Annotated in this window: 110 protein-coding genes, 1 tRNA gene and 1 other RNA gene (1 of these 112 running past the window's edge); 45 read left to right on the top strand and 67 right to left on the bottom strand. The window is 63.0% G+C overall.

Translation table 11 applies throughout. The annotated features are described in order from the left end of the window. A protein-coding gene (locus tag KJQ96_RS19980; protein WP_213288264.1) for a CaiB/BaiF CoA-transferase family protein crosses the window boundary here: on the top strand, positions 1-916 show its 3' portion. Its footprint begins 278 nt before the window's first position; only the last 916 of its 1,194 coding nucleotides appear in the window; the start codon falls outside the window, past its left edge; the stop codon is at positions 914-916. Positions 917-1,052: 136 nt separating this feature from the next. Next, a complete protein-coding gene (gene ilvD, locus KJQ96_RS19975) occupies positions 1,053-2,897 on the top strand; it encodes a dihydroxy-acid dehydratase (RefSeq protein ID WP_213288263.1) in 1,845 nt (614 codons plus the stop codon). 3 nt (positions 2,898-2,900) lie between these two features. On the opposite strand, the gene modC is transcribed toward ilvD, so the two are convergent. The 6 genes from modC to KJQ96_RS19945 all read right to left on the bottom strand — a co-directional run bounded on the left by modC (position 2,901) and on the right by KJQ96_RS19945 (position 7,110). Then, positions 2,901-3,560, bottom strand: coding sequence for a molybdenum ABC transporter ATP-binding protein (gene modC, locus KJQ96_RS19970; protein ID WP_213288262.1), 660 nt, complete (start codon positions 3,558-3,560; stop codon positions 2,901-2,903). 3 nt (positions 3,561-3,563) lie between these two features. Continuing rightward, on the bottom strand, positions 3,564-4,259 hold the full coding sequence (gene modB, locus KJQ96_RS19965; protein ID WP_213288261.1) for a molybdate ABC transporter permease subunit: 696 nt from the start codon (positions 4,257-4,259) through the stop codon (positions 3,564-3,566). Further along, positions 4,259-5,044: a molybdate ABC transporter substrate-binding protein gene (gene modA, locus KJQ96_RS19960; protein WP_213288260.1), complete on the bottom strand. Its 786-nt coding sequence runs from the start codon at positions 5,042-5,044 to the stop codon at positions 4,259-4,261. Before modA ends, modB begins: the two co-directional genes overlap by 1 nt. Before the next feature lie 198 nt (positions 5,045-5,242). Continuing rightward, positions 5,243-5,767 (bottom strand): Spy/CpxP family protein refolding chaperone, encoded by a 525-nt coding sequence (locus KJQ96_RS19955; protein ID WP_213288259.1) that lies wholly within the window; start codon positions 5,765-5,767, stop codon positions 5,243-5,245. Next, positions 5,764-6,744: a penicillin-insensitive murein endopeptidase gene (gene mepA / locus KJQ96_RS19950; RefSeq protein WP_213288258.1), complete on the bottom strand. Its 981-nt coding sequence runs from the start codon at positions 6,742-6,744 to the stop codon at positions 5,764-5,766. The genes KJQ96_RS19955 and mepA overlap by 4 nt, the downstream gene beginning before the upstream one ends. Before the next feature lie 150 nt (positions 6,745-6,894). Further along, positions 6,895-7,110: a hypothetical protein gene (locus KJQ96_RS19945; RefSeq protein WP_213288257.1), complete on the bottom strand. Its 216-nt coding sequence runs from the start codon at positions 7,108-7,110 to the stop codon at positions 6,895-6,897. 224 nt (positions 7,111-7,334) lie between these two features. On the opposite strand from KJQ96_RS19945, the gene KJQ96_RS19940 reads away from it, so the two are divergent. Next, on the top strand, positions 7,335-9,146 hold the full coding sequence (locus KJQ96_RS19940) for a bifunctional diguanylate cyclase/phosphodiesterase (protein WP_249734248.1): 1,812 nt from the start codon (positions 7,335-7,337) through the stop codon (positions 9,144-9,146). Positions 9,147-9,277: 131 nt separating this feature from the next. On the opposite strand, the gene KJQ96_RS19935 is transcribed toward KJQ96_RS19940, so the two are convergent. From KJQ96_RS19935 to lepA, 6 genes are all read right to left on the bottom strand, one after another. Next, positions 9,278-9,745 (bottom strand): DUF1801 domain-containing protein, encoded by a 468-nt coding sequence (locus tag KJQ96_RS19935; RefSeq protein ID WP_213288256.1) that lies wholly within the window; start codon positions 9,743-9,745, stop codon positions 9,278-9,280. 259 nt (positions 9,746-10,004) lie between these two features. Further along, the gene (locus tag KJQ96_RS19930) at positions 10,005-11,177 is read right to left on the bottom strand and encodes an acyl-CoA dehydrogenase family protein (protein ID WP_213288255.1); all 1,173 of its coding nucleotides are present in this window, start codon (positions 11,175-11,177) and stop codon (positions 10,005-10,007) included. Positions 11,178-11,216: 39 nt separating this feature from the next. Continuing rightward, entirely contained in the window at positions 11,217-12,452 is a 1,236-nt protein-coding gene (locus tag KJQ96_RS19925) for an MFS transporter (RefSeq protein WP_213288254.1), read from the bottom strand. A gap of 90 nt (positions 12,453-12,542) precedes the next feature. After that, entirely contained in the window at positions 12,543-12,776 is a 234-nt protein-coding gene (locus tag KJQ96_RS19920) for a type II toxin-antitoxin system PemK/MazF family toxin (protein ID WP_249734246.1), read from the bottom strand. Between the two features lie 94 nt (positions 12,777-12,870). Then, positions 12,871-13,104 (bottom strand): antitoxin MazE family protein, encoded by a 234-nt coding sequence (locus KJQ96_RS19915; RefSeq protein ID WP_213288253.1) that lies wholly within the window; start codon positions 13,102-13,104, stop codon positions 12,871-12,873. Positions 13,105-13,341: 237 nt separating this feature from the next. Beyond that, on the bottom strand, positions 13,342-15,153 hold the full coding sequence (gene lepA, locus KJQ96_RS19910) for a translation elongation factor 4 (protein ID WP_213288252.1): 1,812 nt from the start codon (positions 15,151-15,153) through the stop codon (positions 13,342-13,344). Between the two features lie 113 nt (positions 15,154-15,266). Here lepA and KJQ96_RS19905 point away from each other — a divergent pair, with 113 nt between their 5' ends. Beyond that, positions 15,267-16,862 (top strand): glycosyltransferase family 39 protein, encoded by a 1,596-nt coding sequence (locus KJQ96_RS19905; protein ID WP_213288251.1) that lies wholly within the window; start codon positions 15,267-15,269, stop codon positions 16,860-16,862. 22 nt (positions 16,863-16,884) lie between these two features. Then, positions 16,885-17,682 (top strand): SDR family NAD(P)-dependent oxidoreductase, encoded by a 798-nt coding sequence (locus tag KJQ96_RS19900; protein ID WP_213288250.1) that lies wholly within the window; start codon positions 16,885-16,887, stop codon positions 17,680-17,682. A 7-nt stretch (positions 17,683-17,689) separates the two neighbouring features. Here the strand turns inward: KJQ96_RS19900 and KJQ96_RS19895 are convergent, their stop codons facing one another. The 5 genes from KJQ96_RS19895 to KJQ96_RS19875 form a co-directional block, all read right to left on the bottom strand. Next, positions 17,690-18,016: an HPr family phosphocarrier protein gene (locus KJQ96_RS19895; protein WP_065746723.1), complete on the bottom strand. Its 327-nt coding sequence runs from the start codon at positions 18,014-18,016 to the stop codon at positions 17,690-17,692. Continuing rightward, a complete protein-coding gene (locus KJQ96_RS19890; protein ID WP_213288381.1) occupies positions 18,013-18,414 on the bottom strand; it encodes a PTS sugar transporter subunit IIA in 402 nt (133 codons plus the stop codon). Before KJQ96_RS19890 ends, KJQ96_RS19895 begins: the two co-directional genes overlap by 4 nt. A gap of 132 nt (positions 18,415-18,546) precedes the next feature. Further along, positions 18,547-19,068 (bottom strand): HPr kinase/phosphorylase, encoded by a 522-nt coding sequence (locus tag KJQ96_RS19885; RefSeq protein ID WP_213288249.1) that lies wholly within the window; start codon positions 19,066-19,068, stop codon positions 18,547-18,549. Beyond that, positions 19,065-20,882 (bottom strand): sensor histidine kinase, encoded by a 1,818-nt coding sequence (locus KJQ96_RS19880; RefSeq protein WP_213288248.1) that lies wholly within the window; start codon positions 20,880-20,882, stop codon positions 19,065-19,067. Before KJQ96_RS19880 ends, KJQ96_RS19885 begins: the two co-directional genes overlap by 4 nt. A 100-nt stretch (positions 20,883-20,982) precedes the next feature. Then, positions 20,983-21,684, bottom strand: coding sequence for a response regulator transcription factor (locus KJQ96_RS19875; RefSeq protein WP_027541437.1), 702 nt, complete (start codon positions 21,682-21,684; stop codon positions 20,983-20,985). A 218-nt stretch (positions 21,685-21,902) separates the two neighbouring features. Between KJQ96_RS19875 and KJQ96_RS19870 the strand changes: the two genes are divergently transcribed. Then, positions 21,903-22,637, top strand: coding sequence for a HugZ family protein (locus KJQ96_RS19870; protein WP_213288247.1), 735 nt, complete (start codon positions 21,903-21,905; stop codon positions 22,635-22,637). A gap of 48 nt (positions 22,638-22,685) precedes the next feature. Here KJQ96_RS19870 and KJQ96_RS19865 read toward each other — a convergent pair whose 3' ends face one another. Then, positions 22,686-22,976: a hypothetical protein gene (locus tag KJQ96_RS19865; RefSeq protein ID WP_213288246.1), complete on the bottom strand. Its 291-nt coding sequence runs from the start codon at positions 22,974-22,976 to the stop codon at positions 22,686-22,688. A 115-nt stretch (positions 22,977-23,091) separates the two neighbouring features. Here KJQ96_RS19865 and KJQ96_RS19860 point away from each other — a divergent pair, with 115 nt between their 5' ends. Then, positions 23,092-24,708, top strand: coding sequence for a phosphoenolpyruvate carboxykinase (locus KJQ96_RS19860; protein ID WP_213288245.1), 1,617 nt, complete (start codon positions 23,092-23,094; stop codon positions 24,706-24,708). A gap of 35 nt (positions 24,709-24,743) precedes the next feature. Here KJQ96_RS19860 and rocF read toward each other — a convergent pair whose 3' ends face one another. From rocF to KJQ96_RS19845, 3 genes are all read right to left on the bottom strand, one after another. Continuing rightward, the gene (gene rocF / locus KJQ96_RS19855; RefSeq protein ID WP_213288244.1) at positions 24,744-25,745 is read right to left on the bottom strand and encodes an arginase; all 1,002 of its coding nucleotides are present in this window, start codon (positions 25,743-25,745) and stop codon (positions 24,744-24,746) included. Between the two features lie 117 nt (positions 25,746-25,862). Beyond that, positions 25,863-26,681: an acyl-CoA thioesterase II gene (locus tag KJQ96_RS19850; RefSeq protein ID WP_213288243.1), complete on the bottom strand. Its 819-nt coding sequence runs from the start codon at positions 26,679-26,681 to the stop codon at positions 25,863-25,865. 176 nt (positions 26,682-26,857) lie between these two features. Then, complete coding sequence (locus KJQ96_RS19845; protein ID WP_375293187.1) at positions 26,858-29,386, bottom strand: glycogen/starch/alpha-glucan phosphorylase; 2,529 nt, start codon at positions 29,384-29,386, stop codon at positions 26,858-26,860. A 255-nt stretch (positions 29,387-29,641) separates the two neighbouring features. On the opposite strand from KJQ96_RS19845, the gene KJQ96_RS19840 reads away from it, so the two are divergent. Beyond that, complete coding sequence (locus KJQ96_RS19840; protein WP_213288241.1) at positions 29,642-29,872, top strand: hypothetical protein; 231 nt, start codon at positions 29,642-29,644, stop codon at positions 29,870-29,872. 38 nt (positions 29,873-29,910) lie between these two features. Here the strand turns inward: KJQ96_RS19840 and KJQ96_RS19835 are convergent, their stop codons facing one another. After that, positions 29,911-30,072: a hypothetical protein gene (locus tag KJQ96_RS19835; RefSeq protein WP_213288240.1), complete on the bottom strand. Its 162-nt coding sequence runs from the start codon at positions 30,070-30,072 to the stop codon at positions 29,911-29,913. A 106-nt stretch (positions 30,073-30,178) separates the two neighbouring features. Between KJQ96_RS19835 and KJQ96_RS19830 the strand changes: the two genes are divergently transcribed. Continuing rightward, positions 30,179-30,610, top strand: coding sequence for a hypothetical protein (locus KJQ96_RS19830; protein WP_213288239.1), 432 nt, complete (start codon positions 30,179-30,181; stop codon positions 30,608-30,610). Positions 30,611-30,714: 104 nt separating this feature from the next. On the opposite strand, the gene KJQ96_RS19825 is transcribed toward KJQ96_RS19830, so the two are convergent. Both KJQ96_RS19825 and pyrE read right to left on the bottom strand, forming a co-directional pair. Beyond that, entirely contained in the window at positions 30,715-31,527 is an 813-nt protein-coding gene (locus KJQ96_RS19825; protein ID WP_213288238.1) for a DUF2865 domain-containing protein, read from the bottom strand. Between the two features lie 110 nt (positions 31,528-31,637). Continuing rightward, entirely contained in the window at positions 31,638-32,201 is a 564-nt protein-coding gene (gene pyrE / locus KJQ96_RS19820; protein WP_065743861.1) for an orotate phosphoribosyltransferase, read from the bottom strand. A gap of 263 nt (positions 32,202-32,464) precedes the next feature. On the opposite strand from pyrE, the gene KJQ96_RS19815 reads away from it, so the two are divergent. Further along, complete coding sequence (locus tag KJQ96_RS19815) at positions 32,465-33,091, top strand: glutathione S-transferase family protein (RefSeq protein ID WP_213288237.1); 627 nt, start codon at positions 32,465-32,467, stop codon at positions 33,089-33,091. Positions 33,092-33,208: 117 nt separating this feature from the next. On the opposite strand, the gene KJQ96_RS19810 is transcribed toward KJQ96_RS19815, so the two are convergent. The 3 genes from KJQ96_RS19810 to KJQ96_RS19800 form a co-directional block, all read right to left on the bottom strand. Then, positions 33,209-33,844, bottom strand: a complete 636-nt coding sequence (locus tag KJQ96_RS19810) for a LysE family translocator (RefSeq protein WP_213288236.1) — start codon at positions 33,842-33,844, stop codon at positions 33,209-33,211. A 274-nt stretch (positions 33,845-34,118) separates the two neighbouring features. Next, positions 34,119-37,169, bottom strand: coding sequence for a DNA polymerase I (polA, locus tag KJQ96_RS19805; RefSeq protein ID WP_213288235.1), 3,051 nt, complete (start codon positions 37,167-37,169; stop codon positions 34,119-34,121). A gap of 206 nt (positions 37,170-37,375) precedes the next feature. Further along, entirely contained in the window at positions 37,376-38,428 is a 1,053-nt protein-coding gene (locus KJQ96_RS19800) for an acyltransferase family protein (protein WP_213288234.1), read from the bottom strand. A 180-nt stretch (positions 38,429-38,608) separates the two neighbouring features. Between KJQ96_RS19800 and KJQ96_RS19795 the strand changes: the two genes are divergently transcribed. The 4 genes from KJQ96_RS19795 (at position 38,609) to KJQ96_RS19780 (ending at position 44,954) form a co-directional block, all read left to right on the top strand. Continuing rightward, positions 38,609-39,925, top strand: coding sequence for a UDP-glucose/GDP-mannose dehydrogenase family protein (locus tag KJQ96_RS19795; RefSeq protein WP_213288233.1), 1,317 nt, complete (start codon positions 38,609-38,611; stop codon positions 39,923-39,925). Between the two features lie 139 nt (positions 39,926-40,064). Continuing rightward, positions 40,065-42,548, top strand: coding sequence for an ATP-dependent helicase HrpB (gene hrpB / locus KJQ96_RS19790; protein WP_213288232.1), 2,484 nt, complete (start codon positions 40,065-40,067; stop codon positions 42,546-42,548). A gap of 286 nt (positions 42,549-42,834) precedes the next feature. After that, positions 42,835-43,338 (top strand): TIGR02281 family clan AA aspartic protease, encoded by a 504-nt coding sequence (locus KJQ96_RS19785; RefSeq protein WP_213288380.1) that lies wholly within the window; start codon positions 42,835-42,837, stop codon positions 43,336-43,338. 116 nt (positions 43,339-43,454) lie between these two features. Further along, positions 43,455-44,954 (top strand): phosphomannomutase/phosphoglucomutase, encoded by a 1,500-nt coding sequence (locus tag KJQ96_RS19780; RefSeq protein ID WP_213288231.1) that lies wholly within the window; start codon positions 43,455-43,457, stop codon positions 44,952-44,954. 155 nt (positions 44,955-45,109) lie between these two features. Here the strand turns inward: KJQ96_RS19780 and KJQ96_RS19775 are convergent, their stop codons facing one another. From KJQ96_RS19775 to KJQ96_RS19760, 4 genes are all read right to left on the bottom strand, one after another. Then, the gene (locus KJQ96_RS19775; RefSeq protein WP_028351627.1) at positions 45,110-45,610 is read right to left on the bottom strand and encodes an Lrp/AsnC family transcriptional regulator; all 501 of its coding nucleotides are present in this window, start codon (positions 45,608-45,610) and stop codon (positions 45,110-45,112) included. A gap of 66 nt (positions 45,611-45,676) precedes the next feature. Then, positions 45,677-46,639 (bottom strand): sugar kinase, encoded by a 963-nt coding sequence (locus KJQ96_RS19770; protein WP_213288230.1) that lies wholly within the window; start codon positions 46,637-46,639, stop codon positions 45,677-45,679. A gap of 63 nt (positions 46,640-46,702) precedes the next feature. Then, positions 46,703-47,653 (bottom strand): NAD(+) diphosphatase, encoded by a 951-nt coding sequence (nudC, locus tag KJQ96_RS19765; RefSeq protein WP_213288229.1) that lies wholly within the window; start codon positions 47,651-47,653, stop codon positions 46,703-46,705. Positions 47,654-47,657: 4 nt separating this feature from the next. Continuing rightward, complete coding sequence (locus KJQ96_RS19760; protein ID WP_213288228.1) at positions 47,658-48,083, bottom strand: HIT domain-containing protein; 426 nt, start codon at positions 48,081-48,083, stop codon at positions 47,658-47,660. 245 nt (positions 48,084-48,328) lie between these two features. Here KJQ96_RS19760 and ffs point away from each other — a divergent pair. From ffs to KJQ96_RS19735, 5 genes are all read left to right on the top strand, one after another. Beyond that, positions 48,329-48,425, top strand: an RNA gene (gene ffs, locus KJQ96_RS19755) — signal recognition particle sRNA small type. A gap of 108 nt (positions 48,426-48,533) precedes the next feature. After that, positions 48,534-50,378, top strand: coding sequence for a DNA polymerase III subunit gamma/tau (locus tag KJQ96_RS19750; RefSeq protein WP_213288227.1), 1,845 nt, complete (start codon positions 48,534-48,536; stop codon positions 50,376-50,378). Positions 50,379-50,402: 24 nt separating this feature from the next. Then, positions 50,403-50,723: a YbaB/EbfC family nucleoid-associated protein gene (locus KJQ96_RS19745; RefSeq protein ID WP_057841937.1), complete on the top strand. Its 321-nt coding sequence runs from the start codon at positions 50,403-50,405 to the stop codon at positions 50,721-50,723. A 1-nt stretch (position 50,724) separates the two neighbouring features. Beyond that, the gene (gene recR / locus KJQ96_RS19740; RefSeq protein ID WP_028351632.1) at positions 50,725-51,330 is read left to right on the top strand and encodes a recombination mediator RecR; all 606 of its coding nucleotides are present in this window, start codon (positions 50,725-50,727) and stop codon (positions 51,328-51,330) included. Between the two features lie 24 nt (positions 51,331-51,354). Beyond that, complete coding sequence (locus KJQ96_RS19735; RefSeq protein ID WP_213288226.1) at positions 51,355-51,774, top strand: hypothetical protein; 420 nt, start codon at positions 51,355-51,357, stop codon at positions 51,772-51,774. A gap of 163 nt (positions 51,775-51,937) precedes the next feature. On the opposite strand, the gene KJQ96_RS19730 is transcribed toward KJQ96_RS19735, so the two are convergent. From KJQ96_RS19730 to KJQ96_RS19720, 3 genes are all read right to left on the bottom strand, one after another. Continuing rightward, positions 51,938-53,299 (bottom strand): MFS transporter, encoded by a 1,362-nt coding sequence (locus KJQ96_RS19730; protein WP_213288225.1) that lies wholly within the window; start codon positions 53,297-53,299, stop codon positions 51,938-51,940. A 193-nt stretch (positions 53,300-53,492) separates the two neighbouring features. After that, positions 53,493-53,783: a GIY-YIG nuclease family protein gene (locus KJQ96_RS19725; RefSeq protein WP_213288224.1), complete on the bottom strand. Its 291-nt coding sequence runs from the start codon at positions 53,781-53,783 to the stop codon at positions 53,493-53,495. Between the two features lie 74 nt (positions 53,784-53,857). Then, complete coding sequence (locus KJQ96_RS19720) at positions 53,858-55,066, bottom strand: DNA recombination protein RmuC (protein WP_213288223.1); 1,209 nt, start codon at positions 55,064-55,066, stop codon at positions 53,858-53,860. Between the two features lie 182 nt (positions 55,067-55,248). Between KJQ96_RS19720 and def the strand changes: the two genes are divergently transcribed. The 3 genes from def to truA all read left to right on the top strand — a co-directional run bounded on the left by def (position 55,249) and on the right by truA (position 57,595). After that, positions 55,249-55,776 (top strand): peptide deformylase, encoded by a 528-nt coding sequence (def, locus tag KJQ96_RS19715; protein ID WP_213288222.1) that lies wholly within the window; start codon positions 55,249-55,251, stop codon positions 55,774-55,776. A 22-nt stretch (positions 55,777-55,798) separates the two neighbouring features. Next, on the top strand, positions 55,799-56,734 hold the full coding sequence (fmt, locus tag KJQ96_RS19710; protein ID WP_213288221.1) for a methionyl-tRNA formyltransferase: 936 nt from the start codon (positions 55,799-55,801) through the stop codon (positions 56,732-56,734). A 123-nt stretch (positions 56,735-56,857) separates the two neighbouring features. Beyond that, on the top strand, positions 56,858-57,595 hold the full coding sequence (gene truA, locus KJQ96_RS19705; RefSeq protein ID WP_213288220.1) for a tRNA pseudouridine(38-40) synthase TruA: 738 nt from the start codon (positions 56,858-56,860) through the stop codon (positions 57,593-57,595). 120 nt (positions 57,596-57,715) lie between these two features. Here truA and dapE read toward each other — a convergent pair whose 3' ends face one another. From dapE to rpmH, 10 genes are all read right to left on the bottom strand, one after another. Continuing rightward, positions 57,716-58,882 (bottom strand): succinyl-diaminopimelate desuccinylase, encoded by a 1,167-nt coding sequence (gene dapE, locus KJQ96_RS19700; protein ID WP_213288219.1) that lies wholly within the window; start codon positions 58,880-58,882, stop codon positions 57,716-57,718. A 109-nt stretch (positions 58,883-58,991) separates the two neighbouring features. Continuing rightward, positions 58,992-59,837, bottom strand: coding sequence for a 2,3,4,5-tetrahydropyridine-2,6-dicarboxylate N-succinyltransferase (dapD, locus tag KJQ96_RS19695; protein ID WP_213288218.1), 846 nt, complete (start codon positions 59,835-59,837; stop codon positions 58,992-58,994). Between the two features lie 181 nt (positions 59,838-60,018). Then, the gene (locus KJQ96_RS19690) at positions 60,019-60,720 is read right to left on the bottom strand and encodes a pyrimidine 5'-nucleotidase (RefSeq protein ID WP_213288217.1); all 702 of its coding nucleotides are present in this window, start codon (positions 60,718-60,720) and stop codon (positions 60,019-60,021) included. Between the two features lie 169 nt (positions 60,721-60,889). Then, a complete protein-coding gene (locus KJQ96_RS19685; RefSeq protein WP_213288216.1) occupies positions 60,890-61,876 on the bottom strand; it encodes a DUF1036 domain-containing protein in 987 nt (328 codons plus the stop codon). A 95-nt stretch (positions 61,877-61,971) separates the two neighbouring features. Then, positions 61,972-62,868: an acetylglutamate kinase gene (gene argB / locus KJQ96_RS19680; protein ID WP_213288215.1), complete on the bottom strand. Its 897-nt coding sequence runs from the start codon at positions 62,866-62,868 to the stop codon at positions 61,972-61,974. 192 nt (positions 62,869-63,060) lie between these two features. Continuing rightward, entirely contained in the window at positions 63,061-63,432 is a 372-nt protein-coding gene (locus KJQ96_RS19675; protein WP_213288214.1) for a DUF423 domain-containing protein, read from the bottom strand. Then, positions 63,432-64,082 carry a ribosome biogenesis GTP-binding protein YihA/YsxC gene (gene yihA / locus KJQ96_RS19670; protein ID WP_213288213.1) on the bottom strand — a complete coding sequence of 217 codons (651 nt, stop codon included), beginning with the start codon at positions 64,080-64,082 and terminating at the stop codon, positions 63,432-63,434. Before yihA ends, KJQ96_RS19675 begins: the two co-directional genes overlap by 1 nt. A gap of 151 nt (positions 64,083-64,233) precedes the next feature. Further along, positions 64,234-66,105, bottom strand: coding sequence for a membrane protein insertase YidC (gene yidC, locus KJQ96_RS19665; protein WP_213288212.1), 1,872 nt, complete (start codon positions 66,103-66,105; stop codon positions 64,234-64,236). Positions 66,106-66,125: 20 nt separating this feature from the next. Beyond that, positions 66,126-66,575 (bottom strand): ribonuclease P protein component, encoded by a 450-nt coding sequence (gene rnpA / locus KJQ96_RS19660; RefSeq protein WP_213288211.1) that lies wholly within the window; start codon positions 66,573-66,575, stop codon positions 66,126-66,128. A 27-nt stretch (positions 66,576-66,602) separates the two neighbouring features. Then, a complete protein-coding gene (gene rpmH / locus KJQ96_RS19655) occupies positions 66,603-66,737 on the bottom strand; it encodes a 50S ribosomal protein L34 (protein WP_008542748.1) in 135 nt (44 codons plus the stop codon). A gap of 361 nt (positions 66,738-67,098) precedes the next feature. Between rpmH and KJQ96_RS19650 the strand changes: the two genes are divergently transcribed. From KJQ96_RS19650 to queD, 3 genes are all read left to right on the top strand, one after another. After that, positions 67,099-68,634 (top strand): HAMP domain-containing sensor histidine kinase, encoded by a 1,536-nt coding sequence (locus tag KJQ96_RS19650; protein WP_213288210.1) that lies wholly within the window; start codon positions 67,099-67,101, stop codon positions 68,632-68,634. Between the two features lie 245 nt (positions 68,635-68,879). Continuing rightward, positions 68,880-68,956: transfer RNA gene (locus KJQ96_RS19645), tRNA-Arg, on the top strand. Positions 68,957-69,037: 81 nt separating this feature from the next. Then, positions 69,038-69,394 carry a 6-carboxytetrahydropterin synthase QueD gene (gene queD / locus KJQ96_RS19640; RefSeq protein WP_213288209.1) on the top strand — a complete coding sequence of 119 codons (357 nt, stop codon included), beginning with the start codon at positions 69,038-69,040 and terminating at the stop codon, positions 69,392-69,394. Positions 69,395-69,500: 106 nt separating this feature from the next. On the opposite strand, the gene KJQ96_RS19635 is transcribed toward queD, so the two are convergent. Then, a complete protein-coding gene (locus tag KJQ96_RS19635) occupies positions 69,501-69,836 on the bottom strand; it encodes a hypothetical protein (protein ID WP_213288208.1) in 336 nt (111 codons plus the stop codon). Continuing rightward, complete coding sequence (locus tag KJQ96_RS19630; RefSeq protein WP_213288207.1) at positions 69,833-74,680, bottom strand: NAD-glutamate dehydrogenase; 4,848 nt, start codon at positions 74,678-74,680, stop codon at positions 69,833-69,835. The genes KJQ96_RS19635 and KJQ96_RS19630 overlap by 4 nt, the downstream gene beginning before the upstream one ends. Before the next feature lie 756 nt (positions 74,681-75,436). On the opposite strand from KJQ96_RS19630, the gene KJQ96_RS19625 reads away from it, so the two are divergent. After that, positions 75,437-75,967, top strand: coding sequence for a dihydrofolate reductase family protein (locus KJQ96_RS19625; protein WP_213288206.1), 531 nt, complete (start codon positions 75,437-75,439; stop codon positions 75,965-75,967). A gap of 165 nt (positions 75,968-76,132) precedes the next feature. Here the strand turns inward: KJQ96_RS19625 and KJQ96_RS19620 are convergent, their stop codons facing one another. From KJQ96_RS19620 to KJQ96_RS42050, 8 genes are all read right to left on the bottom strand, one after another. Next, complete coding sequence (locus KJQ96_RS19620; protein ID WP_213288205.1) at positions 76,133-76,906, bottom strand: type III pantothenate kinase; 774 nt, start codon at positions 76,904-76,906, stop codon at positions 76,133-76,135. 67 nt (positions 76,907-76,973) lie between these two features. Further along, a complete protein-coding gene (locus tag KJQ96_RS19615; protein WP_213288204.1) occupies positions 76,974-78,701 on the bottom strand; it encodes an ATP-dependent Clp protease adaptor ClpS in 1,728 nt (575 codons plus the stop codon). 191 nt (positions 78,702-78,892) lie between these two features. Next, a complete protein-coding gene (locus KJQ96_RS19610) occupies positions 78,893-79,771 on the bottom strand; it encodes an alpha/beta fold hydrolase (protein WP_213288203.1) in 879 nt (292 codons plus the stop codon). A gap of 60 nt (positions 79,772-79,831) precedes the next feature. Then, a complete protein-coding gene (locus KJQ96_RS19605; RefSeq protein WP_213288202.1) occupies positions 79,832-80,440 on the bottom strand; it encodes a gamma carbonic anhydrase family protein in 609 nt (202 codons plus the stop codon). 250 nt (positions 80,441-80,690) lie between these two features. Further along, positions 80,691-80,975: a GYD domain-containing protein gene (locus tag KJQ96_RS19600; RefSeq protein WP_213288201.1), complete on the bottom strand. Its 285-nt coding sequence runs from the start codon at positions 80,973-80,975 to the stop codon at positions 80,691-80,693. Between the two features lie 140 nt (positions 80,976-81,115). Next, entirely contained in the window at positions 81,116-81,634 is a 519-nt protein-coding gene (locus tag KJQ96_RS19595) for an isoprenylcysteine carboxylmethyltransferase family protein (protein WP_249734244.1), read from the bottom strand. 55 nt (positions 81,635-81,689) lie between these two features. Further along, positions 81,690-81,905, bottom strand: coding sequence for a hypothetical protein (locus tag KJQ96_RS42055; protein ID WP_375293186.1), 216 nt, complete (start codon positions 81,903-81,905; stop codon positions 81,690-81,692). A 27-nt stretch (positions 81,906-81,932) separates the two neighbouring features. Then, positions 81,933-82,121, bottom strand: coding sequence for a hypothetical protein (locus tag KJQ96_RS42050; protein WP_375293185.1), 189 nt, complete (start codon positions 82,119-82,121; stop codon positions 81,933-81,935). A 124-nt stretch (positions 82,122-82,245) separates the two neighbouring features. Here KJQ96_RS42050 and KJQ96_RS19585 point away from each other — a divergent pair, with 124 nt between their 5' ends. After that, a complete protein-coding gene (locus KJQ96_RS19585) occupies positions 82,246-82,857 on the top strand; it encodes a GyrI-like domain-containing protein (protein ID WP_213288200.1) in 612 nt (203 codons plus the stop codon). Between the two features lie 56 nt (positions 82,858-82,913). Here the strand turns inward: KJQ96_RS19585 and KJQ96_RS19580 are convergent, their stop codons facing one another. The 4 genes from KJQ96_RS19580 to KJQ96_RS19565 all read right to left on the bottom strand — a co-directional run bounded on the left by KJQ96_RS19580 (position 82,914) and on the right by KJQ96_RS19565 (position 86,520). Beyond that, positions 82,914-83,879, bottom strand: coding sequence for a tripartite tricarboxylate transporter substrate binding protein (locus tag KJQ96_RS19580; RefSeq protein WP_213288199.1), 966 nt, complete (start codon positions 83,877-83,879; stop codon positions 82,914-82,916). Between the two features lie 118 nt (positions 83,880-83,997). Next, on the bottom strand, positions 83,998-84,777 hold the full coding sequence (locus KJQ96_RS19575) for an alpha/beta fold hydrolase (RefSeq protein ID WP_213288198.1): 780 nt from the start codon (positions 84,775-84,777) through the stop codon (positions 83,998-84,000). 30 nt (positions 84,778-84,807) lie between these two features. Beyond that, positions 84,808-85,422 carry an NADPH-dependent FMN reductase gene (locus KJQ96_RS19570; protein WP_213288197.1) on the bottom strand — a complete coding sequence of 205 codons (615 nt, stop codon included), beginning with the start codon at positions 85,420-85,422 and terminating at the stop codon, positions 84,808-84,810. Between the two features lie 54 nt (positions 85,423-85,476). Further along, a complete protein-coding gene (locus KJQ96_RS19565) occupies positions 85,477-86,520 on the bottom strand; it encodes an LLM class flavin-dependent oxidoreductase (RefSeq protein ID WP_213288196.1) in 1,044 nt (347 codons plus the stop codon). A 115-nt stretch (positions 86,521-86,635) separates the two neighbouring features. Here KJQ96_RS19565 and KJQ96_RS19560 point away from each other — a divergent pair, with 115 nt between their 5' ends. Then, a complete protein-coding gene (locus KJQ96_RS19560) occupies positions 86,636-87,574 on the top strand; it encodes a LysR family transcriptional regulator (RefSeq protein ID WP_213288195.1) in 939 nt (312 codons plus the stop codon). A gap of 12 nt (positions 87,575-87,586) precedes the next feature. On the opposite strand, the gene KJQ96_RS19555 is transcribed toward KJQ96_RS19560, so the two are convergent. The 4 genes from KJQ96_RS19555 to KJQ96_RS19540 all read right to left on the bottom strand — a co-directional run bounded on the left by KJQ96_RS19555 (position 87,587) and on the right by KJQ96_RS19540 (position 92,039). After that, entirely contained in the window at positions 87,587-88,513 is a 927-nt protein-coding gene (locus KJQ96_RS19555; RefSeq protein WP_213288194.1) for a hypothetical protein, read from the bottom strand. A gap of 13 nt (positions 88,514-88,526) precedes the next feature. Next, on the bottom strand, positions 88,527-89,855 hold the full coding sequence (locus KJQ96_RS19550; RefSeq protein ID WP_213288193.1) for an HlyD family type I secretion periplasmic adaptor subunit: 1,329 nt from the start codon (positions 89,853-89,855) through the stop codon (positions 88,527-88,529). Then, a complete protein-coding gene (locus tag KJQ96_RS19545; protein ID WP_249734242.1) occupies positions 89,852-91,585 on the bottom strand; it encodes a type I secretion system permease/ATPase in 1,734 nt (577 codons plus the stop codon). Before KJQ96_RS19545 ends, KJQ96_RS19550 begins: the two co-directional genes overlap by 4 nt. Positions 91,586-91,748: 163 nt before the next feature. Further along, on the bottom strand, positions 91,749-92,039 hold the full coding sequence (locus KJQ96_RS19540) for a hypothetical protein (protein WP_213288192.1): 291 nt from the start codon (positions 92,037-92,039) through the stop codon (positions 91,749-91,751). A gap of 209 nt (positions 92,040-92,248) precedes the next feature. Between KJQ96_RS19540 and KJQ96_RS19535 the strand changes: the two genes are divergently transcribed. The 7 genes from KJQ96_RS19535 (at position 92,249) to KJQ96_RS19505 (ending at position 100,962) form a co-directional block, all read left to right on the top strand. Beyond that, complete coding sequence (locus KJQ96_RS19535) at positions 92,249-93,493, top strand: FAD-binding oxidoreductase (protein ID WP_213288191.1); 1,245 nt, start codon at positions 92,249-92,251, stop codon at positions 93,491-93,493. A 625-nt stretch (positions 93,494-94,118) separates the two neighbouring features. Then, positions 94,119-95,207: a sensor histidine kinase gene (locus tag KJQ96_RS19530; protein WP_213288190.1), complete on the top strand. Its 1,089-nt coding sequence runs from the start codon at positions 94,119-94,121 to the stop codon at positions 95,205-95,207. Between the two features lie 466 nt (positions 95,208-95,673). Then, on the top strand, positions 95,674-96,591 hold the full coding sequence (locus KJQ96_RS19525) for an ABC transporter permease (RefSeq protein ID WP_028347963.1): 918 nt from the start codon (positions 95,674-95,676) through the stop codon (positions 96,589-96,591). Beyond that, a complete protein-coding gene (locus KJQ96_RS19520) occupies positions 96,588-97,469 on the top strand; it encodes an ABC transporter permease (RefSeq protein WP_213288189.1) in 882 nt (293 codons plus the stop codon). Before KJQ96_RS19525 ends, KJQ96_RS19520 begins: the two co-directional genes overlap by 4 nt. Beyond that, the gene (locus tag KJQ96_RS19515) at positions 97,466-98,443 is read left to right on the top strand and encodes an ABC transporter ATP-binding protein (protein ID WP_213288188.1); all 978 of its coding nucleotides are present in this window, start codon (positions 97,466-97,468) and stop codon (positions 98,441-98,443) included. The genes KJQ96_RS19520 and KJQ96_RS19515 overlap by 4 nt, the downstream gene beginning before the upstream one ends. Then, a complete protein-coding gene (locus KJQ96_RS19510; RefSeq protein ID WP_213288187.1) occupies positions 98,440-99,390 on the top strand; it encodes an ABC transporter ATP-binding protein in 951 nt (316 codons plus the stop codon). The genes KJQ96_RS19515 and KJQ96_RS19510 overlap by 4 nt, the downstream gene beginning before the upstream one ends. A 42-nt stretch (positions 99,391-99,432) precedes the next feature. Then, complete coding sequence (locus KJQ96_RS19505; protein WP_213288186.1) at positions 99,433-100,962, top strand: ABC transporter substrate-binding protein; 1,530 nt, start codon at positions 99,433-99,435, stop codon at positions 100,960-100,962. Between the two features lie 124 nt (positions 100,963-101,086). Here the strand turns inward: KJQ96_RS19505 and KJQ96_RS19500 are convergent, their stop codons facing one another. Then, on the bottom strand, positions 101,087-101,812 hold the full coding sequence (locus KJQ96_RS19500; RefSeq protein WP_213288185.1) for a glutathione S-transferase family protein: 726 nt from the start codon (positions 101,810-101,812) through the stop codon (positions 101,087-101,089). A 109-nt stretch (positions 101,813-101,921) separates the two neighbouring features. On the opposite strand from KJQ96_RS19500, the gene KJQ96_RS19495 reads away from it, so the two are divergent. Then, positions 101,922-102,275 carry a helix-turn-helix domain-containing protein gene (locus KJQ96_RS19495; RefSeq protein WP_213288184.1) on the top strand — a complete coding sequence of 118 codons (354 nt, stop codon included), beginning with the start codon at positions 101,922-101,924 and terminating at the stop codon, positions 102,273-102,275. Between the two features lie 148 nt (positions 102,276-102,423). Here KJQ96_RS19495 and KJQ96_RS19490 read toward each other — a convergent pair whose 3' ends face one another. Then, complete coding sequence (locus KJQ96_RS19490; RefSeq protein ID WP_213288183.1) at positions 102,424-103,929, bottom strand: amidase; 1,506 nt, start codon at positions 103,927-103,929, stop codon at positions 102,424-102,426. A gap of 473 nt (positions 103,930-104,402) precedes the next feature. Between KJQ96_RS19490 and KJQ96_RS19485 the strand changes: the two genes are divergently transcribed. Next, a complete protein-coding gene (locus KJQ96_RS19485) occupies positions 104,403-105,209 on the top strand; it encodes a transglutaminase family protein (RefSeq protein ID WP_213288182.1) in 807 nt (268 codons plus the stop codon). A gap of 62 nt (positions 105,210-105,271) precedes the next feature. Beyond that, positions 105,272-105,520: a hypothetical protein gene (locus KJQ96_RS19480; protein WP_213288181.1), complete on the top strand. Its 249-nt coding sequence runs from the start codon at positions 105,272-105,274 to the stop codon at positions 105,518-105,520. Positions 105,521-105,588: 68 nt separating this feature from the next. Here the strand turns inward: KJQ96_RS19480 and KJQ96_RS19475 are convergent, their stop codons facing one another. Next, positions 105,589-105,816: a hypothetical protein gene (locus tag KJQ96_RS19475; protein WP_213288180.1), complete on the bottom strand. Its 228-nt coding sequence runs from the start codon at positions 105,814-105,816 to the stop codon at positions 105,589-105,591. 629 nt (positions 105,817-106,445) lie between these two features. Between KJQ96_RS19475 and KJQ96_RS19470 the strand changes: the two genes are divergently transcribed. From KJQ96_RS19470 to KJQ96_RS41390, 7 genes are all read left to right on the top strand, one after another. Beyond that, a complete protein-coding gene (locus KJQ96_RS19470) occupies positions 106,446-107,381 on the top strand; it encodes a class I mannose-6-phosphate isomerase (RefSeq protein WP_213288179.1) in 936 nt (311 codons plus the stop codon). Further along, a complete protein-coding gene (locus KJQ96_RS19465) occupies positions 107,378-109,663 on the top strand; it encodes a glycosyltransferase family 4 protein (RefSeq protein ID WP_213288178.1) in 2,286 nt (761 codons plus the stop codon). The genes KJQ96_RS19470 and KJQ96_RS19465 overlap by 4 nt, the downstream gene beginning before the upstream one ends. Positions 109,664-109,701: 38 nt before the next feature. After that, positions 109,702-110,997 (top strand): glycoside hydrolase family 130 protein, encoded by a 1,296-nt coding sequence (locus KJQ96_RS19460; RefSeq protein ID WP_213288177.1) that lies wholly within the window; start codon positions 109,702-109,704, stop codon positions 110,995-110,997. A 43-nt stretch (positions 110,998-111,040) separates the two neighbouring features. Continuing rightward, entirely contained in the window at positions 111,041-111,283 is a 243-nt protein-coding gene (locus KJQ96_RS19455; RefSeq protein ID WP_213288176.1) for a hypothetical protein, read from the top strand. 373 nt (positions 111,284-111,656) lie between these two features. Beyond that, a complete protein-coding gene (locus KJQ96_RS19450; protein WP_249734240.1) occupies positions 111,657-111,854 on the top strand; it encodes a hypothetical protein in 198 nt (65 codons plus the stop codon). 33 nt (positions 111,855-111,887) lie between these two features. After that, positions 111,888-112,124, top strand: a complete 237-nt coding sequence (locus KJQ96_RS19445) for a hypothetical protein (RefSeq protein WP_213288175.1) — start codon at positions 111,888-111,890, stop codon at positions 112,122-112,124. A 63-nt stretch (positions 112,125-112,187) separates the two neighbouring features. Continuing rightward, positions 112,188-112,322 carry a hypothetical protein gene (locus tag KJQ96_RS41390; protein WP_256441625.1) on the top strand — a complete coding sequence of 45 codons (135 nt, stop codon included), beginning with the start codon at positions 112,188-112,190 and terminating at the stop codon, positions 112,320-112,322. Between the two features lie 101 nt (positions 112,323-112,423). Here the strand turns inward: KJQ96_RS41390 and KJQ96_RS19440 are convergent, their stop codons facing one another. Both KJQ96_RS19440 and KJQ96_RS19435 read right to left on the bottom strand, forming a co-directional pair. Continuing rightward, positions 112,424-113,392 carry a VOC family protein gene (locus KJQ96_RS19440; RefSeq protein ID WP_213288174.1) on the bottom strand — a complete coding sequence of 323 codons (969 nt, stop codon included), beginning with the start codon at positions 113,390-113,392 and terminating at the stop codon, positions 112,424-112,426. A 23-nt stretch (positions 113,393-113,415) separates the two neighbouring features. Beyond that, entirely contained in the window at positions 113,416-113,757 is a 342-nt protein-coding gene (locus KJQ96_RS19435; RefSeq protein ID WP_213288173.1) for a hypothetical protein, read from the bottom strand. Positions 113,758-113,897 lie beyond the last annotated feature (140 nt).

Genomic DNA, 113,897 nt, shown 5'->3' with positions numbered 1-113,897 from the left:
CGTGGTGATGGAGAATTTTCGCCCGGGCGTGATGGACAAGCTCGGCATCGGCTATGCCGCGCTGTCTGAGATCAACCCGCGGCTGATTTATTGCGCCATTTCCGGCTTCGGCCAGACCGGACCGGAGCGGCTGGGCGCCGGCTATGACGGCAAGATCCAGGCGCTATCCGGCATCATGTCGATCACCGGCCATCCTGAGACCGGGCCGACGCGGGCCGGCTTTGCGGTTTGCGACGTGCTGTCGGGCGCGACCGCAGCCTTTGGCGTGTCGAGCGCGCTGTTCCAGCGCACCCATACCGGCAAGGGACAGATGGTCGACGTCTCCATGCTGGAGGCGACGCTGGCGTTTCTGTCCGGGCAGGTGGCGGACTATTCGGTCGCCGGCCACCGCCAGCAGCTTTCCGGCAATCAGGCCGTGAGCCGAAGGCCGACCGCCAACCTGTTCAAGGCCGGCGACGGCTATCTGCTGCTTGCTGTCAACAGCGAGAAGCAATACCGCGCCTTGATGACCGCGCTCGGCCGCGCCGATGCGCTTGAGGATTCCCGCTTTGCTGACTGGTTTGCCCGTCAGGAAAACGAGCCGGCGCTGCGGGCCATCATCGAGGAGGCGCTGTCCAAGAAGGACCCGCGCGAGTGGGAAAAGCTCCTGGAAGCCGCAGGCGCGCCCTGTGCCAGCATCTGGAAGATCGAGGAGGTGATCGACCACCCGCAGATCGCCGCGCGCGGCGCCATTCAGGAGATCGATACGCCCTATGGCCGCCTGCGCTTTGCCGGCAGCGGCTTTCAGCTCGCCCATGGCGGCGGACGGCTCGACCGCATGGCGCCCGCGCTCGGTGCCCACACCGACGAGGTGCTGGCCTCGCTCGGCTATGACACGAAGGCGATCGCGGAACTGCGCGCGCGCGAGGTCGTCTAGCGGTAGCCGGGGCAGGGGCGTCTGGTTCCTGTCCCGTTTTGAGCATGCCTGCGCATGGCGACCCTGCGCCAAGGCGCTTTAATCGAGCCCGTTCACCGTCTAAAAGACGCCTTTCCCGATCCAAGAAGGATAGATCATGCCCGCCTATCGTTCCCGAACCACGACCCACGGCCGCAACATGGCGGGTGCCCGCGGCCTCTGGCGCGCCACCGGCATGAAGAACGAGGACTTTGGCAAGCCGATCATTGCGGTGGTCAACTCCTTCACCCAGTTCGTGCCCGGCCACGTGCACCTGAAGGACCTCGGCCAGCTCGTCGCCCGCGAAATCGAGAAGGCGGGCGGCGTCGCCAAGGAGTTCAACACCATCGCGGTCGATGACGGCATCGCGATGGGCCATGACGGCATGCTCTACAGCCTGCCGTCGCGCGAAATCATCGCCGATAGCGTCGAATACATGGTCAACGCGCATTGCGCCGACGCGATGGTCTGCATCTCCAACTGTGACAAGATCACGCCCGGCATGCTGATGGCGGCGCTGCGCATCAACATCCCGACCGTGTTCGTCTCCGGCGGCCCGATGGAATCAGGCAAGATCAACCTCAAGGGCAAGATCCGCGCGGTCGACCTGATCGACGCCATGGTCGCAGCCGCCGACAGCAATGTCAGCGATGCGGACGTGGAGGTGATCGAGCGCTCGGCGTGTCCGACCTGCGGATCGTGTTCGGGCATGTTTACCGCCAATTCCATGAACTGCCTGACAGAGGCGCTTGGCTTGGCGCTGCCGGGTAACGGCTCGGTGCTGGCGACGCATGCCGACCGCAAGGGATTGTTCGTCGAGGCTGGGCACCTGATCGTCGACCTGGCGCGGCGATATTACGAGCAGGAGGACGAAACCGCGTTGCCGCGGACGATTGCCAACTTCAAGGCGTTCGAGAACGCGATGACGCTCGACATCGCCATGGGCGGCTCGACTAACACCGTGCTGCATCTGCTGGCGGCGGCTTACGAAGGCAAGGTGCCGTTCACGATGCAGGACATCGACCGGCTGTCGCGGCGCGTTCCGGTGCTGTGCAAGGTCGCCCCGTCGGTGGCGGACGTGCATCTGGAGGACGTGCACCGCGCCGGCGGCATCATGGCCATCCTCGGCGAACTCGACCGCGCCGGGCTGCTCAACCGCGGCCTGCCGATGGTTCACAGCAAGACGCTGGAAGACGCGCTGAGCCGCTGGGATATCAAGCAGACCAGGAGCGAAAGCGTCCGCAAGTTCTTTATGGCGGCGCCGGGCAACGTGCCGACGCAGGTCGCCTTCAGCCAGGAGCGCCGGTTCGAGGAACTCGATACCGACCGCGCCACCGGCTGCATCCGCGACGCCGCGCACGCCTTCTCCAAGGACGGTGGCCTCGCTGTGCTCTCGGGCAATCTCGCGCTCGACGGCTGTATCGTGAAGACGGCGGGTGTCGACGAGAGCATTTTGAAGTTCGAAGGACCGGCGCGGATTTTTGAAAGCCAGGATGCCGCGGTCGAAGGCATTTTGGGCGGCAAGATCAAGGCCGGCGACGTCGTCGTGGTCCGCTATGAGGGACCTCGCGGCGGTCCCGGCATGCAGGAGATGCTGTATCCGACGAGTTATCTGAAATCGAAGGGCCTCGGGAAGGTCTGCGCGCTGATCACCGATGGCCGGTTCTCCGGCGGCTCCTCGGGCCTGTCGATCGGACACATTTCGCCGGAAGCGGCTGAAGGCGGCCTGATCGGTCTCGTGGAAGACGGCGACCTGATCAAGATCGACATCCCCGCGCGCTCGATCAGCCTCGTGGTGGATGACGCGACGCTGGCGAAGCGCCGCGAAGCCATGCTGGCCCGCGGGGCGCACGCCTGGAAGCCCGCCAAGAAGCGCAGCCGCAACGTGTCGATGGCGCTGAAGGCCTATGCCGCGCTGACGACGAGTGCAGCCCGCGGCGCGGTGCGGATCGTTCCGGAGTGAGCGCTACGTCAGCACCTTGACGCCGCCGAGCGCGGTGACGCGGCCGCGCTTGAGCATCACGATCTGGGTCGCGAGCTGGCGCAGCTCGGCGGCGTCGTGGCTGACATAGACCATGGGGATGCCTTCGTCGCGCAGCCGCACCAGGTAGGGCAGGATTTCCTCCTTGCGGCCTTCGTCGAGCGATCCCAGCGGCTCGTCCAGCAGCAACAGCCGCGGCTTCGATAACAGCGCGCGGCCGAGCGCGACGCGCTGGCGCTCGCCGCCGGAGAGTTTTCCGGGACGGCGATCGAGCAGATTGCCGATATCGAGCAGGTCGGTGATGCGCGTGAATTGCGCGGGATCCGCCGCGAGACGGTTCATGCGCCGGCCGTAGTCGAGGTTTTGCCGCACGTCGAGATGTGGGAGCAGCCGGGCGTCCTGAAACACGTAGCCGATTCGTCGCCGATGCGGCGGCACGTGGACGCCTGCGGATGTATCATCGAGCGTCTCATCGTCGAGTGCGATGACGCCGCGATCGGGCCGCATGAGCCCGGCGATCATGTTGATCAGCGAGGTCTTGCCGGCGCCGGATGCGCCGAACAGACCGGTGACGCGGCCCTGGCTCTCGAAGGAAGCCTCAAGCGAGAATTCGCCGAGCTGCTTGGTGACGTCAACGCGCAGCATGGGTCAATTCCCGTGCAGGCGTTGCGTGGCGCGCCGCGCGAACCATTCGGACGCCATCAGGGCGCCCATCGAGATCACGATCGAGATCAGCACCAGTCGCCCCGCCGCCGCGTCGCCGTCCGGCGTCTGGATCAGCGAGTAGATCGCCGATGAAATGGTCTGGGTTTCGCCGGGAATGTTGGAGACGAAGGTGATGGTGGCGCCGAACTCGCCGATGGCCTTGGCAAAACCGAGCACCATGCCGGCCAGCACGCCCGGCAGTGCCAGCGGCAGTGTTACCGTCGCAAACACCTGCCACGGCGCTGCGCCGAGCGTGCCTGCCGCCTGTTCGAGGCGACGGTCGACCGCCTCGATCGAGAGCCGGATCGGCCGAACCAGCAGCGGAAACGACATGATGCCGCAGGCAAGCGCGGCGCCGGTCCAGCGAAACGCGAACACGATGCCGAGATGATCGGCGAGCCACGCCCCGACCAGGCCACGGCGGCCGAAGCTCAGCAGCAACAAATAGCCGGTGACGACCGGCGGCAGCACCAGCGGCAAATGGACCAGAGCGTCGAGGACCGATTTGCCCCAGAACTCACGCCGCGCCAGCAGCCACGCCAACGCGATGCCGAACGGCGTCGCCACCAGCGTTGCGATGATGGCCACCCGCAGCGACAGCAGGATGGCGATCCATTCGGCCGGCGATATGTCGAACATCAGGTTGACGGGCTGACGAGGAATTTGAAGCCGTATTTTTCAAAAATGGCCTTCGCCGCGGTCGAGCGCAGGAAGACGAGATAGTCTGAGGCTTCCGGCTTCGCGGTCGTCGTTGCCGCGACGGGATAGATGATCGTGGAATGGGAATCGGCCGGAAAGGTGCCGATGATTTTGACGCCGGGCTCGACCTTGGCGTCGGTGGAATAGACGATGCCGAGTGCAGCCTCGCCGCGCGCCACCAGCGTCAGCGCGGCGCGAACATCGACGGCCATCGCAAATTTCGGCTCGGCAGCCTGCCATGCGCCGAGTTTCTCCAGCGCTGCCTTGGCGTATTTGCCGGCGGGCACGGATTTCACATCGCCGGTGGCCATTCGGCCGTCGCCGGCGAGTTTTGCAAGATCGAAGCCGGGGCCGATGTTCACATGGTCGATTTTCGAATCCTTCGGTGCGATCAGCACGATGCTGTTGCCCAGCAAATTGACCCTGCTCGGTTCGTTGATGGTCTTCTTTCCGATCGCGTAGTCCATCCAGTCGGTATCGGCGGAGATGAATATATCGGCCGGTGCGCCCTGTTCGATCTGGCGGGCGAGCGCAGAACTGGCGGCGTAGCTGACGGTGATCTTGATGCCCGTCTTCGCGGCGTAGGCGGCGTCGATCTCGTCGAGCGCGTTCTTCATCGAGGCCGCGGCGAAGACGGTCAGCGATTTTTCCAACGCGGCTGCGGGCGAGGGGATGCCTGCCAGTGACACGGCGAAGGCCAGGACAAGGCCGGCAAGACGATTCATCGGGCGCTCCATGCATGATTGCGAGCTGCGGTTGCCGCGCGCAAGACAGGCGTTGGTTGGTAAGGCGACCATCGGAAGCGCCGTTCCGGTATTCCCCGAACGACTTGCGGTCGATCGGCATATCGCCAGCCCTGACAATAGTCAGGATGGGAAAGGAGGTAAAGGCGGCTGCACCGGCTTGCAAGGTGCAGCCGGCCGTCAATGGTGATGGTGTCGTTTGTGCCCGCCACCGCCGTAACCCCGCAACTCCGCATACCTGGTCATCTGCGACGGGGTCAAAATGCTGCCGGTCGACAAGTGATATTTCAGATGGGTCTCGCGCAGCATCCCTTGCGTGGCGGCAACGGCCGCGGTGGACGCCTTCAGGCTTTCTGGCGTGACGGTGCGGGTGGCAAACTGCTTGTCCAGTTCGGCTTCCTGCTCGATCAGCTTGGCGCCCAACGGCATCGCTTCAGCCTTCATGGAATCGAACAGGCGCTGCATGCTGGCGCGTTGTTCGGCGGAGAGTTCGAGCTTGTCGGCAAGCTCGAGAACGTGCAACGGCCCCGGATAGCCGTTCAGTTCGGCCGCGAGCGCCAGGCCCATTCCGCGGCCGGCGCCAAGATCGGAAATCTGCTGCTCAGATAGCGCCTTGATCGAGCGCGTCTGCATTCCTGCATAAGGGGTCTGTGCGTGCACGCTCGTGACGAATGCGATCGATGCAATCAGGGGCCAAATCTTCATCGTCGTTCTCCGGTGGGTCTGCTTGACACTTCGTGTTTGGCATCCGGCGCGTTCAGCACCGTCTTGCAGGCGGGCGGCAGCGCCGCCATCGTCATCGGCGGCTTCGGCTTCGGTGGCACTTTCGGCGGTTTCGGATGCAGCACCGCGTCGCTGAACCAGTAGGCGAGATCGCCCGCGCTGCAGCCTTCGCCGTCGTTCGGCTCGGGCTGGCTCTCGCATTCGCTGGCTCCGGGCGGGCATTTCATGCGGATATGAAAGTGATAGTCATGGCCGTACATCGGCCGTACCTTTTGGAGCCAGCCGCGGTCGCCCTTGGCTTCGCGGCACAGCGCTTTCTTGATCGCGGCATTGACGAAGATGCGTTGCACGCTGGGCTCCAGCGCCGCGGCGCGGATCACGGCAAGATGCGTCGGCGTCCAGGTGTGTGGATCGATATCGAGCCGGTCACTGCGCACCATCATCACCGCCGACATTTCCTCGCGCTCATTGCGCGACAATTGCCGGTTCGGCATCGGCGTCAGCCAGATGTCGGCATCTAACCCCACCTGATGGCTGGCATGCCCGGTCAGCATCGGCCCGCCGCGTGGCTGCGACATGTCGCCGACCAATATGCCGGGCCAGCCGGCATCCCGGCGCGCTCTTGCGGCCAGCCGCTTGACCAGCGCGACCAGGTCAGGATGGCCCCAATAGCGATTGCGCGACAGCCGCATCACCTGCCAGTTATCGCCGTTGATCGGCAGCCCTTCCGCGCCCGCGATGCAGCCATGGGCATAGAACCCGTGCACGCGCGTCGGCATTGCCGTCGGCAGCACCTTGCGGCCGAACAGTTCCTTGGCGGCGATGTTGGGATCGTTGGGATTGGCCAGCGGCGGCAGCGGTTTTGGATGGACCGTGCCCTTATCCTGCGCCCATGCGCTTGCGGCATAGGCGGCGGCTAGCAAGGCTATCAGGGGGATCAGAAACAGGCGAGGGTTCATCGGACCAGAGGTTCAGTGATCACTCATTTCGCGCAAACGTAGCATGAAATCGGCAACAGGGGAGAGGGCGCGGCTAGCACAATTACGTGGCCACCACGCCGGCGCAACAATCCGCGCAACATCCGCATCGGGGGCAATTCACGCTTGCCCTCACTGCAACTCGATGTTGGCCGACTTGATCACCGCGGCCCACCGGTCGATTTCCTCGCGCATGTACGCGGATGACTTAATCACGACGTGGTACCGGTAGCGCAAGCCGCGGCATCTTCGCTGTGCTGAACAGTCGTTGCACGTGGTCGCATTAACCGCGCGATAACCCTCTCGGTCGTTGCCGACATTTATGCGCACGTTCGGCGTTTCGCGCATTCCTTGTGCATCCGCCGCGCGAGCAGCTTTGCTTGGTGGCCGCACGTCGATTTTGCCGCCGTGGATCGGCGGTCCGCACCGAGCTTGTACACGCAAAGCGTGTGCGTGCCATTTTGTCAGGCGGCGCATGAGCGCGCGAGGTAGTAGTTTCTGCGAGAAGAGATACCTTTTTTTCAGAGACTTATCTGAAAACTTTGCACGCAGAGTGCGAGTAGAGCGTGGTAATGCGGAAGAAGAAGCCAAAACCTGCCAGGAAGCCGAAACAGTCGATTGTCCGTTTTCCTGGCCGGCCCGCAAAGCCCGCTGCGATCCGGGATGGCGGCTTCATCGGACTGCGCGTCGACATCACCGAGTTGAAGCAGCGCGAGGCTTCGTTCCGGCTGCTGTTCGACAGCAATCCGGTTCCGATGATCGTCTGCGCGCTGGGTGACGAACGAATTCTTGCCGTCAACGACGCTGCGATCCAGCATTACGGTTACAGCCGCAGTGAATTCGAAAAGCTCACGATCCGCAACCTGCAGGCCTTCGACATCGAGCCGCCATGGACCGGCGAACACGCCGGCGACGAGCGCGCGGCCCACGCCTGGAAGCATGTCAGGGCCGACGGCGCGCTGATCGATCTGGCGATCTATTCGCGTCAGCTTGTTTACGGCGATCGGCCTGCGGTCCTGCTTGCGCTGATGGACACCACCGAACGCAAGCGCGCCGAAGCGCGGCTGACGTTCATGGCCCAGCATGACGGCCTGACCGGGCTGCCGAACCGTAATTTGCTCCGTCAGCAGATGGACGACATCCTGCTGCGCAGCCGCCGCAACGCCGAGAAAGTGGCGGTGCTCGTGCTCGGCCTCGACCATTTCAAGGCGGTCAATGATACGCTCGGCCACGGCACCGGCGACAAGCTGCTGCGTGGCGTCGCCAAGCGATTGCGGTCGATGCTGCGCGAGGAAGATGCGCTGGCCCGGCTCGACTCCGACGAATTCGCCGTCATCCAGAGCGGGGTGACGCGACCCGAGGATGCCGTGTTCATGGCGAGGCGTTTGTTGGACGCGATCGCCGATCCCTATCTTCTGGACGGGCATTCGGTCGTGATCGGCGCCAGCATTGGCATTGCGATGTCGCCCGGCGATGGCGATGAGTCCGAGAAACTGCTGAAGAACGCCGACCTCGCATTGTCGCGCGCCAAGAACGATTCCCGCGGCACGTTCTCGTTCTTCGAGGCCGGAATGGATGCGCGCGCCCAGACTCGCCGCAAGATCGAAACCGAGCTGCGCGAGGCCGTGCACACCGATGCGCTGCGGCCCTATTACCAGCCGCTGGTCGATCTCGCGAGCGGACGCATCACCGGCTTCGAAGCGCTGGTGCGCTGGCCCCATCCCGAGCGCGGCATGATCTCCCCGGCGGAGTTCATCCCCGTTGCGGAGGAGACCGGGCTGATCAACGCCGTCGGCGGGTTGATGCTGCGCCGCGCCTGCACGGATGCTGCGCAATGGCCCGACGACGTCCGCGTCGCGGTCAATCTGTCGCCGCTGCAGTTCCGCGTCGGCAACCTCCTGTTGCTGGTCGTGGAAACATTGGAGCAGTCCGGCCTGCCGGCGAAGCGTCTCGAACTCGAGATCACGGAGACGCTGCTGCTGGAAAAGAGCAGTGAGGTGCTCGCGACCCTGCATGCGCTGCGCGCGCTCGGCGTTCGCATCTCGATGGACGATTTCGGCACCGGCTATTCCAGCCTGAGCTACCTGCGCAGCTTTCCGTTCGACAAGATCAAGATCGATCAGTCCTTCGTGCGCGACCTCGCCGCCAATCCCGACGCGCAGGCGATCGTGCGTTCGATCATCAGCCTCGGCAAGGGCCTCGGCGTCACGATCACGGCGGAGGGCGTCGAGAGCGAAGCCGAGGTAAATTGCCTGCGCAACGAGGGATGCCACGAGGGGCAAGGATTCCTGTTCAGCCGCGCGCGGCCCAATGCGGAGATCGTCAGCCTGTTGAAGACGCAAGGCAACTGGAGCGCGCCGGCAGGTGCGGCGCTGGTGGCGTGAGGATCGTCATTCCGGGGCGATGCGAAGCATCGAACTATGGTGCGCACTTGCGCACCTGAGAATCTCGAGATTCCCCGATGCGCAACGGCGCATCTGAGGTCTGGTGCTGACGCACCATCCCGGAATGACCGTCATCTCCCCTTCCGCTTCCTCGCATGATACGTCAGCGCCAGCGCCACGCAGTGGCGCAGCGCGGCCTCGGGGAGTTTGTCACCGGCGTCGAGCAGAATGCTGCGGTTGCCGCCGTAGCGCAGTTCCGGATAGAGCTCGCGAAAGGTCTCGACCAGATCGGTCTGGCAGTGGAAATAGACCGCGTAGCGGCCGGCTTCCGCCTTCATCTGGTCGATCCGGATCGTGCTGCCGCTCTTGCTCTTGGTCGTGAGATAGCTCGGCTGCCCCCATTTCAGCGTCTCTTCCAGGGGGCCGACGCCCTCGGTGGTCCTTGCAGTGTCAAAAATCAGCCGGCGCAGCGCCAGCAGCCTGGCTTTGACCGGGCTGGGATAGGCTTCGAAGACCGCCTCCACCGCAGCGTCCCGGGTGGCAACGTGTGGCCGTTTGGCGATGCGCTTTGCAGTTTGCTCCCGTGCCGCCTTCTTCATTGCAATGTCAGCGCATCCTGCCAGCTCCATTGGAGAACCTAAAGCAGGATGCGGGCCGGCGGAAGCGGAAACGAAATGCCTATCTCCGTCGGGCTCGCCGTCGCCGTTCCCCGGACGCTGCGCAGCGCGGTAGCGGTGCGCTGCTGAGCCGGGGTCCATCGACGCACGATGGGTCCCGGCTCTGCGTCGCGTCACTACGTGCCGCGCCGCGTCCGGGACACGAGATTCGAGGCGGGCTGCGAGCGGTTAGCACGCTATATCAACGCGTCGTCGGCGGTGCGTCGAGATTGCCCGCGAGGATCGCCCGGCCGGCATCCTCGTAATGGGCGTCACGGCCCTGGATCTGCTGCGCGATGGCGTGCATGTCGCGAAAGCGGCGCTCGAACTTGTTGGCATTGAACACGGCCGTTGCGCCGGTCATGTGATAGGCGGTGTCGACCACGGCGGCCGATTGATGGATGGTCCATGTCGAGGCGATTCGCAGCGCCACGCGATGGGCTTCGGTGATGACAGCGCCTTGCGACAGGTCACGCCATACATCCGCTGCAGTGGCATAGAGATAGGCGCGGGTGGCGCGCAGTTGCGCCTCGGTGCGGCCGATCAGCCCCTGCACGGCGTTGTTGTCGCGCATCGCCTTTGACGCTTGCGGTGTCTTGCCCCGGGCAAGGTCGATCGCCGCATCGAGTGTGGCGCGGGCGACGCCGAGCGAGGTCGCCGCAAAACCCATGCCGAAAACCATATTGGTAGAGAGCTTGTACAGCGGCCCGTTCTCGCGCAGCGCCGCCGGATCGTCGCGCAGCGCTGCGAACTTTTCCGGGATGAACAGATTGTAGACTGAATAGGAATCGGTGCCGGTGCCGCGTAGGCCGATCACGTCCCAGACGTCGTGCATCGTGGCGCTGGTTGCCGGAAACAGGATGGTGCGAATCTCCGGCGAACCGTCCGGCTTGCGCCGCGGGGTGCCGTCGGCTTCGACGACCCGGACATGGGCGCCGAGCCAGCTTGCCTGCCGCGAGCCGGAAGCAAAATCCCAGCGCGCGCTGGCCTTGTAGCCGCCGGAAACCGCCTGCACCTCGTGGTTGATCGCGCCCCAGGCCAGAATCCCGGGTGCAACGTTGAAGATCTCGTTGGCAGCATCGGGATCGAGATAGGCCGCGGTCATGGCGCAGACGCTGCATTGGCCAAGGCACCATGCGGTTGAGGCATCCGCCTTGGCGACCTCCTCCTGCATCTGCATGAACGTTTCCAGCGGTAGCTCGGCGCCGCCAAAACTCTTCGGCAACAGCGCGCGGTAGAGCCCGTTCTCGATCAGCGCCTGTGTCACCGCTGGAGTCAGGCGGCGGGTCCGCTCGATCTCGTCGGCCTCGCGCATGATCAATGGCGCCAGCGCCCGCGCGCGTTCCACAAGGTCAATGCCGGGCTGCCTGTTCATGCGTTCCTCGCGTTTTCTTCTTCGCTGCGGCGTTCGGTTTCACGCCGCCGCCCGGCCCAGATCGAGCGATGGCTGCGGCGGTCGCTTGGCGGACGGGAAACTCAAGGCTATGGCGACGGCGGCCATGCCGATCGTGAAAGAGCCGACATAGAGCCAGCTATAGCCGTGGAAGGCGTCGAATACCCAGCCGCCGGCGAGCGGCCCCAGCGCCATGCCGAGGCTGGCAAAGGCGGAGACGGCGCCGAACATGCTGCCCATGATGCGCACGCCGAAATATTCGCGCACCAGCACGGCGTATAGCGGCATTACGCCGCCATAGGCGAGGCCGAAGACAACCGACAGGGCGTAGAATTCGCCGAGCTGGCCGACCGCGAGATAGGTTGCGATCGCCAAGGCCTGGACGAACAGGCCGCCGACCAGAACGTGCTTGGCGCCGAAGCGATCAGCCAGCAAGCCGAGCAGCAAACGGCCGCCGAGGCCGGAGAAGCCGGCGAGGCTGTAGACCGTGACCGCGGTCAGCGGCGCGATGCCGCAGATCATGGCGTAGCTCACCAGATGGAAGATCGGCCCCGAATGCGCCGCGCAGCAGGCGAAATGCGCGGATGCCAGGATGATGAATTGCGGCGTTCGCAGCGCCTGCGCGACCGTCCACTGCCCGTCAGGCGCGCCCGTCCCATGGGCGGCAGCAGGCGTTGACGGCTCCGGCGGCCGTCGCACCAGCAATGAGGCCGGGATCAACAGCGCCAAGGCGACGATGCCGATTATCAGCATCGCCATGCGCCAGTCGTAGGCCGTGATCAAATAGCTTGCGAATGGCGCGACCGTCATCGGCGAAACGCCCATGCCGGCCGACACCAACGCCACCGCGAGGCTGCGGCGATGTTCGACCCAGGCGCTCGCCACCGCGACCATCGGCGCATAGAAACTGCCGGCCGCAATCCCGATCAAGACGCCGAACGCCAACTGGAATTGCCACAGGCTGGTGGCCTGGCTCGCGCCGATCAGCCCGGCACCGAGCAGCAGCGTGCCAGACAGGACGACGATGCGGGTGCCGAACCGGTCGGATAGCGTGCCCCAGAAAAATGCAGACAGCCCCATGGCGAGAAAGTTGATCGTTGCCGCCGCCGAGACTCCGCTGCGCGACCATCCCATCGCCTCCGAAATCGGCTGCAGGAACACGGCCAACGATAGCATCGAGCCGAACGCAACGCAGGTCATCAGCGCGCCTACGGCGACGACGACCCAGCCGTAGGATAAACTGGAGGCCTTGCCCATGCGTTTCCCCGCGCGTGTGCTGTTGCTTATATGCGCGGGGTGATGGTGGCCTATCCGGCGAGAGAGGGCAAGGTCTACGAGGCCTTGCGGTCACCGCGCGAGACCGAGGACGACGAGCAGCGCACGATCGAGCTGTTCAGATGTCTTGGAATCGATTTGGCCGATGATGATCCGGATACGATCTTGTAGCAGCGCGATCATCTTGTCTGTCATAATCTGCGAACGAAGACGAAGCCCATTCGAAGGTTTGGCTTCAATAATGGGCCTGAGCAGCAACCCGTCCTGGACGTCGGACGAGAGTGGACAGACGAACGCGGTCGACAAGGCCTTGGTGAATTCGTCGGCTTGTACGATTACGCCGAGCCGTGACCCCGTCCCAGTTCGCTCGGAACGACCACCAGCACGACACTGCCGCGCTTCACTTCCAGCCGCTCCAGTCGTATGCGGCCTCATTCCAGGAATCGATGGCGTCATTTTCCGGGTGTCGCGCCATCAGTCTTGCCTGCCGGCGCAAATCGGCCCGCACCTTGGGATCCCGCAAATCCGGAACCCAATGCTGCACTGGACGCAAGCCTTGTGCGCGCAACCGCGCGCGGCGCGCGGCCATGCGCTGCTGCGGGGTATGGGGCTTTGCCTTCTTCGGGGTGGCCATATTTCATACGTAAAATGTTACGCACGAAAATTCAACGCTTTGGATTGTGGACTTGCTCCACAACGGCATGCGGCCATCGCGCCGCCGTACAGTGCGCACGCTCCGCGCGGCGCGAGCGCTGCGAGCCGGGCCCATTCTACTTTGCATGGGGTTGTTTTCGCGATTTTGTGTCCAGGCCCCGTCGGGAGAGGCGCCGCGCCCGGCACGCGAGATCGTTAGTGCTTCGCGAGCGGCGCCTCAGCTATCCACCTTCAGCGCGGCAATAAACGCTTCCTGCGGGATGTCGACCTTGCCGAACTGCCGCATCTTCTTCTTGCCTTCCTTCTGCTTCTCCAGAAGCTTGCGTTTGCGTGTGATGTCGCCGCCGTAGCATTTGGCGGTCACGTCCTTGCGCAGCGCGCGGACGGTTTCGCGGGCGATCACCTTGCCGCCGATCGCAGCCTGGATCGGGATCTGGAACATGTGCGGCGGGATCAGTTCCTTCATCTTTTCGACCATGGCGCGGCCGCGGCCCTCCGCGCGCGTCCGGTGCACCAGCATCGACAACGCATCGACCGGCTCGCCGTTGACAAGGATCTGCATCTTGACGAGGTCGGCCACCTTGTAGTCGGTCAGATGATAGTCGAACGAGGCGTAGCCTTTCGAGACGGATTTCAGCCGGTCGTAGAAATCGAATACGACTTCGTTGAGCGGCAAATCATATTTCACCATCGCGCGGGAGCCGACGTAAGTGAGCTCCTTCTGCGCGCCGCGTCGGTCCTGACACAGTTTTAGCACGCTGCCGAGATATTCGTCCGGCGTGAGGATCGTGGCCTCGATCCACGGCTCCTCGATGTCGGCGATCTTGACGACATCGGGCATGTCGACCGGGTTGTGGATCTCGATCTCCTGCCCGTCGGTGAGGTGCATCTTGTAGATCACGCTCGGCGCTGTCGCGATCAGGTTGAGATCGAACTCGCGCGACAGCCGCTCCTGGATGATTTCGAGATGCAGCAGCCCGAGGAAACCGCAGCGGAAACCGAAGCCGAGCGCGGCCGAAGTCTCCATTTCGTAGGAGAAGCTCGCATCGTTGAGCCGCAATTTGCCCATCGCCGCGCGTAGCGTTTCGAAATCGTTGGCATCGACCGGGAACAGCCCGCAGAACACCACCGGGATCGCCGGCTTGAAGCCGGGCAGCATCTCGGTGATCGGCTTCTTGTCGTCGGTGATGGTATCGCCCACGCGCGTGTCGGCGACTTCCTTGATCGCCGCGGTAATGAAGCCGATTTCGCCGGGGCCGAGCTCGTCGACCTGCTCCATCTTCGGCGTGAAGAACCCGACGCGCTCGACATCATAGGCCGCGTTGGTACCCATCATGCGGATGCGCTGGCCCTTCTTCATCGTGCCGTCGACGACGCGGATCAGCACGACGACGCCGAGATAGACGTCGTACCAGCTATCCACCAATAGCGCCTTCAGCGGCGCGCCGCGGTCGCCCTTCGGCGGCGGCAGCCGGGTCACGATGGCTTCCAGCACGTCGGGAACGCCCAAGCCGGTCTTGGCCGAGATCATCACGGCGTCCGAGGCATCGATGCCAATCACGTCCTCGATCTGCTGCTTGACCTTGTCAGGCTCGGCCGCCGGCAGATCAACCTTGTTGAGAACCGGCACGATCTCGTGATTGTTGTCGAGCGCCTGATAGACGTTGGCGAGCGTCTGCGCCTCGACGCCCTGGCTGGCATCGACCACCAGGAGCGACCCTTCGCAGGCCGCCAGCGATCGCGAGACTTCGTAGGCGAAGTCGACATGGCCGGGCGTGTCCATCAGGTTGAAGATGTAATTCTTGCCGTCCTTGGCGCGGTAGTTCAGCCGCACCGTCTGCGCCTTGATGGTGATGCCGCGCTCGCGCTCGATATCCATGGAATCGAGCACCTGTTCCTTGCCCGCCATTTCGCGGTCCGACAGCCCGCCTGTCATCTGGATCAGGCGGTCGGCCAGCGTCGATTTGCCATGGTCGATGTGAGCGACGATGGAGAAGTTGCGGATGTTGGAAATGGGCGCAGTTGTCATGGGCGCGGGATAGCATTCGCGTCCCCGTGCGGCAACCATCTTGCTGTATTTTAAGGGGCTTTCTTCACGCCAAGCTGATTCCACTTGAGCCGAAAACACGCTAGGCAATGGCCATGTCGATTGCATCCATTTCGCCCACGGCCGCGCGAAGGCGCATCCCCACGATCCAGCGGCTGGCGGCGTGGCTGGCCTCACGCGCCAGTGATCCCAAAGCCGGCCTGTGGCTGGTGACCGGCTTTGCCGTGGTCCACGCCGTGCTGTGGACGCTGATCCTGGTCAATCTGAAGACCGGGCAGGACGTCCATATGGACGTCGCCGAAGCGTTCGCCTGGGGGCAGAAGTTCCTGCTCGGCTATGGCAAGCACCCGCCGTTGTCGGGATGGGTCGCCGGCGCCTGGTTCATGCTGTTTCCGGTCACCGACTGGGCGACCTATGCCTTGGCAATGACGACGCTCGGCTGCTCCCTCGTGATCTGCTGGCTATTGGCGTTGCGCGTGGTCGATCGCCGCCGCGCGTTCTTCGTCGTGGTGATGCTCGCGCTCTATCCGATCTTCAACTTCAAGGGCTTCAAGTACAATCCGGATCTGTTGCAACTCGTCACGCTGCCGCTCGTCGCGCTGGCCTACCTCGACGCGTTCGAGAAGCGCAGCGTCAAATCGGGCGTGTGGCTCGGGCTCGCCGGTGCGCTGGCGCTGATGACCAAATACTGGGCGCTGACCGTGATCGGCGCCGTCGGCCTTGCTGCGTTGATCCATCCGCAGCGCTTGCAGTTCCTGCGTTCGCCGGCGCCATGGGTCGCGATTGCCACGCTCGTGGTCGCAATGCTCCCGCACTTCATGTGGCTGAAGCAGGTGGACTTCGTCCCGCTCACCTATGCCGGCGATACTTACTCTCTCACCGACCGCGCGATGATCGACGATCTCGCGTTGGGCTATGTCGGGCACAATCTCGCGCTGCTGGCCGCACCGGTGATACTCGGCGCGATCGCGCTGATGTGGCGGCCGTTCCGCTTGATGCCATTTCCGGCCTTCTCGCGCGGCGCCAATATCGGCGTCAACATTTCGCAGGCGATCAATGTCTGGATCGTCCAGGCGGTCGTGGCGATCGGTCCGCCGCTGGGTGCGCTGACATTCCACGTCTACATCAAGACCGACTGGGGCATCCCGCTGTTCTTCCTGATGCCGCTCGCGCTGGTCGCGATCCCTGCGGTGCGGATCCGGAAAATCGCGCTGTTGAACCTGACGGCGACCTGGCTCGTCATCTCGCTCGTCGTGTTGACGATATCGCCAAGGATCGTCGCCTACGAACTGGATGAAAAGCGCACCGCAGGCGCGACCTATCGGGCGCGTTCCGAACTCGCCCGCGAACTGACGGAGGCCTGGCACACGCGGTTTTATTCGCGCTGGCCGGTGGTCGCCGCCTATACCGTTACCGGCCAGCCTGTCACCTTCTACAGCCCCGACCATCCGGCGCCGCTGACGCCGGACGAGCCGTGGTCGTCCGGCCTGACCTCGCTCGAGGAGGCGAAGCGATCGGGCTTCATCGGCATCTGCGAGGTCGACCACTGGAAGCTGGAAAAATGCGAGGCGTGGATGCAGGCCCATGCCGCCAATGCCGAACGCATGGTGATGACCACGCGGCGATTCTTCCTTGGCAAGGCTGGCCCCGCGACGGCCTGGAACGTCTTCATCGTGCCGCCGGCCAGATAGAAATCACTCGAAGGGCCAACGCATGGATCTCGACCTGACGGATAAAACGGCGCTCGTGACCGGCTCGACTCGCGGCATCGGGCTCGCGACCGCCATCGGGCTTGCGCAAATGGGCGCGGAGGTGATCATCAACGGCCGCGAGAAGGCGGCGGTCGGCGAGGCCGTGGCGAAAGTTGAACAGGCTGCGCCGTCGGCCAAGGTGCACGCGGCGGCATTCGATCTCGGCCATGCGGCGGGCTGCGCGGCGCTGGTTGCGCAATTTCCCGACGTCGACATTCTCGTCAACAATCTCGGCATCTACGAGCCAAAGGGCTTCTTCGAGATCGAGGATTCCGATTGGTTGAGGATGTTCGAAGTCAACGTCATGAGCGGGGTGCGGCTGACGCGGCACTATTTGAAGCGGATGCTTGATAGCAAGGATTGGGGCCGTGTCGTGTTTGTCTCCAGCGAATCCGGCGTCTTTGTTCCGAAGGAGATGGTGCATTACGGCTTCTCGAAATCGGCGCAGCTCGTCATCGCACGCGGCGCAGCCGAGACGACCAAGGGCACTAACGTAACCGTCAATTCGGTGATGCCGGGCCCCACCTGGGTCGAGATGGCGCCGGTCCGCCTGGCCGCGCGCGCGAAAGCTGCGGGCACGACCGTCGACGACCTCGTCTCGCGCACCTTCAGCGAACGTCGCCCGGCGTCGCTCTTGCAGCGTTACGCCGCGCCGGAAGAGATCGCCAATCTGATCTGCTACGTCTGCTCAAAAGCCTCCAGCGCCACCAACGGCGCCGCGCTGCGCGCCGACGGCGGGATTGTGACGAACCCGTTTTGATGGTGTCTCACACGCCTTCTTCGTTGAACTTGTCGGCAACCAGCGCGGCGATCGCATCGACCGCTTGCTGCGCCTCGGGGCCGATCGCGGAGACCGTAACCGAGGTTCCAGGGCCCGCTGCCAGCATCATCAAGCCCATGATCGAGGTGCCGCCCACGGTCTCGCTGCCGCGCGTCACCCAGACCTCGGCGTTGAAGCGCTCGACCATCTGGACGAATTTGGCCGAGGCCCGCGCGTGCAGGCCGCGCTTGTTGATGATCTGAAGTTCCCGCGAGATGGCGCCCGCGGGCACGCTCGGCCCGAGTTCCTTGTCGGGCGCGGCCTCGTCGCTCATTTGCCGGCTAGCACGCGGCTGGCGATGGTGACGTATTTGCGGCCGGCTTCCTGCGCCAGCGCGATGGCATCGGGAAGCGAGCGCTCTTCGCGCACCTTGGCAAGCTTGACCAGCATGGGAAGATTGATGCCTGCGAGCACTTCCACCTTGGGGCGGCTCATGCAGGAAATTGCGAGGTTGGAAGGTGTGCCGCCGAACATGTCGGTAAGGATGGCGACACCATCGCCGCTGTCGACGCGATTCACCGCTTCGATGATATCGCTTCGACACAGATCGGAGTCGTCTTCGGCTCCAATCGTGATGGCTTCAATTTGTTTTTGCGGACCCATGACATGTTCGAGCGCCGCCTTGAACTCGTCGGCAAGGCGCCCATGGGTCACAAGCACTAGACCAATCATCGGAAACTCCTCGCGGGTGCTTTTTGGTGCACCGCACGAACGCGCCACTTTGACCATCCAGAGGCCCCGCGCAAGAGGGCATCTTGGCTATTGTTCCGGAATTTGCCGGTAAAGACTGAGGCCTGCGCCAGCTTATTCGGTGGCGATATTGGGGCTTATATGGTTACCAATCCCCTTCGAACAATCATCCAAAGGTTGGACGGAACCTGAACCGGCGGTTGTCGTCAGGGTCGCCACAATCAGCGGGAGGGGGTCATAGCCGGTTCCGACGGGAACTCTCGGTAGTATGACACCGTTCAGGCGGGTGGAGAGCGCTTCTGGCGGCGGCAGCCGCTCGGCATCGCTGGCCGCGAGGTCGGCGACGAGGCCCACCACCGCCTCCCCAACAAAGTCACAATGGCGAATGCCGAGGCCTCGGATCTCGATCAGCCCGGCCAATTCTCGCGCCGGGCGGACCAACAATTGTCCGGCGACTGTGTCGAGATGGACACGGTCATCCCCGACCAAAATGACCCGCGGAAGCTGTCCGGCGCGTCCGGCGAGAATCAGATCGAAGGCCAGCCGCGACTTGCCGGCGCCGGATGGCCCACGGATCAGCACCGCGCGCTCGCCCACCAGCACGGCGGAGGCGTGCACGCTCGCGCCCGCCGTCATGGCGTGGGCAGCCTGACCACGAACCGCGCGCCCGCCACCGTCGGCCTGCCGTCGGGGCCGGCCGGGCCATGGCGGTTTTCCGCCCAGATCCGCCCATTATGCGCTTCGATGATCTGCTTGGAGATCGATAGGCCGAGACCTGAGTTCTGACCAAAGCCCTGATGGGGACGGTCGGTGTAGAAGCGCTCGAAGATGCGTTCCAGCGCATCCTCGCCGATGCCCGGCCCATCGTCATCGACGACGATTTCGATCTCCGAGCGCGCGCGGCGGCAGGTGACGCGCACCTTCCCGCCGGGGGTGGAGAAGGATTGCGCATTGGACAGCAAGTTGGAGATCACCTGTCCGAGGCGGGAATCATGACCCGGCACCGAGAAAGTATCGGTGGCGCCGCGGCCCTCGAAGCGCGCCTCGACCGCGACGTCGTGGCCGAGCCGGGTTTCGTTGGCGACCGAGGTCAGCGTCGTCAGCAGCCGGCGCAGATCGACCGGGGCCATGTCCTGGCGCTGCAATTCGGCATCGAGGCGGCTCGCATCTGAAATATCCGAGATCAACCGGTCGAGCCGCTTGACGTCGTGCTCGATCACCTCGAGCAGGCGCGCGCGGCTGGTGTCGTTGCGTGCCAAAGGCAGCGTTTCCACCGCCGAGCGCAGCGAGGTCAGCGGGTTCTTCAATTCATGGGCGACGTCGGCGGCGAACATCTCGATCGCCTCGATGCGGCTGTAGAGCGCGTTCGTCATATCGCGCAGCGCGCCGGACAGATGGCCGATCTCGTCGCGGCGGCGGGTGAAATCGGGAATCTCGACGCGGGTCTGGATGCGCCGCCGGACACGCTCGGCGCCGTCGGCCAGCCGCCGCACCGGACCCGCGATCGTGCTCGCGAGCAAGAGCGACAGCACGATCATGACCGCGGAGGCCACGCCGCCGACCTTCAGGATCGCCAGCCGCTCGGCGGTCACCATCTGGTCGATGTCGTCGCCTTGCGTCGAGAGCATCAGCGCACCGTGTACGGCACGGAACCGCTGTACGGGGACCGCGACCGAGACGATCACCTCGCCGCGGTCGTTGACGCGCACCATGCTGCTTTTGACGCCGTCGAGCGCCTGCACGATTTCCTGGTAGCCCTTGCCGTTCTCAGGGCCCAGCTCGCGATAGAGCGGCAGGTCGCCGCGATTGAGCCAGGTGCGGGTCGCGATCAGCGCGCGTTCGACGAAGCCCGGCTTCTCCGTCGAAGGTGGCGGTAGTTCAAATCGCAATACGTCGCCGCGGCCATAGAGACTGCGGCTGTCGAGGATCATGCCGCCGTCGCCGCCATAGATGCGGGCGCGGGTCTTGGTGGGCGAGATCAGCCGCCGCAGCACCGGCGCGACCCGCTCCGGATTGATCGGAAAATCCAGCCCGGAGGATTCGTCCGGCGCACCGTAGCTTTCGCCGGGCTTGAGGTCGAGCAGCCGGTCCGGATCGATCGTGATGGTGTTGGTTTCGACGGTGGCGGAGGCGGCAATCGCGCCGGCGATGATTTCGGCCTGCACTAGAAGGCTCTGCGCCCGCGCATCGATCAGGCCGGCACGGAATTGCGAGAGATAGAGAATGCTCGCCACCAGCGCGACGAGGCCCGCCAGATTGAGCGAGACGATCCGGCGCGTAAGGCTGGAGAAGGAGAGCGCGAAGAAGAACTGCCCGGCCCGGCGCAACCAGCCGAGCGGTCGCCGCCAGCCCTTCTCGCCCGCATTATCCTCGGCAACGCGATCCCGATCGAGGAGCTCCAAAGCATCCTCGTTGTTCAGGTTGGGATCGGGCTGCGTTCGATCTAGCAATGGCTGAACTGCCGGTTGTGATGCGCCGATTTCTAGCTCTACGCTTTTACGCCGAACGGGGCGGATGTGTCAGTTAACACTTCCGCCCGGAAAACGCAGATCAGGCTTCCTTGAAGCGATAGCCGACGCCATACAGCGTCTCGATCATCTCGAAATCATCATCGACCACCTTGAACTTCTTGCGCAGTCGCTTGATGTGGCTGTCGATGGTGCGGTCGTCGACATAGACCTGGTCGTCATAGGCCGCGTCCATCAGCGCGTTGCGGCTCTTCACCACACCGGGCCGCGTGGCCAGCGCCTGCAGGATCAAGAACTCCGTCACCGTCAGCGTCACCGGCTCGTTCTTCCAGGTGCAAGTGTGACGCTCCGGGTCCATTCGCAACAGCCCGCGGTCCAGCGCGCGTGCATCCGGCTCCTTCGGAACGGCGGTCGGATCCTTGGGTTGGCCGCGGCGAAGCACGGCCTTGACGCGCTCGACCAAGAGGCGCTGCGAGAACGGCTTGCGGATAAAATCGTCGGCGCCCATCTTGAGGCCGAACAATTCGTCGATCTCTTCATCTTTGGAAGTTAAGAAGATCACCGGCAGATCGGACTTCTGCCGCAACCGGCGTAATGTCTCCATGCCGTCCATGCGCGGCATCTTGATATCGAGGATCGCAAGATCCGGCGGCGAGGTGCGGAAGCCGTCCAGCGCCGAGGCACCATCCGTATAGGTCATGATGCGATAGCCTTCGGCTTCGAGCGCGATCGATACGGAAGTAAGAATGTTGCGGTCATCATCGACCAGGGCGATTGTGGGCATGAGCCTCTGCTTTCGAATAAGAGAGTGGCTTAAACGGCGAGCACTTGAGCCAGACGCCGCATAAATGGGCTTCGTACACAGTCAACGAGCAATGCAAGCTGGGCTGAAGTGTGACCGAGTTCCGCAAAACGCTCCCAAGGAGACGCGCGGCCCCCCATATAGCACCCTGACCCGATGAGAAAAGGCCCTTTTTGCAATAAGATGGCCGGAAAGGAACCATGCAGCCGACCGCAGATTTTGATGCTTCCAAACTGGCCCGATCGCTGCTGCGGCGCTCTCGGCAGGGCGCGTTGGCCACGCTTATGCCCGAAAGTGGCGATCCCTATTGCTCGCTGGTTAACGTCGCCAGCCATGCCGATGCGTCGCCGATTCTGCTGCTTTCGCGGCTGGCGCTGCATACAAAAAACATCCTCGCTGACAGCAGGGTATCGCTGATGTTGGACGAACGTGCCGCCGGCGATCCGCTGAAGGGCGCACGAATCATGCTGGCGGGACAGGCCGAGGAGGCTCAAGGAGAAACTGCGAAAATCCTGCGCCGGCGCTATCTTAACGCTCATCCATCGGCTGAAGCGTTTGTAGATTTCAAGGACTTCTCGTTCTTCCGGGTCGTTCCGTCAGGCCTGCATCTGGTCGCCGGTTTCGGCCGCATCATCGATCTCATGCCCGAGCAGTTCATGACCGAGATCGGCGATGCCACCGATTTGCTGGAAGCCGAGCAGGGCGCCGTCGAGCATATGAACGAGGATCACCGCGAGGCGATGAACCTCTACGCGACCAAACTGCTGGGCGCCGAGTCCGCGGACTGGCGCTGCACCGGTTGCGACCCCGACGGTATGGACATGCAGGCCGCCTCCGCGACACTGCGGCTGGATTTCCCGGAACGGGTCACCAGCGCTATGGCGTTGCGCAAGATGCTCGTGCGGTTGGCAGGCGAGGCGCGGGCCAAGGGCTAACAACGTTAGCGCTTGCCGTCACCGAGCAACTACGCTGCACTGTCGAAATCATCGCCGATGACAGTGAAGAAGATTCAGGCGCTGTTGCCGTAAAACGAAGCGATGGTGCAACTCGCGGTCACGGGCGAAAAGCTTCGTCATGAAAACACGCTCCGCGCGCTGAAAACGTTCTGATTGTGCAACGCAGCAATTGCCGGCCGAGGTAGCGAACGGCAGATGGTCGCGCAACCAAGAGGGCAAACCAGCGCAAAGCAGTGCAGCAAGCGATTGATGCAAATCAACCTTCCGCGCTGGAATAAACCAAATCGCGTGGATCGGCTTGGCAAGCACGGCGTTCATCAATATAGGTCGCCGGACCGAGGCCGGCAGGCTATAATTCAAGGTCACCGCGACAGAGCGCGTCAAGCGACATGCGCGCGATTCGAGTAACGCGGGTTCGAGGAGGACTTTCTTCGTGCAAGAGACGGGTCTACGCAACGGTGCTTTCGGCGCCGACAAATTCGGCTTAAAAAATCTCAAGACGGTGCACTGGAATCTCGGCGCGCCGCAGCTTTATCAACATTCACTCACGGCCGGCGAGGCCGTGTTGTCGGCCGAGGGCGCGCTCTGCGCGGACACCGGTGAATTCACCGGCCGCAGTCCCAAGGACAAGTTCACGGTGCGTGATGCGACCACCGACAAGAACATGTGGTGGGCCGGTAACCAGTCGATCACCTCGGAGCAGTTTGCCGCGCTCTATGCCGACTTCCTCAAACATGCCGAAGGCATGACGCTGTACGCGCAGGATCTTTACGGCGGCGCCGACCCGAGCTTCCAGATCAAGACGCGCGTCTTCACCGAACTTGCCTGGCACTCGCTGTTCATCCGAACGCTCTTGATCCGCCCCGAGGCTCAAGCGCTGAAGGATTTCGTGCCTGAACTCACCATCATCGACCTGCCGAGCTTCCGCGCCGACCCTAAACGTCACGGTGTGCGTTCGGAGAATGTCGTCGCGATCGATTTCGCCCGCAAGATCGTCCTGATCGGCGGGTCTTATTATGCCGGCGAGATGAAGAAGTCGGTCTTCACCACGCTGAACTATTATCTGCCCGCCAAGGGCGTGCTGCCGATGCACTGCTCGGCCAATGTCGGACCCAAGGGCGACACCGCGATCTTCTTCGGCCTTTCCGGTACCGGAAAGACCACGCTGTCGGCCGATCCCAATCGCACGCTGATCGGCGACGACGAGCATGGCTGGGGCAGCGACGGCGTCTTCAACTTCGAAGGCGGCTGCTACGCCAAGTGCATCAAGCTGTCGAAGGAAGCCGAGCCGCAGATCTTCGCCGCCAGCAGCCGCTTCGGCGCGGTGCTCGAGAACGTGGTGCTCGACGAAAATACCCGCGTGCCCGACTTCGACGACGGTTCGAAGACCGAAAACACCCGTTCGGCCTACCCTCTCGATTTCATCCCGAACGCTTCGCGCACCGGCCGCGCCGGCCAGCCGAAAAACGTCGTGATGCTGGCCGCCGACGCGTTCGGCGTGTTGCCCCCGATTGCAAAACTCTCGCCGGCTCAGGCGATGTATCATTTCCTGTCTGGCTATACCGCCAAGGTCGCCGGCACCGAGCGCGGTCTCGGCAATGAGCCGCAGCCGGAATTCTCCACCTGCTTCGGTTCGCCGTTCCTGCCGCTCGATCCGTCCGTCTACGGCAACATGCTGCGCGAGCTGATCGCGAAGCACAACGTCGATTGCTGGCTGGTCAACACCGGCTGGACCGGCGGCAAATACGGCACCGGCAGCCGGATGCCGATCAAGGTGACGCGCGCGCTGCTGACCGCAGCGCTGGACGGTTCGTTGCGCAATGTCGAATTCCGAACCGACAAGTATTTCGGTTTTGCGGTGCCGACCGCGCTACCGGGCGTGCCCAGCGAGATCCTCAATCCGGTCAACACCTGGAAGGACAAGGCCGAGTTCGACAAGACCGCGCGCGCACTGGTCGGCATGTTCCAGAAGAACTTTGCCAAGTTCGAAGCCCAGGTCGACGCCGAAGTTCGCGCTGCCGCGCCGGATTTGAAGCTCGCGGCGGAGTAAGGCTCAAACGCAGGCAACTGCTCCAAAGGGCGGCTTCATGGGCCGCCCTTTTTGCTTTTCCGACGAATTTGGCTGTTGTCCGGAAAGACCGCGTTGCTGGGCGTGTGGCGATCGGTGATCTGCAGGCCGAACAGGCTGCTGATCAATTCGACCGCGACGCGCGCGGTGCGGCCGCGTTCGTCCAGGAACGGGTTGAGCTCGACGACGTCGACTGATCGCACCAGACCGGAATCGTGCAGCAACTCCATGATGAGATGCGCTTCGCGATAGGTCGCGCCACCCGGTACCGTGGTGCCGACGCCGGGGGCGACCGCGGGATCGAGAAAATCGACATCGAAGCTTAAATGCAGCACCCCGTTGCTCGCCCTGACGCGCTCGATCACGCGCCGGATCAGGACGGCGACGCCGAACTCGTCGATGGCGCGCATGTCGGCGATCGCGACGCGGCGGTCGAACACCAGCTTTTTCTCCAGCGGGTCGATCGAGCGGATGCCGAACAGATCGATCCGCTCGGGACCGATCGAGGCGCGGGGCTCGTCGCCCAGCAGGCCCTCGAGGCCGTCTTCGCCGCAGAGAAAGGCCGCCGACATGCCGTGCATGTTGCCGGTCTCGGTCGTCTGCGGCGTGTTGTAATCGGCATGTGCATCGAGCCACAGCACGAATAACGGCCGGCCTTGTTCCTGCCAGTGCCGCGCGACGCCGTTCACCGACCCCATCGAGAGCGAGTGATCGCCGCCCATGAAGATCGGAACGGCGCCGGATTGCGCGAGCAAATACGACCGCTCGCTGAGCGCGCGGATCCAGGTTTTGATCACGTCGTAATATTTGGCGTTCGCCGGCGGCGGGCCCTCGGCGGGAGCAATGGCCGGCGTCAGCATATCGCCATGGTCTTCGACGACAAAACCGAGTTGATCGAGGATGCGGCCGATGCCTGCGGTGCGCAGCGCCGCCGGTCCCATCAGCGTGCCAGCCTGCGAGGCGCCGATCTCGAGGGGGACACCGAGCAGAGCGATGCGAGGAGCGTTGGCGTCGGACATGAGCCGGGGCCTCCGAAGAATCGTAGGGTGGGCAAAGCGTAGCGTGCCCACCGAACAGGATCACAGTCGGATAGATGGTGGGCACGGCGCAAGCGCGCCTTTGTCCACCCTACGCTGTTATGCTTTGAAATAGGCGATTTGCGTCGTGGTTGCGAGGAGGCGACCCGACGGCGACCATACTTCGCCGTGCTGGTCGCCATAACTCCTGTGGAAAGTTCTGGCGTCCGCCACCGCCAATACCCGCGTGATATCCTCGGCCGCCACCTCTTCCGACGCGGTATGGAAGTACGTCGTCAGCGACACCGTGCCGAACGGCACCAGTTCCCGCCGCGCCAGAAATATCCGTCCGAAGAAGGCATCCGACATCGACATCAGCGACAGCATGTCGATCTTCCGCGGCATGCGGTCGCCGATCCATTGTTTGGAGAATGCATCGAGCGGCGGCGAAGCCGGCGTGCCGTAGAAATTCGGCTCACCCTCGACGAAGCGGAAATCATACTGGTGTGTCCACGTCATCGGCGTGTTCGGAAACGAAGGTGCCTGCTCGAACGGCTTAGCGCCCGGAAATTTTGCCTGCTGGTGCGACCAGGACGGACGGCGCTCGGCGAACACGGCGGTTGCCAGCGTCGCAACATCGCCGCCGCCTTGCGTCATCTCCACGCACCAATGCTGGCTCGAACGGTTGGCCTTGACCAGGCGCACGTCGAGAGCGAAGCCACCTTCGGCGACCGGCGCGCAGAAATTCACCGTGACCGACAACGGATCGCCCGCACGTTGCGGATGCTCCATCACCGCGCGCAGGATGGTGGCGGCTGTGCAGCCGCCGAACGGGCCGACAAAGGCCCAGTAATCCGGGCTGGTCTTGCCTTGCCAGCAACTGTCACCGGCGGTGACCTGCGTGGCGTCGTCGAAGAGGTGTGGGCCTTTGGTGAGCATTCCATATTTCCCGTCATTGCGCGGAGCAAAGCGACGAAGCAATCCATCTTTTCCTTGCGTAGCGACATGGATTGCTTCGCTTCGCTCGCAATGACGTCGTGAACGTCAAATGCAGTATCACCGCAACTCCGCCGAATTCAATGACGTCTGAGGTAATGGATACAAGCCCACCGGGCTTATCGCGTCGCCCCGCGCAGGACGCCCGCCTCCGGCACCGGCGCAGCCGTTCGCACCGGCACGTGCCAGATCTCCTCGGCATATTCGCGGATGGTGCGGTCGGAGGAGAACCACGGCATCCGCGCCACGTTGAGGATCGAGGCGCGGGTCCAGGCCGGCACCACTTGCCACCGCGCGTCGATGCCGCGCTGCGCTGTGTAGTAGGAATCGAAATCGGCCGAGACCATGTAGTGGTCGAGATAGCGCAGCGCGTGGCCGATCGAGGCGAAACGGGCGCGATCGTCGGGCGAGAACGCGCCGCTCTCGATAGCGGTAATGGCGCGCGCCAGCCGCGGCGAGCGGCTGATCACATCGGTCGCGTCCAGCCCCTGCTTGCGCCGGATCATCACGTCGCCAGCCTCCATGCCGAAGATCGCGATATTCTCCGCGCCGACATGGTCGCGGATTTCGATATTGGCGCCGTCGAGCGTGCCGATCGTCAGCGCGCCGTTTAGCGCCAGCTTCATGTTACCGGTACCGGAGGCTTCCATGCCGGCGGTCGAAATCTGTTCGGATAGATCGGCGGCCGGAATGATCACTTCGGCGAGGCTGACATTGTAGTCGGCGAGAAAGACGACCTTCAGCCTTCCTGCGACGTCAGGGTCGTTGTTAACGACTTCGGCGACATCGTTGATCAGCTTGATGATCAGCTTGGCGTAGCGATAGCTTGCCGCCGCCTTGCCGGCGAAGATTTTTACGCGCGGCACCCAGTCGCGCTGCGGCTCGTCCTTGATCGCCTGGTACAGCGCAATGGTCTCGACGACATTGAGCAATTGCCGCTTGTATTCGTGAATGCGCTTGATCTGGATGTCGAACAATGCCGACGGATCGATCTTGACGCCGAGGCGCTCGTTGATGAGTCGCGCCAGCGCCAGCTTGTTGTGATGCTTGACCTCGCGAAAGCTCTGCTGGAACGCGTTGTCGCTGGCGTGGGCCTCGAGGCGCTCGAACAGCGAGAAGTCGTCGAGCACGGCCTCGCCGCAGACCTCGCGCATAAGCCCGGTGAGCTTCGGATTGGCCAGCATCAGCCAGCGGCGGAAGGTGATGCCGTTGGTCTTGTTGGTGATGCGGCCGGGATAGAGATGATTGAGATCGTGGAACACGGTCTCTTTCATCAGGTCGGAGTGCATCGCCGACACACCGTTGATGCGGTGCGAGCCGACGAAGGCGAGCTGCCCCATCCGCACGCGACGTCCGGACTTCTCGTCGATCAGCGACACCGACGCGCGATATTCGATATCGCCGGGGCAGCGCTGCTCGGCCAGCGCCAGATGCGCGGCGTTGATGCGGTAGATGATTTCGAGATGCCGCGGCAGCAGCCGCTCGAACAGTTCGACCGGCCAGGTTTCCAGCGCTTCCGGCAGCAGCGTGTGATTGGTGTAGGACAGCGTCGCCACCGTGATCTTCCACGCCTCGTCCCAGCGGAAATTGTGCAGATCGACCAGGATGCGCATCAGTTCGGTGACGGCAAGGCTCGGATGGGTGTCGTTGAGCTGCACCGCGACCTTCATCGCCAAGTTGCGCAACTGCCCGTCCGAGGCAAGGTGCCGCTTGACCAGGTCCTGCAGCGAGGCCGAGACGAAGAAATATTCCTGCCGTAGCCGCAACTCACGCCCCGCGGGGCTCTCGTCGTTCGGGTAGAGGAATTTGCAGATCGATTCCGCGCGCGCTTCCTCGGCGACGGCGCCGAGGTAGTCGCCGGTGTTGAAGACGTCGAGCCGCAGCGGATCGGGCGAGCGCGCCGACCATAGCCGCAGCGCGTTTACGTGGTGGCCGCGCCAGCCCACGATCGGCGTGTCATAGGCGACGGCCTGCACGGTTTCCGCCGGCCGCCACGTCGCGCGGTCGCGCCCGCGGTCGTCGACGTGATCGACAAAGCCGCCGAAATGAACGTGATAGACCACCTCCGCCCGCAGGAATTCCCAGGGGTTGCCGAAACTCAGCCATTCGTCCGGATATTCCTGCTGCCAACCCTGCGAAATGATCTGGCGGAACAGGCCGAAATCGTAGCGGATGCCGTAGCCGATAGCGGGAACGGCCAGCGTCGCCATGCTCTCCATAAAGCACGCCGCAAGCCGTCCGAGGCCGCCATTGCCGAGCGCGGCATCCGGCTCGCATTTGCGCAAATCATCCAGGCCGACGCCGAGATCGCCGAGCGCCGCCTCGAACACTGGCAAGAGGCCCATATTGTTCAGCGCGTCGGTGAACAGCCGGCCGATCAGGAATTCGAGCGAGAGGTAATAGACACGTTTGCTGCCCGCATCGTAGCTCTCCTTTTCGGCCGTCAGCCAGCGGTGCACGACGCGGTCGCGCAACGCCAGCGCCGCGGCCTTGTACCAGTCGCGACGCGTCGCCATGCCGGCGTCCTTGCCGATCGCAAGGCGCAGCTTGGCGAGGATGGCGCCCTTGATTTCGGCCAGTGCGAGTTCGTCGACCGGCTGGCCAAGTGCCGGATAGTTCCCTGCGATTTGTTCCTGCAACACGTCAATCCCTGCATTGAGACTCACAACATAGGCGTCTTGTCCGGCAACCGAAACGCCGGAGAACGCCGGAGTATGTTGTGCACTGCGCTGGTATGAATTTATGCAAGGACCGGGCCGATTTCGCGGCACCGGCGGCCGGCTTTTGGTGTTATCTTTTGGTGTTATAATTCAATACCAAAGTACAGGGATCGCTGGGCTTGGTGGGTAGATGCCGATTGGGGGTCCAAAGAAATCGCGTGCCAGCAAACGGGGAGGCCTGTCATGAGATTGACGATCGAGATCGCTGCCACCGCGTTATTGATGGTCTGCATCAGCGCCACTAGCGCCGCCTTTGCCGCGGGCAAGACCGGCAGAAGTGCCGACGGCGTAAGCTGCTCGTTCAGCGTCGCAAAGGGCACTTCGCCTGCTGCGCGTTGTGCCGCGATCAAGCGGCAATGCGGCGGAAAATTCTACGCCAATTATTGCGGCGACAAGCTGTTGTCGGCGATGTGAAGGATTGAGTTCGGGACGGTTCATCCCATTGCGCGATCTCAAGGTTCGATTTCCTCGGCAAGCGCGGGATGCCGGAGATAGAGCTTCTGCGGCAACTCGATCGCGTCGGCCGCTTCCAGCAACAGCATCCGAATCTGGCTGGTTCTCGCCCGTCCATGATCCTCGATCCTTGCGGCAACGGGATAGCGAAAATTCGGCACGAAGCTAGAACAAATTAAGAACACCTTAGCAAGTCTTTGATATATCATTGTGATTCGGCGGGTCGCCGACACAACATATAGGCCCATCCGAGTTTGCGAGGACTACATGTCCACCATCGCTTTCGATCAGTTCGCTCTCACCCGCATCGCCGATTTCGCGCGTTCGCTGTCGCGCCTGCATCAGGCCTCGCGCCGCCAGCTCGTCGACGACGACGCGATCGACCGCGAGTTCAACGCGGTCTGCATGTCGGTGTGGGGCTACACCACGGACGATTTCAGCGACGAACTGTTTTCGATCGAGGATCACGCCTTTCTCGATTCGCTGGATGAGGCGCAGGCGCGGATTTTTGCCGCCGAGCAACGCTACGATCTCGTCGACGACCAGGGCATGCTGACGGACTGGTGGGGCTATTGCTGGATGATTCTCGCCGAGAAGCGCGGCCTGCTGACGCCGGAAAATCGTGCCGCGGCGCGGGCGGCGATCGAGGAAAAATATCTGTCGGCGCCGAACGTGATCGGTGTCATCGTCGGGCGGTAGTGCGGACGTCAGCTATGTGAATGCTGCGAGGCCGGGCCCACGCTACTTTGCATGGGGTTGTTTTCGCAATTTTGTGTTTGGCCCTGCGGCGTACTGCGGGTGCCCTATCGCGCTTCCGCGCGCTTCGCCGCTTTCGGCGCGGCCGTCTTCGGGATCGAGGCGGTCGGCAGTTCGTCGTCGCGCCGTGCTTCGGGCAGCGGCGCGGTGCCGGCGACCATCTCGGCGCTGACCGGCGCGACCTTCATTTCGCCGAGCCGGGCGCGGACATCCGCCGTGAGGCCGGGATAGGAGGCGACTGGCGTGAACTCCGCCGTGTGGTCGGCGCCCAGGCGCACGCCGGTATAGGCCACCAGACCGTCGGTGGTGGCGACGACGTCGCCGGAGCGCAGCGAGGTGTCGAGCGTGAGATCGACCGGCGCAAGCCCGGACGGGCTTCTGCCGTTGCAGGTGCAGTCGGCGCTCAGCGCCTTGCGATAGGCGTAGGCGTTCTCGCTGTCGGCATAACGCTCGCCGTTACTGGCGGTCGCATGATCGATGTTGCTGCCGTAAAACACCTTGGTGACGCTGGCCGGACAGAACGCCTGGCAGGTCTGCACCGGCGAGGCGGTGCCGCGCATGGTCAGCGGAAAGTATTTGCCGTCGCAGCTTCGCACGCAAAACGCTGGCCCGGAGCCCGCCACGCGTGGGGCCGGGGCGGGCGCTGATGGCTGCTGATTGAGGCCGAAAGGATCGGCGAAGAAATTGGCCTGCGGTGACGCTTGCCGCGTCTGCTGCTTCTGCGCGCCGCCGAACAGGAAATCGAACAGGCCTTCGGCGGAAACGCTGCCGGGCGCGAGCAGGAGAGCGCCCGAAAGGATCGCTGCGGCAACAAACGTCGCGCGGCGCCGCACGCGGAAAAAAGCCAACTCTGTACGCAACGCCAACTCCACCCAACGCAACAAACGCGCTGAAGCGCGACGGCTTCAGTTCGGGTAACCTTAACGGCGGATGGTAAATGAGTGATGAGCGGGGGCGGGGGAAGACCTATTCACCCCTTCAAAAATTCACCCGCCTTGTACAACGAACGAAACTCAAGGCCTGCCTCGGCAAAGGCTTCGGTTGCGCCTTCCTCGCGGTCGACCATCGTAAGCACCAGCACGATCTCGCCGCCGGCTTCGCGCACGGCCTCGACCGCCTTCAAGGCCGAGCCGCCTGTGGTGGTGACGTCCTCCACGATCACGATGCGCTTGCCCTGCAGAGTCTCGCCCTTGGCCAGCCCCTCAACCGCGAGGCGGGCGCCATGTTCCTTCGGCTTCTTGCGCACAAAGAAGGCGGCGATCGGGTGGCCCTTGATCCAGGAGAGCTGCGCGATCGCGCCCGCCAGTGGGACCGCGCCCATCTCCAGCCCGCCGACGAAATCGAGATTGTCGTCCTTCAGCGCCTCGTAGGTCAGTTCCGCCAACAGCGCCGCCCCTTCGGGGTCGAGCATGGTCGGCTTGAGGTTGAAGTAGAAGTCGCTCTTGCGGCCCGAGGCCAACGTGATCTCGCCGCGGCCGAACGAGCGCTTGCGTATGATCTCGGCGAGGCGGGCGCGGGAGGCTGATTTGGACAAGGCGGTTTCCCCGAAGGTTTCAGGCGGGGCGCAATCTATCGGCGCTGCAGAGCAGATTCCAGCGCTGATCCGACGCCGTCAACAGGGCACCATGTCGGCATCCGCGAAAGCGGCTGGCCCCGTATTCCGCAGCGGCGGTTGTAACGCCCCGAAGTTCCGGGGTACTGGATACCCCGCTTGTCGCCTTCGCTGAAGCTCCGGCGGACCCATTATCGCAAACCCCGGCGGAGCCTTGGCGGAGACGGGTCGCGGGGATCACAAAAATGACGATCGAACTGCACACCTGGAACACGCCGAACGGCCGCAAGATCTCGGTTGCGCTGGAGGAAATGGGGCTGCCTTACAAGGTGATCCCGGTGAACATCACCAAGGGCGAGCAGATGGCGCCCGCCTTTCTCAAGCTCAGCCCGAACAACAAGATCCCGGCGATCGTCGATCCCGACGGCCCCGGCGGCAAGCCGGTCGGCATCTTCGAGTCCGGCGCGATCCTGCTTTATCTCGGCGAGAAGACCGGCAAGTTCCTGCCCAAGCCGCTGGCCGAGCGTATCCCGGTCTATGAATGGCTGATGTGGCAGATGGGCGGCTTTGGGCCAATGCCGGGCCAGGTGCATCATTTCATCGCGCTGGAGAACGAGGCCGACCGCGCCTACGGCCTCAAGCGCTTCATGGCCGAGACGCGCCGGCTCTACGGCGTGCTCGACCGTCGGCTGGAGGGCCGGGAGTTCGTCGCCGATGCCTTGTCGGTCGCCGACTTCGCCATCCTCGGCTGGGCCTGGCGCCACCCGCGCCACAAGGTGGAGCTGAAGGATTTTCCGAACGTCGAGCGCTGGTACAACGCGATGATGGCCCGCCCGGCGACCAAGCGCGGCATGGAAGCGAAGTTGGATTGAGCGGTTGTTGTCATCACCCGCGAAAGCGGGTGATCCAGTACTCCGGGAAATTCGTAATCAAACCGAGAGGCCGCGGCGTACTGGATGCCCCGCCTTCGCGGGGCATGACGACCGGCGTCACGCCCTTTTCGCCTCGAACGCCATCTTCACTGCAAGTCCCGCCAGCACCGTTCCCATCAGCCAGCGCTGGATCAACAGCCAGCTCGGCCGCGTGCCGAGAAACATTGCGATCGACCCAGCGGCGAGCGCGATCATCGCGTTGACGCTGACGCTGATCACGATCTGGATCGCGCCCAGCGCCAGCGACTGCGCCAGCACACTTCCCACAGCCGGATCGATGAACTGCGGCAGCAGCGCCAGATACAGCATCGCGATCTTCGGATTGAGCAGATTGGTGACGAAGCCCATCGCAAACAATTTGCGCGGGCCGTCGACTTGCAGCTTTTTCACCTGAAACGGCGAGCGCCCATTCGGTTTCAGCGCCTGCCACGCCAGCCACAGCAAATAGGCCGCGCCGGCAAACCGCAGCGCGTCGTAAGCATAGGGCACTGCGAACACCAGCGCGGTGATCCCGAACGCCGCGCACAGCATATAGAATACGAACCCGAGCGCGACACCGCCGAGCGAGACGATGCCGGCCCCGGGCCCTTGCGTGATCGAGCGCGAGATCAGGTAGATCATGTTCGGCCCCGGCGTCAGCACCATGCCGAGCGAGACTAGGGCGAAGCCGAGCAGAGTTGTGATGTGAGGCATGGGAGACTCGCGGGAGGGTGTACATGTTTCTAACGTGCGGGAACCCGCGATGTCATTTCGTATATTGCTCCGAGGACATTTGCTGAGGCCGCATCGGCGGTGCGCTCCCTCGCACCGCTCTTGTGGGGAGAGGCTGAGGGGCTCTCTCCGCGAGCTCTGCATGCGGTGATTCCGGTACCCCCTCACCCGGATCGGACGATGCTTCGCATCGCCGAGGCGATCCGACCTCTCCCCGCAAGCGGGGAGAGGTTAAGGAGCGCCGCGTGAGCAGCTCTCAATGCGCCTCGTCCCAATTGTTCGCCGCCCGCGCATCCACCTGCAGCGGCACCGAGAGCACGACCGCCGGGAACGGCGCGTCCTGCATCACGCGCTGCACGACCGGCAGCGTCGCCGCCACTTCGTCGTCGGGCACCTCGAAGATCAACTCGTCATGCACCTGCAACAGCATCTGCGCCGACAGCTTCTTCTCCGCCAGCGCATCTTCCATCCGGATCATGGCGCGGCGGATGATGTCGGCGGCGGTGCCTTGCAGGCGCGCGTTGATTGCGGCGCGCTCGTTGAAGGAGCGGATCGAGGCGTTGGAGGCTTTGATGTCGGGGTAGTGCATCTTCCGGCCAAATAGCGTCGTGACGTAGCCGTTGGTGCGGCAGAAATCCCGCGTCTCGTCCATGTAGGCGCGGATGCCCGGGAATCGCTCGAAGTACTTTTTGATGTAGGCGGAGGCTTCCTCGCGGGCGATGCCGAGCTGGTTGGCAAGGCCGAATGCCGAGATGCCGTAGATGATGCCGAAATTGATCGCCTTCGCGCGCCGCCGCACTTCGCCCGGCATGTCCTTGATCGGCACGCCGAACATTTCGGACGCCGTCATGGCGTGAATGTCGAGCCCGTCGCGGAACGCCTGCTTCAAAACGGGGATGTCCGCAATCTCGGCCAACAGCCGCAATTCGATCTGCGAATAATCCGCCGACACCAGCTTGTGGCCCGGCGTTGCGATAAAGGCGCGGCGGATCTTGCGGCCGTCCTCGGTACGAACCGGAATGTTCTGCAGGTTCGGCTCGTTCGACGACAGCCGCCCCGTGGTGGTCGCAGCCAGCGCATAGGTCGTGTGCACGCGGTGGGTCTGCGGATGCACGTAATTTGGCAGCGCGTCGGTATAGGTCGATTTCAGTTTCGAGACCTGCCGCCACTCCAGAATTTTCTTCGGGAATTCATGACCCTGTTCGGCGAGTTCGTCGAGGATCTGCGCCGAGGTCGACCACGCGCCGGTCTTGGTCTTGGTGCCGCCGGGGATTCCCATCTTGCCGAAGATGATGTCGCCGATCTGCTTGGGGCTGCCGACATTGATCGGCTCGCCGGCGATCTCCTGCAACTCGGCCTCGACGCGCGCCGCGGTCTGGGCGAAATCGCCCGACAGCCGCGACAGCACCTGGCGGTCAATCGAGATGCCGCGCCGCTCCATCCGCGCCAGCACGGTGACCAGCGGCCGCTCCAGGGTCTCATAGACCGTCATCATGTGCTCAGCGGCGAGGCGCGGTTTGAGCACGCGATGCAGCCGCAGGATCACGTCGGCGCTTTCGGCTGAATACGCGGTCGCCTTGTCAATTGCCACCTGGTCGAACGTGAGCTTGCTCTTGCCGTTGCCGATTAGCTCGCTTTCGCCGATCACAGCATGGCCGAACCAACGTTCGGCGAGCGAGCCCAGCGCATGTGAATTGCGTCCGGCGTCGAGCGCGTACGACATCAATTGCGCGTCGTCGACGTTGCACAGGGTGACGCCGTGCTGCGCCAGCATCACGGCGCTGAACTTGATGTCGAAGCCGATCTTGAGAATGCCCGGCGATTCCAACAGCGGCTGCAGCGCCGCCAGCGCCTCGGCGGCCGTGATCTGGTCCGGCGCGAGGCCAGCATCGAACAGGCCAGCGCCGCCGCCCGATTGCTTGTGCGTGAGTGGAAGATAGCAGGCGTCGTTTGGCGCCAGCGCCAGCGCGATGCCGCAGATGTCGGCCTGCATTGGATCGTCCGAGCTCGCCTTGGCGACGATCGCAAACGTGCCGGCGTCATAGGCCCGCGCAACCCAGGCATTGAGCTCATCGAACGTGCGGATGGTCTGGTACTTGGTCCGATCGACCGGCAGTTTTCGCGCGGCCTCTGCGCGGACCGCGGCCAGCGATATCGGCGTACCCTTGTGGCTCGCCGCCTTGTCCTGCTTGTCGCCGCCGGTCTTGCCCGGCGCGGGGCCAGCTTTGCCGGCGGGAGGACTATCCAACGTCGCGCCTTCATAGCCCTCCGGCTTCTTGCCCGAGGGCGGCACCGCGAAGACACTGGCGCCGCTCTTGTTGCCGGCATCCGGCTCGATATCGGCGGGATCTACTTGCGAATATTCGGCGACACGGCGGGTAAGTGTGGAGAATTCCATCGCTTTCAGGAATGCGATCAGCTTGCGCGCATCCGGCTCGTGCACGGCAAGGTCGTCGAGCGGCACTTCGAGATCGACCTTGTCGTCGAGCAACACCAGTTGCCGCGAGATCCGCGCCTTCTCGGCGTTCTCGATCAGCGCCTCGCGCCGTTTCGGCTGCTTGATCTCGCCGGCGCGCTGCAGCAGCGTTTCCAGGTCGCCATATTCGACGATCAGTTGTGCTGCGGTCTTGACGCCGATGCCGGGTACACCCGGCACGTTGTCGGTGGAATCGCCGGCCAACGCCTGCACCTCGACGACCTTTTCCGGCGGAACGCCGAATTTCTCGATCACCTCGGCGACCCCGAGGCGCCGGTCCTTCATGGTGTCGTACATGGTGACGCAGTCGGTCACGAGCTGCATCAGATCCTTGTCCGAGGACACGATGGTGGCGGTGGCGCCGCGCTCGCAGGCAATGCGGACATAGGTCGCGATCAGGTCGTCGGCCTCGAAGCCGACCTGTTCCAGGCAGGGCAGATCGAACGCGCGCACCGCCTCGCGGATCAACGCGAATTGCGGGATCAGATCGTCCGGCGCCGCTGTCCGGTGCGCCTTGTAATCGGGATAGAGCTTGTTGCGGAACGTGATCTCCGATTTATCGAACACGACCGCCAGATGCGTCGGCTTATTATCCTCGGGCATTTCGCGGAGCAGCTTCCACAGCATATTGCAGAAGCCGAGCACGGCATTGACCTGCAGCCCGTCGGATTTGCGGTTCAAGGGCGGCAGCGCGTGATAGGCGCGGAAAATGTAGCCGGAACCGTCGACCAGGAAGACATGGTCGCCCTTGGCAGGGGCTTTGGCGGGCGCCTTGGCAGGCGTTTTGGCGGGAGCAGGTTTCGCGGCGGCTTTGGGGGCTGATTTCGGCATGGCCGAAATTTAGGGATTTTTGCGCGGAATGACAGCCTTGAGGGGCGGTAATTTGGGATTGCCGCACAGCCAATTTTCGTCGTCCCTGCACACGCAGGGACCCATAATCCCGGAGAGTAGTTTTGTACTGGGCCGGGGCGATAGCCGATGTAACCGCGGGGAGCGGTGGTTGTGGGTCCCTGCGTGCGCAGGGACGACGATAGAGATTACTCCGCCGGCTGCAGTGCCGGTGCGGCTTTTTTCGGCACGATCCAGAACGCAGCCGGGCGCTCGAACAGGAAGTTCGCCCGCAGCGCCAGTGCCAGGCGCCAGATCACCACCGCTCCCGCGACGCCTGCAACCGTCACGATCAGCGAGACCATCCCGATATCAGCGATCAGGCCGGTCTTCAAAAGCAGCGTTCGGGTCACTGCCATCGGCAGGAAGAAGGCGAGGTAGATGACGATGGAATGCTCGCCGCAATAGCGCAGGGAGTTCAGCCACTGCATGCGCGCCAGCAGCGTGCCCATGACGATAATGGCGCCGGCGCCCGCAAAGCCGAGTGCCAGCGACACGAGCGGCCATTCGTCAAAGCCGGATACGACCAGCGCGCCGTTGACGAGCGTCCACAACGCGACGCCCACGAGTGCGAGGGCCGGGCGCGCCCGCGCGCGGTCCGACAACGCGAACACGTAATTGGCAAATAGGTAGCCGGAATAGAAATAGACGAAACGCCCGCAGAATTCGTCGATCACGGTCCAGCCGGTCGTGATATGCGCCATCTCGAGCGCCGCGGCCGCGAGCCAGATCGCAAGCGGCGGGACGCCACGCAACAGTTTTGTGACAACGAAGAACACCGGCAACAAATAAATGAACCACAGCGTGCCGAACGGCTCGATGAAGGATCCCAGATACATGAATCCGACATGCCGCCAACCCGATTCAGCGGCGAAGCCAGGAGCCTTGAAGCCGAACTGGATCGTCACCCACAGCACATAAAAATAAGCGAAGTGCAGGACCTTGCGATCGAGATAGGTGCGCCAGTCACGGTCGATGACAATGGCAAGAAACAGGCCCGAAATCAGGAAGAAGTCCGGCATCCGGAACGGTTTTGCGAACATCACGAACGCATGCATGAAGCCGGTCTGGCCGGCCGCCGCTTCGACCCCCAGAACCGAATGCATCATCACCACCATGACGATGCAGATGCCCTTGGCGTAGTCCACCCAGTCGATGCGGGTGGAGCGTTCCGTGACGGCGGATGTACCGTTTGAAGTCATCGGTGTCCCTTTTCGGCGCGAGGCGGCCGCATCTTCGGCCCGATCCGTTGCTTTCTTCTTTATCCATACAAAGCACATGCCAGGATCGGGCGCTTTTTCCGGTTTCCCCTTTGATGAAAAATGCTCTAAGACGCCCGCAAAATCGGGATTGGCGTTAACCATCAAATACGGATTGTTTTCATGCGAATCGCCATGATTGGCACGGGCTATGTGGGGCTGGTATCCGGCGCCTGCTTTGCCGATTTCGGCCACCAGGTTACCTGCGTGGACAAGGACGCCGGCAAGATCGAAGCCCTGCGCCGAGGTGAGATCCCGATTTTCGAGCCCGGGCTCGACGCGCTGGTGGCCTCCAACGTCAAGGCCAAGCGGCTGGATTTCACCACCGACCTGAGCGCGCCGGTGGCGGAAGCCGACGCCGTGTTCATTGCGGTCGGAACGCCCTCGCGGCGCGGCGATGGCCATGCCGATCTCACTTACGTCTACAGCGCCGCGCGCGAGATCGCAGCCGTGCTGTCGGGCTTCACGGTGGTGGTGACCAAATCGACCGTGCCGGTCGGCACTGGCGATGAGGTCGAACGGTTGATCCGCGAGGCCAATCCATCGGCCGACGTTGTGGTCGCCTCCAATCCGGAATTTTTGCGCGAGGGCGCCGCGATCCGCGACTTCAAATTCCCTGACCGTATCGTGGTCGGGACCGACGACGAACGCGGGCGCAAGGTGCTCGGCGATGTCTACCGGCCGCTGTCGCTCAACCAGGCGCCGTTGATGTTCACGGCGCGTCGCACCGCCGAACTGATCAAATACGCGGCCAACGCGTTCCTCGCCACCAAGATCACCTTTATCAACGAGATTGCCGATCTCTCGGAAAAAGTCGGCGCCGATGTGCAGCAAGTCGCGCGCGGCATCGGGCTCGACAACCGCATCGGCTCAAAATTCCTGCATGCCGGCCCGGGCTTCGGCGGCTCCTGCTTTCCGAAGGATACCCGCGCGCTGGTCAAGATCGCGCAGGATCATGACGTGCAACTGCGCATCGTCGAGGCCGTGCTCGGCGTCAACGACATCAGAAAGCGGGCGATGGCGCGCAAGGTTTCCAATGCAACCGGCGGCCTGCGCGGCAAGACGGTGGCGGTGCTCGGCCTCACCTTCAAGCCCGACACCGACGACATGCGCGAGGCGCCGTCGATTCCGCTCGTCACCGGCCTGCTCGACATGGGCGCGAAAGTCCGCGCGCACGATCCGGTGGGCATGGAGCAGGCGAAGAAGGAACTGCCCGAGATCGAATATTGCACTGACCCTTACGAATGCGCGCGCGGCGCCGATGCGCTGGTGATCGTCACCGAGTGGGTCCAGTTCCGGGCGCTTGATCTGGAGCGCCTGAAGAATGAAATGGCGCATCCCATCGTGGTCGACCTGCGCAACATCTACCGCCCCGAGGACATGGCCGCCCAGGGCTTTACGTATGAGAGTGTCGGACGGGCGCCTGAGCCGAAGGTGTAGCCGCAACCACAGTTGTCATGCCCCGCGCAGGCGGGTATCCAGTACGCAAGGTCTTCGTAATCAGTAGCGTTTGCATTTACTGGATCACCCGCTCCAGCGCCCCATTGCGCACAAGGCTGGTGATGACGGATGAGAGATATTGCCTCTTACATTCGACACACCTCTCCCGATCGACGCGGTGCTCGAAGAGCTCGGGCGTACGCTTTCGGCAAACAATACCGCGGTGCTGGTAGCCCCTCCCGGGGCCGGCAAGACCACGCGGGTGCCGCTGGCGCTGCTCGATGCGCCCTGGCTGAAGGACAAAAAGGTCATCATGCTGGAGCCGCGGCGGATCGCGGCGCGGGCCAGCGCCGAACGAATGGCGCGCACGCTCGGCGAGCGGGCAGGGGAGACCGTCGGCTATCGCGTCCGCTTCGGTTCCAAGATCTCGCGCGCGACCCGGATCGAGGTGGTCACCGAGGGAATCTTTTCACGCCAGATTCTCGATGATCCCGAGTTGAACGGCGTTGGTGCCGTGCTGTTCGACGAATTTCACGAGCGTTCGCTCGACGCCGATCTGGGGCTCGCGCTCGCCCGCGATGCGCAGACCGGCCTGCGCGAGGACCTGCGCATCCTCGTGATGTCGGCGACACTCGACGGCGCAAGGGTCGGCAAGTTGCTCGGCGATGCACCAGTGATTGCTAGCGAAGGCCGCGCTTTTCCGGTGGAGACGCGTTATCTCGGCCGCAAGGCGGACGCACCCATCGAGCGGCAGATGGCGGATGCGATCGCGACCGCGCTGCGCGCCGATCCCGGCTCGGTGTTGGCGTTTCTGCCGGGCGCTGCCGAAATCCGCCGCACGCAGAATTTTCTTGGTGAGCGGATTCATGATGCGAGCGTCGAGATCGTGCCGCTGTTTGGCGCGCTGGAGGCCACCGTGCAGGACCGCGCCATCGCGCCGGCACCGAAGGGGCAACGCAAAGTCGTGCTGGCGACTTCGATCGCCGAGACTTCGCTCACCATCGAGGGCGTCCGCATCGTCGTCGATTCCGGCCTGGCGCGGGTGCCGCGCTACGAGCCCGATATCGGCCTGACGCGGCTCGAGACCGTGCGCGCCTCGCGCGCCGCGGTCGATCAGCGCCGCGGCCGCGCCGGCCGCACCGAGCCCGGCGTGTGCTACCGGCTGTGGGACGAACCGCAAACGGCGTCGCTCGCCGCCTACACCCAGCCCGAAATTCTCTCGGCCGATCTATCGTCGCTGGTGCTCGATCTCGCGCAATGGGGCGTCCGCGATCCGGCGACGCTGGCGTTTCTCGATCCCCCGCCGGCGCCGGCGCTGAAGGAAGCGGACAGCTTGTTGCTCGAACTCGGCGCTCTCGATAGTGACGGCCGCATCACCGCAGAGGGCAAGAGCCTGCGGGCTCTGGCGCTGCCGCCGCGGCTGGCGCGCATGATCGTGGATTCGCATCGGCTAGGTGCCGGCGAAGAGGCCGCCGAAATCGCCGCTGTTCTCACCGAGCGCGGCCTCGGCGGCGACAGCGTCGATCTCGATGTCAGGCTCGATCAGTTCCGCCGTGACCGCTCGCCGCGTGCTTCCAGCGCGCGCAGCCTCGCACAGCGCTGGGCCCAGCAGGTGTCATCGAACGAGCCCAAACAGCTTCGCCTGCCTGACGACGAACTTTCAACAGGCGTCATGCTCGCGCTTGCTTTTCCCGATCGGATCGCCCGCAATCGCGGCAACGGCAGTTTCGTGCTCGCCAACGGCCGTGGCGCTGCCGTCGAGCAAACCTCGTCGCTGGCGCGCGCGCCCTATATTGCGGTCGCCGAACTGACCGGCACCGCAGCCCAGGGACGCATTCTGCTGGCAGCACCGATCGCGCAAGGCGATATCGAATCGCATTTCGCCGACCAGATCGAAAGCACCGAAGAGATTTCGTTCGATCGCGGCGCGATGGCGCTGCGTGCGCGTCGCAAGCGGACGCTGCACGCAATCACGCTGTCGGAAGCGCCGATGGCGCTGTCGCCGTCGACAGAGACCGCACGCATCTTCGCTGCGGGCTTGGTCGCCGCCGGGCTCGATAAGCTGCCATGGTCGAAATCCCTGAAGCAATGGCGCGACCGCGTGATGTTCCTGCGCAAGGCGGAAGGTGAGAGCTGGCCCGACCTGTCGGATGCTGCGCTGGCAGCCCAAGCCGAGAACTGGCTGGTGCCCGCGCTCTACGGCAAGAGCTCGCTGAAGGATTTTTCCCCCGGCGATCTCTCGGACGCGCTGATGACGCTGTTGCCATGGGAATTGCGCGCGCGGCTGGAGCGCGAGGCGCCGATGCATTTCGAGGCTCCGACCGGCACCATGCTCGCGATCGACTATGAGGCCGAGCAGGGCCCGACCATTGCGGTGCGCCTGCAGGAACTGTTCGGGCTTAATACCCATCCTTCCATCGCCAAAGGCAAGGTGCCGCTGGTACTCGAATTGCTGTCCCCGGCGCAACGCCCGGTGCAGGTGACGCGCGACCTTCCAGGCTTCTGGCGCGGCAGCTATGCTGCCGTGCGTTCCGACCTGCGCGGCCGTTATCCCCGCCACCCCTGGCCGGAAGACCCGGCCACCGCGCTGCCGACCCGCCGGGTCAAGCCGCGCGGGACGTGAGAAATCCTAACTCTCTGCCCGCTCTTCGCGGGGAGAGGGGTGGGGTGAGGGGCTCCATCCGCGAGCTGATCTCTATCGACAGACCTGTACCTCCCCTCACCCGGATCGCAAGCGCGATCCGACCTCTCCCGCAAAGAGCGAGGCGAGGTTCAAGAGCAGCCCGTTAACACTTCACTCATCCTTTTCGTCAAAATGACGGGCCCGGTCATCGCCGTTAGTCGCGGTTGCGCGGCTGGCGTGGTGATATCGGCGGTCTGGAATCGAGTGTGGCGTGATGCGTAACCTGATGATCCTTGCCGCCGTCCTGGTCGGCCTCGGCACCTACATGGCGCAGATGGCAGACAAGATGTCGCCGGCCTCGGCCTCCGTCAGCACGTCGCCTCAAAAAGCTCCCCTGCAAACGGTCGCGCAAGCCTCAGGCCGCAGCCTCGACATTCCCCGCGATGCGCGCGGCCATTTCCAGGCCGATGGCCGCATCGATGGGCAACGCATCAACTTCATGGTCGACACCGGCGCCTCGCTGGTGGCGCTGAACGAAAAGTCGGCGGCCCGCTTCGGCCTGCGTCCCTCGCGCAGCGACTATAATGCGACCGTCACCACCGCCAACGGCACCATCAAAGCCGCGCGCACGCGGCTTGCGATGATCGAACTCGGCGGCCTCGTGGTGCGCGATGTCGACGCCGTGGTGCTGCCGGACGAAGCGCTTTCGGAGAACCTGCTCGGCCTGTCGTTCCTGTCGAAGCTGAAGCGCTTCGAATACGCCAACGGCCGAATGGTGCTGGAACAGTAGGGTTACCCGCTACCAAACCGCCGCAATTGACGGTCAAAACGCGTCGGCCCGCCTTTCGCGCGGCCTGCGCTTTCGCTATGGCTGCGGTTCCCTCGCTTGCATGACAAGGTCATCTTATGTTCCCGAAGCCCAAATCCGTGCTGGTTCCGAATACCTATGATTTCGAATCCGGACCGATGGTGAAGGCGACAGGCTTTCGCGAATATGACGCGCGCTGGCTGTTCGAGAAGGAAATCAATTTGATGGGCGTTCAGGCGCTGGGCATGGGGCTCGGTGCGCTGATTGCGGAACTTGGCGTGAAACAGGAAATCGTCACCGGCCACGATTTCCGCGGCTATTCGGCCTCGATCAAATACGCGTTGATTTCCGGCCTGATGGCCGCGGGCTGCAAGGTGCACGACATCGGGCTCGCGGTGACGCCGATGGCCTATTTCGCGCAGTTCGATCTCGACGTGCCCTGCGTCGCCATGGTCACCGCCTCGCACAACGACAATGGATGGACCGGCGTCAAGATGGGCGCCAACCGCCCGCTCACCTTCGGCCCCGACGAGATGACGCGGCTGAAGGAGATCGTGCTCAAGGCCGATTTCAGCAACAAGGTCGGTGGCTCCTATCAATTCCACGAGAATTTTCCGGCACGCTATATCGCCGATCTCACCAGCCGTCCAAAGCTGAAGCGCAAGCTGAAGGTTGTTGCCGCCTGCGGCAACGGCACCGCGGGCGCATTCGCGCCGCAGGTTTTGGAGGCGATCGGCTGTGAGGTGATTCCGCTCGACACCGAACTCGACCACACGTTTCCGAAATACAATCCGAATCCGGAAGACATGGAGATGCTGCACGCGATCCGCGACGCCGTGCTGCATCACAAGGCCGATGTGGGCCTGGGCTTCGACGGCGACGGCGACCGCTGCGGTGTCGTCGACAACACCGGCGAGGAAATCTTCGCCGATAAGGTCGGCGTGATGCTGGCGCGCGACATGTCGGCGATCCACAAGGAAGCGCAGTTCGTGGTCGATGTGAAATCGACGGGATTGTTCGTCACGGATCCGGTGCTGCAAAAGCAGGGCGCAAAGACCGCCTACTGGAAGACTGGCCATTCCTACATGAAGCGCCGCACCAACGAGATGGGCGCGCTGGCGGGATTTGAGAAATCGGGCCACTTCTTCTTCAACAAACCGTTCGGCCGCGGCTATGACGACGGCCTGGTCTCGGCAATTGCGATCTGCGAGATGCTCGATCGCGCGCCTGATAAGTCGATGGCGGACCTGAAGAACGCGCTGCCGAAAACCTGGTCGTCGCCGACCATGTCGCCGCATTGCGCCGACGAGGCCAAATACGGCGTCGCCGACGCCGTGGTGAAGCATTTCGAAGCGCTGCAGAAGAAGGGCGACAAGGTCGCCGGCCAGAAGATCCGCGATCTCGTCACCGTCAACGGCGTGCGCGTCACCGTCGAGGACGGAAGCTGGGGTCTGGTGCGGGCCTCATCGAACAAGCCGGAACTGGTGGTCGTGGTCGAGAGCCCGGTAAGTGAGGCGCGCATGCGCGACATGTTCGAAGCGATGGATTCCGTGCTGCGCACGCATCCGGAAGTGGGTGCGTATAATCAGAAGATTTGAGGGGGGCGCAGTCTTTCCCGCTCACAACTGTCGTTCCCCGCGAACGCGGGGACCCAGTACGCCGCGGCTTCTCGGTTCAATCGCTGGCGTCTCTGGAATACTGGATCGCCCGCTTTTCGCGGGCGAGGACAGTGAATGTGGGAATACGATTGTCCCTACGCCGCCGGCACCGGCAGTGCGGTCACCGACTTGATCTTCTCCATCGCAAACCGCGAGGTGACGTTCTTCAGCGGCACCGCGCTGATCAGCTTTTTGTAGAACACGTCATAGCTCGCCATATCGGCGACCACGACGCGCAGCATGTAATCGACGTCACCGGCCATCCGGTAGAATTCCATCACCTCCGGCATGGCGCTGACGGCGTCGGCGAACTTTCGCAGCCAGGCCTCGGAATGGTCGGCGCTCTCGACCGAGACGAACACGGAAATGCCGAGCCCGATCTTGTTCTGGTCGACCAGCGCCACCCGGCGCAGGATCACGCCATCGGCCTCCAGCCGCTGGATCCGCTTCCAGCATGGCGTCGACGACAGCCCAACCCGGTCCCCAATCTCGGCAACCGATAGCGAGGCGTCCTCCTGCAGCACGGTCAGGATCTTGCGGTCGATGGCATCCAGCCGGCGGCTGGCTTCAGGGAGCTGAACGGCTAGGTCGGTCATGAGAAGAATGTTCCATATGAAAGGGTTAATCCTCTCATATATAGAAAATTCTTCTATAGCAAGCCGCTAGTGACCGGCCGAGGTCTGGCCCGCAGCTTGGCCGTGAGTCAAAAACTCTTCAACTTCAGCACGTTGCGGGGCTGCGAAGGCCCCGCCGAAGCGCGTGCATTTCAGCGCCGCCGCGGCGGAGGCGAATCGAAGCGCTTGCCGCAAATCCTGCTTCTCGGTGATCGCGAGCGCAAACGCGCCGTGGAACACGTCGCCGGCGCCCAGGGTATCTACGGTATGCACCGGGAAAGCCGGGGTTTCCTGGATACCGCCGTTCTCGTCGAGCCAGATCGTGCCCCTCGGGCCTCGGGTTCCCGCCAGAAACGAGGGGGTCAGCTTTGCAATCTTTTTCAGCGCCTGGGCATCATCGCTAACATCGGCGGTTTCCTGCAGTGGCTCGCTCGAGAACACCAGATGGGTGGAGGCGTTCAACAGGCCCTCGCGCATCGACATCGCGCGATCGACGTCGACAATGACGGGAATGCCGCGCCGGACCGCCTCGGCGCAGAGCTCGGTGCAGAATTCCGCGCAGCGGCTCTCGGTGAGAATGGCGGCGCAATCGTCCAGCAGCGTATCGAAGTCAGGCAACTTCACATGCCACAGCTTGGGATCGCGGAAGGTCACGATGGTGCGCTCGCCGGAAGGATCGATCATCACCGCCGAGATCGGCGTCACCAGCCCCGGCATGTGGATGAGATGTTTTGTCTCGATGCCCTCATGCGCCATCCGCTCGAAGATGAAGCGGCTCGATGCTTCCTTGGCGTCGCCCATCGGCCCGCAAATTGAGGCGCGGCCACCGAGCCGAACGATGCCGATCGCGCCATTGAGCGCGTTGCCGCCGCAGATTTCGTCGAATGCGGTGGCGTTCTCCTTGGAACCGCGCCCGGGAACGCCCGGCGTATGAAAAGTGAGGTCACGCACCGGCATGCCGATGCAGAGGACACGCGGAGGTATTTTCGGCGCCTTGTCCTGAAAGTTCATGCGTGAATCCGTCATGTCGATTCAAGTCCCCAGTCAATTGAGCTGGCAGGCGCCGGTTCCCTGCTATGCGCTCTTATCCTTTCCGCCATGCAACCATTGGCCAATCAAATGATGCGCGATGGCGAAGGGATGCGCGGCAAACAGGCCGTCGGGATGCTGGCGCTTGTGCATGAGCGCGACCTCGGCGCGATCGAACCAGCGCGCGTCTTCGAGTTCTGCGCGGTCCACTACGATCTCCTCGTTGAGCGCGCGCGCGGAACATCCGATCATCAGCGATGACGGATAGGGCCACGGCTGCGTCATGTAGTAGCTCACGTCGGTGCAACGAATGCCGGATTCCTCGAAAATTTCCCGGCAGACTGCGTCCTCGATCGTCTCGGCGGCTTCGACGAAGCCGGCGAGGCACGACCACATCCCAGGCATGAACTGCTTCTGCCGGCCGAGGAGGCATCGATCGCCGTGTGTAACCAGCATGATCACGACCGGGTCGGTGCGCGGAAAGTGCTCGGCCTTGCAGCTCGGGCACTGGCGTTTCCAGCCGCCTTCCTTCATCGCGGTGCGGGTGCCGCAATTGGCGCAATAGCCGTGGCGTTGATGCCAGGTCACCATCGATTTGGCCATGGCGATCGCGGAGAGTTGTTCCGGCGGCACGGTGCCCTGCATGGCCATGCCGCGCAGCTCGGTCACGGCGACGTCGTCGCGCGTCATCAGCTTTTCCACGGCGGCCGCCGAAATGCCCATGCCGAACACCGGCGCGCCGTCGCGCAGGCCCAGAAAGATGGTGCCCGGATTGGCGCCGAGCTTCACCGCCTCTTCGACGCCGAGCAGCACGCGCGGCCCGTCCGTCTCCTGCTTCACCAGAAGCGAGTCGCGGTAGATCACATAGGCGCTGGCGTTGCGCTGGTTCTCCAGCGCGAACAGTTTTTCGTCGTTGGTGCGCAGATGCGCGGCGCGATCGAGAATATGAGTAACGAAAGCGGGCTTCCCCAGCGGATATTTGTCGAATGCGGACATCTATTCAACCCAACCAGATCTTGCGGCGAAGCGCGTTGATGAAATTCTGAACTTCCTCGGCGTCGTGCGCCAGCGGCGGCATCACGCCCCAGACCGGGCGTGGCCAGGCCGCATCGCTGGTGCGTCGTGCGATGACATGGACATGCAACTGCGGCACCAGATTGCCGAGCGCCGCGACATTGAGCTTGTCGCATTTGGTGATCTCTTTGAGCGCCCGCGAAACCCGGGAGATTTCGGTCATCAACTGCGCCTGCTCGACATCGTCGAGGTCGATGATTTCCACCGCACCTGCCCGGCGCGGCACTAGGAGCAGCCACGGGTAATGCGCGTCCTTGATCACCAGCACCTTGCACAGCGGCAGGTCGCCGATATCGATGGTGTCCTTTTTGAGCTGGGAATGCAGCGACCAGGCGGAGGCGTCAGAGGGCATCAAGGGTTCCCATGCACCCGATCATGCGGGCCGATAAAGTGCCTTTGGGGGCACTCCTGGTTTCATACCAAGGTGTCATCATCCGCGAAAGCGGATGATCCAGTACGTCGCGGCCCCTTCCGTTTTTACTGTTAGGCCGCGGCGTACGGGATACCCCGCCTTCGCGGGGTATGACAGGGAAACGCGGAGTATTACAGGGAAAGCCCCGCTTGCTTTCCGGCCCTTTTGGCCCCAAATAGGGACCGGGAGATTGGCGGTGGACGAGCCACTCGCCAACCGGGTCAGGTCCGGAAGGAAGCAGCCCTAACGAGGTCCGGATCGGGTCGCTCGTCAGTCTCCTACCTGTTTTTCGAGCGAATCGCGCATGAACGCGGCCAGTCTGCGCCATGCGCTCGATTCCGTTCCTATCCGCAAGCCGGCCCCGAGAGACAATCAATTGCGGATCGACCGATGAGTGATGCTGGCGCTCCCCCCGACATGACATCAGGCGCCGGCAAGGGTGGCTTGGAGCTCGGCGGCGAGCCCGCCACCGCCAAGCCCTACCGGGTGCTGGCGCGAAAGTACCGACCCTCCAGTTTCGACGACCTGATCGGCCAGGAGGCCATGGTCCGCACCGTCTCGAACGCGTTCGAAACCGGCCGGATTCCGCAGGCCTGGATCCTGACCGGCGTCCGCGGCGTCGGCAAAACCACCACGGCGCGAATTCTGGCCCGAGCGCTCAACTACGAGAAGCCGGATGGTTCGGTGAAGGGGCCGACCATCCACATGCCGGATCTCGGCGTGCACTGCCAGGCGATCATGGAAAGCCGGCACATGGACGTGCTGGAAATGGACGCCGCGTCCCATACCGGCGTTGACGACGTCCGCCAGATCAATGACAGCGTGCGCTATGCGCCGGCCAGTGCCCGCTACAAGGTCTACATCATCGACGAAGTCCACATGCTGTCGACGGCGGCCTTCAACGCCTTCCTGAAGACGCTGGAAGAGCCGCCGGAGCACGCCAAATTTGTCTTCGCCACCACCGAGATCCGTAAAGTCCCGGTGACGGTGCTGTCGCGCTGCCAGCGTTTTGACCTGCGCCGGGTCGAGGCCGACGTGCTGATGGGACATCTCTCCAACATCGCGAAAAAGGAAGGTGTAGAGGTCGAACCTGAGGCGCTCGGCATCATCGCGCGCGCCGCCGAAGGCTCGGTGCGCGATTCGCTGTCGCTGTTCGACCAGGCAATCGCGCATGCGGCGGGGCTAGTCCGTGCCGACGCGGTACGGCAGATGCTGGGGCTTGCCGACCGGACCCGGGTGATCGACCTGTTCGAGCATCTGGCGCGCGGCGATATCGCCAGCGCCTTTGGCGAATTCCGCAGCCAATATGACGTCGGCGCCGATCCGGTCGTGGTGCTGTCCGACCTCGCCGAATTCGTCAATTTCGTTACCCGCGTGAAGATCGTCCCGGCCACCGCCGACAACGTCGCGTTCGGCGAGACCGAGCGCGTCCGCGCCCGTGAATTTGCCGCAAAGCTGTCGATGCGGGTGCTGTCGCGGATGTGGCAGATGCTGCTCAAGGGCATCACCGAGGTACAGACGGCAACGCGGCCGGCGGCTGCCGCCGAAATGGTGCTGGTCCGCATCGCCTATGTCGCCGACTTGCCGACGCCGGATGAGGCGATCCGGATGCTCGACCAAAACGGCGGTGGCGCGCAGATCGCGTCAGGCAGCGCGGCGCCGTCACGGGCTGCGCCCACCGCACCGGTATCTTCAATGTCTGCCGCATCGCCGATGCGGACGCCGGCACCGCCCCGTTCCGGCGCGGAAGCGTCCGCGCGCCCGCAAATGGCGGCGCCGTCGGCACAAACGGACTCCGCGCCCGTACTGCGGATCATGACTTTCCCGCAGCTTGTCGCGCTCGCCGGCGAAAAGCGCGATCTCCTGACCAAGGCGGCGCTGGAAGCCGATATGCGGCTGGTCCGCTTCGAGGAGGGGCGGCTTGAGGTGGCTCTGGAGCGGAATGCGGCGCGGGGGCTGGTCAACGACCTCTCCCGCAAGCTGGAACTGTGGACCGGGCGGCGCTGGACCGTGATCGTCTCCAACGAGGCCGGCCAGCCGACATTGCGTTCGCAGAACGAGCAAGCGAGAAACGAGCATGCCCGCGCAGCCGAGGCCGATCCGCGCGTGCAGGAGGTGCTGGCGCGGTTTCCCGGCACCAAGGTCGTCGAGGTGCGAAGGCTTGCCGCTGAGCCGCCGGAATCCGATATTATCACTGACGACTTGAACGAGACTTCCGACGGCGACGACGACTGATCGGACTCTCGAGAGGACGGATGAATGGCTGATTTTCTCGGCATGATGAAGCAGGCGGCGGAGCTGCAATCCAAGATGCAGGCGATGCAGGAAGAGCTCGGCAATCTCGAGGTCGAGGGCATTTCCGGCGGCGGGCTGGTTGCCGTTCGCATGACTGCGAAGATGGAAGTGAAGGGCGTGAAGATCGATCCGTCGCTGATGAAGGCCGAGGAGCGCGAAGTGCTCGAGGACCTGCTGGTCACCGCGCAAAACGACGCGCGGCGCAAGGCGGAAACCGCGGCGATGGAAAAGATGCAGGCGCTGACCGGTGGGCTCGGCCTGCCGCCCGGACTTGGTCTCACCTGAAATGGCCGCAAGCGTTGCCGGCCCTGAAATCGAACGCCTGATCCAGCTCCTGGCGCGCCTGCCGGGGCTCGGGCCGCGCTCGGCGCGGCGCGCAGCGCTGCATCTGATCAAGAAGCGCGAGGCGCTGATGACGCCGCTGGCCGGCGCGCTGCAGGTGGCAATCGACAGGATTCAGGTCTGCAAGACCTGCGGCAACATCGATACCCAAAATCCCTGCACCGTGTGCACCGACCCCAGGCGCGATCCCTCGACCATCGTCGTGGTCGCCGATGTCGCCGACCTCTGGGCGCTGGAGCGCGCGAACGCGACCAACGGCCGCTACCACGTGCTCGGCGCCACATTGTCGCCGCTCGACGGCATCGGTCCGCAGGACCTCACCATCGACGCGCTGGTGGCCCGCGCGCACGAGTCGCAAGTCAGCGAAATCGTTCTCGCGCTGAACGCCACGGTCGACGGCCAGACCACCGCCCATTACATCACCGATCTCCTGCAGGACGCCAACGTCAAAATCACCCGGCTTGCCCATGGTGTGCCGGTCGGCGGCGAGCTTGATTATCTCGACGAAGGTACGCTATCGGCTGCCATGCGGCAGCGCACGCTGTTCTAGCCATCACCAACGGAACTGATCGACATGACGAAACCACGATTCGGCAAGCGCTATTGTTTTGCGGTCTTCATGGCGGCGACCTTGATCGCGCCTTCCGCATGGGCGCAGCAGGCCGAGCCGGCGCCGAAGCCCGGCAAGCCGATCAAGGCCGGCGACGTGCTGTCCGGCGAACTCAATGCCATGAAGGGCGGCAAGAAGCGCGCCGCGACCTACCAGATCACCAGCGAGCCGCGCCGGCTGCCGCCGCCGAACGGGCTCTGCAATCTCGAAACCGGCCCCGAAACGTTTCAGCTCGTCACCAGCAGCGACGCCCAGGCCGCGCAACTGAAGAATTTCATCGGCAAGGAAATCTCGGTCAAGGTCGACGAAGTCGCCTGCGCGCAGGACGCCGGGCAGATCAGCGAAGCCGTGATCACGAAGTGGAGCGTGGTGACCAAGCATTAGATCGACGCGTCTTGCATCGATCTTCGTCGTCCCTGCGAACGCAGGGACCCATAATCGCAGGTGCTCGTGGTTAGACCGCGCTGGAGCTTCGGCGCATTTCAACAATGAAGATTCGTGGTTATGGGTCCCGGCGCGCGCTTCGCTTGGCCCGGACGACAGGAACCTAAACCTTCACCGGCCCCACCGCCGCAAAATGCCCGCGCCGCTGCAGCCACGCCAGCAGGAACAGGCTTGGCACCGCGACCGCAACTGAGATCACGAAGAACAGCGGCCAGCCCGTCGTCTCCGCCACATAGCCGGCGCCGGAGGATAGATAGGTGCGTCCGACAGCGGCCAGTGCGGTGAGCAGCGCGTATTGGGTCGCCGTATGCAACGGGTTCTGGCATAGCGCCGAGAGATAGGCGACGAAGATCACTGTGCCGATCGCGCCGGTGAAGTTTTCCGCCGAAATGGCGGCGGCCAGTGCCCATTGGTTGGTGCCGACAAAGGCGAGCCACGCAAACACCAGATTGGAGATCGCCTGCAGCACGCCGCCGATCCAGAGGCTCGCGACCAGCGAATATCGCCGCGCCACATAGCCGCCGGCAAAGCCGCCGATCAGGGTCGCGGCGAGACCGACGCCCTTGACGATCGCGGCGTAGTCGTTGCGGGTGAAGCCGAGGTCGATCACGAACGGCGCGGTCATGGTGCCCGAAAACGCGTCGGTGAGTTTGAACAGCACCACGAAGGCCAGCACCGTCAAGGCATGCCTGCGAACCAGAAATTCAGAGAACGCCCCGATCGCGGCATGCATGACGCGCGAGAATGCAGCCTCGTCGTGGGTCTTGGCCTCCGCGCGCACCGATTGTTCAGGCTCGGTGGCGGCCAGCGCCGTGACGGTCCCGATCAGCACCAGCGCGGCCATCGCAACATAGCCCCACATCCACGCTGAGCTACGCCCGGTGCCGGTGTCCTCGAACGCGCTTACGAGGAACAGCACGCCGGCGGTCGAGACCAACATGCCGATCCGGTAGGCCGCGACGTAGGAGGCCATCCCGGCGGCCTGTTCGCTTTCGGGCAGGCTCTCGACGCGGAATGCGTCGACCACGATGTCCTGCGTCGAGGACATGGTCGCGACCAGAAGTGCGCCGAGCGCCACGAACAGCGGCGAGCGCGCCGGGTCGGTCAGCGCCAGCAGCAGGATCGCGCCGATCAGCAGCAGTTGCGAGAACACCAGCCAGCCGCGCCTGCGGCCGAACGCGCGCGTGAAGATCGGCACATGCAGCGCATCGACCAGCGGCGCCCAGGCAAATTTCAGCGTGTAGGGTGTGCCGACCAGCGCGAACAGCCCAATGGTTCCGAGATCGACGCCGGCTTCGCGCATCCACACCAGAAGCGTCGATCCGGACAGCGCCAGCGGTAGTCCGGACGAAAAGCCGAGCACCAGCACGATCAGTACGCGCGGCTGCAGGTACACGGCCCAAGCCTCGCGCCAGTTTGGCGCGGGGGCGGCCGATGTCGAGGAGGCGGCTTCAGGTGTTGTCATGGCAGGGTGTTAGCAGATTTCGGGGTGCCAATAAAAACGGTCATTGCCGTGGCCGCCCAAAGACTGTCATCGTCCGCGAAGGCGGACGATCCAGTACTCGGCGAATTTAGTTGTCAACAATGACTGCCGCAGAATACTGGATACCCCGCCTTCGCGGGGTATGACAGTGGGAAACTTGGATACGCCGGGATATTCAAGCGCCAGCGATACTCGGATAGAGGTCGTCCCAATTGGGATTGAGCTCTTCGATCAATCGGACTTTCCAAGCTCGATTCCATTTCTTCAGTCGTTTTTCGCGACTGATCGCATTCTCGAACTGTTCGAAATAGACCAGCTTGCGAATGCCGTATTTCTTTGTGAAGCCCTTCATCAGTTCGAGGCGATGCTCGCCAACGCGCCGGATCAGATCGTTCGTCACGCCAATGTAAAGCGTGCCGCCGATGCGGCTGGCCAGAATGTAGACGTAGTAGCTGCGTGTTCCCAATCGCCGTCTCTGGGATACTGGGTCGCCACATCAAGCCGGGCGATGACAGCTCGGTTTGCGGTCGCCCGAAGAAACTATTCCCCCGCCTGCAGCTTGCGCGGCGCAGGGAACAGTTCGGCAGTTCCGCCCTTGACCACGCGCGGCACCTCCACCGGCGCATCGGTTTTGCTGAAATCGAGTTCCTCGATCCGCCCGGCGCGCTTTTCGATCTTGTCGGCGGAGATCAGGATTTGGCGGACGTCCTCGTTGACGTCGCTAAAATGCTTTTGCAGCTTCAGCACGCGGTCGCGCAAGCGGCCCAGATCGTCGCCGAGATTGAGCACTTCGGTGCGGATCTGGTCGGCGGCATCGCGCATGCGCGCGTCTTTCAGGATTTGCTGCATCACCTGGATCGCCAGCATCAATAGCGAGGGCGACACCAGCACGACGCGGGCGCGGTAGGCCTTTTGGATCACGTCGTCAAAGCCGTCGTGGATTTCGGCGTAGACCGATTCCGACGGCACGAACATCAGCGCCGTATCCTGGGTCTCGCCGGCGATCAGGTACTTCTCGGCGATATCATTGACGTGTTTCATCACGTCGTTGCGCAGGCGCTGCGTGGCGAATTTGCGCTCCTCGTCGCTGCGCGCATCGTGCAGCGCGGTCATTGCCTCCAGCGGAAACTTGGCGTCAATGCAGAGCGGGCGCTGATCCGGCAGGAACACCACGCAATCCGGCCGCTTGCCCGACGACAGCGTGTACTGGAACTCGTACGAGCCCTGCGGCATGCCGTCCTGCACGATCGCTTCCATCCGCGCCTGGCCGAAGGCGCCGCGCGACTGCTTGTTGGCGAGCACGTCGCGCAGGGTCGTCACCTGCGAGGTCAGGTCGGTGAGGTTCTTGTGCGCGTTGTCGATGATGCCGAGCCGCTCATGCAGCACGCGCAAGCTATCCATGGTGTGGCGCGTGGTCGCTTCCATCGACTGGCCGACGCGATGCGTCACCGAATCCAGCCGCTCGTTGACCGCGCGCGCCATCTCGGCCTGGCGGCCGGCCAGCGCCTGCGCCATGGCGTCGACCCGCCCCGTCGATTCGCTCTGCGCCCGCAGCATCTCGCTCAGCCGCTCTTCCAGCTCGTCGGCGCGGATCGCCTGCGCCATTGCCAGTTCCGCGCCGCGGCGGCCGGAGCGGGCGATGACGATGGCAATCGCCAGCAGCAGCACCAATGCCAGCGCACCGAAGCCCGCCAGCGCCTCGCCCACGTGAATCGGCAGGTCGCCGACGGTGAAGAGAATTTCGTTCATGTCAGCCTTGTAGCCCGATTCGCCGCTTGAAGCGAACGAAGAGGGAACATTTATGGTAAACGCTGGATCAATTTTCGTGGTTAACGCCGCCTTAAAAATCATGGTTAAGGCCGCCTTAACGGCCGCCGCGGCGGATTGACCCCGGCAGGTCAGCGGCTTAAATCCCGCGCCAGAGAAAAATCATGGCCATCAGAGAAATCATCATCCTGCCGGACAAGCAGTTGCGGCTCGTCTCCAAACCTGTCGAAAAGGTGACGACGGAGATCCGCAAGCTCGCCGACGACATGTTTGAAACCATGTACGACGCGCCCGGCATCGGTCTGGCCGCGATCCAGGTCGCGCAACCTGTGCGGTTGATCACCATGGACCTCGCCAAGAAGGACGAGAACGGCGAGACCAAGCCGAAGCCGCGGGTGTTCATCAACCCGGAAATCATCTCCTCGTCCGAGGAAATGTCTGTTTACGAGGAGGGCTGCCTTTCGATTCCCGAATATTACGAGGAGGTCGAACGCCCGGCGCGGGTCCGCATCCGCTTTACCGATCTCGACGGCAAGGTGCATGAGGAGGACGCCGATGGCCTGTTCGCCACCTGCATCCAGCATGAGATCGACCACCTCAACGGCGTGCTATTCGTGGACTATCTGTCGAAGTTGAAGCGCGACCGCGTGATGAAGAAGTTTACCAAGGCTGCCAAGCGCGCGGCGGGGTGAGCGAACGCACCGAGTTCTTGTTATGCCACTCCGCCTGATCTTCATGGGCACGCCCGATTTTGCAGTGCCGACGCTGCTCGAACTCGTGGCCCACGGCCATCAGGTCGTGGCCGTCTACACCCGCGCGCCGAAGCCGGGCGGTCGCCGTGGGCTGCAATTGCAGCCGACCCCGGTCGAGCAGGAAGCGCGCCGGCTTGGGATTCCCGTGTTGACGCCCACAACGCTGAAGACGCCGGAAGCGCTCGCCGAATTCCGCGCGCACAATGCCGACGCCGCCGTCGTCGTCGCCTACGGCATGATCCTGCCGCAGGCCATTCTCGACGCGCCGCGCTACGGCTGCTTCAACCTGCACGCTTCGCTGCTGCCGCGCTGGCGCGGTGCCGCCCCGATCAACCGCGCCATCATGGAAGGCGATGCCGAGACCGGCGTGATGGTGATGAAGATGGATGTTGGCCTCGATACCGGCGACGTCGCGATGGCCGAGCGGCTCGCGATCACGGACTCCATGACGGCGGCCGATCTGCACGATGCGCTGGCGCCGCTCGGGGCCGACCTGATGGTGCGCGCCATGGGCGGGCTCGAGCGCGGCGGGTTACAGCTCAAGGAACAGAGCGAAGACGGCGTGACCTATGCCGCCAAGATCGACAAGGCCGAGGCGCGGATCGACTGGAAGCGGTCGGCGCGCGAGGTGCTGCGGCATATTCACGGGCTGTCGCCGTTTCCGGGCGCCTGGTGCGAGTTGGCTACCGACGGCGAGCCGGCGCGGATCAAGATTCTGCGCTGTGAGTTGGCGAAAGGTTCAGGTGCGCCCGGCGAGGTGCTCGACGATGATTTGACGATCGGCTGTGGCGACGGCGCGATCCGAATTCTGGAACTGCAACGTGAAGGCAAGGCGCGGATGAAGGCCGCAGATTTCCTGCGCGGTACGCCGCTGAAGGCTGGTGGGCGGTTTTCTTAACACTGTCATACCCCGCGAAGGCGGGGTATCCAGTACGCCGCGGCTTTTGAGATTGAACTCGAGGAGCCGCGGCGTACTGGATCATCCGCTTTCGCGGATGATGACAGGTTCCATTGGATTGAGATGCCCCGCTACAAACTCATCATCGAATACGACGGCACGCCGTTCTCCGGCTGGCAGATCCAGGATAACGCGCCGACCGTGCAGGGCGCGCTGGAAACCGCGGTGAAGGCGATCTGCGGTGAGGACGTGCGCGTCCATGGCTCGGGCCGCACCGATGCCGGGGTTCATGCGCTGGCGCAGGTCGCGCATTGCGATATCCAAAAGCCGTTTCCGCTGGGCCGCCTGCGCGATGGGTTGAACGCGCATTTGCGCCCGCATCCGATCGGTGTGCTCTCGGCGGAGATCGTGGCCGATGATTTCGAGGCACGTTTTTCAGCCAAGCGACGCCACTACCGCTACCGGATCACCAACCACCGCGCCAATCTCGCGCTCGATATCAAGCGGAGCTGGCGGGTGCCGCGGCATCTCGATACAGATGCGATGGACGCCGCAGCCAAGAGGCTGCTCGGCAAGCACGATTTCACCACGTTTCGCGACACCGAGTGCCAGGCGAAATCGCCGGAGAAGACGCTCGACCAGCTCGACGTGATCAGGCAAGGCGATCAGGTCTCGATTCTCACTTCCGCGCGCTCGTTCCTGCACAGCCAGGTGCGCTCGATGGTGGGCTCACTGGTCTGGGTCGGCGAAGGCCGCTGGAGCGCCGACGACCTCGCAGCGGCGCTCGCCGCCCGTAACCGCGCCGCCTGCGGCCCGGTGGCCCCGCCGGAGGGGCTGTATCTGGTGAGTGTGGAGTATTAGGCCCCCACACTGGCGATCTTGTAGGATGGGTGGAGCGAAGCGATACCCATCGTGTTCGCGGCGAGAGATGGGTATCGCTGCGCTCCACCCATCCTACAATTCTGCGCGGACAATGAGAGCCTATCCAAAATACCGCTCCAACACCCCCCGATAAATCCTCGTCAGCTTCTCCAGATCGGATACCGGCGTGCGCTCGTCGATCTGGTGCATGGTCTGGCCGACGAGGCCGAATTCGATCACCGGGCAATAGCTCGAAATGAAACGCGCGTCCGAGGTGCCGCCGGAAGTCGAGAGCTCCGGCTTGCGTCCGGTGACGTCCTCGATCGCGCTTACCGCGAGATCGGTGAACGCGCCCGGCTTCGTCACGAACACGTTGGAGTTGGAATATTCCCACACGATGCGGGCGCGGATGCGGTTGCCGCAGGCCTTTGCCAGCCGCTCCTCGACCAGCGCGCGCAAGCTTTCCTGCGTGTGATTGTCGTTGTAGCGGATGTTGAATTTTGCACGCGCCTGTCCGGGGATGACGTTGCTGGCAGTATTGCCGACATCGACGGAAGTGAACTCGAGGTTAGAGGCCTGGAATTGCGCGCTGCCATGGTCGAGCGGCTCGTCAGAGAGCGCTACGATCAGCCGGGAAATATCGGGCACCGGGTTCGATGCACGATGAGGATAGGCGACATGGCCCTGCACGCCCTCGACATAGAGCGTGCCGGACTGAGAGCCGCGGCGACCGATCTTGATGCAGTCGCCGAGCACTTCGACGTTGGAAGGTTCGCCGAGCACGCAATGATCGAATTTTTCGCCGCGCTCGGCGCACCACTTCAACAGCTTGATGGTGCCGTTGACCGAAATGTCCTCTTCGTCACCCGTGATCAAAAACGAGATCGAACCCTTGCCATCTCTTTGGGGCTTGCCGCCGTTGTCGGCGAGATATTGCAGCACGGCTGCGACGCTGCAGGCGATGCCGCCCTTCATGTCGACCGCGCCGCGGCCATAGAGAAAGCCGTCCTTGACCTCGCCGGAGAACGCCCCATGCGTCCACGCGGCCTCGTCACCGGGGGGTACCACGTCGGTATGGCCGGCAAAGGTGATGTGCGGCGCGCTGTCGCCGATCCGGGCGTAAAGGTTGTCGATATCGGCGGTGCCTGGCTCGCCGAAGGTGACGCGATGCACGTCGAAGCCGGCGTCCTTCAGCAGGCGTTCGAGCACGCCGAGCGCACCGGCATCGGCAGGGGTGACAGAGGGGCAGCGGACGAGATCGCGGGTGATGGAGACGGCATCATTCATACCCCCGCTTAACACGCCAAACCGGCGGCGGGCCAGCCTTGTAGCTCCGGTCGGCGGCAAAGCCCGCGGCCCGAAGATTGGGCGCATCGGAGGGATCTAGGTTCGAGCCCTAATCCCGCAGCAATTCGTTGATGCTGGTCTTGGCGCGGGTGCGCTCGTCGACGCGCTTGACGATCACGGCGCAGGCCGTCGATGGGCCGGGCTGGCCGTTCTTCAGCGGTTTGCCGGGGAGGGCGCCGGGAACCACGACCGAATATTCCGGCACTTCGCCGATGAAGGTTTCCCCGGTCTCGCGGTCGACGATCTTGGTGGAAGCGCCAAGGAACACGCCCATTGCCAGCACCGCGCCCTTGCGCACGATCACGCCTTCGGCGACTTCCGAGCGCGCGCCGATGAAGCAATCGTCCTCGACGATCACAGGCTCGGCCTGCAGCGGCTCCAGCACGCCGCCGATGCCGACGCCGCCGGAAATATGCACGCGCTTGCCGATCTGCGCGCAAGAACCGACCGTCGACCAGGTGTCGATCATGGTCGCCTCATCGACATAGGCCCCGAGATTGACGAAGGAGGGCATCAGCACGACGTTGCGGGCGATGAACGCCGAGCGGCGCACGATCGCGCCGGGCACGGCACGGAAACCGGCATCGCGAAAACGGTTCTCGCCCCAGCCCTCGAACTTCGACGGCACCTTGTCCCACCACGACGCCTGGCCGGGGCCGCCGGGAATCTGGCCCATGTCGTTGAGGCGGAACGACAGCAGCACGGCCTTTTTCAGCCACTGATTGACCTTCCACTTGCCCGAGGCCTCGCGCTCGGCCACCCGCGCCTCGCCCTTGTCGAGCAGTTCGAGTGCGTGATCGACGGCCTCGCGAACCTCGCCCTTGGTCGCCGTCGAAATGCCGTCGCGGGCATCGAAGGCGGAATTGACGGTGGATTCGAGCGCGGACAGGGACATCGGGATTCCTCGGGGGATTGGGCAAAGTCGGTGGGCTTTTTCGGGATTTGGGAGGTGAGAGTCAAGGCAAACCCTCCCCGTCGTCACCCGCGAAGGCGGGTGACCCGGTACGCCGCGGCCGCTGTAATTGATCGAGATGCTGGTGATTACTGGATACCCCGCCTTCGCGGGGTATGACGACCTACTTTGATTGCGCCAATCGCTCCAAAAACCCCGTCAAATCATCCGTGACATGATCGACGTAAGCTGCATCGCGGCCCTCCAGCTCCCAGTCCTCGCGCACCACTTCCTTGGCGCCGTCAGGCACCACCAGCACCGTGGTCATGCCGAGCTGGTGCGGCACCACGAGGTTGCGGGCGAGATCCTCGAACATCGCCGATCTCAGGGGATCGACGCCGTGGACACGCAGGAACCTATCGTAGGTCTGCGGCGCCGGCTTCGGCTCCAGCTCGGCGGCGATGATATCGAACACCGCCTCGAAATGCTCGCCGATGCCGAGCCGCTTCAACACCGCGCCGGCATGATCGGTCGAGCCGTTGGTCAGGATCAGCTTGCGCCCCGAAAGTTTTGCGATCGCTGCCCCCATCGCCGGGTTCGGCTCCAGCGGCGAATGATCGATCTGGTGCACATAGGCGAGGTAATCGTCGGCGCGCACGCCGTGCTCGGTCATCATGCCGCGCATGCTGGTGCCGTAACGGCGGTAATAGTCCTTCTGGATCACGCGGGCTTCTTCCGCGGAGATCTTTAAGTAAGCGCTGATGAACTCGCCGATCCGCGCGTCGACCTGCTGCCACAGATTGACGTGATGCGGATACAGCGTGTTGTCGAGATCGAACACCCAGGTGTCGATGTGGCTGAAGGAGCGGGGCGAAGTGGTTTTCATTTGCTGTCTAAACCCGTCGTCCCTGCGAAAGCAGGGACCCATAAGCCGCGGCGATTATTGATGAGCACAGTGCGCATTGCCTCTGTTCGTTGGTAGCACAGTAGCCAAAACTCAGTTCGGTGGTTATGGGTCCCTGCGTTCGCAGGGACGACGATGGAATTGTGTCCCATTACGGCATCGCAAATCGCAGCGTCTTGCCGCCGCTACTCATATCGATCGGCGCAAACCCGATTGCGGCAAGCCCGCGCGTACCGCAATCGCCCTGTTCGGATATCTCGAACTTGCTTTCGCGCGTGCAGAGCTGTTTCGGGCCGCCCCAGTTCAACGGCTTGTCCCGATACTTGATAGTGCGGTTTTCGCCGTCGACGGCTTCGGCAAAGCTATAAACCTGTTTGGGTTGGCCGATCACATCGGGATGCAGGCACTTGCCGGGATCGATGCGGTACCAGCCGCGGCTGGTCACCGCTTTGCCGTCGTCGGTGGCGACCGCCGCCATGACCTTGTGCGGCGTGTCGTTGCACCAGGTCAGCCCTGTGGTGGAGGGCTTTTGCACGGCGTCGATCATGGTGGCAAAGAAGTTTTGCGACTGCACGATTTCGGCCGCCAGTCCGCGGCTCTTCAGAAAGGCGCTCAGGGCGGCTTGCGTCTTCGGCCCGTCGACGCCGTCGATCGGCGCGGCGTCATAGCCCGCGATCACCAGGAGCCGCTGGATGCCGGCGAGCCGCGCCTGCTCGTCGTCATACTCGGAATCTTCGGCCAGATAGGCGACAAGGGTGCCGTCGTCGGTCCGCGTCGGCGTGATCTGGGTGAACGGCGCGGGCGTCTGGTTGCCGCGGCACTGGCGGGCGGCGGCGATGACGAAATTGTCCGGCGCGATGCACAGCGTGTCGCTGCCGTTCTGCGGGATCGGCGAAGCGCCGTAGACGCCGAGCGCACGGGCGTTCAACAGGATACGGTCGGCCGTCAGCGCGCCCTGCAGCACCACCCGGCAGGCGGCCGGATCGATCCGGAACCAGCCGCGCGTCGCGGTCGCCGATTTCTCGTCGATGCCGATCGCGGCCTCGACGACGTAGCTCATGCGGTTGCAGAGCTTTAAGTCGGCGAACGCGGGCAGTGAAGAAACGAACAGCGAGATCATCGCAGCCGGCAGCGACATCAGAATGCGCGTGAGAGCGGATAGAGGGCGTGGCCTCGTTCTCCACTCGACAAGCCCGGCCGTGACGGCCTCTGTTCGCCTCGCCGCTTTGCGCATCACTTATGGATCAGCGTGCCGGTGCCCTGGTTGGTGAACAATTCGAGCAGCACCGCGTGCCGCATCTTGCCGTCGATGATGACGACGCCCTGCACGCCCTGTTCCAGCGCGTAGATGCAGGTCTCGACCTTCGGAATCATGCCGCCGGAAATCGTGCCGTCGGCGATCAGCTTTCGCGCGTCCTTCACCGACAATTCCGGAATCAGCTTCTTCGACTTGTCGAGCACGCCGGGAACATCGGTCAACAGCAACAGCCGCTTAGCCTTGAGCGCGCCGGCCACTGCGCCGGCAAAGGTGTCGGCGTTGATGTTGAGCGTGTGGCCGTCATGCGAGGTCGCCAGCGGCGCCAGCACCGGGATCAGTTCATAGCCGATCAACTGGTTCAACAGCGTGAGATCGACCTTGTCGGGATCGCCGACAAAGCCGAGATCGATCGCCTTCTCGATATTCGAATCCGGATCGACCATGGTCCGCGACGTCTTGGTCGCCTTCACCATGTTGCCGTCCTTGCCGGATAGTCCGACGGCCCTGCCGCCGGCTTCGTTGATATAGCCGACGAGTTGCTTGTTGACCGAGCCCGCCAGCACCATCTCGACGATCTCAATCGTGGCGGCATCGGTGATGCGCAGCCCGGCGGCAAATTCCGATTGAATGCCGAGCCGCTTCAGCATGGTCGCGATCTGCGGCCCGCCGCCATGCACCACCACCGGATTGATCGCGGTCTGCTCCAGAAGCACGATGTCGCGCGCAAATGCCTTGGCAGTTTCCTCCGCACCCATGGCGTGGCCGCCATATTTGATGACGATGGTTTCCTCGTCATATTGCTGCATATGTGGAAGCGCTTCCGACAGGATGCGGGCCTGATCGAGCGGGCTGATATCTTGCGCTGATGTCATGAAGCGGGTCTCGCCATTTTCGGATGTCGGGCCGGGTTCTATCCGATTGGCGGGCAGGGCGCAAAGTGACGATGTTGCAGGGGCTCGTGCCCCGGACGCAGCGCAGCGCGCCCAGGATCGCGCTTCGCGCGACTCCGGCTCTGCGGAGCAGCGTTGCACGCTGCACCGCGTCCGGGACACAAGATCTGGGCGTTACCTCGGCTTCGGCCACGCCGCCGAAACCGCCAGCGCCAGCCAGCTCGCGATCAGCAGTGTCCCCCCGGTGGGCGCGGCCATCGTAAACAGCCCATGCCCGGCATAGTGCCGCAACGTCAAATCGCCGGCGAACAGGCTCGCTGCGAGAACAAAGCCGAAAGCGGCCGCGATACCGATTTTCGCGTGAACCATCCCGCGCTCGGCCAACGCGACGGCGCCCAATACCGCGCTGGCGTGAAACAACAGCATCGACGAGGCGGAAGCCAGCCGCGACGCATCCGCGCCATGGGCGGAGGCGGCCGCAAGCATGACACCGTCAGCGCCCATGATGGCAGCGAGCACGATCAGGATGCGGCCGGCGCGGTTCATCAGCGACGCTCTTTCAACAGGCGCACCATCGCAGCGCGCAGTTCCGGCATGCCCGCGCTGGTGCGCGAGGAGGTCACCAAGACATCCGGAAACGCCGCCGGATGCTTGGCGAGCGCGGCCGCGGTCTCGGCGATGTTCTTTTGCAGCTCAGCGGGCTTCACTTGATCCGCTTTCGTCAGCACCACCTGGTAGCTCACGGCGGATTTATCCAGCGTCTTCAGCACGTCCTGATCGACGTCCTTGATGCCGTGGCGCGCGTCGATCAGCACATAGACCCGCGCCAGCGTGGCGCGTCCTAACAGGAATTGATGAATCAGCTTGGTCCAGGAGGCGACCTTGGTTTTCGGCGCCGAGGCATAGCCATAGCCGGGCATGTCGACTAGCCGCAGCCCGGCCTTGTCAGGCCCTTCGAAGAAAATCAGTTCCTGGGTGCGGCCCGGCGTATGCGAGGTGCGAGCCAGCGCGTTGCGCCCCGTGAGCGCGTTGATGAGACTCGATTTGCCGACATTGGAGCGGCCGGCAAACGCCACTTCCATGCCCGCCATCGGCGGCAGCGTCTCGATCGAGGGCGAGGCCCAGACGAACTTCCATTCGCCGGCGAAGAGTTTTCGTCCCTCTTCGATCAGCTCCGCATCGGTTTCGGCGGTCATGCGAAGGTCCCAGATCCATCGTCATGGCCGGGCTTGTCCCGGCCATCCACGTCTTCCTCTATCACCAATACCGTAAAGACGTGGATGCCCGGCACAAGGCCGGGCATGACGGGGTTGGAGGGTGCTTGCACTGCTAACAGTGCGGCAGCTCTCACGTCTTCTCGGCGGCTTTCTTCGGCGCGAACGTCGCCTTGAGATTGTCGAACAGCTCCACCTTCACGCCGTTCTTGCGCATGATGTAGCTCTGCTGGACCACCGAGAGCAGGTTGTTCCAGGCCCAGTAGATCACGAGACCCGCCGGGAAGCCCGCCAGCATGAAGGTGAAGATCAACGGCATCCAGTCGAAGATCATCTTCTGGGTTGGATCCGGCGGTGTCGGGTTCAGCTTCATCTGGATCCACATCGTGATACCCATGATGATCGGCCAGATGCCGAGCGCGAGGTAATATCCGATCACCGGTATATGCGTCGGATCGAAAGGCAGCAGACCGAACAGGTTGAACAGGTTGGTCGGGTCGGCCGCCGAGAGGTCCTTGATCCAGCCATAGAACGGCGCATGCCGCATCTCGATGGTGACGAACAGCACTTTGTAGAGCGAGAAGAACACCGGGATCTGCAGCGCGATCGGAAGACACCCGGCGATCGGGTTGATCTTCTCCTTGCGGTAGATCTCCATCATCTCCTGCTGCTGCTTCTGCCGGTCGTCGGGATATTTTTCCTTCAGCGCCGCGAGTTGCGGCTGCACCGACTTCATCTTCGCCATCGACTCGTAGGACTTGTTGGCGAGCGGGAAGAACAAAAGCTTGATCAGCAGGGTCACCAGCAGGATGGAGACGCCGAAATTGCCGAACAGATGGAAGAAGTAGTCGAGCGCCAGGAACATCGGCTTGGTGATGAAGTAGAACCAGCCCCAGTCGATCAACAGGTCGAAATGGTTCAGCCCGAGCTGCTTGTTGTAGCCGCCGTGGCCGGCGAGCGGGAAATTGATGCCGACGACGCCGGCTTCCTTGGCGCCCGCAAACAGCCGCGCATTGGCGCTGCCGGTGCCGCCGATCGCAATGGTCTGCGGATCCTGCAGGTAGTCGGCCTGATAACGAACCTTGGCGCCGGGTTCGGCGAGGAAGCGAGCCTTGAGGCGCGCCGACGTGTCGGGCAACAGCGCCGCGGCCCAATACTTGTCGGTGATGCCAAGCCAGCCATTCGTCACATTAAACTCGAAGCCGCGCCCCCCATTGCCCAGGACTGGCGCCTCGGCGACGGCCTTGTAGCCGTGTTCCTGCAGGCCCTTTTCGCCGAGATAGCCGATCAGGCCTTCGTGCAGGATGTAGTAGCCCGAGACTTCAGGCGTGCCGTGGCGCGAGATCAGTGCGAACGGATAGAGCGTGACCGGCGCGCTGCCGACATTGGTAACATCATCCTTGATCGTGAAGAGATAGCGGTCGTCCATCGCAATGGTGCGGCGGAAGGTGAGGCCTTCGCCATTGTCGTATTTGAGCGTCACCGGGTTGCTCGGCGTCAGGCTGCCGGAACCCTCCTGCTGCCACACCGTCTCGCGATCGGGAAGCCGCGCCGTCGAACCCGAGGCGGCGACCCAGCCGAACTCCGCGTAATAAGGATGCGCGGTGTTCGACGGCGAAAACAGCACGATCGCGGGCGATTTCGGATCGACGGTATCGCGGAATTTCTCCAGCGAAAGGTCATCGATGCGGGCGCCCTTCAGCGAGATGCTGCCGGAGACGCGCGGCGTCTCGATCTTGATGCGCGGATTGGCGGCAATCGCGGCGTCGCGGCTGACGACCGGCTGGGCCGCGCCGGGCTGGCCGGGAGTGCTGGCCGATGGCGTCGAGCCCGGCTGCGGGGTGGCGCCCGGGGTCGCCGGCGGCTGCGACTTGTTAAGTTCAGCCTGGGTCTGCTGTTGCGCCCGCTGCCGCTCCATCTGCGGCATGTTGTAGAAATACTGCCAGGCGATCAGCACGAGGCCGGACAGAATGACGGCGAGGATGGTGTTGCGGTTGTCGGTCATCGTTTTTGAGGTCTCGCCATTCAATTCGGGTTTCGGGCTCTTTCGGTTCCGACTGATGTCGCAACCGAGGCCCTCAGCTTTCGTTTTGACGCGTTTTCTTCACACGAACCGGAATCCACTTCGCTCGAAAACGCTTTGCCCGTCGGCTGCCGGTCGAGGCGATGCAGCGCCGAGCGGAGATCGTCGAGCATGGTTGCGAAGTCGCGGGTGAGCGCGGCGCGACGGCCTACCAGCACATAATCATGGTGCGGTCGCATTGATATGACGTCCAGCCGCTTCACCAGTTCGCGAAGCCTGCGCCGGATGCGATTGCGCTCGGTAGCAGTACCGTTCTTTTTGGTAACGGTGAAGCCGATTCGGATCGGGCCGTTATCGTCGCGGGCCCGGCGCTGCACCACGAAGGCAGCGCTGTTGGCCCGCGTGCCATTGGCAACGGCGAGAAAGTCCGCCCGCTGCCTCAGCCGATCCATGAATGAAATCTCCGGAAAGGTTCCGGCTCAGGCGCTCAGACGCTTGCGGCCGCGCGCACGGCGAGCGGCGAGAACCTTGCGGCCGCCTGCGGTGGCGAGACGGGCGCGGAAGCCGTGACGGCGCTTGCGCACCAGTTTGCTGGGTTGATAAGTCCGCTTCACGGGTAGTTCTCCGCTGACCGGGCAATGTGCCTGTTGGATTGAGATGCGTCCGATGATGCGGGCCGGCCCGAAAACGGGCCATTTACGGCCCACAGCGAGCCGCCCCCGGGTGAAACCGGGCCATCGCGGACAATTGGCGCGGCTTATACGGGAGCGACCTGTTTTCGTCAATGTCGGGGGCTGCCGCATCAGCCGTTCTTTGAAACGTCGCAATTGGGGCGAATATATCTGTTTTCGTGGGGTTTTCAGGGGCAAGACGGCGACGCGCCCGGACCATTGGAACCACAGGACATTAGCGATCGGTAATTTGACCGTTCGGTGGCCCAAACGCATCCTCGGAATCACGGGAACGCGAACTTATATGAGCCGCGCGGCCTGGGTTCGGCGGGCTCCGAAAGCAGAGATATCAAGGCGGATAATCGTGTCAGCGACCGACCAGCCGACTCGTCAAGCGCCGCGGCCTTCGGGCCCGCGGCGGCTCGGCCTGTCCGGCAAGCTCCTGCTGCTCACCATCCCGCTCGTGATGATCGCGCTCCTGATGATCTACGTGCCTTCGATCGCGAACTTCTGGACCAACCGGCTGAACGACCGCCTCGCCGCGGCCAATACTGCCGCCTTGGTGCTGGACGCCGCGCCGCTCGGCATGGTCCCGGATTCGCTGGCCCGGCAGATTCTGACCAGCGTCGGCGCGCGGGCGGTCGCCATCAAGATGGGGCAGCAGCGTCGGCTGCTCGCCAGCGCGGACCTGCCGCCGGCGATCGACCGTGACATCGACATGCGGACGCTCACGGTGTGGTCCGCGATCGTCGAGTCCTTTGAGACCATGCTGGAGCGAGGCAACCAGACCATCCGCGTGGTGGGACCTGCGCCCGGCGGCGCCCAATTCATCGAAGTCGTGGTCGACGAAAAGCCGTTGCGGCTTGCCATGTACCGCTTTTCCAGCAACCTGCTGCTGGTCTCGCTGGGGATCGCGATGCTGGCCGCGGGGCTGGTTTACCTCGCGCTGCATTATCTGTTTGTCCGCCCGATGCGACGGCTGACCGCCAATCTCGTCGGCTTCCACGAAAACCCCGAAAGCGCGGCGCGCATAATCGTGCCGAGCCAGCGCAGCGACGAGATCGGCGTCGTCGAGCGCGAACTGTCCGACATGCAGCGCGACCTCGTCTCGATGCTTTCCCAGAAGAGCCGGCTTGCCGCGCTCGGGCTTGCGGTGTCGAAGATCAATCATGATCTGCGCAATCTTCTGGCGTCCTCGCAATTGCTGTCGGATCAGTTGGCCAGTGTGCCCGATCCGCGGGTGCAGCGCTTTGCGCCGAAACTGATGCGCTCGCTGGAGCGCGCCATCGACTTCTGCCAATCGACGCTGTCCTATGGCCGCGTTCAGGAGGCCGAGCCAGACCGCCGCCTGATCCAGGTCGAACCCGTGGTCACCGAGGTGCGCGAATCCGCCGGCCTTGCCGCCGACGCCTCGATCACCTGGATCAATGCGATCGAGCGCGGGCTCTCCATCGACGCCGATCCCGACCAGCTCTTTCGCGTGCTGCTCAACCTGGTGCGCAACGCGGTGCAGGCGCTCGACAGCCGCCCCAAGGGCGACGCCGCGACCTTGCAGATCCGAATCACCGGCCGCCGCGAAGGCTCGGTCGCGATCATCGAGGTTTCCGACACCGGTCCGGGCGTGCCGGCAAAGGCGCGCGAGCACCTGTTCGAGGCATTCCAGACCTCCGGCCGCCCCGGCGGCAGCGGGCTGGGCCTGGCTATCGCCGCCGAGCTGGTCCGCGCCCATGGCGGCGACATCCACCTGGTCGAAGGCACCATTGGCGCCACCTTCCGCGTCTCGATTCCCGACCGCCCGGTGGAACTGCAGAGCGTCCGCAACGAGCGGGCGCGGGCGTAACCGATTGGTGCGCCACGTTATTCCAGGTCCGAGCGGGATTTCCGACGTGACGGCGCGCATTTGCGCTCCCACTGGCGCAGGCCCCGAAACGACGTGAAATCGCTAACCATTATTGGTCCAGGAAGCGCCTTTCGCCACCTTGCAAAGCGAAGCCGGAGCGGGTAGCTAAAGCGCTCTTTCGCGACCGTCCGAGGCTTTTGTCGGACGCATCCGGGCCCCTTAAAGCCCAAATGCCAAGCGAAAACGCGCCCGTAGCTCAGCTGGATAGAGCACCAGACTACGAATCTGGGGGTCAGGAGTTCGAATCTCTTCGGGCGCGCCATTCTTCGACGTCGGTCAGAACAGCATGGCATCTGGTCGTTACGCCGGGATTGCGGATGGGCGTTGCCCTGCCAGGAACCCGATGAGGATATCGCAGGCGTTCAAATTCGAGGCGGCGCATCGGCTGCCAAACGTGCCCGAGACGCATCGATGCAGCCGGCTGCACGGTCATTCCTATCGGGTCGAGGTTCATCTGGATGGACCGGTAGACCCGCACACGGGTTTCGTCGCGGACTTCTTTGATATCGAAAAGTGCTTCGCAGGCATCGTGGACGCCCTGGACCACAGATGCCTGAACGACGTCGAGGGACTGGAGAATCCGACCGCCGAGAATATTGCGGTATGGATATGGGACCGATTGAAGCCGGGTCTTGAGCAAATCTCGGCTGTTCGGGTCTACGAAACGACGGACTGCTGGGCCGAATATGACGGGCGGTGACGATAACCGCACGCCGGCCCATCTAGATCTCAAGAGCTCCCATGGCCAGCAGGAGACGCGGCCTGCACTGTCAGATTCCTCGGCGCTCCGGCGAAAGCAGGCTTCTTCACGGCGGGCTCCGGCTCGGGATTCCTGCTACGACATCCGGCCGATTCTTCTCAAGCCAGGCCACAGCCTCTGAGCCGTCAACGATACATTCGAAAGTATTCCAGATCGGGTCCTCCAGAGATTCTGCTTGCAGTCGCTTCGCCGCATACTCAACGAGGTCATGCAAGCGTGCGTATCCCGGGCGGCGTTCGAGAGCTTCCGCAATTGCCGCGCTGGTCCACCCTTTCTGGGCCAGATCGATAATGCTCGGCGCTTCAGCCTCGCTGAACCATGGCGTGGCATCGAACTCCAGACACAGGACATCATCCGCGGTGTGGCAGGTAGCGCGGATCATTGGGGCGCTCTCTGCCGTGCGTGTCCGTTAGCCAAGTCCCCCAGCAAATTGGCTGCCACCGTCAGCTTGGCGAGCGTCAGGCCGCTGGCCGCGATCTCCTCGACCGAGCGGCGGATGCGGATCGCCTCCGGATGAGCCGCCAGCCAGTTTCCGGCGGCCACCCGTCCGGACTCGCCGTTTGCCAGCATGTTGGCGACCAGGCCTCTTTCTGCGGCCGCGATCTGGTCGACGGCGCGATCGATGGCGAGACGTTCGAAATTATCGGTTGCCGGCACACTGCGCGCGGCGGCGATGATGCGATCGAGGCTGAAATCGGCCTCGGCGGCGAAGAAGGTCGTGGCGGCGTCACCGATGGCGCGGTTGGTGCGCTCGGCGACGATCACGATGTCCGGTGCCGACTTCAATGCATCGAGATCGGCAAGCTCGGCAGCAAGGTCTGCCGGTACGCCAGCATCGATCAGGCCCTGCCGCCGCTTGGTGCGGCCAGCCTGCAAGTCCCCCGGCAGGGCCTGGTCGAGCCCGGCGGCGATCTGACGGATTCCGGGGGCGAAGCGCGCGATCACAGCATCCAGACCGGCATTGAAGTCAACATTGCGAACATACCAGACCATGCGGGAGAGCAGGAGATCCTGAAGTGCCGCGTAGAGGCTAAGTTGCAATTGCCCGTCGATGCGGGTGTCAAGTGCGTCGATTGCGGCACTCAGCCGCTTGAGCCCGTAGGATTCATCGACCGCCACATAGGCCATGACGATGGTCGGAATATCGGCGTCGGTCTCGTCGATCAGGCGTACGACACAGGCCGGGCCGCCGCGGTTGATCACGGCATTGGCGAGATTGGTCGCAATGACCTCCCGCCGGAGCCGATGCAACTGCACCGCTGTCGGGAATTTGTCCGGAAGCTCGCGCGGAAAATACTGGGACAGTTCGCGGGCGAGATAAGGATCGTCGGGCACGCTGGTGGCGAGCAGGTCATCGTAGAGCGTCAGCTTGGCGTAAGCGAGCAACACGGCAAGTTCGGGCCGTGTCAAGAGCTGGCCCCGCCTCGAGCGTTCTGCGATCGCCGCATCGTCCGGCAAGAATTCGACAGCGCGGCTAAGCAGGCCGCGCTGCTCGAGCGATTGCATCAGGCGGGTGAGAAAGCCGATCTCGGCCAGACCCTTCCGTTCGGCAAGCGAGAGCGCCAGCGTCTGCAGATAGTTGTTGCGCAGTACCAGCGCGCCGACCTCGTCGGTCATCGCGGCGAGCAGGCTGTTGCGGTCGGCCGGACTGATTAGGCCCTCACGCTCCGGGCGCGCCAGCGCGATCTTGATGTTGACCTCGACGTCAGACGTGTTCACGCCGGCCGAATTGTCGATTGCGTCGGAGTTGAGCTTTACGCCCTTCTGCGCCGCCTCAATGCGGCCGCGCTGGCTGACGCCTAGATTGGCGCCTTCGCCGATCACCCGGGCACGGACATCGGCGCCGGTGATGCGAATCGGATCGTTGGCGCGGTCGCCGGCCTGATCGTCGCTTTCCGCCGACGCGCGAATATAGGTGCCGATGCCGCCAAACCACAGAAGATCCACGCGCGCTTTCAGGATCGCCGTCATCACCTCGAAGGGAGTCGCTTGCGGCTTGTCGAGGTCGAGCAGGGTGCGCAGTTCCGGTGTGAGCGGAATTGCCTTGAGCGAGCGCGAGAACACGCCGCCGCCCGACGAGATCAGCGACTTGTTGTAGTCCTGCCAGCTTGATCGCGGCAGATCGAATAGGCGCTTGCGCTCAGCGTGACTGATCGCCGGATCGGGCGAAGGATCGAGGAAGATGTCGCGGTGATCGAAAGCTGCGACCAGCTTCGTCGCCGGCGAGAGCAGCATGCCGTTGCCGAAGACATCGCCGGACATGTCGCCCACGCCGGCCGCGGTGAACGGCATGGTTTGAATGTCGGTGCCGAGCTCGCGGAAGTGACGCTTGACCGCCTCCCAGGCTCCGCGCGCCGTGATACCCATCTTCTTGTGGTCATAGCCCTGGCTGCCGCCAGAGGCGAAGGCATCGCCCAGCCAATGGTTCTTCTCGGCCGAGATCGCGTTGGCTATGTCTGAGAAGGTGGCGGTGCCCTTGTCGGCGGCGACCACGAGGTAGGGGTCGTCGCCGTCGTGTCGCACGGTAGAGTCCGGCGGCACGATGGTGTCGCCGTCGAGATTGTCGGTGAGCTCGAGCAGCGAGCGAATGAAGATGCGATAGGCTTCGGTGCCTTCCGCCAGCCAAGCCTCGCGATTGGAGGGCGGGGGCAGGCGTTTGGGCACGAAGCCGCCCTTGGCGCCGACCGGCACAATTACGGCGTTCTTGACCTGCTGAGCCTTGACCAGGCCAAGGATCTCGGTGCGGAAATCCTGCGGCCGGTCGGACCAGCGCAGGCCGCCGCGCGCCACCTTGCCAAAGCGTAGATGAATACCCTCGATACGGGGCGAATAGACGAAAATCTCGTAGAGCGGTCGCGGAGCCGGCAGGTCTTCGATCTTGTGTGCGTCGAACTTGAAGGAGATCACTGGACGTGGATGCCCGTCCTCGCCGACCTGCCACAGGTTGGTGCGGATGATTGCCTGCACCAGATTGGTGAACCGGCGCAGGATGCGATCTTCATCGAGCGCGTCGACAGATTTGAGCTGTTCCTCGATCTCCGCAAGCAGGGCAGTCTCACGCGCCGAACGTTCAGCTCCGGTGGCAGCGAGGCGTGGATCGAGGCGGGCCTGGAACAGAGCGACGATGTTGGCGGTGATCGCAACGTTCTTGCGCAGGGTTTCCCACATATAGTCCTGGCTGAACGGCGCGCGGATCTGGTGCAGGTAGTGTGACAGCGCCCTGATCGTCGACACTTCCCGCCAGCTCAGCGCCGTGCGCAGGATCAGCGCGTTATAGCCATCAGATTCGGCGCGATCGCGGATTACCGCCATCATCGAGACTTCGAGGCGGCGATTGAATTCCGGGCTGATCGCAAGCGGCTTGCCGTCGCTGGTCTCGATCGTCATGTCGTGCAGCCACACCGGCGCCGGCCTGGTGGCGGGCACGATCTCATACGTGCGTTCGTTGACCACGCGCAGGCCGTGATTCTCGATCACCGGCACGCGGTAGGATAGCGACAGCGGTGTGGAGTCCGAGAAGACCTTCAAGCCGAAACGCCTGGGATCGTCGTGGCCCTCGTCGCGGTGAACCGAAATCGCCACGGGACGCGCTGGCGTAAGCTTTTCGATAGTGGCGATGTCGGCGATCGCCTGTTCCGCGCTGAAGACCTCGGTATAGCCGCCGGCGAAGGCCTGGGCATAGCGGTTGGCGAGCATGCGCGCGCGCATGCCATCGGTAGACGCGTTAAGTGCGGCTTTCAGCTTGTCGGCCCAGGTCGCGGCAATCGCGCTGATCCCGGCTTCGAGTGTCGCGCGCTCAACGACGGGCGTTTTGCCTTCATAGCGCCCGATGATGTAGTGGACTCGCGCAAGTGATCCTTCGGGGAACGACACGTAGGAGGCGGCCAGGGTCCCCTTGTAGGCCTGCGCCAGGAAATTTGCGACGCGCGTGCGCACGTCTGTGTCGTATTTCTCGCGCGGAATGAAGACGAGGATGGAGACGAACCGATCGAACTTGTCCACCCGTGAAAGCGTCCGAACGCGGGGGCGCTCGTAGAGGATGAGGATCTCCATGACGAATTTGTAGAGGGTGTCGACGTCGACCTGGAACAGCTCGTCACGCGGATATTCTTCGAGAATATGCATGAGGGCCTTGCCCGAATGGCTGTTCGGGTCGAAGCCGGCACGCTGCAGCACTTGCTCCACCTTGTGGCGGACATAGGGGATCTGCCGTGCCGAGCGTGTGTAGGCGCCCGAGGTGAACAGACCGACCAGGCGCAATTCGCCCTCGAGCCGGCCATCGGGCGTGTAGAGCTTGATGCCTACATAGTCCATCTGGATACGGCGATGAACGCGGCTTGAGACATTAGCTTTGATCACGATGAGCAACGTCGGCTCGCGCATGAAGTCGCGAATTTCCGACGTCATCACCACCATTTCGTTGCCGCGGCGCAGGACCTTCACGTCAGGATCGCGCAAGATGCCGAGGCCTTCGCCGGTCGAGATGTCGTCCACGTTATCGGGCGAGAAGCGATATTCGCGCACGCCCAAAAAGGTGAAATTATCCGCGCACAGCCATTGCAGGAACTGGTTGGCTTCGGCGACCTCGTCTATCGGCAGCGGCGGCGGATTGGAAGAGAAGGTCTTGATTGCTTCCTCGACCCGGGCGCGCATGGGTTTCCAGTCGGTGACGCAGGCACGTACGTCATTCAACGTTCTGGTCAGCCCGTCGATCAGCTTCTGGCGGTCGGCTTCGACGTCCATGCGGGCGATGTGAAGATGTATCAGGCTTTCGCGTACGCCCCTTGCTCCCTCCGGTAGTGTATCGCCGTGGAACCGCATGAGCTTGCCTTGCTCGTCGCGCTCCACGGCGATGATCGGGTGAGCAACCAGGGCGACTTCGATGCCCAGCTCAGCGAGCTCCGCCAGGGTGGAATCGAACAGGAAGGGCATGTTGTCGTTGAGAATTTCGAGCACGGAAATCTCGCGGCCGTCCGGCATCATGGGATTGATGACGCGGATATCGGCTCTGCCCGGCGTGCGCCGCTGCACATGGTCCCAGGCCTGCTTCGCCAGGAAGGCCAGCGAGGTGGCGTCGTAGTTGGCGAGATCCTCGCTATTGGTGTGGCCGAACAGTAGCTCGGCAAACGTCCGGGGGGTTTTGCCCAATTGCGCGCTTCCGGCTGCCTCGCGGATCAGGGTTGCCCGGGCCTTGTCGTCTCGCCACGCTTCCATAACGTCCTCCATTTCTCACGCGGTCCGACCGCAGTCGCGATCGTCGGCCTGATTCTGGAGTGCACCTGTTTGAGCGCCGTTCTTTGACCGCGGTTCGATTGCTACCAAATCTCCGGTCTCATGGCTTCGACAATACTATCACCCCGGGGCGGCCAAGGCGCGCAGAGTCTCAGGGGCGCGCGCGGAAATGCCCGCGGTGGCGACGGGACCAAAACGGCTTCGAGAACCGCCGAGCCGTTGGCTGCGCCCGAAAAAATCACAAGCAATTTCAATTGAGTGCGAGTTCGTAGATTTATTTGGAATGGCGCGCCATTTTACGATTTTGCGCGATATCATCGTTACTGATCGGTCGCAAATGCGCTCGAAAGCGCGCCCTCGCTGGACGGCGCGTCGCGCTCCGCGACGCGAGAGAGCGCCATCCCGATCGAGCCGCGCATGTCAAAGCGACGCCGAGTCGCGTGAGTCCGGCTCAGAGAGCGCTGGCTCCGAAGGCGTAGTGCCAAATCGCTGGCACGCGCAACATTACCGATTGGATCGCGCAGCGGGCCTTGGATTCATAGTGCTGCAGCGAAACAATAGTGCCCATCTTGATCGGAGTCTGTCGCCCGGTCTCAGAAGCCGCCGTCCGTTCACATCGCGAGGTGTAGCGCGAGCGCGGGCATTCAGGCGCACTTCAAAACCAGTTGCGATATGAAATCAGTCGAGCTAGCCTACAACCGATTGCATAGCGCAATCAGAACCGCGTGCCGCGTAGAGAAAGGAAGTGGTATGGCCAAGCTCGTGTTCGGAATGAACCAGTCCCTGGACGGCTACGTCGACCATATGGCGTTTGCGCCAAGCCCCACGCTCTTCCGCCACTTCATCGAGGAGGCTCAGGGGCAGGCGGGCAGCGTGTACGGTCGCCAAATGTATGAGATCATGCGTTACTGGGACGACGACCATCCTGAGTGGAATGCAGAGGAACACGCCTTCGCGGCGGCGTGGCGGAAGCAGTCGAAATGGGTCGTCTCGCGCTCGTTGAAGTCGGTCGGCCCCAACGCCAGGCTTGTTGAGGATGATCTTGAGGGCGCAATCCGCAAGCTGAAGGCCGAGCGCGACGGGGAGATCGAAGTTGCTGGCCCGGACTTGGCGCGAAGCCTCACCGAACTTGGCCTGATCGATGAGTATCGAATCTACCTGCACCCTGTCGTGCTTGGCCACGGTAAGCCATATTTCGCCGGACCCCGGCCGCCGCTCCGCCTGGTGACTAATGATCGGATTGGCGAGGATGTGATCAGGTTGACCTACGTTCCTGCTTAATCTCGCGATTCGCCGGATGGAAATCGCAGCGATCTGCGCTCGCTAGTGGCGCTAGCGAAGTAGGAACGGCAGATTGTATTCGTCGTGTCTATCCGGCGTGGCGCGCCATTTCGGAATACGCGATCGCAGCCATAATCGGCCGCTTTCTTCGATTGAACCCGATCGTCACCGTGATCTCGTACTACGCCGGTATACCTCCAGCAGACCGCGAATCGTCAGGTCGGGATCGAAGTGATCTATCGCCTTGGTGGCGTCGTGGAACAACGATGCGACACCGCCGGTGGCGACGACCGTCATTGCTTCGTTCCGCTCAGCCTTGATGCGAGCAATCATTCCTTCGATAAGCGCGACGTGACCCCAGAAAATACCGGACTGCATGGCGCTAACTGTGTCATCGCCTACCACCCGTCGTGGCTTTTGCAGCGCAATTCTGGGAAGCTTCGCGGCGGCTGCATGCAGGGCCTCCATCGACAGGTGGACGCCTGGCGCGATCACACCTCCCTCGAAGCCGCCATCACTCCCGATCACGTCAAGCGTGATGGCGGTCCCGCTGTCGACAATGATCAATGGCCCGGAATAGAGCTTGAGCGCGCCGAGCGCATTGACCAGACGGTCCGATCCGACCTCCGAGGGCTTCTTGGTCCGCACCTCGATGCCCAGCTCGGTATTCTCACCAATGATCAACGGCTCGGCGTGCAAGTAACGACGCGACAGGTTTCGCAGGTTGAAGATTGACTGCGGCACTACGCTCGATATCACACAGGCATTCAAAAGGCTGAGCTCAAGTTTGTGCATCGCCATCAGTTGCGACAGCCACACGGCGTATTCATCGGCTGTACGGCTAGGCTCGGTAGCCGATCGCCATTGGGCGATCCAATGGTCGCCGTCGTGAACCGCGAATAGGCTGTTGGTGTTTCCCTGCTCAATTGCTAGAAGCATTGATCAAGCCCTGCGTTACAGCTTCACATTATCTGGGCGCTGCGCTACGGCGAAGCAATAGTGCCCATCAAGAGCCTGCCATTTCCTGCGCCCCGCCGAGCAGCGTGACGTTTAGTCTGCCGCCAGTGAACAACATGTCGTCCAGCGCTTCGCTGATGTCGCCGGATTCCACCGTCGAACCGTCATCCCGAAAAATGCTCGCTTGCGCGATACGCCGCATCAATTCCTTGATGAACGCGGCGCTGACACCCTTCGTGCGGTTCACGATCTCATCAATGATGGACTGATCCATCGGCAGGTCCTTGCCATAGAGCTGAACAAGCTTGCTGCGGCCGATGCCGTCGGGCAGCGGCACTTCGATCGCCTGGTCGATGCGACCGGGCCGGCCGGCCAGCGCGCCTTCAAGCTGCTCCGGCCGGTTGGTGGTGAGGACGAACAGGATATCGGAGTCCTCCTTCAGCCCGTCCATTTCGTTGAGCAGCTTGTTGAGCAGCGGCTCTTCACACGATCCCATCTCTTCGCGATCGCGGGCGATGAGGTCGACGTCCTCGATCACTACCATCGTCGGCTGCAACAGGCGCGCCAGCTTCATATATGCGCCGAGCAACCCCACTTGCTCGGCCGTGATGATCAACGTCGTATGTCCGGGCAAATTGGTCGCAAGGTAACGGATCGTGTGCGTCTTGCCGGTGCCCGGCGGGCCGTAAAGCAGGATGCCCTTGCGGGTCGATTGGCCCAGCTTGCGAAGCGCCGCGCGATTGCCGATAAAGCCCATGACGTTGCGATCGAGCAGCTTCAGCGTCTGTTCGGGCAAGATGACTTCCTCACGTCCGACTGCCGGCAGCCGGTGCACCATGATCCCGCTCGACCGTCCGCGATAGTCGGATCCACCTTCGAGCGAAAGGATCTTGCCGCGATAGGAACGCGCGGCGTGCACTGCCTCTTCAAGCTCGGCGAACGCACGTTGCACCAGTGCGTCGCCGGCGGCGCCGGCCGGCACGGCGATCTCGATGCGTATCGCAGCCTCATGCTGGTATTCACGATGAAACGATAGCAGCACGGCGTAGCGGAGCTCGCCGGCCCTGCACAGCCACAGTCCGTTATGCAGGCATTTCACCGGCTGCGCTTCACCGATCTCGACGTCGCGGTACTGCGGCGGCGCAAGCGCGGGTGCGTTCCGGCCATCCTTCATCAGGGCAGCAAATACCAGCGTCTCATAGCGATACTCCTCGTGAATGCCGAAGAAGTGCAGCGGCGAGGCGAGCAACTGGTCGACCGCGACCTGGACGTCGGCGAGCATATGGCCTGGAAACTGCCGCGCTCTCGTCACCAACTGGTTTCGCGGGATTCCGGCAAAGTGCCAGTCAAGCGCGAGCCAGGCGTATTTGAACTCGTCTCCAGGCACGGCCTCCGATGCGCGCCTGACAGCAAGCAGGCAACTATTGCAGAGGCACGCTGTCCTGCCGGCGAGCAGGATTTCACTGCCAGTCGCCGGTGCTCCGCAAAGATCGCATGCGTCTTTCGTGGTCGCGGTTTCGCTGGTGATCAGCAAACCATGACCGGCGGCGCTGATGCTTTGCCGTGCCGAATCCAGAAGTGCCTTGGCGACCGGGCCCGGGTAGGGGCCGCAGGCCACCTTCTCTTCGTTCTCGATCAGCGCGGTGAATGCGATCGCTTCCCGTTCCGACTTGCCGAAGACGTTGCGAAGGAGCTGCCGGACGAATTCGACCGGCGTATCGTCGTCATTATGAATAAAGAGCGTGATCGACCCGGCGTCGGTGCAAATGTCATGCATGAAAGGAAAGACCTCGTACGCGTTGTCCAAAGAACAAAAAGAGAACATAGCCGGCGAGCCGCGTCAAGCGGTCAGAGAACCGCCACGGATGCATCGGGCGTCAAGAGCGGGATCGCCGCCTCTGGATTCAAGGCAGAAGAAAGTCGTCCCGCGCCCTGAAACGGCCTTGGGATAAACTCGCAGGCGTTCTCTTAGGGAAGTTGCGCAGGTCTCTCTTGTGTTCGCCTGATGAACTCCATCATGAGGGAGAGCGCTGGTCCGGCGTGCGTCTCGAGCAGCTTGTGGCCGGCGTCGAGAACATGGGCTTCCATCCTCGGCAGCGCCCGCATCCATGACAGGATCTCGGCAAGATCAAAGAAGGGATCGTGACGTGCCCAGACCATCAGCGCAGGCGGCTGCCAGCGCTCGAGATATTGGGCGATTTCGTCGAACCGGGCGACGTAGTGCCCATAGTCCCTGACGAGCGCGCGCTGCGTGTCCATCCGGCCGGGCAATTGCATCACCCGCCAGTCCTCCTGCCAGATTTCGGCCGGGATTCGAGCCGCCACGTCCGGCGGCATCCCGCCGAGATATCCGTTGCGCACGCCCTCGAATGTCAGATGCGCGGTCGCAGCCGCCTCGTTCTCTGGGTTTGGATTCGACCAGTAAGCCATCACCGGGGCCCATTGCGACCCGAGCCCGGTTCGATGAGCGTTGGCGTTCTGGATGATAAGGCCCTGGACTTGTCCCGGCGCTTGCATGGCGATGTGAAACCCCGCCGGCGCACCGAAATCGTGAAGGTAGATGTAGCGCGATCCGATCGCGAGCCGGTCCAGGAGCTCCGAGATTGCCTGACCGAAGGTGCGAAACGAGACCGTCGGCAAGACGTCAGACTCGCCAAAGCCAGGCAGATCGGGCGCGATCACGTATGTGGCCTGCGACAGCGCGGGCACGACCTCACGAAAATAGCCTGCCGAGCCCGGAAAGCCGTGCAGGAGCAACACCGCGGGCTTGGATGCCTCACCTGCCGTGATGAAGGACAACTCCGTACCGCCGGAGAGGCGAAGTCGTTGCCGATTCGCCGGGTTCATGCCAGAACTCCTCTCCTTGACCGATTAATCACTCGCAAGCGGCGCGACAGGAGCGGAGCGCTACAGCTCCCGGTCGTCGCGATGATCGGCGAGCCCGCTCGTCACGCGTAGGGTGACTTCCTTCATGTCCATGTCGACGCCGCTGCCAGCCTGGCGCTCCAGCCCGTAGACCTCTTCGGGGAAGTTCATTTCGCGCAGGATGGCGTTGATCTCCTCGTGCTTGTCGGGCGGGAACATCTGGGCGGGATTGCCGACCGCCACCCATTTGATCGGGACAAGCGAGCTCGGCGGCAGCACGCTGCGCACGTGGACCACGCCGTCGATGCGAACTTCGGTGCGCCGCCTGATGACCGCGCCTTGATAGATTTTGACGCCCGTCGCCAGAAAGCACTCGTCCTCGACGATGCAGCCCTTGAGCGAAGACAGCGGCCCGATCAGGACATGGTCGCCGATCTCGACGGCGTTCCGGCTCGTGCTGCGGATGTTGAGGTTCTCGCGCACGACGCACTCGGCGCCGATCCGAACCGGCGCGCCATGCGCCTCGATCACTGCCCCGAACGAGACGTGCGTGCGTGGACCGATCGTCACATCACCGCAGATCACCGCCGTCGGGGCCACATAGGCGGTCGGATCGATGTTCGGCCGCTTGTTCTGATGCTCGATAAGCATAGGGCGGACTCCTCTCTGGAAGAGCCAACAGAGGAGACCCCGTGCGAGTTCCGCGGCGCTGAGGTTGTCACCTGCCTGCGCAATTGCCGCATCAAGCCGCCGAAAGCCCGATGAGCCAAGCTTCATCGGGGAAGCGAGCTACTCGCAAGACGTCCCGCATTTTCTCACGAAGTAAGGCGCGAGATACCCCCCGGTTCTGCGCTCCGTGCTACCGCGCCCGGGAAGAATGCTGTGAGCTACGCTCCGACGCCTAGTTCGCAGCGTCCTTGATCGCGGCTTCGAAGGTCTGGGTGTCGAAGGCCGGCATACTTTGGATCCGGCCTAGACCTTGCGTCGCGTACCAGACGGAGAACGCGAGCATCGCCGCCTCATTCGGGGCGTCGACGATGTCGACGAAATCATAGTAGCCCTGCGTGTAGTGGATCGACTCGACCTTGATGCCTAGCTTGTCGAGTTTCGTCTTGGCTTTGCCGATCCGCTCCGATTGCTTGCTTGCCCACTCCGGGCTCAAATTGCCAAGCAGCACATATTTCATGGCCACCTCCACGAGAGGTTGATCATTTGCGCGAAGGACAACGCAATTATACGCCTTCCCACGACCCATGCCCATGCCGATTTGCGGAGCGGGAATGGCGAGGCACAGGTTCCCCTGGCGCTGGTCCTGGCCGACAAGCCCTATAGCCAGCGCCGTACCCGCGCGCAGTAGCGGCGATAGACGTCCCCGAACTTGCGCTCGAGGTAGGCTTCCTCGCGGGCGATCACACCGTAGCGGATGACAAGCGCGAAGGGCACCAGCGTCATCAACAGCCAGAGGCTGTTGAAGGCAATGGCCAAGCCGATCAGCCCCAGCACCATGCCGAGATAGATGGGGTTGCGCGTGAAGCGGTAGGGGCCGGCCTCCACGATGGTCGTGGTCGGCAGGTTGGTGGGTACGTTCGAGCCAGCCCGGGTCATGGTAGAGATCGCCCACGCGACGAGCGCCAGCGCGAGGGCAAACACCGTCGCGCCCTGCCAGCCTGCAGGCAGCGCGGCCGGCAAGAACGGCAAGGGCATGAGCCAGTTGAGCGCGAGCCCGGCAAGCACCGCGAGCGCCCACGCGATCGGCGGCCGGACAATGACGCCAGCGTTATCTGCTATGTCAGCCATAACGGGACCGGTGAAACAGGGCTTGATCTGGCTGAAGGCTGTTTGCAAGCATAGCACAAAATCGCAGGCAGCACCGGGAAGCGAACGGTGTGGGAAGCGGAATTCAGATGATGCCGTGTTCCTTCAGAACGGCTTGCTCGTCCCCTGATACCCATCCAAAGATCCTTGGTGTGTCTTCGAGCTGCTGCACCAGATAATGGACCTCAAAATCAATAGAAACATCCGGTTCGCTGCCACGGTCGTAGATGGCGGTCCAAGCGACATGCGCCAGGCAATGGTGCTCGTCGATCGGTGCGATGCGGACATTGCGAAGTCGCATATCCTTCGTACCGATCCGGCGATAATTTTAAAACCCCTGTTGCATCATCTGCTTCAGGTGTTCGTCATTCCGGCCGACACTGACGCCGGCCGGAGAGGCCGCAACGAACGCAGTGGCGTATGAGGACACCACTTCGTCCATATCCACTTGATCCCGAAGCGCCGTTCGGAACAGGTTCTCATAGTGCTCAAACAAGTCCTTTACGTTCTTCTCCATAAGGTGCCGCCTCCTCACTATGGCTCTCGGGCTCAAGGTATTCTGCGCGAGGTGGTCTAGTGTGGTCTAGTAAGGCTGATCTGGTTCGGCCGTCCAAACATGTTCAGAATGCTGTGAGGGGTAGATGGAAAAGCTGGATCTAAAGAAGGTGAGGAAGCCACTCTTCACCGCTCCCCTCAACCGCTTCGTGACGATCGATGTGCCGCCGGTTTCCTACCTTATGGTAGATGGTCATGGTGACCCGAACACAGCCCAAGCTTATAGGCTTGCCGTCGAAAGCCTCTACGCGACGGCCTTTACGATCAAATTCTCGTGCAAGGCAAACGGGAAAGACTTCGTCGTGATGCCATTGGAGGGACTTTGGTCAGCTCCCGACCCTGAGAGCTTCTCCGCACGGCGTAAGGACGAATGGGAGTGGACCATGATGATCATGGTGCCGGACTATGTGGATGACGAGGCCTTCCTTGCTGCCAGGATCAAGGCGCGAGAGAAGCTCGGCACGCTTCCTGACAGTCTGAGGCTCGAAAGCCTGGAGGAAGGTCTCTGCCTCCAGGCATTGCACGTGGGCAGCTACGACGACGAAGGACCGCTGCTCGCGAGGTTGCACGGGGAGATTATGCCTTCCGGCGGCTACGACTTCGCCGGTCGGCATCATGAGGTCTATCTGAGCGACCCTCGCAAGACGGCGCCTGAAAAGCTCAAGACCGTGATCCGCCAACCCGTGCGGCAGAACTGAAAGTGGAGCTTGATCAGCACGTCAAGCGCCACAGAGGCCGGCTATGAAACTTGCAGCTAGTTGGCGGCGCGAATGCCCCGCTCACGTATGATTGCGCCGAACCGCTCGGCGTCTTTGCGGGACTTCTCCTTGAACTCTTCCGGAGACATCGGAGCGGCTATGTTTCCGAGGGTCGCGATACGCCCGTTCAACGCGGCGGTTGCAAGCGATCGATTAACTTCCTTGTTCACACGCGCGACAACGTCGGGTGATGTTCCGGCTGGCGCGTAGATGCCGAATACGGCATCCGCATCAAAGCCGGTCAGGCCGAGCTCGTCTAGCGTGGGTACATTCGGAAGTTGGGGCGATCGTTGCGGGCTTCCGATCGCAAGGGCACGCAGCTTGCCGGCTTTCACGTGCTCGATGGCGATGCCGGGATCGAACAGGAAGTCGAGCTGCCCCCCGAGGAGGTCATTGAGCGCAGGCGCTGCGCCGCGGTACGGCACGTGCACTGCGCTTGTGCCGGTCATTTTTTTCAACATTTCTGCCGCAAGATGGGGAGAGCTGCCGATACCGGGCGATCCAAAATTCCGCTTTTCCGGATTGGCCTTCAGGTCAGCGATGAATTCCTTGAAATCCCGCACCGGGCTGTCCGCCCGAATGACGAGATAGAAGGGCACGCGTGCAACGGAGGCGACGGGGATGATGTCTTTCGTGGGGTCGAATGACATCTTGGCATACAGATGCGGATTGATCGCCACCATCCCGCCTGAAGACATCAGCAGGGTGTAGCCATCCGGCGCCGACCTCGCCACGAATTCTCCGCCTAGATTTCCGCCAGCGCCTCCCCTGTTTTCGATTACGACCGACTGACCGAAAGCTTCGCCGAGAGGTTGACCGACAAGGCGCGCGAGCTGATCTGCTGCTCCTCCCGCGGGAAAGTTGACAATGAGGCGAATGGACTGGGTGGGCCAAGTCTGTGCCTGCGAAGTCTGTGTCAGCGAAGTGGATATCAGGCCCGCGGTGAGGGCGATCGCGACCACAATGGCTCTCATGATTATCTCCCTGGCTCGTACTATTTGAAGAAATAGAGATGGATCGCTCGTTCCATCCGCGGCATCCCGTTTCGCATATGAAAGCGAGCGGGCGGGTAAATCACTTTCAACCGGCGAGGAAATCGCCGATCGCCACGACACAGGCTGGGTCTTCCTGCATGGCGAAGTGCCCAACGCCGGGCACGATATGAATGCGGGCTCTTGGAATCGCGCTTGCCCAGAGTTCCGCCTGACTGGCAAGTGCGACCCTGTCCCTGTCGCCCCACACGATGAGCGTTTCGTTGGGAATCCGGCTTAACCACCGACCGAGATTTGGGTGTCCCATGCCGTGGGCCTTCCGGATGTTGCTCAGCGCCTGGCCTTCCCTTTCCCTTGCCGCAATGAACTGCTCCGGCGATGGTGCAAGCGAGCCTCCGGGAAAGTATCGGGCTGCAACTTCCGTTCGATGCGCCAGGTAGCCAGGCAAATCTTGCGGAGCGACTTTGGTGGGATCGGCGCCGCGATGGTCAGGGTGGTTGAGCCCGGCAGGCGCGTTCAGCACCAGACGAGCAAAGCGTTCGCCGGCGACCACCGCCATTTCTGCCGCCATCCAGCCCCCCATGGAATGGCCCACGAGGTGCGGCCGACCCAGCCCCAATCCTGCGATGAGCCGCAGATTATGGACGATCAAATTCTGCATCCCGCAGATATGCGGCGCAGGTCCGCTTTCGCCGAAGCCGGGGTGGAATGGCAGATAGACCCGAAACCTGTCGGCCAGACCGCGCGCCCAATCTTGCCCCTCGATCGTTGCCGCTCCGTGGAGCGCGAGCACGGCCGGACCCCTTCCGATGACTTTTATGACCGTGTCCACGGCATCGATCTTGAGCTTTATCGTTTCGAATACCACGTCAAACTCCTTCCTGGCCGAGAGCTGGCGCTACGGTTGGACCATCGTGTCTGTCGAAAAGGAGTGCGCTGCCAATCTGCCGCGAGATCGCATGCGCACGAAATCGATCACCTGCTGCCCCACCGTCTCAAGCTGGCGTCTGGTTGCCGCATCGGTGCAATTTCCCTCGGCGTCGAACAGCGCACCGGATGTGTTCAACATGGCACCAAGCGGCGTTGGCCAACCTCTGAGGGAATGAGCAATGGTTCGAAGCGCGGCCAATGTTTGTCCAACGGCCTGCCAGCCGCCAGCACAGGCGATGCAGCCAACGGGAATTCCATCCAGGTAGGCGCGTGTATCCGTTCTGAGTTCTTCCGCGTAGTCGAGCGCGTTCTTTATCAGTCCAGATATCGATCCGTGGTAGGCAGGCGACGAGATGATAATGCCGTGGCATTCACGAAGCGCGGCCAGGAGACGCGAAGCCTGATCGGACTGTTGCTGCCCAGGCATATACATCGGCAGAAGCAGTTCTGCGCCGGAGAGAAGAAGGGTCCTTGCGCCTTCATCCTCGGCGGCCCTGAGGCTGATCACGAGCGCGCGTTCGGACGATGACCCGCGCCGCGGGGTTCCGCCTATTCCGAGAATAAGAGGCTTATCCTGAATCATGCTTCGCTCCAGTTGTTGTGCCGCAAGCCCGCAATGCTCGGCTCGCAATCGGGCTCACCAACCTATCTGCGCGCGTCGCAATTGGGGGATTACCTCCTTGCCGAAGAGAGCGAGTGTTTCCCGGCGGCGCGGCGTAAAGCTCCTTCCGAGCATCGCGAGAAAATGGCCTGCGCCGCATTTGCGGCATTGATCGATGATTTGTTCAGCGACCTGCGCCGGCGTGCCGGCGATGTAGTCGTCGTCATGCAGTGAAAAGCCGGCTCCAGCCCTCGGCGCATCGAGCAATGAGGATGTGCCTTGGACAACGCGCGGATCGCCCGCCACAACTTTCAGAGTCGCTGCCTTCGCGGCATGAGATTCTTCGCGCGCCTCAGCCGCATCGTATGAAATGGAGACATTGCGCCGGATTGCGAGCTGATCGGGCCCTGCCGGAAATCCCAACCGGGCAGACTCCTTCCGATACACGTCAAAAATTTCGGATATGCGCGCGCCGGATTCGAAGCCGGTGCAGATTTTGGATCGCCTTTGAGCGGATTTCTGCGCGGATCCGGTACTTACAACCGTTGTCCATTTTGGCGGAGACGGCTGCAGGAAGACGTTCGGCATCAGGCTGAGGTTTTCGAATTTCCAATACTTCCCGCTGTGGCTGATGACGTGGTTCGAGAGGGCGGCATCGAGTATCTCCAAAGCCTCGTTGAACCGCTCGCGGGCCTCCTCGATCCCTAAGCCTATCCGCGCGAGTTCCTGCGGGACGCCGGCTGCAAAGCCGATCTCGAGGCGTCCCTTCGTCAGGTGATCGAGCATCGTCAGTTCTTCGATGATGCGCCATGGCTCATAGAGCGGCACGACCACTCCCATCGTTCCCAGCCGCAGCCGGGTCGACTGGCGAGAAATAGCTGCGATCAACAGGTTGGGAGAGGGGCTATAAGAGTGACCGAAGTGATGTTCGCTAAAGAATATTCCTTCGAACCCCAGCTTCTCGACTTCGAGCCAATGCGCGTAGCCTTCGTCGAACACGGCAGTCACGGTACTGGGCAGGGTCTCCCCGTCGCCCAGATTCGGTGCCTGCATGAATTCAAAGATCCATGGCTTGATCAAAGCGTTTCTCCCAATGCACGACTTATTTCTTGATTGCGTCCTGAGTACATGGGACCTTTAAATTCGAAAAATCGATTATATTGATCTGTGATATTTGAAAGATGGATGTAAGCCGATGCGCCTCGAAGGCCTGGACCTCAATCTCCTGATTGCGCTTGATGCGATCCTCGAAGAGCGCAGCGTCATGGGAGCCAGTCGACGCCTTCATCTCAGCCAGCCGGCGATGAGCGCCGCTGTTGGCAGATTGCGTCAGTATTTCAACGACGAGATTTTCACGATTTCACAGCGAAAGCTGGTGCCGACGCCGCTGGCGCAATCGCTGGAAAGACCAACGCGGGACATCCTGCTGCGAATCCGGGCCAATCTGATCTCGCCGCCGAAATTCGACCCGGCGAGTTCTGAGCGGCGTTTCCGGCTGGTCGTTTCCGATTATGCGAGCATCGTATTGATGCACGCCGTCATGAAGCGGGTTTATCGCGCCGCACCGCGGGTTTGCCTTGAAATTCTTCCCTTCGGTGATCGGGTCGATGACCAGCTTCAGCGAGGGGAGGTCGATTTCGTCGTGATCCCCGATACAAATCTCATTGATGGCCATCCCAGCCAGCATTTGTTCGCGGACGAGTTCTGCTGCGTCGCCTGGCGCGGAAGCCGCGAGATCGGGCGCTCGATCTCGCTTGGCCGCTATCTTCAGCTTGGACACATAACAGCTCAGCTCGGGCCCATTCACGGAGTATCCTTCGATGAACGCGCCCTCGTGCAGTTAGGTTATAAACGCCGCATCGAGGTCATTGCCCCGAACTTTACCGCGATGGCTGCCATGGTGATCGGAACGGACCGCATCGCGACGATGCATCATCGCCTCGCTGTAATTTTCGCGCGAAACTTTCCGCTGAAGCTGCTGCGTGCGCCGGTCCGCATCCCCGCATTTCGAGAAGCCCTACAGTGGCCGGCGTCCTTTCACCTGGATCCCGCACTTGCTTGGTTGCGCGAGATCATTACCGACGTTGCGTCCGAGGTTGACGGGACTCCGGCCAAGCAAATGAAGGTCGGATGAAAGGCGGGCCTCTCAGAAGTGATGCACCCCTAGCGCCGAGAATGCGCCGTCATGCGGCTCATGGCCATCCATCGTCGGCTGGCCCAGAAAGCCGAGCTGCAGCGGGATCGGGTGCAGCAGCGACGTCGGTATCGCGCCCGCGGTGTCGAGCAGCGGTATGTCGTGCTGCGCGGCGCCGGAGAAATCCGCCGTGCTGGATGTCAGTTCGGAAAGATTCGTCGTCAGCGGTTCGAGCAGGCTGGGGGCCGGTGCGTCATGGATCAGGCCGGTCACCGTGCCGACCAAGCCGTCGAGGAGATGGCTTGCAGTGCCGGTCACGGTCGCCGTCAGTTGCCCTACGGTGGCACTCACGCTTGTGATCGTACTCGATACCGTTGCAAGCGCGATGTCGACGACCCCGGTGAGGCTGTCTGCAAGGTTGTGAACGGACGCGCCAAGATCAAATGATGGTGGCGCAATGCTGCTGCCCGACGGCGCGCTGCCTGTGCCTGCCGATGGCGCGTGATCCAGAGCTGCTCTGAAGCTCGATAGCACGGACGCCGATGTAAAAGCCTGCGTGGCGAGCACGTCGCCTGATGGAGCTTCGGCGAGCATCGCGGTCGTATCTTGCGGCGTGTCCGTTGCTGTGGCGTCGGCGTGGACCGCAGGCGAAAGCTCGGCTGCCGGAGGTTCGATCGTGCCGGCATGCTGGTCGTCATGGCCGAGTGTGGGATAGGCCGGCTGCAGCGCGGCCGGGACGATCGCTGCCGGAGGCGGGTGCAGGGCAGCCGGCTGCGCCGCGCGGGCTTCCCCCTCGTGCTCCAGGCGGTGCAGCGCGGTGTCGGCATCGTTGAGCAGGCCGAGCAGCATGGTGGCGAAGGCAACCGATTCGGTTGCCGCGAGATGACGGCTACGCTCAGCTTCATCGGAGCGGCGGGCGTTCTTGACGGCGTCGGCCATGGCCATCTCCTCCTCAGCGCTCGCGAAACGCACGGGTGATCTCGTCGCGCAGCGGACCGAGCAGATATTCGAACAGGGTGCGCGGACGCGTCGGCACGATCACCTCGGCCGGCATGCCAGCCTGCAGGTCGATGCGCGACTTCTTGACGTCGTCGGGATCGAGCGCGACCTCAACGGCGTAATAGCCCTGCCCGGATTTGTCGTCGGTCAGGCGGTCGGCGGACACCGTGTGCACGGTGCCGTAGAGCCGGGGACGCTCGATATAGTTGACGCCGGTGAGTTGCACCTCGGCACGGTGGCCGACGGCGACGTCGTTGATATCAGAGAGTTTCAGTTTTGCGGCGGCGATCAGCGGATTGTCGGTGGGCACGATGTCCATCAGCCGCGCGCCGGGCTGGATTACGCCGCCCTCGGTAAAGACGTCGAGGCCGACCACCGAGCCGGTCGCCGGCGCCGTGATCCGCGTGCGGACCAACACGTCCGTGGCGGCGTCGATCTTGGGCGTCAGTTCCGCGAGCTTGTTTTCGGTCGTGCGCAACTGGTCGGTGATCTCGCTCATCCGCGCGCGTTCCACCCTGGCGATCTCGAGGTCATTCTGCGCGATCTGCTGCTGCATGCCGGCGATGCTGGCCTGCTGCGCGCCAATATCGGCCTTCAGCCGGGCGTCCTCGCGCTGCAAAGCAAGGATGCGGGTCTTTGGCGTATAGCCTTGCGCGAACAGATGCTGCGCGCCGTTCATCTCGTCGGTCAGCAGTTCCCGCTGTTTCTCGGTGCCGGCAAGCTGTGCCTGCGTGCCCGCGATCTGCGCTTCGAGTTCCTTGATCTTGCCGCGCAGTACCGCCGTCTCGGCGGCGAACTGGTGCTTTCGCGCCGCCATCATCGCGGTCTCGTTGGCCATGGCCTGGCGCGCCGCGGATAGTTCGCTGCGCGCGCGGAGATGTTCGTCGAACTCCGGCGCATCTTTTCGGTCGCGTTCGGCGACCAGCCGTGCGCGCGCGGCGAGCGCAGCGTCGCGATCGGCCGCGAGCACGTCGAGCTTGGCGCGCGGGTCGCTGTCGTCGAGCCGGATCAGGAGCTGACCTTTTTCGACGCGCGCGCCGTCGCGCACGGTGAGCTGGCGCACGACGCCGCCATAGGGGTGCTGCACGCTCTGCCGCCGCCCCTCGACTTGGAGGTTGCCGCTGGCAATCGCTGCGCCGGAGATCGGCGCGAGCGTTCCCCACATCGTCATCGCGGCAAGGAACGCCGCCACCACGCCGGCACCCAGCAGCGCCGGTCGCGAGGGGCGTGCGTAGCGCGCACGGTCGCGCATCGGGGCGAAGCCGTCGCCGATCGCCGTCATGACGCGCGCCCCGCGGCGGCCTGCTGGAGCGCGTGGTAGACCTCGCCCGGCGGACCCAGCATGTCGAGCATGCCGCCCCGCAGCACCATCATGACGTCGACGATATCGAGGATGGTAGTGCGGTGGGTGATCACGATGATGGTGGCACCCTCGCTCTTGGCCTGCAGTAGCGCCACCTTCAGCGCCTCTTCGCCGGGGGCATCGAGATTGGCGTTGGGCTCGTCGAGTACGAGCAGCGGCGGGCGGCCGAGCAGTGCGCGCGCCAGCGCCAGACGCTGGCGCTGGCCGCCGGACAGGCCGACGCCGCCGGGACCCAGTCGGGTATCGTATTGCTTCGGCAGGTCGAGCACCATCTCATGAATGCCGGCGCGCTTGGCGGCGTCGATGATCTCGTCCGTCGATGCGTCGCCGAAACGGGCGATGTTCTCGCGCACGGTGCCGGCGAACAGGCCGACGTCCTGCGGCAAATAGCCGACATGGCGGCCGAATTCGAGCGGGTCCCAATGGCTGTAGTCGAGCCCGCCGAAACGCAACCGTCCATCGGCAGGTAGCATGGCGCCCACCAGAAGGCGAGCCAGTGTGCTCTTGCCGGAGCCGCTCGGGCCGACGATGCCGAGCGCCTGGCCGCCGCCAAGCTCGAACGTCAGGTCTCTGATGACGGGCTCCTTGCGCGCTGGCAGCAGGCAGCGCAGTTCGCGGACCTCGATGGTGTTGCGCGCCCGTGGCACGATGGTGTGCGGCGGCGTCAGGTCGATCTCGCCGAGCAGCTCGCGCACTTCCGCATAGGCCTCGCGCGCGCCGATGAACTGCTTCCAGGTGCCGACCGCCTGTTCCACCGGGACCAGCGCCCGGCCCATCACGATGCTTGCGGCGAAGATGGTTGCCGGCGTGATCGCGTGGTCGATGGCGAGCCAGGCGCCGGTGCCGAGCATCAGTGATTGCAACAGCAAGCGGAAAAAGCGGATGGAGGAGGTCATTACCGCGTTCTTGTCGCTGGCAAGCGCCTGCTGCACCAGCATCGACGAGCGCTGGCTCTGCCAGTTGCGCTCCACCGCCGGCTGCATGCCCATCGCGCGGATCACGTCGGCGTGGCGCAGGATGTTTTCGGTGAACACGTAGGACTGGTTGCCGGCGGCCTCGGCTTCCTTCATCGGCTCGCGGGTCATCACCTCGTTGAGACCGGCGAGGCCAAGCAGGAGAACCGCGCCAATGGTCGCGACGATGCCCAGCAGCGGATGGATGAAGAACAGCAGCATCAGATAGATCGGGATCCACGGCAGGTCGAACGCGAAATAGATGCCGGGGCCGGTCACGAAGGTGCGGAACTGATCGAGATTGCGCAATTGCTGCGCGCCGCGCGATGCGCCGCGCTGCGCTGAGCGCACCACCAGCGCCTCGAACACGCGTGCCGACAATTCCATGTCGAGGCGGATGCCGCAGCGGATCAGGATGTACGAGCGCACCGCGTCCAGCGCCGCCATGGTGAGCAGTGCGATCGCCAGGATCAGGGTGAGGAGGACGAGCGTGGAGACATTCTCGTTGAGCAGCACGCGGTTATAGACCTGCATCAAGTAGAGCGGCGAACTCAGATAGAGCAGGTTGATGGCGCTGGAGAACAGCCCGGCCCAGAGGAATTGCGGCCATAGCGCGACCAGCGCCTGGCGAACGTCATCGATCCGTCGCGCCGGCGCGACGGAGTCGTCAAGGGCGGTCAGCATGCCCGTAGGCATTCGGCAATCACCTTAAGCGAGTTGACGTGAAGCGAGTTGGCATGAAGCGAGTTGACTTGGCGCTGCGCGATCTACTCGTGCAGTGCATATTATTGTTGGAGACGTGGCGTGGGGATGCGCTCCCCACGCCGCGCGGTTTTGAAATGTCCGAACTCAACTGGAGTTAGGCGAGGCCGTGGAGCAGGCCGCCGACATCGAGATGGCCGACATCGGCGCTGGCGCCGATCAGAGTAGGTGCGGAAACCGAGGCGTCGACACCGTTGAGCCCTGCCGAGAGGTCGATGCTCGGGTTCGTCTCAACTACTGCGCCGAGATCGAGCGTGTTCGACAAGTCCGCCGTGCCGCTGGCGCTGGCAGAAGCGCTACCGCTGGCGCTTGCGCCGCCAAGTACACCGGTGGCGGTCCCGAGCAGGCCATCGACGGTACCAAGCAGGTTTCCGAGTAGTGCAGCCATATAGTCAACTCCTATGAAGGTTGGCTGGAATGCGACGAACGTCGCGGGGCAAGAAGCCACGGGCGTCAGAAAGGTTGCGGACTCACATGCGGCGTTTTGGTGATGATTTGTTGGGAAGGGAACTTTCCGCTGTTGCCGGTCGGCGGTGGTCCGAGCATGATGTGAAGTCTGCTTTGTAAGATCTCCTTGGGAAGGTGTTTGGAAAGTCGATGCCGGAAGATAAAGCGGATGTTGTGGTGCTCGGCGCGGGTATCGTCGGGGTATCGACGGCGTTTGCCGCGCGGCAGCGCGGAATGTCGGTCGTACTCGTCGATCGGCGCGAGCCGGGCAGCGAGACCTCATACGGCAATGCCGGCATCATCAGCAGCGGCTCGATCACGCCGCTCAACAATCCATCGCTGTGGACGTCGCTGCCGAAATACCTGACCAACCGCCATGCGGCATTGCGTTGGAATCCGCTTTGGGCGGTGAAGAACGCGGGCTGGGTCGCGCGCTTTTTGGCCAATTCGGCCGTGTCGCGACTTGGGCCGCGCGCGACAGCGCTGCATGGCTTGATCGGTGCATCGGCTAAACTGCATCGAGAATGGATCGTGCAAGCGGGTGCGCGACATCGCATTCGCGAGACCGGCTGGCTCAGGGCGTGGCGCAGCGATGCGGTTCTCGCGGCGAAGCAGGAGCAGGCCATGCTGGCCGAATACGGCATCGCCAGCGAATGGCTCGACCGCCAGGCCATCTCCGCGCTCGAGCCGGATATTGTGCCCGTTTATAAAGTGGGCCTGCTGCACACCCGGACAGCCTCGGTCGACTCGCCAGGCGAGGTGGTCAAGGCCTATGCGCGGATGTTCGCGCACGCTGGCGGCCAGGTGAGGCAGGCGGATATCAAGGCGATCGTACTCGACGGCAATGGCTGGCGCGTGATGCTGGCCGATGGCGAGATTTCGGCGCGGCATGTGGTGGCCGCGCTGGGACCCTGGTCTGCGGAGATGTTGCGGCCGCTCGGCTATCGCGTGCCACTCGCCTTTGAGCGCGGCTACCACCGCGAATTCAAGTCGAACCCGGCGCGCTCCTTGCGGCGTCCGATCTATGACATCGACGGCGGCTTCATCATGACCCCGATGGAGCAGGGCATCCGCGTCACCTCGGGCGTCGAACTGACCGATCGCGATGCGCCGTCCTCGTTCGCCCAGCTTGACAAAGTCGTTCCGCTCGCGCGTGGCGTGGTCGAATTTGGCGATGCCGTCGGCGACGCATGGCGCGGCTCACGGCCGACGCTGCCCGACAGCCTGCCGATGATCGGACCAGCGCCTCGGCATGCCGGCCTGTGGCTTGCCTTTGGCAACCAGCACATCGGCTTCACGACCGGTCCCGCAACCGGCGCCGCCATCGCCGCCATGATTGCCGGCGCGCCCACGCCTTACGATGTCGCCCCGTTTGCGCCGGCTCGCTACATTTGAGACAACCGACTCTCGGCTCACGTTGCTCTCGAGCTGCAGCAGAGATTTTGGACGGCTGAGAGATCTTGCTATAGTCCCTCTCTATTTGCCGGCCGGCGCAAGAAAACCTGGCTTGGCTGCCATACCCAAGTATGATGGAACAAACGGCGCGGCCGTTCATTGACCGTTCATGGAGCGGATCTTCCTCGCCGTTATCGTCTCAGCCCTGATGTTGCTCATCGGGTCGGCGACGATGCTTGTCTACGGCACGAGGGAATCGGCAGCGCTGCTGCGTCCTCCGACACAGGAGCAAACGCCGGTTAAGCCGTCATCACTCGCGGTTTTGCCGCTCGGCACCGCGGCGGCGGGACGTCGGTAGGGATTTGCATGGTCCGCGGCTCCAGTCGCTTCGACCGCGGCGGTCCGGGAACCGAGAACTATCTCGATGTCGGAGACAAATATCGCCCCGAAGCAGCTTCAGCCCACGACCTTTCCACGACGTTTCCCCTGGCCCCAAGGCGCAGTCGCGCGCCGCCGCGCGGGATTTGACTGGTAAGGATGCGCCAGAACCTTATTATTCTCCACGTACGTCCTGCATGGATTGCGGGACAGGAGCAAATCCCGCCCGGCAACCAGGACAGGTAAAATGGGTGACCCAGAACAGGGTTCCGCGTCTGCTTCGCAGCAGGTCAATGATCTGTTCGATGCGCTCGATATCACAGAAGCGATTAACTCCCACGAATTCAGGCTCTTCCTCGATCGGTTACCGATCGCGGTGGTCATCTCCAAAATAATCAGTGGAGACCAGCGCATAATTTTTGCGAACAAGTCCTTCGAGGCGCTGACGGGACAAACCGCCTCGGAAATCAAGGGAAGAGGTTGGTCGGTCCTGGAGTCGTTCACGCTCGAAGGACAGCCTGATGTCACCTTCACCAAGTCGCTACTCAATTGCGATGACTTTATCGGGACGTTTCGGCGCGAGCAGCCGAAGCACTTATTGGTAGATGCATTTGCTGGCGTGATTCAAAACGAGGACGGAACGGAGGACTATCGCATCGTCGCGCTGATTGACATCACCGAGCGCGCAAAATCGCAACGTGAGGAATTTGAGCGGCAATTGCGCGATAAGGATCTTTTGCTGAAGGAATTGCAGCATCGAGTAAAGAACAATCTGCAACTGATCGCTGCCCTCATCCGCCTTGATATTCGCAACCAAAACAGCGCTGACCGGGCGGCGCTGGATCGTCTGGCTGGACGCATCGAATCATTGGCCATTCTCTACCGAGAACTTTCCGGCGACGGTCTTGGTCAAACCATCGACCTTGGCCAGTATCTTACGCAAATTGCGTCCGCGGTGACGCGTACCCACGGTCTTGACGGCGTCAGACTGGACCTCAAAGCCGACCAGGCTCCGATTTCAATCAACGTGGCGATGCCCGTGGGACTTCTCGTCAATGAACTGCTGACGAATGCATTCAAGTACGCCTTTGATGGCCGTGAAGCGGGCACGTTGACAGTCAGATGCCTGCAGGAGCGCGACGACTACTATCGGGTTGTGGTGGCAGACGATGGAAACGGACTTGCTGAAGGCGCCAAGTGGCCTATGCCCGGGAAGCTTTCAGCACTCATGCTCAGCACATTGACGGAGAACGCCAGAGCGGATTTCGATGTCGACAGCGCCCCCGGCAGGGGAATGCGCGTGAGCATCGGATTGTTCAAAGGCCTTGCACGTTGAGTGATCCGGCTGAGCTGATCCGGCTGCTCAATCAAGCGCAGTAGGAGATGAGCCATTGATCGCTCGCCGCCGGTCTTCGTGCCCCAGTTGCTCCGGGACGGCCGCCGCTCCCAAGCAAAGTCTTTGAATTCATTTGATTTTTTAGGGCGCGAAGGCATTGCCCCGATCGGACGTCAGAACTCCCGCCATGGCATGCACATTGCATTCGCCTCCATGGCGTGTACGGGCGCAACGCTCGCACCACATTTCTCAACGCCTCGATCGGGAACGCGGCACCGAGCCGCGGCTCCGCGCGGCTCGAATCGATCTTAGATGAGGCCAATACTCCAAGACGTGCACACCCTGCACGAAATATCGCCGCCTCTCTTGCAAGGGACAACTGTTTGATGACACCGTTACGTTCGCTTTGTTGTATGGCGGCCGATCTGAGAGTGCGCGTCCCGGGTCGGTCGTGGAGTCCTGATAGATGTTGCGTCTGATTGCCCGGCGTCTTGCTCTCGGTGTGCTGGTCGCGCTGACCGTCATGACGCTTGCATTCCTGCTGACGCGGCTGTCCGGCGACCTTGCGGTTTCGATCGCGGGTCCGCAGGCGACGCAGGCCGACGTCGAAATCGTGCGCAAGGCCTACGGCCTCGACCGCCCGCTCTATGTCCAGTTCTTCGCCTGGACCGGCCGCGCCATGGTCGGTGATTTCGGCCAGAGCTATTTCTTCAAGGACAGCGTGGCGAACCTGATCCAGAAACGCCTGCCGATCACGCTGACGCTCGGCCTGGTGGGCTTAAGCCTCGCCTTGCTGATCTCGCTTCCGCTCGGCATCCTGGCGGCGCTGCGCGAAAACACCTGGATCGACCGCGGCGTCACCCTGTTCACGATGGTTGGGCAGGCAGTGCCGAGCTTCTGGCTGGCGCTGATCCTGATGATCGTGCTCGGCCTGCAGCTCGGCATCCTGCCCATCTCAGGCACCGGCACCTGGCAGCATTTCGTGATGCCCGGCATCGTGCTTGCCTTCACCGCGATCCCGGCGCTGACGCGGCTGACGCGCTCCGGCATGATCGAGGCGATGGCCTCCGATTACATCCGAACCGCCCGTGCAAAGGGCCTGTCGCGGGCGCGCATCATCTTCAAGCACGCGCTGCGCAACGCCGCCATCCCCGTGGTGTCGATCGCCGCGGTCCAGCTCGGTTTCATGCTGGGCGGCTCGATCGTCATCGAAACGGTGTTCGCGCTACATGGCGTCGGCTATCTCGGCTGGGAGAGCATCGCCAAGAATGATTTCCCTGTCGTGCAGGCGGTGGTGCTGGTGCTGGCCGTGTTCTATATCGGTCTCACGCTCCTGGCCGACATCCTCAATGCGCTGCTTGATCCGAGGCTGAGGACGGGATGAGCGAGCCGATTGCCATTCAGGCGCCGCAGCCTTCGAGCATAGGCAGCTCGCGCATCGGCGCCGCCGGCTTTGCGATCGGGATTGCCATCGTCGCGCTCGTTGTTGCGGCGGCGCTCATCGGCAACGCGCTGGTGCCGCAGGATCCGTTCACCCAGGACCTCGGCAATCGCCTCAAGCCGCCATTCTGGATGGAGGGCACCGAGCCGGGCCATTGGCTCGGCACCGACCAACTCGGCCGGGACTATCTCGCGCGGCTGGTCTATGGCGCGCGCATTTCGCTCCTGATCGGCATCATGACGGTGATCACGTCGGGGCTGATCGGCATCACGCTCGGCGTGCTCGGCGGGTTTTTTGGTGGCCGCGTCGACGATTTCGTGCTGTTCGCCATCACGACGCGATTGTCGATCCCTGTCGTGCTGGTCGCGCTTGCGGTGGTCGGGCTGATGGGATCGGGCCTCGGGCTCGTCGTCGCCACCCTCGGGCTGTTGTTATGGGACCGCTTCGCGGTCGTCGCGCGCGCGACCACCATGCAGGTTCGCAACCACGACTACGTCAGTGCGGCCTGGTGCGCCGGCGCCTCGATGCCGCACATCCTGATCAAGGAGATTTTGCCGAACATCGCGAGCCATCTTGCCGTGGTGGCAACGCTGGAGATGGCGCTGGCCATCCTGCTCGAGGCTGCCCTGTCGTTCCTGGGGCTGGGCGTGCCGCCGCCGCTGCCGTCATGGGGGCTGATGATCGCCGAGGGCAAGGACTACATGTTCTTTTCGCCCTGGGTGATCATGATCCCCGGCGTAGCCCTGGCGGTTCTGGTGCTCGGCATCAATCTGGTCGGCGACGGACTGCGCAATTTGCTCGGCGCGGAGCGGCTGCGATGAGTGCGCTCTTGGACGTGGAAGAGCTTCAGGTAACGTTCAACCGCACCGCGGCGGTGCGCGGCGCCTCGTTCCGGGTCGAGAGGGGCGAGACTCACTGCCTGGTCGGCGAGTCCGGCTGCGGCAAGTCGGTGACCGCGCTGGCGGTGATGAGCCTGCTCGCCCGCGGCGGCCAGCGTTCGGCGAAAAAGATGAGCTTCGCCGGCGCCGACCTCACATCGCTCTCGGACCGTGAGATGGCGCGCCTGCGCGGCAACCGCATGGCGATGATATTTCAGGAGCCGATGACGAGCCTCAATCCGGCCTTCACCATCGGTTCGCAAATGGCGGAGGTGATGACGCGCCACAAGGGCGGCTCGCGCGGGGCGGCCCTCGACCGCGCCGCCGAACTGATGGGCCGCGTCGGCATCACCGCACCTGGCATGCGGCTCGGCCAGTTTCCGCACCAGCTCTCCGGCGGCCTGCGCCAGCGCGTGATGATCGCGATGGCGCTGATGTGCGATCCGGAACTGTTGATCGCCGACGAGCCGACCACCGCGCTCGACGTCACCGTGCAGGCGCAGATCCTGCGGCTGCTCGCCAATCTCAAGCGCGAGCTCGGCCTCTCGATCCTGCTGATCACCCATGACCTCGGTATCGTCGCGCGCGTCGCCGACCACGTGTCGGTGATGTATGCCGGCGAGGTGGTCGAGCGCGCGCCGACGGCGGAGCTGTTCCGCGCGCCGCAGCATCCCTACACACGCGGTCTTCTGTCCTGTGTGCCGGTGCCCGGCCGGGTGCAGCGCGACCGGCCGCTCGGCTCGATCCCCGGCGTCGTGCCGGCGATCGGGCCCGGCTTTGCCGGCTGCGCCTTTCGCTCGCGCTGCGCCCACGCCGACGAAACCTGCACGCGTGCGATACCGCGGCGTCGGGCGGGCGACGCGCATGATTATCTTTGCCGGCTCGAGCCGGACTGGGCGGAGCTGCAACCCGCATGACCGCCGCGATCGAGGTCGAGAACCTGCGGTGCGAATTCCGCGTCCACACCGGGCTGATGTCGGCGGAAAAGCGCGTGGTCGCGGTCGACGATGTCACCTTCAAAGTCCCGGCCGGTAGCGTGCTCGGCATCGTTGGCGAGTCCGGATGTGGCAAGTCGACGCTGGCTCGCCTGATCCTCGGGCTGCTCAAGCCGACGGCGGGAACCGTGCTGGTCGATGGCAAGCGCCTGTTCGACCTCGACCGTAAGGCGCGGGCGCGATTGATCCAGCCGGTGTTCCAGGATCCGTTCGCCTCGCTCAATCCGCGCCGGCGCATCAAGGATATCGTCGCGCTGCCGCTTGCCGCCCAGGGCACTTTCTCACGCGGCGAGATCGAGCGCCGGGTCGGCGGCATTCTCGAGCGTGTCGGCCTGTCGGCCGCGATGGGCGAGCGCATGCCGTCGCAACTTTCCGGCGGGCAACGCCAGCGCGCGGCGATTGCCCGCGCATTGGTGCTGGAGCCGCGGATCGTGATCTGCGACGAGCCGACCAGCGCGCTCGACGTCTCGGTGCAGGCGCAGATCCTCAATCTTTTGGCCGACCTGCGCCGCGACCTCGGGCTGACTTACCTTTTCATCAGCCACAATCTCGCCGTCGTCGAGCATGTCGCGAGCGAAGTCGCGGTGATGTACCTTGGCCGTTTCGTCGAGCGGAACGAAACCGACGCGCTGTTTCGCAAGCCCCGCCACCCCTACACCCAGGCGCTCCTGGAAAGCGTGCTGACGCCGGAGCCGGGCAAGGGCGTGCCGGACATCGGCCTCGGCGACGCCATGCCGGATCCGTCCAATATTCCGCCGGGCTGCCGGTTCAACCCGCGCTGCCGCATCGCGGTCGAGCGCTGCCGCCATGAAGCACCAATGCCCATGGCCCGCCCGCCCCGGGGAATGGTAGAATGTCACTTGGCATAGGGCGTGTTTTGCGCCGCCTTTAATAGAAAAATGGAGAGCGATATGCATATGCAAAAAAAGCTCGGCGTTGCAATTCTGGCGGCGGTTCTATCGGGTGTCGCTGCGTTGCCGGCGGCGGCGCAGAAATCAGCCGACACGCTGCGGATCGTGATGCGCGACGCGCTGCCCAACATCGATCCCTTCTATAACAATCTGCGCACCGGCGTGGTGATGCACCACCAGGGATGGGACGCGCTGGTCTACCGCAATCCCGATACGTTCAAGCTGGAGCCGCTGCTCGCAACCGAATGGAAGCTGCCGGATCCGACCACGATCGAGTTCACGCTGCGGCCCGGCGTCAAATTCCACGACGGCAGCGCGTTCACGGCCGACGACGTCGTTTACACCATCAACGTCGTCGCCGATCCGGCGAGCCGCGTCTCGACCCCGTCGAATTACAACTGGATCGACAAGGCGGAGAAGACCGGTGACCTTTCGGTGCGCGTCAAGCTGAAGCGGCCGAACCCGGCGGCGCTGGAATATTTCGCGCTGGTGCTGCCGATCTATCCCAAAGCCTATCGCGAGAAGGTCGGCGCGGAAGGTTACGCCAAGGCGCCGGTCGGCGCGGGTCCCTACAAGGTGACGAAGGTCGAGCCCGGCGTCTCCATCGACTTCGAGCGCTTCGAGGATTACTGGGCCGGCAGCCCCAAGGGCAAGCCGGCGATCAAGAAGATGAGCGTGCGATTTGTGCCTGATGCTGCGACCGAGATGACCGAATTGCTCGCCGGCCGCGCCGACTGGATCTGGAACATGAATCCGGACCAGCTCGAAGCCGTGAACCGGATGCCGCATCTGCAGGCGGTGCGCAAGGAATCGATGCGGATCGGATACCTCTCCCTGGATGCCGGCGGGCGCACCGGCGCCGACAATCCCCTGACAAAGCAGAAGGTACGCCAGGCGATCTGGCATGCAATCGATCGCAAGGCGATTGCCGAGAAGCTCGTCACCGGCGGCAGCCGCGTTCCCGCAGCGCCCTGCTTCCCGTCGCAGTTCGGTTGCGATGCCGAGGCCGCGGTGGCCTACGACTACGATCCGGCGAAGGCAAAGAAGCTTCTTGCCGAGGCCGGATATCCCGACGGCTTCGATGTGGAACTTGCAAGCTACGTGCTGCCGCAGTGGGGATCGTCGGTCCAGAACTACCTGCACGCAGTCGGTATCCGCGCCAAGCTCAACCAGCTCCAGACCGCGGCCCTGATCCAGCGCGCCAAGGCGGGCGAGCTGCGCGCCTATCTCGGAAGCTGGGGTAGCTACTCGATCAACGACGTCTCGGCCATCATGCCCAATTTCTTCGACGGCGGCGCCGACGACTATGCGCGCGATCCCGAGGTGCAGAAGCTGCTGTTGCAGGGCGGATCGACCATCAATCCGGAAGCACGCAAGGAGGCCTATTCGGCGGCGATCAAGAAGATCACCGAGCAGGCCTACTGGGCGCCGCTGCACACCTATGTGACGACCTACGGCCACTCCAAGCAGCTCGACTTCACGCCGTACCCGGACGAATTGCCGCGCTTCTATCTGGCGAAGTGGAAATAGAGGTTCTTGCCGCGTCGGCCGTTCAACCCCCGCCATGTGGACGCCGGGCTGCTTCCCGGCGTTCCACTTGGCGCGATCGAGCTAGAAAACGCGTCAAAACGAATCTAGAGCTTCGGTTCTGAATTCAATCAGAACCGATAATACTCTGGTCGCCGAACCGCTCGATAACATCCGCGAGTGCGATATGGCCGACACAAGCGCCTGTTCCCGAGCCGATATCTCCGCTCTCCAGCGCCGTTGCATAGATGACGGCGGGATCGGCCTCAATGCGCCGGCGCACCGCGGCGAGTTTTGGCCAGCGTGCCGGATCGGCGACTCGATGGAAGTCGAGCCAGCGCGCGACGCCGACCAGAACGCCGTCTGCCAGCGTCGGGCGCTCACCCATCAGAAAAAGATGCTCTCCGATCATGGCTTCGAGCTTGTCATGCCGCTCGATCACCCGCGCGGCGCCGAACTCACGTAGCGATGCCTGCATTTGCGGGTTCGGTTTCGCCATCTCCAGCGCCGCCCATAGCGGCGTGAAGGCGCCAGTGAAGCCCGTATTAACAAAGCCGATCAGTTGGTGCATCCGGTCTGCTTCCGGCGAAAGCGGTGCGAAGCTGATGCGTCGCTGGCTGTCTCTTGCCTCGAGCCAGGCGGCGATCGCCATCGTTTCGGTCAGCACCCGCCCTGCATCCGTGATCAGCACCGGCGTTTCATGCCGGGCATTGATGCGAGCATAGGAAGAATCGCGCATCTCGCCGAGCATATCAACACGGCAAAGCCGATAGGGTTTGCCAAGCCATTCAAGGGCGGCGACAAGCCCCATCGAGCTTCCGGCTGGGAAGCCATAAACAAGTATCGGTTCCATTGGTATGTTCTCCGTGATTTCTGCCGATCACGCTGCGCAGCGTGACTGGAAACTACGGATCGCGTTGCCCAAGTAAATTACGCACCTTTTTGTAACCACGAGTAGTCAGATGAAAGATCTCGTCTCCCGCTGTCCCATCGAAGAAGTGATGCAGGTCATCAGCGGTCGCTGGCCCAGTCTGCTGATCTATTATTTGAAGCAGGGCACAAAACGCTTCAGCGATCTGCGCAGGGACAACCCCACCATCTCGCACAAGATGCTCACTCTGGAGCTTCGCAAGCTGGAGGACGCCGGCATTGTCGAACGCAGTGAATTCGAGGGATATCCGTTGCGCGTGGAATATGATCTGACGCCGGCTGGTCTCAAGCTCGTGCCGCTGCTTGATGCCCTGGGTAGCTGGTGGGATGCGACAGCCGCTGGTCGCAGTCAGGGCAGCACGTTGCCGGTTGAGGTGACAAAATGACGTCCGGGCTATGCGTCAGCTCTGCGGCAGCCTTCATGCTGACGAACTCGACCGTATTTTACAGCTCATCCCAGTCGATCAGCATCGGTGCTCTCCTGTTTGGCCGGGCTACGCCGCTTCCCTCTCGCGCTGCCCAATCAGACCGCATCTAAGCTTTCGGCGTGTGATTGTCAGGCTGTGAATCTCTCGTCACATGCACGCCCGGCCTTTGCCCCGCATTCCACTTGCCGCCGATCGCGCGCTCGATCTGCGCCGCTAGCTGCAACAACAAGCCGTCATTGGCCTGCTTCGCGATGGCCTGGATGCCGAGCGGCAGGCCGTGCTCGTGGGTGGCGAGCGGCAGCGAGATCGCCGGGATGCCGCAGAGATTGGCGAGCGGGGTAAATGCAAAATTGCGCCAGAGGTTACCGAACCAGTCCAGCACGTCGGGATTGTCGCTGATCGTGAGATACTCGGTCGTGCCGACCTTTGGCGTCGGCAGCGCAGTGATCGGCGTTAGTATAATATCCCACTCCTCGAAGAACGCGCCGAAGCTGCGTGAGGTCGTGTTGAACACCGCCTGCATGCGGGCTCGGTCCGCGTAGGACGTGTGTCGGCCATGCTCCCAGATCCGGATGTTGATCGGCTCAATCAGATCTTCCGGCGGCTGTTCGAGGCCGCGCGCGGCCAGCATGTTGGAGATCACCACGGCAAAATTGCTGATGTAGCAGGTGGTCTGCGCCGCGAAGGCTTCGCCATAGTCCAGATCGGGCAGCGCGTAATCGACGTGATGCCCGAGGCCCTCGAGAAAGCGTCCGGCCTTCTGCAGCTCGGCTGCGATATGCGGCGTCGCGCGATAATCACCCCACTGATACGATAGCGCGATTTTCAGCCGGGCAGGATCATGCGTGATCATCCGCGTATACGGCTCCGGCGGACTCCAGAACGGCATGAATTCGCCCGGCGCCGGACCGCGGCAGGCATCGACGAAGGCTGCGGTATCGCGCACCGTGCGCGACTGGCAGCCTTGAATCGAAACCAGTCCGCTCAAATCAGAGAGGTGCGGCGACAGCGAGAACACGCCGCGCGAGACTTTCAGTCCGATATTGCCGTTGACACCGGCGGGAATCCGGATCGAGCCGCCGCCGTCGGTCGCGTGCGCGATCGGCACCGCGCCGGCGGCGACCATCGCTGCGCTGCCGGCCGACGATCCGCAGGTGGTGTAGTCGGTATTCCAGGGGTTGCGAGTAACATAGACGGCGGGATTGTCGGCCGAGCTGCATACGCCGAACTCGGGCGTGGTGGTACGCCCGATCAGATTGAGCCCGGCGGTGCGCATCTTCCGCGTCAGGAACGTGTCCGCGGTGGCGCGATTGCCGCGCATGAACAGCGAGCCCATTTCCTGCAGCCGGCCCTTCAATGTCGGACCGAGGTCTTTCATCAGGAACGGAAGTCCGGCAAAGGGACCATCGAGATTGGTGCCGTCGGTGGCGGGATCGGCGACCGCATCCTCGAACACTTCGACGACGGCCGAAAGTGGGGGATCGACCTTGGCGATCGCATCAGCCGCCTGCGCCGCCAATTCCTTTGCCGTGAGCTCGCCCTTCGCCACGCGCGTGGCCAGCGCCACGCCATCGTGCTGCGCCCACTCGTCCCAGCTCATCGGCAAATTCATGCAATCGGTCTCCTCGGAAAATAGCTCGGACATTAGAACATGATTGGGAAAAGGCGGAACTGTTTTTCACCGGCCCGCAGATCGGTTCATTGTGATCTTCCCGCCGGCCGATGAGCAGCTGCGTCTTCCGGAACGGAAATCTATGCTGCGCACGATGATGCCGGGAGGAGTGCCTTCAAACTCTCGGGCCAGGAATTTGCGGGACACCGCATGCGTCGATCCGGTCCGGCAGCCGCGCGAACTGTTCCTGGCGCTGATCTGCCGGCGTGCGTGGCACGCGTTCAAGACTGGTGCGGCCGAACATCTGTTTGTTCAGGTCGCCTCTCCCGAGAGCCGGGTGAGGTAGGCAATCTCAGCGCATATCGGTTGTTGCCTTGGCGCCCGCCGCATTTGGTCGAATAAACCAGCCAACGCCTTGCATTCGCTGGCTTCGTAGCCACTTCGAGCAGGCAGCTGCCGGAAAGGGCTTTCGAGTGAAGATTCGCGTCGGATTCGAAATGATCTACGATTTCCCGCAGCCGACGCCGATGATCATGGTGCTCGGCACGCACTTCACCCGTGCGTCCGACGTCATCGTGCCGGATTTCCTCACCACCGACCCAGTCGTCGAGATCACTCCCTACCGCGACATGTTTGGCAATTGGTGCAGCCGCATGGTTGCCCCCGCCGGCCGCGTGCGTCTTGCGGCCGACGGCGTCGTTCGCGACAGCGGTCTGCCAGATCCCGTGTTTACTTCCGCCGTTCAGCACGCGATCGAGGATCTGCCCGCGGACACTTTGGCCTATCTGCTCGGCAGCCGCTATTGCGAGACCGACCGGCTTTCGGAAATCGCCTGGCAATTGTTCGAGAAAAAGCCACCGGGCTGGGCTCGAGTCCAGGCGATCTGCGATTTCGTCCATCATCACGTCGCCTTCGGGTATGAGTATGCTCGCGCCAGCAAGACGGCGTGGGAGGCTTACCAGGAAGGCAAGGGCGTCTGCCGCGACTACGCCCATCTTGCCGTTGCGTTCTGCCGCTGCATGAACATTCCCGCGCGCTATTGCACGGGCTATCTCAGCGACATCGGCACGCCAAAGCCATGGGCTGCAGGCGATTTCGCCGGCTGGTTCGAAGCCTATGTCGGTGGGCACTGGCGTACTTTCGATCCGCGCAACAACGTGCCAAGGATCGGTCGCATCCTGATTGCGCAGGGGCGCGACGCTTCCGACGTGCCGATCGCCCAGACCTTTGGGCCAAACACATTGGTCGGCTTCAAGGTCTGGACCGACGAGGTTGCGTGACAACGGCTGCCGCGCATCGACCTGCTTGATTTGAACTGCGACCAATCGGGAAAGGAACTCGGATGAAAACGACTCTCGCCGTGCTGGCACTATGCGCATGTGCGTCGGGCGCTCTTGCCGCTGCGCCAGAGTGCCGCGCGATCGACAACGCCAATGCGCGCCTGTCGTGCTACGACGCCGCGCATCCTCCGAAAAAGGAAAAGCCCGTTATCTCCGAAAAAGACCCGTCGCGAGCCGTCTACAAAGATTCTTTCAGCGCAGAAGACGCCAGGACCAACGTCAAGCTGAAGAATATCTGCCGCGGCTGCTGAGATGGAGGCCCCGGCCGGTAGAGGGCCTTTTCTTCGCACAGGCGATAACGGCGCGACAGCCAGCTTTGCTAGCTCAACAAGGTACGCACCCTCATGGCGGCATCGTAGATCTGGACCTGAAGCATCGGATAAGCGGTCTTCAGCTTTCGACCGGAGACCTCGGCAGCCTCGATCGTATCGAACTCCGACTTGAAATGGCCGTCGACAATCGTCGCGAACCCTTCGGTCGGAGGCCTGTCGGCCCGCACCGCCTTCTTCTGCTCTGGTTCTTCAATTGAAAGCACGGATTTTTTCATCGTCATTCCTCGCGCGTTCACCGCGATGATTGATCTGCGTGGAAGCTGGTTTCAAAAGCCGCGGTTGGCGCATCGCGATGCGCGTCTTCCGCACTGCGGCGCTACCACTGGACAATAACTGCTCCAGCGATAAGGAGACCAAGAACAACTGGTACCAGGATTGGAGGTACCAGCCACTCTCGCAGATTGAATTGTTGGCTGGTGGACATATTAACCGCCCCTCGTGTGGCGGGAGTACAAGACTCTCAGTCACCGATAGCAGCCAATGAAGGGGCGGTGATGTGCATAGCAGACGCTCTTTTCATGACGATGTCGAGCAAAATCCCAAAACGAAGGCAAGGGTCAGCGTTCGTTCCGCATCTTTCCGATAGCGAGAGAGCAGCGTGATGTGGAGCTGGGATCGATTTCCAGTCGCCTATGCCGTCCTCGGCGTGCCGTCTTGCACTATATCGACCGCGCGCGAAGCAAAATGGTTGCTATTGGGTGCGGCAGTATCCATATGAGCAACAGCGTAACCGGTTCCGCAACAAGGCGTGTCCGGCAGGCGCGACGCTTAGCCACACATCCTGCTGATGATATCGGCCAACGGCATGTCGCTTCGACGTGCGCGTCATGGGTCAGGAGATCCTATGCCCATCGAACACGCGTCCGTACGAGCCATGCCCAAGCCCTGGGGCGTCAGCAATCTCCAGCCATGGAGCAGCATCGACGGTACCGGGGGTGCGGTGGGAGAGCTTTGGTTCGAGCGCGCCGACAGCAATGCACCGCCTCCTGCCTTGCTTCTCAAGTTGCTGTTCACCAGCGCGCCATTGTCGATCCAGGTCCATCCGGACGATACGTTTGCGCGCGCAATGGGGATGCCGAACGGCAAGAGCGAGGCATGGTACATCATCTCAGCGGAGCCGGGCGCGCAGATCGGCGTCGGTCTGAATCGACGGATCACACCACAGGAACTACGGACGGCAATCACGAATGGCTCGATCATTGATCTGGTTCAATGGCGTCCGGTTGCGAAAGGCGATGTCATCTTCATTCCGGCTGGGACCATCCACGCTATCGGCGCCGGCATCGTGCTCGCCGAGATTCAACAGCGCAGCGATACGACATTCCGCCTGTTCGACTACGACAGGCAGCGTGAACTGCACATCGACAATGGCGTCGCAGTCGCGAACATCGCCCCGCTTCGACCTCCACGTCATCCAGTCCGCCTGACTCTTGAGCGGACGGTTCTGGTCGCGAGCCAGCATTTTGTGCTTGAGCGGCTTGAGTTACCCGAGGGATCAAGCTGGGCGCTGCTCGCCGATTCGGAGACTTGGGTTCTCGCTCTCGACGGCCATGCGGCGATCGGATTGGCCGCGCTGTCCGTCGGGCAGGCGATCTTCGTCGGCGGCGGTCGTGCCAGCATCGAAGTCGGTGCCAACGGGCTAACCGCCCTGGTCGCATATCCCGCAAGCGGTCCGATCGGCTCCCTTTTGCACAGGCTTTCCGGGCAATCGATCAAGCCTGTTCGGTCCGTTGCTTCCGACGTGACGAAACTCACCGGCCTGGCCGAGGCGCACACGTGACGCCGCTACGCAGGATCGCCGTGATCGGCAATTCGTTGCCTCGCCGCTGCGGCATCGCGACATTTTCGACCGACCTGCAACGCGCAATCTCGAATTCGGAGCCAAACCTGCAAACCTGCATCGTGGCGATGACCGACCACGATCAGACCTACGACTATCCGGCCTCGGTCGCGTTGCAGGTCAAGGACGCCAGCGTCGAGGAGTATGTGGCCGGTGCGGCGTTTCTCAACGCCGGCCGGTTCGACATCGTCTGTCTGCAGCACGAGTTCGGAATTTTCGGCGGCGAGGCCGGGGCTCATATCCTGGAACTGCTGTCGCGCGTTACCATGCCGGTCGTCACGACGCTGCACACGGTGCTGGCCGCACCGACCGCGGCTCAGCGCGCGGTGATGGAGCGCATCGTCGAGATGTCCTCGAAGGTCGTAGTGATGGCCAACAAGGGCCGTGAACTGCTGCGCAACGTCTATAGCGTGCCGGACGACAAGATCGAGGTCATAGCCCATGGCATCCCCGACTTTCCGCTCGTCGCGCCGGACGAGGCAAAGGCCAAGCTCGGATTCAGCAATCGGTCGGTCATTCTGACGTTCGGCCTGCTGTCCCCCAGCAAGGGCATCGAGGTCATGATCGACGCCATGCCCTCGATCCTGAAAAGACGGCCGGACGCGGTCTATGTGGTACTTGGAGCAACGCATCCCAATCTGGTTCGTGACCAGGGCGAAGCCTATCGCGGCAGCCTGATGGCACGCGTGCGCAAACTTGGTGTCGAGGATCACGTCGTATTCCTCGACCAGTTCGTGGATCAGGCCACGCTGCTCGAGTTCATTTCAATGTGCGACGTCTATGTCACGCCCTATCTCAACGAGGCGCAGATGACGTCGGGCACGCTGGCCTACAGCTTCGGCCTCGGCAAGCCGGTCGTCTCAACACCTTATTGGCATGCGCGCGAACTGCTGGCCGACGGCCGCGGCGTTCTCGTTTCCTTTGGCGACGCGATGGGGATCGGCGACGAGATAGCGGGCCTGCTTACCGACAGTCCTCGCCGTCAGGCGATGCGCGAGCGCGCCTACGCTGCCAGCCGATCGATGACATGGGAGCGCACAGCCGAGCGTTACATGACCACCTTCGACAATGCACGACACGGCCACCGGCTGAAGGTGATCGCGCGTGCCCGACCGGACGCAATCGCGCCGCACCGCCCGGCCGCGCCCGACATGCAATTGGGCCATTTCCTGTCGATGTGCGACGATACCGGCCTGTTTCAGCACGCCGTGCATTCGGTACCTGATCGCGCGCACGGCTACTGCGTGGACGACAACGCCCGCGCGTTGCTGCTGGCCTGCGCGCTCAATGAACCGGGCGAGCACCCGCTTTCGGAAAGCCAGACGGGCCGCTTTGCCGCCTTTGTGCAGCATGCGTGGAATCCCGATACCAGACGCTTTCGCAACTTCATGGGTTTCAACCGGACCTGGCTCGAAGATAAAGGCTCCGAGGACAGCCACGGGCGAACTCTGTGGGCCCTGGGCGAATGCGCGCGGAAGGATGCCAGCCGGTCACGGCGTCGATGGGCGGCGGCCTTGTTTGCCGAAGCCCTGTCGACCGCCGCGGCCTTTCGTTCGCCTCGCGCAATGGCCTTCACGCTGCTCGGCCTCGACGCCTATTGTGCCGTAACGCCGGATGACCGGCGCGCCCGCGAGATTAGGCATTCTATTGCCGACACGCTGGTGTCCGCCCTCGCTTTGGTCGAGACGCCGGACTGGGTGTGGTTCGAGGAAGGGCTGGCGTATGACAACGCCCGACTGCCGCAGGCCCTGATCGCTACGGGCTTTGCAACGCAAACGCCGACCTATATCGATGCTGGCTTGAGAACCCTGCGCTGGTTGATGACACAGCAGACGACGTCAACCGGGCATTTCCGTCCCGTGGGTACGACGAGCTTCGGACGACTTCGAAAGCCTCCTGGCGCGTTCGATCAACAGCCGGTGGAAGCCAGCGCGACCATTGCGGCATGTCTGATCGCCTGGCGGGCGGACGGCGATGCCGAATGGAAGGCGATCGCGGCCAGGGTTTTTTCCTGGTTTTTCGGCGGCAACGACCTGTCGGTGGCGCTGGTCGATTCCGATACCGGCACTTGCCGCGACGGGCTGCATCCTCACCGGGCCAATGAAAATTGCGGCGGCGAGTCGGTCGTGTCCTATCTGTTGGCGCTGGCCGAGATGCGCCAGCTTGCGCGCGTCAATGTCAACCCGACGAACCCAGTAGCGCTTCGCGCCATCGGCGCTTGAATAAGCGTCTGCTCACGCAAACCCGAACCGAGGGCATCTTGTTACAAGCCACTTTTCTCAATCGGCGGGCACTCTATCTGCGGCCTGATCCTGCGCGCGTGATCGTGCGCCCGTTCAAGCCGGCGACCGAACCGCGCGATCTCAACCCGACCGACAAGACACGCGCCAATCATATTGTCGAGCGCGTTCTCAATCTCGATTCGCAGGCTGCAGCCGCCCAATTAGCGGACGTGCTGGAGAATTTTCAGGGCCGGCACCGCAACTTGCTAAAGACGTTTGAGCTGCGTGCCGATGAGATGGAGGAGGCGCTGCTGGCGCACTCTACGTTTTCCGAAGTGCAGCGCCAACTGATCGGCGCCTACTTCCTGCACGAATATTCCTTCGAAGCGTCGGCACTGTTCAATCCAAGCATCGTGCCGCACCCCGACCAGTCGGGAATCCGGAGCGGCAGTCTGCGCTTCATTCTGAGCCTCCGCGCCGTCGGCGAGGGGCATGTATCGTCGTTGACGTTTCGCGCCGGCGCGATCGCGGCGGATGGCAGCATTACAGTCGATCCGACTGCCCGGCTCGCTACGAGTCCCCGGATCACGCACCGGACCGCCGGACCGAGCGGCGATGAAGTCGATGTCGTTTTCGAGCTAGCACCGGACATCAGCGAACGGGTGATCTTTCCGGTGACGGAGTCGCAATCGAACGGCATCGAAGACGCGCGCTTCGTCCAGTTCAGCGATGGCGGTCGGACGACCTATTACGCAACTTATACCGCCTATAAGGGCACTGCCATCCGATCGGAGTTGATCGAAACCGCCGACTTCCTCTCGTTTCGGATGACGCCGCTGCAAGGCGCAGCCGCGCGCAACAAGGGCATGGCGCTCTTCCCGCGGAAAATCGATGGCAGGTACGCCATGATTGCGCGACAGGACAACGAGAATCTCTATCTGGTCTATTCGGACGATCTCTACAGATGGGAAGGCGGCCAGGCGATCCTGCAGCCGCAATTTCCCTGGGAGTTCGTGCAGATCGGCAACTGCGGATCGCCAATCGAACTGGAGGAGGGCTGGCTGATGCTGACGCATGGCGTCGGTCCGGTCCGGAAATATTCGATCGGCGCGGCGCTGCTGGACAAGCGTGACCCCTCCAAGTTGCTGGCGCGTTCGCGTGAACCGTTGCTGCGACCCGAACCATCCGAACGCGAAGGCTACGTTCCCAATGTGGTCTATACCTGCGGGGCGATGACGCACAACGGTCAACTTATTTTGCCTTACGCCGTCTCGGATACGTACTCAAACTTTGCAACAATCGAAATTTCCGCGCTGATGCGATCGATGTCCTGAATCACAAATCGCGCGGTGCGATCCGCATTTGTAAGGAGAGCCCATGGCTCGCGAAACAAGCTACTTTGTTCAGGCCTTCGATGCCGGCCGGGGAGGAAACCTGAAAGCGGGCGTTCCGATAGCCTGCAAAACGGCAACGGCCGCGCTTCGCACCGCGGAGCGGCTGGCCGAGAGCAAGCTCGGGGTTGTTGCCTTCTCATCCACCGGTGACCCCGAGATGGGCGACTATGACGACGAGCCGACGGTCATCTTCCGCAAGGGAGAGCTGCCATCGGCCTTCGATTGAGACAGGCCCGACAAATTTCCGCGGATCGGGCCATGTAGACCGCTTCGAGCTGGACGCGACGGGATTACGTCAGCGCCCCTTCCGCAATCGCGCTGGAGGTTGGGATAAGGTCAAGTGCGAGCATAGCCACCGGCAGGCGTTCGCGGGCGTCTCCGCGGCGTTTTAGCGCTCGCTATTGCGGCGACGCGAGCCTAGAGTTGATCATCACCGCGTTTCCCACGGCGTCTATCGGTGACTGAGGGCTAGCAACGCTCACGCCCCGACGAACGGAGCGCTTTGTTGTCCCAAGGTTGCTTGGCTGCCGACCGGACCGTCCCGCCGGCAATCGTTCCGCCGCTTCTTCCATTGTTGGTGTCGGCCGTGGCATTCCTGCATGGATAGGACGAGCGAACTGCATTACCTGATCAGCGGCAACAATCAATTTGGCCGGGTCAATCTTAGCCGTGCGGCGGTGGGGGCTGCCGTCAAGAAGGCAAAGGAGCTTTTGCAGGAAGGTTATTTGGACGTGAGGATATCTACGCCCCGGGGCCGGATCCTGTTATCCGATGAGTTCGATCAGCTTGAAGAATAGCGGGGCGTTCACAAAAGGTCCGGGAGGCAAGCCATGAGCAGACCCTTCAAGACCGCCGATGAGCTCCAGGATATGATTGTCGAGCAGGCAAGGATTCTCCATGGTCCCTGGCCTTCGGGGATGACAATGTTTGTTTTCGACGATGCTTACGGATGGAGCGCGAGCATCAGTCGGCCAGCGTCCGAGGGCGACGAATTCTATCGTACCCGCACGCTCGATCTGATCAGGACATTGAAGGTCAGATATGATCTCGACGCGCCTCGGCTCTAGTCGACAACGATATCTAGCCGGATCTGCGTGGTTCTGGCATCACCATCAACCCAGGAGATCGACATGGCCAAAGGCGAGCAACGAGGCAATCGGGAAGCCAAGAAACCCAAGAAGGAGAAGATCAAGATAATTGCCGCAGCACCGAGTCAGAAGGCCGGAGGCTGGCAGCCAACCTTGGGTTCCGGTAAGAAGAAATAATGTTCGGTGCTCATTGGCGGAGACAGAAAACCGACTTCTCCCGCGGTCGCATGCCCTATCGGCGCATGCTGAGCGGGGCTAACCGACGATCGCGCCCAGCATCAAACCTCGATCAGCCGCACCTTGGTGCCCCAGGGATCGGCGGTCTCGACGCCGTTCGCGATCGCAACAGCCGGCTCGCCGGCCTGCCGCAGGCGCTGCTCCTGCGCCTGCAGTAACTCTGGCGTCGCGACCTCGAGCGAAAACCATGCAAGTCCCGTGGCCGCATCATCCCGCCGGCCGGCGCCGGCGCTCTGCCAGACATTGATGCCGAGGTGATGGTGATAGCGGCCCGACGACAGGAACGCGGCGCCGGTGCGCTTGCGGGTCGGGTCGAAGCCGATGGCGCCGCCATAGAAGCGGTCGGCCTGTTCGAGGTCGCCGACGCGCAGGTGCATGTGGCCGATGCGAAGGCCGTCGGGAGCACCGGCATAGTTGGAGATGCGCGGATTCGTCAGCGTCAGCAGGCCGTCGATATCGAGCGGGTCGGTCGCCATCGCGACCGTGCCGGCATCCCATTTCCAGCTTTCGGGCGCGCGGTCGGCGTAGACTTCGATGCCGTTGCCTTCGGGGTCGTCGAGATAGACGGACTCGCTGACGAGATGATCGGCAAACCCGGAGAGCGGCACCTTGTTCGTTGCGGCGTGCACCAGCCAGCGCGCGAGATCCTTGCGGGTCGGCATCAGGAAGGCGGTGTGATAGAGGCCCGCGGCATTCCGCGCCTCGGTGGCGGCGCCCGCGCGCAGCGTGAGATCGAGCAGCGGCACGCCGCCCGCGCCGAGGCGGGCGCCGGTAGCCGTACGCTGCATGACGGTGAGCCCGATGGCATCGCGATAGTAATTGGTGACGAGATCGAGGTTACGCACGCGCAAGGTCACCATGCCGATTCGCATCGGCGTGCGGTTGGCGAAGGTCGGCCCGGCAGCGCCGTCGGCCGCTCCTTCCGCCAGCGCTGCCGCCGTGGCGGCCGCGCTCAGCGACGAGGCGCCGGCCAGGTGAAGGAGGGTGCGGCGGGTCAGGTCGATGCTCATGATAGCTCCGTTTTTCGATCGGCTCAGCGAAGCAAATCCCGCGCCGGTTCTATACTCCGCAACGTCGCAACAGGGCCGGCCGGACCATCGTTGCAGCAGAACGTTTTGCTCCGAGCAAGCGATTTTTCAGCCACCGTAGGCTGGGCAAAGCGAAGCGTGCCCACCATTGCAGCCTCCAGTGCAAGTGATGGTGGGCACGCGATCGCTTTGCCCACCCTACAAACTGCAAACTGATTTGCCTCGCGCCCAAGCGAAATTTCAATGCGTGACTGCGGCAAAGCAACGCGACGGGCAAATGACTTCTGATTTTCAGAAATCGTGTCAAGCCCAGGAATCAAGAATATTCCGCTTAACTTGTCACGCAAATCAGTCGCATATTTCCGCCCGTCTCACGGCAGATGAGGGGCGTTGGCCATCGTCACGAACGTGCGGTGAGATGCGATGGACGCGGATGGCGCGCTAGACGTACGCGCAGGAAGCGTACGGCGAAGTCGTGTGGTTCGGG

The organism is Bradyrhizobium sp. sGM-13, from assembly GCF_018398875.1.
Classification (GTDB): Bacteria; Pseudomonadota; Alphaproteobacteria; order Rhizobiales; family Xanthobacteraceae; genus Bradyrhizobium.
The sequence above is the reverse complement of the archived record's forward strand: the minus strand, read 5'-3'. Positions and strand labels throughout refer to the sequence as shown.

Coding starts and splice junctions, on each gene's coding strand:
- ilvD (WP_213288263.1), top strand. CDS start 1,053: ATGCCCGCCTATCGTTCCCGAACCACGACCCACGGCCGCAACATGGCG.
- modC (WP_213288262.1), bottom strand. CDS start 3,560: ATGCTGCGCGTTGACGTCACCAAGCAGCTCGGCGAATTCTCGCTTGAG.
- modB (WP_213288261.1), bottom strand. CDS start 4,259: ATGTTCGACATATCGCCGGCCGAATGGATCGCCATCCTGCTGTCGCTG.
- modA (WP_213288260.1), bottom strand. CDS start 5,044: ATGAATCGTCTTGCCGGCCTTGTCCTGGCCTTCGCCGTGTCACTGGCA.
- KJQ96_RS19955 (WP_213288259.1), bottom strand. CDS start 5,767: ATGAAGATTTGGCCCCTGATTGCATCGATCGCATTCGTCACGAGCGTG.
- mepA (WP_213288258.1), bottom strand. CDS start 6,744: ATGAACCCTCGCCTGTTTCTGATCCCCCTGATAGCCTTGCTAGCCGCC.
- KJQ96_RS19945 (WP_213288257.1), bottom strand. CDS start 7,110: ATGCGCGAAACGCCGAACGTGCGCATAAATGTCGGCAACGACCGAGAG.
- KJQ96_RS19940 (WP_249734248.1), top strand. CDS start 7,335: ATGCGGAAGAAGAAGCCAAAACCTGCCAGGAAGCCGAAACAGTCGATT.
- KJQ96_RS19935 (WP_213288256.1), bottom strand. CDS start 9,745: ATGAAGAAGGCGGCACGGGAGCAAACTGCAAAGCGCATCGCCAAACGG.
- KJQ96_RS19930 (WP_213288255.1), bottom strand. CDS start 11,177: ATGAACAGGCAGCCCGGCATTGACCTTGTGGAACGCGCGCGGGCGCTG.
- KJQ96_RS19925 (WP_213288254.1), bottom strand. CDS start 12,452: ATGGGCAAGGCCTCCAGTTTATCCTACGGCTGGGTCGTCGTCGCCGTA.
- KJQ96_RS19915 (WP_213288253.1), bottom strand. CDS start 13,104: ATGGCCACCCCGAAGAAGGCAAAGCCCCATACCCCGCAGCAGCGCATG.
- lepA (WP_213288252.1), bottom strand. CDS start 15,153: ATGACAACTGCGCCCATTTCCAACATCCGCAACTTCTCCATCGTCGCT.
- KJQ96_RS19905 (WP_213288251.1), top strand. CDS start 15,267: ATGTCGATTGCATCCATTTCGCCCACGGCCGCGCGAAGGCGCATCCCC.
- KJQ96_RS19900 (WP_213288250.1), top strand. CDS start 16,885: ATGGATCTCGACCTGACGGATAAAACGGCGCTCGTGACCGGCTCGACT.
- KJQ96_RS19895 (WP_065746723.1), bottom strand. CDS start 18,016: ATGAGCGACGAGGCCGCGCCCGACAAGGAACTCGGGCCGAGCGTGCCC.
- KJQ96_RS19890 (WP_213288381.1), bottom strand. CDS start 18,414: ATGATTGGTCTAGTGCTTGTGACCCATGGGCGCCTTGCCGACGAGTTC.
- KJQ96_RS19885 (WP_213288249.1), bottom strand. CDS start 19,068: ATGACGGCGGGCGCGAGCGTGCACGCCTCCGCCGTGCTGGTGGGCGAG.
- KJQ96_RS19875 (WP_027541437.1), bottom strand. CDS start 21,684: ATGCCCACAATCGCCCTGGTCGATGATGACCGCAACATTCTTACTTCC.
- KJQ96_RS19870 (WP_213288247.1), top strand. CDS start 21,903: ATGCAGCCGACCGCAGATTTTGATGCTTCCAAACTGGCCCGATCGCTG.
- KJQ96_RS19865 (WP_213288246.1), bottom strand. CDS start 22,976: ATGAACGCCGTGCTTGCCAAGCCGATCCACGCGATTTGGTTTATTCCA.
- rocF (WP_213288244.1), bottom strand. CDS start 25,745: ATGTCCGACGCCAACGCTCCTCGCATCGCTCTGCTCGGTGTCCCCCTC.
- KJQ96_RS19850 (WP_213288243.1), bottom strand. CDS start 26,681: ATGCTCACCAAAGGCCCACACCTCTTCGACGACGCCACGCAGGTCACC.
- KJQ96_RS19840 (WP_213288241.1), top strand. CDS start 29,642: ATGAGATTGACGATCGAGATCGCTGCCACCGCGTTATTGATGGTCTGC.
- KJQ96_RS19830 (WP_213288239.1), top strand. CDS start 30,179: ATGTCCACCATCGCTTTCGATCAGTTCGCTCTCACCCGCATCGCCGAT.
- KJQ96_RS19815 (WP_213288237.1), top strand. CDS start 32,465: ATGACGATCGAACTGCACACCTGGAACACGCCGAACGGCCGCAAGATC.
- KJQ96_RS19810 (WP_213288236.1), bottom strand. CDS start 33,844: ATGCCTCACATCACAACTCTGCTCGGCTTCGCCCTAGTCTCGCTCGGC.
- polA (WP_213288235.1), bottom strand. CDS start 37,169: ATGCCGAAATCAGCCCCCAAAGCCGCCGCGAAACCTGCTCCCGCCAAA.
- KJQ96_RS19800 (WP_213288234.1), bottom strand. CDS start 38,428: ATGACTTCAAACGGTACATCCGCCGTCACGGAACGCTCCACCCGCATC.
- KJQ96_RS19795 (WP_213288233.1), top strand. CDS start 38,609: ATGCGAATCGCCATGATTGGCACGGGCTATGTGGGGCTGGTATCCGGC.
- KJQ96_RS19785 (WP_213288380.1), top strand. CDS start 42,835: ATGATCCTTGCCGCCGTCCTGGTCGGCCTCGGCACCTACATGGCGCAG.
- KJQ96_RS19780 (WP_213288231.1), top strand. CDS start 43,455: ATGTTCCCGAAGCCCAAATCCGTGCTGGTTCCGAATACCTATGATTTC.
- KJQ96_RS19775 (WP_028351627.1), bottom strand. CDS start 45,610: ATGACCGACCTAGCCGTTCAGCTCCCTGAAGCCAGCCGCCGGCTGGAT.
- KJQ96_RS19770 (WP_213288230.1), bottom strand. CDS start 46,639: ATGAACTTTCAGGACAAGGCGCCGAAAATACCTCCGCGTGTCCTCTGC.
- nudC (WP_213288229.1), bottom strand. CDS start 47,653: ATGTCCGCATTCGACAAATATCCGCTGGGGAAGCCCGCTTTCGTTACT.
- KJQ96_RS19760 (WP_213288228.1), bottom strand. CDS start 48,083: ATGCCCTCTGACGCCTCCGCCTGGTCGCTGCATTCCCAGCTCAAAAAG.
- KJQ96_RS19750 (WP_213288227.1), top strand. CDS start 48,534: ATGAGTGATGCTGGCGCTCCCCCCGACATGACATCAGGCGCCGGCAAG.
- KJQ96_RS19745 (WP_057841937.1), top strand. CDS start 50,403: ATGGCTGATTTTCTCGGCATGATGAAGCAGGCGGCGGAGCTGCAATCC.
- recR (WP_028351632.1), top strand. CDS start 50,725: ATGGCCGCAAGCGTTGCCGGCCCTGAAATCGAACGCCTGATCCAGCTC.
- KJQ96_RS19735 (WP_213288226.1), top strand. CDS start 51,355: ATGACGAAACCACGATTCGGCAAGCGCTATTGTTTTGCGGTCTTCATG.
- KJQ96_RS19730 (WP_213288225.1), bottom strand. CDS start 53,299: ATGACAACACCTGAAGCCGCCTCCTCGACATCGGCCGCCCCCGCGCCA.
- KJQ96_RS19720 (WP_213288223.1), bottom strand. CDS start 55,066: ATGAACGAAATTCTCTTCACCGTCGGCGACCTGCCGATTCACGTGGGC.
- def (WP_213288222.1), top strand. CDS start 55,249: ATGGCCATCAGAGAAATCATCATCCTGCCGGACAAGCAGTTGCGGCTC.
- fmt (WP_213288221.1), top strand. CDS start 55,799: ATGCCACTCCGCCTGATCTTCATGGGCACGCCCGATTTTGCAGTGCCG.
- truA (WP_213288220.1), top strand. CDS start 56,858: ATGCCCCGCTACAAACTCATCATCGAATACGACGGCACGCCGTTCTCC.
- dapE (WP_213288219.1), bottom strand. CDS start 58,882: ATGAATGATGCCGTCTCCATCACCCGCGATCTCGTCCGCTGCCCCTCT.
- dapD (WP_213288218.1), bottom strand. CDS start 59,837: ATGTCCCTGTCCGCGCTCGAATCCACCGTCAATTCCGCCTTCGATGCC.
- KJQ96_RS19690 (WP_213288217.1), bottom strand. CDS start 60,720: ATGAAAACCACTTCGCCCCGCTCCTTCAGCCACATCGACACCTGGGTG.
- KJQ96_RS19685 (WP_213288216.1), bottom strand. CDS start 61,876: ATGTCGCTGCCGGCTGCGATGATCTCGCTGTTCGTTTCTTCACTGCCC.
- argB (WP_213288215.1), bottom strand. CDS start 62,868: ATGACATCAGCGCAAGATATCAGCCCGCTCGATCAGGCCCGCATCCTG.
- KJQ96_RS19675 (WP_213288214.1), bottom strand. CDS start 63,432: ATGAACCGCGCCGGCCGCATCCTGATCGTGCTCGCTGCCATCATGGGC.
- yihA (WP_213288213.1), bottom strand. CDS start 64,082: ATGACCGCCGAAACCGATGCGGAGCTGATCGAAGAGGGACGAAAACTC.
- yidC (WP_213288212.1), bottom strand. CDS start 66,105: ATGACCGACAACCGCAACACCATCCTCGCCGTCATTCTGTCCGGCCTC.
- rnpA (WP_213288211.1), bottom strand. CDS start 66,575: ATGGATCGGCTGAGGCAGCGGGCGGACTTTCTCGCCGTTGCCAATGGC.
- KJQ96_RS19650 (WP_213288210.1), top strand. CDS start 67,099: ATGAGCCGCGCGGCCTGGGTTCGGCGGGCTCCGAAAGCAGAGATATCA.
- queD (WP_213288209.1), top strand. CDS start 69,038: ATGAGGATATCGCAGGCGTTCAAATTCGAGGCGGCGCATCGGCTGCCA.
- KJQ96_RS19635 (WP_213288208.1), bottom strand. CDS start 69,836: ATGATCCGCGCTACCTGCCACACCGCGGATGATGTCCTGTGTCTGGAG.
- KJQ96_RS19630 (WP_213288207.1), bottom strand. CDS start 74,680: ATGGAGGACGTTATGGAAGCGTGGCGAGACGACAAGGCCCGGGCAACC.
- KJQ96_RS19625 (WP_213288206.1), top strand. CDS start 75,437: ATGGCCAAGCTCGTGTTCGGAATGAACCAGTCCCTGGACGGCTACGTC.
- KJQ96_RS19620 (WP_213288205.1), bottom strand. CDS start 76,906: ATGCTTCTAGCAATTGAGCAGGGAAACACCAACAGCCTATTCGCGGTT.
- KJQ96_RS19615 (WP_213288204.1), bottom strand. CDS start 78,701: ATGCATGACATTTGCACCGACGCCGGGTCGATCACGCTCTTTATTCAT.
- KJQ96_RS19610 (WP_213288203.1), bottom strand. CDS start 79,771: ATGAACCCGGCGAATCGGCAACGACTTCGCCTCTCCGGCGGTACGGAG.
- KJQ96_RS19605 (WP_213288202.1), bottom strand. CDS start 80,440: ATGCTTATCGAGCATCAGAACAAGCGGCCGAACATCGATCCGACCGCC.
- KJQ96_RS19600 (WP_213288201.1), bottom strand. CDS start 80,975: ATGAAATATGTGCTGCTTGGCAATTTGAGCCCGGAGTGGGCAAGCAAG.
- KJQ96_RS42055 (WP_375293186.1), bottom strand. CDS start 81,905: ATGCGACTTCGCAATGTCCGCATCGCACCGATCGACGAGCACCATTGC.
- KJQ96_RS42050 (WP_375293185.1), bottom strand. CDS start 82,121: ATGGAGAAGAACGTAAAGGACTTGTTTGAGCACTATGAGAACCTGTTC.
- KJQ96_RS19585 (WP_213288200.1), top strand. CDS start 82,246: ATGGAAAAGCTGGATCTAAAGAAGGTGAGGAAGCCACTCTTCACCGCT.
- KJQ96_RS19570 (WP_213288197.1), bottom strand. CDS start 85,422: ATGATTCAGGATAAGCCTCTTATTCTCGGAATAGGCGGAACCCCGCGG.
- KJQ96_RS19560 (WP_213288195.1), top strand. CDS start 86,636: ATGCGCCTCGAAGGCCTGGACCTCAATCTCCTGATTGCGCTTGATGCG.
- KJQ96_RS19555 (WP_213288194.1), bottom strand. CDS start 88,513: ATGGCCGACGCCGTCAAGAACGCCCGCCGCTCCGATGAAGCTGAGCGT.
- KJQ96_RS19550 (WP_213288193.1), bottom strand. CDS start 89,855: ATGACGGCGATCGGCGACGGCTTCGCCCCGATGCGCGACCGTGCGCGC.
- KJQ96_RS19545 (WP_249734242.1), bottom strand. CDS start 91,585: ATGCCTACGGGCATGCTGACCGCCCTTGACGACTCCGTCGCGCCGGCG.
- KJQ96_RS19540 (WP_213288192.1), bottom strand. CDS start 92,039: ATGGCTGCACTACTCGGAAACCTGCTTGGTACCGTCGATGGCCTGCTC.
- KJQ96_RS19535 (WP_213288191.1), top strand. CDS start 92,249: ATGCCGGAAGATAAAGCGGATGTTGTGGTGCTCGGCGCGGGTATCGTC.
- KJQ96_RS19530 (WP_213288190.1), top strand. CDS start 94,119: ATGGGTGACCCAGAACAGGGTTCCGCGTCTGCTTCGCAGCAGGTCAAT.
- KJQ96_RS19525 (WP_028347963.1), top strand. CDS start 95,674: ATGTTGCGTCTGATTGCCCGGCGTCTTGCTCTCGGTGTGCTGGTCGCG.
- KJQ96_RS19520 (WP_213288189.1), top strand. CDS start 96,588: ATGAGCGAGCCGATTGCCATTCAGGCGCCGCAGCCTTCGAGCATAGGC.
- KJQ96_RS19515 (WP_213288188.1), top strand. CDS start 97,466: ATGAGTGCGCTCTTGGACGTGGAAGAGCTTCAGGTAACGTTCAACCGC.
- KJQ96_RS19510 (WP_213288187.1), top strand. CDS start 98,440: ATGACCGCCGCGATCGAGGTCGAGAACCTGCGGTGCGAATTCCGCGTC.
- KJQ96_RS19505 (WP_213288186.1), top strand. CDS start 99,433: ATGCATATGCAAAAAAAGCTCGGCGTTGCAATTCTGGCGGCGGTTCTA.
- KJQ96_RS19500 (WP_213288185.1), bottom strand. CDS start 101,812: ATGGAACCGATACTTGTTTATGGCTTCCCAGCCGGAAGCTCGATGGGG.
- KJQ96_RS19495 (WP_213288184.1), top strand. CDS start 101,922: ATGAAAGATCTCGTCTCCCGCTGTCCCATCGAAGAAGTGATGCAGGTC.
- KJQ96_RS19490 (WP_213288183.1), bottom strand. CDS start 103,929: ATGAATTTGCCGATGAGCTGGGACGAGTGGGCGCAGCACGATGGCGTG.
- KJQ96_RS19480 (WP_213288181.1), top strand. CDS start 105,272: ATGAAAACGACTCTCGCCGTGCTGGCACTATGCGCATGTGCGTCGGGC.
- KJQ96_RS19475 (WP_213288180.1), bottom strand. CDS start 105,816: ATGAAAAAATCCGTGCTTTCAATTGAAGAACCAGAGCAGAAGAAGGCG.
- KJQ96_RS19470 (WP_213288179.1), top strand. CDS start 106,446: ATGCCCATCGAACACGCGTCCGTACGAGCCATGCCCAAGCCCTGGGGC.
- KJQ96_RS19455 (WP_213288176.1), top strand. CDS start 111,041: ATGGCTCGCGAAACAAGCTACTTTGTTCAGGCCTTCGATGCCGGCCGG.
- KJQ96_RS19450 (WP_249734240.1), top strand. CDS start 111,657: ATGGATAGGACGAGCGAACTGCATTACCTGATCAGCGGCAACAATCAA.
- KJQ96_RS19445 (WP_213288175.1), top strand. CDS start 111,888: ATGAGCAGACCCTTCAAGACCGCCGATGAGCTCCAGGATATGATTGTC.
- KJQ96_RS41390 (WP_256441625.1), top strand. CDS start 112,188: ATGGCCAAAGGCGAGCAACGAGGCAATCGGGAAGCCAAGAAACCCAAG.
- KJQ96_RS19440 (WP_213288174.1), bottom strand. CDS start 113,392: ATGAGCATCGACCTGACCCGCCGCACCCTCCTTCACCTGGCCGGCGCC.